Annotated in this window: 88 protein-coding genes and 10 tRNA genes (1 of these 98 running past the window's edge); 58 read left to right on the top strand and 40 right to left on the bottom strand. The window is 38.6% G+C overall.

From position 1 onward, the window contains the following. The 10 genes from GQR52_RS14245 to ccoG form a co-directional block, all read left to right on the top strand. On the top strand, window positions 1-1195 hold the 3' portion of the coding sequence (locus tag GQR52_RS14245) for a glyceraldehyde-3-phosphate dehydrogenase (RefSeq protein ID WP_007580346.1). It extends 248 nt beyond the left edge of the window; only the last 1195 of its 1443 coding nucleotides appear in the window; the start codon falls outside the window, past its left edge; its stop codon occupies window positions 1193-1195. Window positions 1196-1378: 183 nt separating this feature from the next. Next, on the top strand, window positions 1379-2506 hold the full coding sequence (locus GQR52_RS14240; RefSeq protein ID WP_165728872.1) for a M14-type cytosolic carboxypeptidase: 1128 nt from the start codon (window positions 1379-1381) through the stop codon (window positions 2504-2506). A gap of 376 nt (window positions 2507-2882) precedes the next feature. Next, entirely contained in the window at window positions 2883-4385 is a 1503-nt protein-coding gene (locus GQR52_RS14235) for an alanine/glycine:cation symporter family protein (RefSeq protein WP_165728871.1), read from the top strand. 139 nt (window positions 4386-4524) lie between these two features. Then, window positions 4525-4851 (top strand): hypothetical protein, encoded by a 327-nt coding sequence (locus tag GQR52_RS14230; RefSeq protein ID WP_024593065.1) that lies wholly within the window; start codon window positions 4525-4527, stop codon window positions 4849-4851. A gap of 1 nt (window position 4852) precedes the next feature. Next, window positions 4853-5134 carry a DUF1315 family protein gene (locus tag GQR52_RS14225; protein WP_007378333.1) on the top strand — a complete coding sequence of 94 codons (282 nt, stop codon included), beginning with the start codon at window positions 4853-4855 and terminating at the stop codon, window positions 5132-5134. After that, window positions 5124-7805: a DUF349 domain-containing protein gene (locus tag GQR52_RS14220; protein WP_165728870.1), complete on the top strand. Its 2682-nt coding sequence runs from the start codon at window positions 5124-5126 to the stop codon at window positions 7803-7805. Before GQR52_RS14225 ends, GQR52_RS14220 begins: the two co-directional genes overlap by 11 nt. Before the next feature lie 370 nt (window positions 7806-8175). Beyond that, on the top strand, window positions 8176-8730 hold the full coding sequence (locus tag GQR52_RS14215; protein ID WP_165728869.1) for a DUF1439 domain-containing protein: 555 nt from the start codon (window positions 8176-8178) through the stop codon (window positions 8728-8730). Window positions 8731-8798: 68 nt separating this feature from the next. After that, complete coding sequence (locus tag GQR52_RS14210) at window positions 8799-10103, top strand: AarF/ABC1/UbiB kinase family protein (RefSeq protein WP_165728868.1); 1305 nt, start codon at window positions 8799-8801, stop codon at window positions 10101-10103. Window positions 10104-10196: 93 nt separating this feature from the next. Further along, a complete protein-coding gene (locus GQR52_RS14205) occupies window positions 10197-11612 on the top strand; it encodes a sigma 54-interacting transcriptional regulator (RefSeq protein ID WP_165728867.1) in 1416 nt (471 codons plus the stop codon). A gap of 157 nt (window positions 11613-11769) precedes the next feature. Continuing rightward, window positions 11770-13152, top strand: a complete 1383-nt coding sequence (ccoG, locus tag GQR52_RS14200) for a cytochrome c oxidase accessory protein CcoG (RefSeq protein WP_165728866.1) — start codon at window positions 11770-11772, stop codon at window positions 13150-13152. Between the two features lie 87 nt (window positions 13153-13239). On the opposite strand, the gene GQR52_RS14195 is transcribed toward ccoG, so the two are convergent. After that, the gene (locus GQR52_RS14195; protein WP_165728865.1) at window positions 13240-14160 is read right to left on the bottom strand and encodes a M14 family metallocarboxypeptidase; all 921 of its coding nucleotides are present in this window, start codon (window positions 14158-14160) and stop codon (window positions 13240-13242) included. 114 nt (window positions 14161-14274) lie between these two features. Beyond that, window positions 14275-15012 carry a hypothetical protein gene (locus GQR52_RS14190; RefSeq protein WP_165728864.1) on the bottom strand — a complete coding sequence of 246 codons (738 nt, stop codon included), beginning with the start codon at window positions 15010-15012 and terminating at the stop codon, window positions 14275-14277. Window positions 15013-15294: 282 nt separating this feature from the next. Here GQR52_RS14190 and GQR52_RS14185 point away from each other — a divergent pair, with 282 nt between their 5' ends. Together GQR52_RS14185 and GQR52_RS20415 are read left to right on the top strand one after the other, a co-directional pair. Beyond that, complete coding sequence (locus tag GQR52_RS14185; protein WP_165728863.1) at window positions 15295-18144, top strand: UvrD-helicase domain-containing protein; 2850 nt, start codon at window positions 15295-15297, stop codon at window positions 18142-18144. Window positions 18145-18270: 126 nt separating this feature from the next. Continuing rightward, complete coding sequence (locus GQR52_RS20415; RefSeq protein ID WP_206017504.1) at window positions 18271-20541, top strand: EAL domain-containing protein; 2271 nt, start codon at window positions 18271-18273, stop codon at window positions 20539-20541. Window positions 20542-20620: 79 nt separating this feature from the next. Here the strand turns inward: GQR52_RS20415 and GQR52_RS14175 are convergent, their stop codons facing one another. The 3 genes from GQR52_RS14175 to GQR52_RS14165 all read right to left on the bottom strand — a co-directional run bounded on the left by GQR52_RS14175 (window position 20621) and on the right by GQR52_RS14165 (window position 22620). Further along, the gene (locus GQR52_RS14175; protein ID WP_024593055.1) at window positions 20621-21019 is read right to left on the bottom strand and encodes a hypothetical protein; all 399 of its coding nucleotides are present in this window, start codon (window positions 21017-21019) and stop codon (window positions 20621-20623) included. A 1-nt stretch (window position 21020) separates the two neighbouring features. After that, window positions 21021-21935: a zinc dependent phospholipase C family protein gene (locus GQR52_RS14170; RefSeq protein ID WP_165728862.1), complete on the bottom strand. Its 915-nt coding sequence runs from the start codon at window positions 21933-21935 to the stop codon at window positions 21021-21023. Between the two features lie 97 nt (window positions 21936-22032). Next, on the bottom strand, window positions 22033-22620 hold the full coding sequence (locus GQR52_RS14165) for a hypothetical protein (protein WP_165728861.1): 588 nt from the start codon (window positions 22618-22620) through the stop codon (window positions 22033-22035). Window positions 22621-22880: 260 nt separating this feature from the next. On the opposite strand from GQR52_RS14165, the gene GQR52_RS14160 reads away from it, so the two are divergent. Then, window positions 22881-24518, top strand: a complete 1638-nt coding sequence (locus GQR52_RS14160; protein WP_165728860.1) for a cyanophycinase — start codon at window positions 22881-22883, stop codon at window positions 24516-24518. Between the two features lie 103 nt (window positions 24519-24621). Then, a complete protein-coding gene (locus GQR52_RS14155) occupies window positions 24622-24870 on the top strand; it encodes a hypothetical protein (protein ID WP_007580368.1) in 249 nt (82 codons plus the stop codon). A gap of 91 nt (window positions 24871-24961) precedes the next feature. On the opposite strand, the gene GQR52_RS14150 is transcribed toward GQR52_RS14155, so the two are convergent. The 3 genes from GQR52_RS14150 to GQR52_RS14140 all read right to left on the bottom strand — a co-directional run bounded on the left by GQR52_RS14150 (window position 24962) and on the right by GQR52_RS14140 (window position 29559). Continuing rightward, the gene (locus GQR52_RS14150; protein ID WP_165728859.1) at window positions 24962-25717 is read right to left on the bottom strand and encodes a DUF1266 domain-containing protein; all 756 of its coding nucleotides are present in this window, start codon (window positions 25715-25717) and stop codon (window positions 24962-24964) included. Next, complete coding sequence (locus tag GQR52_RS14145) at window positions 25710-27812, bottom strand: CDC27 family protein (RefSeq protein ID WP_165728858.1); 2103 nt, start codon at window positions 27810-27812, stop codon at window positions 25710-25712. The genes GQR52_RS14150 and GQR52_RS14145 overlap by 8 nt, the downstream gene beginning before the upstream one ends. A gap of 88 nt (window positions 27813-27900) precedes the next feature. Continuing rightward, window positions 27901-29559, bottom strand: coding sequence for a molecular chaperone HscC (locus GQR52_RS14140; protein WP_165728857.1), 1659 nt, complete (start codon window positions 29557-29559; stop codon window positions 27901-27903). 1095 nt (window positions 29560-30654) lie between these two features. Between GQR52_RS14140 and GQR52_RS14135 the strand changes: the two genes are divergently transcribed. Both GQR52_RS14135 and GQR52_RS14130 read left to right on the top strand, forming a co-directional pair. Then, window positions 30655-31488: a hypothetical protein gene (locus GQR52_RS14135; protein WP_165728856.1), complete on the top strand. Its 834-nt coding sequence runs from the start codon at window positions 30655-30657 to the stop codon at window positions 31486-31488. Next, window positions 31488-34034, top strand: coding sequence for a tetratricopeptide repeat protein (locus tag GQR52_RS14130; protein WP_165728855.1), 2547 nt, complete (start codon window positions 31488-31490; stop codon window positions 34032-34034). The genes GQR52_RS14135 and GQR52_RS14130 overlap by 1 nt, the downstream gene beginning before the upstream one ends. A gap of 239 nt (window positions 34035-34273) precedes the next feature. Here GQR52_RS14130 and GQR52_RS14125 read toward each other — a convergent pair whose 3' ends face one another. Next, the gene (locus tag GQR52_RS14125; protein WP_240914478.1) at window positions 34274-34546 is read right to left on the bottom strand and encodes a hypothetical protein; all 273 of its coding nucleotides are present in this window, start codon (window positions 34544-34546) and stop codon (window positions 34274-34276) included. Window positions 34547-34730: 184 nt separating this feature from the next. Here GQR52_RS14125 and GQR52_RS14120 point away from each other — a divergent pair, with 184 nt between their 5' ends. After that, window positions 34731-35345, top strand: coding sequence for a Fic family protein (locus GQR52_RS14120; RefSeq protein ID WP_165728854.1), 615 nt, complete (start codon window positions 34731-34733; stop codon window positions 35343-35345). On the opposite strand, the gene GQR52_RS14115 is transcribed toward GQR52_RS14120, so the two are convergent. From GQR52_RS14115 to GQR52_RS14105, 3 genes are all read right to left on the bottom strand, one after another. After that, window positions 35338-35490, bottom strand: coding sequence for a hypothetical protein (locus tag GQR52_RS14115; protein ID WP_165728853.1), 153 nt, complete (start codon window positions 35488-35490; stop codon window positions 35338-35340). The genes GQR52_RS14120 and GQR52_RS14115 overlap by 8 nt on opposite strands. A gap of 141 nt (window positions 35491-35631) precedes the next feature. Continuing rightward, window positions 35632-35708 (bottom strand) — tRNA-Pro (locus tag GQR52_RS14110). Window positions 35709-35819: 111 nt separating this feature from the next. Continuing rightward, a complete protein-coding gene (locus GQR52_RS14105; RefSeq protein ID WP_165728852.1) occupies window positions 35820-36443 on the bottom strand; it encodes an arylesterase in 624 nt (207 codons plus the stop codon). Between GQR52_RS14105 and GQR52_RS14100 the strand changes: the two genes are divergently transcribed. The 21 genes from GQR52_RS14100 to GQR52_RS14000 all read left to right on the top strand — a co-directional run bounded on the left by GQR52_RS14100 (window position 36444) and on the right by GQR52_RS14000 (window position 50604). Then, window positions 36444-37157: an ABC transporter ATP-binding protein gene (locus GQR52_RS14100; RefSeq protein WP_165728877.1), complete on the top strand. Its 714-nt coding sequence runs from the start codon at window positions 36444-36446 to the stop codon at window positions 37155-37157. Beyond that, window positions 37147-39648 (top strand): FtsX-like permease family protein, encoded by a 2502-nt coding sequence (locus GQR52_RS14095; protein ID WP_165728851.1) that lies wholly within the window; start codon window positions 37147-37149, stop codon window positions 39646-39648. The genes GQR52_RS14100 and GQR52_RS14095 overlap by 11 nt, the downstream gene beginning before the upstream one ends. A gap of 130 nt (window positions 39649-39778) precedes the next feature. Further along, entirely contained in the window at window positions 39779-40303 is a 525-nt protein-coding gene (ruvC, locus tag GQR52_RS14090; protein ID WP_002960649.1) for a crossover junction endodeoxyribonuclease RuvC, read from the top strand. 2 nt (window positions 40304-40305) lie between these two features. Continuing rightward, entirely contained in the window at window positions 40306-40923 is a 618-nt protein-coding gene (gene ruvA, locus GQR52_RS14085; RefSeq protein ID WP_002960647.1) for a Holliday junction branch migration protein RuvA, read from the top strand. 7 nt (window positions 40924-40930) lie between these two features. Then, window positions 40931-41938, top strand: coding sequence for a Holliday junction branch migration DNA helicase RuvB (gene ruvB, locus GQR52_RS14080; RefSeq protein WP_165728850.1), 1008 nt, complete (start codon window positions 40931-40933; stop codon window positions 41936-41938). A 1137-nt stretch (window positions 41939-43075) separates the two neighbouring features. Beyond that, a complete protein-coding gene (gene tolQ, locus GQR52_RS14075; protein WP_007580384.1) occupies window positions 43076-43780 on the top strand; it encodes a protein TolQ in 705 nt (234 codons plus the stop codon). Further along, window positions 43767-44195: a protein TolR gene (gene tolR / locus GQR52_RS14070; protein WP_007580386.1), complete on the top strand. Its 429-nt coding sequence runs from the start codon at window positions 43767-43769 to the stop codon at window positions 44193-44195. Before tolQ ends, tolR begins: the two co-directional genes overlap by 14 nt. A gap of 4 nt (window positions 44196-44199) precedes the next feature. Continuing rightward, complete coding sequence (gene tolA, locus GQR52_RS14065) at window positions 44200-45126, top strand: cell envelope integrity protein TolA (RefSeq protein ID WP_007580388.1); 927 nt, start codon at window positions 44200-44202, stop codon at window positions 45124-45126. A gap of 9 nt (window positions 45127-45135) precedes the next feature. Continuing rightward, entirely contained in the window at window positions 45136-46494 is a 1359-nt protein-coding gene (gene tolB / locus GQR52_RS14060) for a Tol-Pal system beta propeller repeat protein TolB (protein WP_165728849.1), read from the top strand. Between the two features lie 34 nt (window positions 46495-46528). Continuing rightward, complete coding sequence (gene pal / locus GQR52_RS14055; RefSeq protein WP_165728848.1) at window positions 46529-47071, top strand: peptidoglycan-associated lipoprotein Pal; 543 nt, start codon at window positions 46529-46531, stop codon at window positions 47069-47071. A gap of 13 nt (window positions 47072-47084) precedes the next feature. Further along, on the top strand, window positions 47085-47831 hold the full coding sequence (gene ybgF, locus GQR52_RS14050; protein ID WP_165728847.1) for a tol-pal system protein YbgF: 747 nt from the start codon (window positions 47085-47087) through the stop codon (window positions 47829-47831). Between the two features lie 226 nt (window positions 47832-48057). Then, a tRNA-Lys gene (locus tag GQR52_RS14045) sits at window positions 48058-48133 on the top strand. A gap of 70 nt (window positions 48134-48203) precedes the next feature. Beyond that, window positions 48204-48279, top strand: a tRNA-Lys gene (locus GQR52_RS14040). Between the two features lie 84 nt (window positions 48280-48363). Then, window positions 48364-48439 (top strand) — tRNA-Lys (locus tag GQR52_RS14035). 85 nt (window positions 48440-48524) lie between these two features. Continuing rightward, a tRNA-Lys gene (locus tag GQR52_RS14030) sits at window positions 48525-48600 on the top strand. A gap of 83 nt (window positions 48601-48683) precedes the next feature. After that, window positions 48684-48759, top strand: a tRNA-Lys gene (locus tag GQR52_RS14025). Window positions 48760-48783: 24 nt separating this feature from the next. Then, a tRNA-Lys gene (locus GQR52_RS14020) sits at window positions 48784-48859 on the top strand. An 83-nt stretch (window positions 48860-48942) separates the two neighbouring features. Next, a tRNA-Lys gene (locus GQR52_RS14015) sits at window positions 48943-49018 on the top strand. 63 nt (window positions 49019-49081) lie between these two features. After that, window positions 49082-49157 (top strand) — tRNA-Lys (locus GQR52_RS14010). A 141-nt stretch (window positions 49158-49298) separates the two neighbouring features. Beyond that, window positions 49299-50339, top strand: coding sequence for a quinolinate synthase NadA (gene nadA, locus GQR52_RS14005; RefSeq protein WP_010554042.1), 1041 nt, complete (start codon window positions 49299-49301; stop codon window positions 50337-50339). 175 nt (window positions 50340-50514) lie between these two features. Further along, window positions 50515-50604: transfer RNA gene (locus tag GQR52_RS14000), tRNA-Ser, on the top strand. A gap of 71 nt (window positions 50605-50675) precedes the next feature. Here the strand turns inward: GQR52_RS14000 and GQR52_RS13995 are convergent. Next, complete coding sequence (locus tag GQR52_RS13995; protein ID WP_165728846.1) at window positions 50676-53354, bottom strand: CHASE domain-containing protein; 2679 nt, start codon at window positions 53352-53354, stop codon at window positions 50676-50678. 658 nt (window positions 53355-54012) lie between these two features. Between GQR52_RS13995 and GQR52_RS13990 the strand changes: the two genes are divergently transcribed. Continuing rightward, the gene (locus GQR52_RS13990) at window positions 54013-55338 is read left to right on the top strand and encodes an OprD family outer membrane porin (RefSeq protein WP_165728845.1); all 1326 of its coding nucleotides are present in this window, start codon (window positions 54013-54015) and stop codon (window positions 55336-55338) included. 107 nt (window positions 55339-55445) lie between these two features. Continuing rightward, window positions 55446-56315, top strand: coding sequence for an alpha/beta hydrolase (locus GQR52_RS13985; protein ID WP_165728844.1), 870 nt, complete (start codon window positions 55446-55448; stop codon window positions 56313-56315). Between the two features lie 68 nt (window positions 56316-56383). Here GQR52_RS13985 and GQR52_RS13980 read toward each other — a convergent pair whose 3' ends face one another. Then, a complete protein-coding gene (locus tag GQR52_RS13980) occupies window positions 56384-56773 on the bottom strand; it encodes a DUF2750 domain-containing protein (RefSeq protein ID WP_007585609.1) in 390 nt (129 codons plus the stop codon). Between the two features lie 503 nt (window positions 56774-57276). Between GQR52_RS13980 and GQR52_RS13975 the strand changes: the two genes are divergently transcribed. The 10 genes from GQR52_RS13975 to GQR52_RS13930 all read left to right on the top strand — a co-directional run bounded on the left by GQR52_RS13975 (window position 57277) and on the right by GQR52_RS13930 (window position 76544). Further along, window positions 57277-58320: an alkene reductase gene (locus GQR52_RS13975; protein WP_165728843.1), complete on the top strand. Its 1044-nt coding sequence runs from the start codon at window positions 57277-57279 to the stop codon at window positions 58318-58320. A gap of 202 nt (window positions 58321-58522) precedes the next feature. Next, window positions 58523-60892 (top strand): TonB-dependent receptor, encoded by a 2370-nt coding sequence (locus GQR52_RS13970; protein WP_165728842.1) that lies wholly within the window; start codon window positions 58523-58525, stop codon window positions 60890-60892. 73 nt (window positions 60893-60965) lie between these two features. Further along, the gene (locus GQR52_RS13965) at window positions 60966-62093 is read left to right on the top strand and encodes an alkaline phosphatase family protein (protein WP_165728841.1); all 1128 of its coding nucleotides are present in this window, start codon (window positions 60966-60968) and stop codon (window positions 62091-62093) included. Then, window positions 62090-63151 carry an alkaline phosphatase D family protein gene (locus GQR52_RS13960; protein ID WP_165728840.1) on the top strand — a complete coding sequence of 354 codons (1062 nt, stop codon included), beginning with the start codon at window positions 62090-62092 and terminating at the stop codon, window positions 63149-63151. Before GQR52_RS13965 ends, GQR52_RS13960 begins: the two co-directional genes overlap by 4 nt. Before the next feature lie 160 nt (window positions 63152-63311). After that, entirely contained in the window at window positions 63312-66611 is a 3300-nt protein-coding gene (gene recC, locus GQR52_RS13955) for an exodeoxyribonuclease V subunit gamma (protein ID WP_165728839.1), read from the top strand. Then, the gene (gene recB / locus GQR52_RS13950) at window positions 66598-70176 is read left to right on the top strand and encodes an exodeoxyribonuclease V subunit beta (protein ID WP_165728838.1); all 3579 of its coding nucleotides are present in this window, start codon (window positions 66598-66600) and stop codon (window positions 70174-70176) included. The genes recC and recB overlap by 14 nt, the downstream gene beginning before the upstream one ends. Beyond that, window positions 70173-72227 carry an exodeoxyribonuclease V subunit alpha gene (gene recD, locus GQR52_RS13945; RefSeq protein WP_165728837.1) on the top strand — a complete coding sequence of 685 codons (2055 nt, stop codon included), beginning with the start codon at window positions 70173-70175 and terminating at the stop codon, window positions 72225-72227. The genes recB and recD overlap by 4 nt, the downstream gene beginning before the upstream one ends. A gap of 193 nt (window positions 72228-72420) precedes the next feature. Next, on the top strand, window positions 72421-73746 hold the full coding sequence (locus tag GQR52_RS13940; protein ID WP_007585625.1) for a PAS domain-containing methyl-accepting chemotaxis protein: 1326 nt from the start codon (window positions 72421-72423) through the stop codon (window positions 73744-73746). Between the two features lie 610 nt (window positions 73747-74356). Continuing rightward, the gene (locus GQR52_RS13935; protein WP_007585627.1) at window positions 74357-75427 is read left to right on the top strand and encodes a hypothetical protein; all 1071 of its coding nucleotides are present in this window, start codon (window positions 74357-74359) and stop codon (window positions 75425-75427) included. Window positions 75428-75482: 55 nt separating this feature from the next. Further along, window positions 75483-76544, top strand: a complete 1062-nt coding sequence (locus tag GQR52_RS13930; protein ID WP_165728836.1) for a hypothetical protein — start codon at window positions 75483-75485, stop codon at window positions 76542-76544. 68 nt (window positions 76545-76612) lie between these two features. On the opposite strand, the gene ttcA is transcribed toward GQR52_RS13930, so the two are convergent. The 11 genes from ttcA to ccoN all read right to left on the bottom strand — a co-directional run bounded on the left by ttcA (window position 76613) and on the right by ccoN (window position 86732). Beyond that, a complete protein-coding gene (gene ttcA, locus GQR52_RS13925) occupies window positions 76613-77527 on the bottom strand; it encodes a tRNA 2-thiocytidine(32) synthetase TtcA (protein WP_007585631.1) in 915 nt (304 codons plus the stop codon). A 170-nt stretch (window positions 77528-77697) separates the two neighbouring features. Further along, window positions 77698-78624, bottom strand: a complete 927-nt coding sequence (gene uspE / locus GQR52_RS13920; RefSeq protein WP_007585634.1) for a universal stress protein UspE — start codon at window positions 78622-78624, stop codon at window positions 77698-77700. 94 nt (window positions 78625-78718) lie between these two features. Beyond that, complete coding sequence (locus tag GQR52_RS13915; protein WP_165728835.1) at window positions 78719-79465, bottom strand: FNR family transcription factor; 747 nt, start codon at window positions 79463-79465, stop codon at window positions 78719-78721. 70 nt (window positions 79466-79535) lie between these two features. Then, window positions 79536-80207, bottom strand: a complete 672-nt coding sequence (locus GQR52_RS13910; RefSeq protein ID WP_165728834.1) for a sulfite exporter TauE/SafE family protein — start codon at window positions 80205-80207, stop codon at window positions 79536-79538. After that, window positions 80200-80367: a cbb3-type cytochrome oxidase assembly protein CcoS gene (ccoS, locus tag GQR52_RS13905; protein WP_002963071.1), complete on the bottom strand. Its 168-nt coding sequence runs from the start codon at window positions 80365-80367 to the stop codon at window positions 80200-80202. The genes GQR52_RS13910 and ccoS overlap by 8 nt, the downstream gene beginning before the upstream one ends. Further along, window positions 80364-82739 carry a heavy metal translocating P-type ATPase gene (locus tag GQR52_RS13900; protein WP_165728833.1) on the bottom strand — a complete coding sequence of 792 codons (2376 nt, stop codon included), beginning with the start codon at window positions 82737-82739 and terminating at the stop codon, window positions 80364-80366. Before GQR52_RS13900 ends, ccoS begins: the two co-directional genes overlap by 4 nt. 8 nt (window positions 82740-82747) lie before the next feature. Continuing rightward, complete coding sequence (locus GQR52_RS13895) at window positions 82748-83239, bottom strand: FixH family protein (RefSeq protein ID WP_101216175.1); 492 nt, start codon at window positions 83237-83239, stop codon at window positions 82748-82750. Window positions 83240-83388: 149 nt separating this feature from the next. Further along, entirely contained in the window at window positions 83389-84423 is a 1035-nt protein-coding gene (ccoP, locus tag GQR52_RS13890) for a cytochrome-c oxidase, cbb3-type subunit III (RefSeq protein WP_165728832.1), read from the bottom strand. Next, complete coding sequence (locus tag GQR52_RS13885) at window positions 84420-84605, bottom strand: cbb3-type cytochrome c oxidase subunit 3 (protein ID WP_010554061.1); 186 nt, start codon at window positions 84603-84605, stop codon at window positions 84420-84422. Before GQR52_RS13885 ends, ccoP begins: the two co-directional genes overlap by 4 nt. 6 nt (window positions 84606-84611) lie before the next feature. Then, window positions 84612-85286, bottom strand: coding sequence for a cytochrome-c oxidase, cbb3-type subunit II (gene ccoO, locus GQR52_RS13880; protein WP_010554062.1), 675 nt, complete (start codon window positions 85284-85286; stop codon window positions 84612-84614). 12 nt (window positions 85287-85298) lie between these two features. Further along, window positions 85299-86732: a cytochrome-c oxidase, cbb3-type subunit I gene (ccoN, locus tag GQR52_RS13875; protein ID WP_024594372.1), complete on the bottom strand. Its 1434-nt coding sequence runs from the start codon at window positions 86730-86732 to the stop codon at window positions 85299-85301. A 340-nt stretch (window positions 86733-87072) separates the two neighbouring features. Between ccoN and GQR52_RS13870 the strand changes: the two genes are divergently transcribed. The 3 genes from GQR52_RS13870 to GQR52_RS13860 all read left to right on the top strand — a co-directional run bounded on the left by GQR52_RS13870 (window position 87073) and on the right by GQR52_RS13860 (window position 92020). Then, window positions 87073-87498, top strand: coding sequence for a hypothetical protein (locus GQR52_RS13870; protein ID WP_165728831.1), 426 nt, complete (start codon window positions 87073-87075; stop codon window positions 87496-87498). 614 nt (window positions 87499-88112) lie between these two features. After that, entirely contained in the window at window positions 88113-90563 is a 2451-nt protein-coding gene (locus GQR52_RS13865) for a TonB-dependent receptor (RefSeq protein WP_165728830.1), read from the top strand. A gap of 104 nt (window positions 90564-90667) precedes the next feature. Next, window positions 90668-92020: a hypothetical protein gene (locus GQR52_RS13860; protein WP_165728829.1), complete on the top strand. Its 1353-nt coding sequence runs from the start codon at window positions 90668-90670 to the stop codon at window positions 92018-92020. Window positions 92021-92069: 49 nt separating this feature from the next. On the opposite strand, the gene GQR52_RS13855 is transcribed toward GQR52_RS13860, so the two are convergent. The 8 genes from GQR52_RS13855 to GQR52_RS13820 all read right to left on the bottom strand — a co-directional run bounded on the left by GQR52_RS13855 (window position 92070) and on the right by GQR52_RS13820 (window position 100977). Further along, window positions 92070-92324, bottom strand: a complete 255-nt coding sequence (locus GQR52_RS13855) for a hypothetical protein (RefSeq protein ID WP_007585664.1) — start codon at window positions 92322-92324, stop codon at window positions 92070-92072. A 19-nt stretch (window positions 92325-92343) separates the two neighbouring features. Next, window positions 92344-93180, bottom strand: a complete 837-nt coding sequence (locus GQR52_RS13850) for a peptidoglycan binding protein CsiV (RefSeq protein WP_165728828.1) — start codon at window positions 93178-93180, stop codon at window positions 92344-92346. Further along, the gene (mfd, locus tag GQR52_RS13845; protein WP_165728827.1) at window positions 93180-96653 is read right to left on the bottom strand and encodes a transcription-repair coupling factor; all 3474 of its coding nucleotides are present in this window, start codon (window positions 96651-96653) and stop codon (window positions 93180-93182) included. The genes GQR52_RS13850 and mfd overlap by 1 nt, the downstream gene beginning before the upstream one ends. A gap of 59 nt (window positions 96654-96712) precedes the next feature. After that, entirely contained in the window at window positions 96713-97606 is an 894-nt protein-coding gene (locus tag GQR52_RS13840; protein ID WP_165728826.1) for a carbon-nitrogen hydrolase, read from the bottom strand. Continuing rightward, a complete protein-coding gene (locus tag GQR52_RS13835; RefSeq protein WP_165728825.1) occupies window positions 97603-98667 on the bottom strand; it encodes an agmatine deiminase family protein in 1065 nt (354 codons plus the stop codon). The genes GQR52_RS13840 and GQR52_RS13835 overlap by 4 nt, the downstream gene beginning before the upstream one ends. A 57-nt stretch (window positions 98668-98724) precedes the next feature. Beyond that, window positions 98725-99333, bottom strand: a complete 609-nt coding sequence (locus GQR52_RS13830) for a PilZ domain-containing protein (RefSeq protein WP_165728824.1) — start codon at window positions 99331-99333, stop codon at window positions 98725-98727. Between the two features lie 226 nt (window positions 99334-99559). Next, complete coding sequence (locus GQR52_RS13825; protein ID WP_165728823.1) at window positions 99560-100327, bottom strand: haloacid dehalogenase type II; 768 nt, start codon at window positions 100325-100327, stop codon at window positions 99560-99562. Further along, window positions 100327-100977, bottom strand: coding sequence for a peroxiredoxin-like family protein (locus tag GQR52_RS13820; RefSeq protein ID WP_165728822.1), 651 nt, complete (start codon window positions 100975-100977; stop codon window positions 100327-100329). The genes GQR52_RS13825 and GQR52_RS13820 overlap by 1 nt, the downstream gene beginning before the upstream one ends. 122 nt (window positions 100978-101099) lie before the next feature. Between GQR52_RS13820 and GQR52_RS13815 the strand changes: the two genes are divergently transcribed. Then, window positions 101100-101987, top strand: a complete 888-nt coding sequence (locus GQR52_RS13815; RefSeq protein WP_165728821.1) for a LysR family transcriptional regulator — start codon at window positions 101100-101102, stop codon at window positions 101985-101987. On the opposite strand, the gene GQR52_RS13810 is transcribed toward GQR52_RS13815, so the two are convergent. After that, a complete protein-coding gene (locus GQR52_RS13810; protein WP_165728820.1) occupies window positions 101967-102482 on the bottom strand; it encodes a DUF2937 family protein in 516 nt (171 codons plus the stop codon). The genes GQR52_RS13815 and GQR52_RS13810 overlap by 21 nt on opposite strands. Before the next feature lie 374 nt (window positions 102483-102856). On the opposite strand from GQR52_RS13810, the gene GQR52_RS13805 reads away from it, so the two are divergent. Genes GQR52_RS13805 through GQR52_RS13795 form a run of 3 tightly spaced genes read left to right on the top strand, consistent with a single transcriptional unit; the run spans window position 102857 to window position 107544 of the window. Further along, window positions 102857-103423: an RNA polymerase sigma factor gene (locus GQR52_RS13805; RefSeq protein WP_024594383.1), complete on the top strand. Its 567-nt coding sequence runs from the start codon at window positions 102857-102859 to the stop codon at window positions 103421-103423. After that, on the top strand, window positions 103420-104499 hold the full coding sequence (locus GQR52_RS13800; RefSeq protein ID WP_007585689.1) for a FecR domain-containing protein: 1080 nt from the start codon (window positions 103420-103422) through the stop codon (window positions 104497-104499). Before GQR52_RS13805 ends, GQR52_RS13800 begins: the two co-directional genes overlap by 4 nt. Before the next feature lie 9 nt (window positions 104500-104508). Beyond that, complete coding sequence (locus tag GQR52_RS13795) at window positions 104509-107544, top strand: TonB-dependent receptor (RefSeq protein WP_165728819.1); 3036 nt, start codon at window positions 104509-104511, stop codon at window positions 107542-107544. A 211-nt stretch (window positions 107545-107755) separates the two neighbouring features. Here the strand turns inward: GQR52_RS13795 and GQR52_RS13790 are convergent, their stop codons facing one another. The 6 genes from GQR52_RS13790 to GQR52_RS13765 form a co-directional block, all read right to left on the bottom strand. Continuing rightward, window positions 107756-108199: a PA2169 family four-helix-bundle protein gene (locus tag GQR52_RS13790; RefSeq protein WP_165728818.1), complete on the bottom strand. Its 444-nt coding sequence runs from the start codon at window positions 108197-108199 to the stop codon at window positions 107756-107758. Window positions 108200-108376: 177 nt separating this feature from the next. Continuing rightward, a complete protein-coding gene (locus GQR52_RS13785; protein WP_002961484.1) occupies window positions 108377-109315 on the bottom strand; it encodes a LysR family transcriptional regulator in 939 nt (312 codons plus the stop codon). Window positions 109316-109334: 19 nt separating this feature from the next. Then, a complete protein-coding gene (gene aceK / locus GQR52_RS13780; RefSeq protein WP_165728817.1) occupies window positions 109335-111053 on the bottom strand; it encodes a bifunctional isocitrate dehydrogenase kinase/phosphatase in 1719 nt (572 codons plus the stop codon). A 103-nt stretch (window positions 111054-111156) separates the two neighbouring features. Further along, window positions 111157-111636 carry a DUF4124 domain-containing protein gene (locus GQR52_RS13775; protein ID WP_165728816.1) on the bottom strand — a complete coding sequence of 160 codons (480 nt, stop codon included), beginning with the start codon at window positions 111634-111636 and terminating at the stop codon, window positions 111157-111159. Window positions 111637-111739: 103 nt separating this feature from the next. After that, window positions 111740-113236, bottom strand: coding sequence for a DUF3413 domain-containing protein (locus GQR52_RS13770; RefSeq protein WP_165728815.1), 1497 nt, complete (start codon window positions 113234-113236; stop codon window positions 111740-111742). A 5-nt stretch (window positions 113237-113241) separates the two neighbouring features. Continuing rightward, window positions 113242-113454 (bottom strand): DUF1414 domain-containing protein, encoded by a 213-nt coding sequence (locus GQR52_RS13765; RefSeq protein WP_007375276.1) that lies wholly within the window; start codon window positions 113452-113454, stop codon window positions 113242-113244. 62 nt (window positions 113455-113516) lie between these two features. On the opposite strand from GQR52_RS13765, the gene yejK reads away from it, so the two are divergent. Then, complete coding sequence (gene yejK, locus GQR52_RS13760; RefSeq protein ID WP_024594389.1) at window positions 113517-114533, top strand: nucleoid-associated protein YejK; 1017 nt, start codon at window positions 113517-113519, stop codon at window positions 114531-114533. Window positions 114534-115343 lie beyond the last annotated feature (810 nt).

Raw genomic sequence — 115343 nt, 5'->3', positions numbered from 1 at the left:
GGAATTAAACTCTGCACGTATTGATATTGGTAAGCTTGCATATAGTTATTTGTTCACTGAAGCTGCAAAAGGCCGCTCAGTAGAAGAATTTGTAAAAGATGAACTTGCAGAAATAGCTGACTTACCAGCGAAAGAACCACGCGATGTTGTATTGTATGGTTTTGGTCGTATTGGTCGTTTACTAGCGCGTTTATTAATTGAAAAATCAGGTCCATATTCAGATTTACGTTTGCGCGCTATTGTTGTGCGTGGCGGTAAAGATGGTGATCTTGAAAAGCGTGCAAGCTTACTGCGTCGTGATTCAATTCACGGTCCATTCAATGGCTCAATCACTATTGATAAAGAACGTAACGCAATTAAAGCCAACGGTAGCTACATTCAGGTTATTTACGCCAACTCTCCTAGCGAAATTGATTACACTCAATACGGTATCGACAATGCATTAATTGTTGATAACACCGGTATTTGGAAAGACGAAGCGGGCCTTGGCCAGCATCTAGAGTGTAAGGGCGCTGCAAAAGTATTATTAACAGCTCCTGCAAAAGGTAATATCAAAAACATCGTATATGGTGTTAATAACAAAGATATTTTACCCGAAGATAAAATTGTTTGTGCAGCAAGCTGTACAACCAATGCAATTACACCAACGCTTAAAGCACTAAACGATAAGTTTGGTATTAATAATGGCCATGTTGAAACTGTACACTCGTACACGAACGATCAAAACCTTATTGATAACTACCACAAAGCAGAGCGCCGTGGCCGTGCCGCAGCACTTAACATGGTAATTACTGAGACAGGGGCTGCAAAAGCGGTTTCAAAAGCATTACCAGAGCTTGAAGGCAAATTAACAGGTAACGCAATCCGCGTACCTACACCTAATGTGTCGCTAGCTATTTTGAACCTTAACTTAGCAACAAGCACATCAGTTGAAGAGCTAAACGCATTTTTACGCGATACAGCACTTCATTCAGACTTACGTGACCAAATTGATTACACAGCATCAACGGAAATTGTTTCTACCGATTTAGTCGGTAGCCGTTACGCAGGTGTTGTTGATTCACAAGCAACGATTGTTGAAGATAACCGTATTGTTTTATATGTATGGTACGACAATGAGTTTGGTTACAGCTGCCAAGTAGTTCGTTGTATGCGCGATATGGCCGAAGTGTCATTCCCAAGCTTACCTCGCTAATTTATTTGCAGTGACTTAAAAGCCAGCATGTTGCTGGCTTTTTTGGTCGTGTATTATTTTTAAAGCGTATGCCTTGTGATAGGCTTTAATTAAGAAAATGCACATTCGTTTTACTATTTACAAAATAATGTCAGTTCTGTGAATTAATAAGCAGATAAACTTATTCAACCTAAAGGTTTTTTCATGAAAATCAGCAGCAATTTCGACAGTGGTAATATCAAAGTTATTGAAGCCACCGATCCTTTAAATATTCAATTAGAAATTAATAAAGATCACCAGTCTGAATTTTATCAGTGGTTTCACTTTCGTCTTGAAACAACACCTTACCAATTGCATAAGTTAAATATTAATGAGCTTGATAAATCAGCTTACCCAGATGGTTGGGAAGGGTATCAAGCCGTTGCATCATATGACCGTCAAACATGGTTTCGTGTACCATCAAACTATGAAAATGGCACATTAAGCTTTGAAATTGAACCAGAGTGCGGCAGCGTATATTTTGCTTACTTTGCACCATACAGTTACGACCGTCATTTAGATTTATTGTCTTGGGCACAAAGCCAAGGCGCTTGCCAACTAATAACGCTCGGTGAAACACTAGATGGCCGCGATATGAGTGTGCTTAAAATTGGTGAGCCAAGTGAAGATAAGAAAAACATCTGGATCACAGCACGTCAACATCCAGGTGAAACAATGGCGCAGTGGTATGTAGAAGGGCTATTGCACAAATTACTTGATGACGAAGACCCACATGCAGCTGCACTATTATCTAAAGCAGTATTTTACGTTGTACCAAATATGAACCCTGACGGCAGCGCACGCGGACATCTGCGTACTAATGCTAAAGGTGTTAACTTAAATCGTGAATGGCAAACACCAAGCATGGAAAATAGCCCTGAAGTTTACTTAGTACTTAATAAAATGCGTGAAGCTGGCCTAGATATGCACCTTGATATACACGGTGATGAAGCTATCCCGTATAACTTTGTTGCAGGCAGTGAAGGTATTCCAAGTTACGATGCACGCCTTAAAGGCCTAGAAGATAGCTTTAAAGCAGCGCTTTTAACTATTACTCCAGAGTTTCAAGATGAACATGGCTATCCAAAAGATGAGCCCGGCCAAGCTAACCTTACAGTAGGCTCATCAGCTACAGCTGAAGAATTTAAAGCATTAACGTACACAATTGAAATGCCATTTAAAGATAACAACGATTTACCAGATCCAGATTACGGCTGGTCTGACCGTCGTTCATATCAGTTTGGTCAAGATACATTAGCGGCTATTGTTAATGTTGTTGATAATTTAAGATAAAACGTTTATTTGAAGGGTATCAATAGTTTTGATGCTCTTTTTACTTTTAGTAAACCCCCTTTTACAAAAAATAATAATCATATAGCAACTTCATTTCAAAACGTTTTTAACGTTTCTTCGCGGCGTATCATCACCGTATCGGTACAAATCAATCTACTTTCATTTAAATACAACTGACGTGGTGCATTACAATAGCTACGTAATTAGATATTTTGAAAATTAAGTGTTAACAAGGTTGGGGTACTTAAGTTAAGATTAATTAAATAATGAGTCGGGACGGGAAAGGTAAAACCTTATTTCGTGAAACTTATGTTGCGTAGTAGCTAAAGCTGAGTCTCGTAATTAAAAATAATAAATATAACTATAGAGGATATCCATGGAAGCTTTTGTAAGCGCTGTTAATGATGTTGTTTGGAGTAATGCACTCATCTATTTATGCCTAGGCGCAGGCTTGTTTTATTCAGTGTTAACTCGATTTTCTCAAGTTAGACATTTTAAAGAAATGTGTAAACTATTATTTAGTCCTAACACGTCAGATAAAGGTATCTCATCTTTTCAAGCCCTTGCAGTATCGTTATCTGGACGAGTAGGTGTAGGTAATATCGCAGGTGTTGCAGCAGCTATCGGTTTTGGTGGGCCAGGTGCTATTTTTTGGATGTGGGTTGTTGCTTTTCTAGGAGCAAGTACCGCATACGCAGAATCTACTTTAGGCCAAATTTATAAAACAGAAGAAAACGGGCAATATCGTGGTGGCCCAGCATATTATTTTGACCGTTGTTTAGGGCAAAAATGGCTAGCTGTGTTATTTGCTGTTTCGGCAATTATTGCCTGTGGTGTTTTTCTGCCCGGCGTACAAGCAAATGCGGTAGGTAATGCGTTTACCCAAGTATTTGGCGATGGAAATATGGTCACTACTAGCTTTGGTGACGTAGGCAGCTTTAAGTTAGTCGCATTGGCAATTATCCTTATTGTTTTAGCATTTATTATTTTTGGCGGTATAAAACGTATTGCTAACTTTACGCAAATTGTGGTGCCATTTATGGCGCTTGGTTACATAGTATTGGCACTAATCGTTGTATTTTTAAACTTAGATAAAGTGGGCGATATATTTTATTTAATTATTAGTGATGCATTTACCGCGCAGGCCGGTTTTGGTGCTGCTATTGGTTGGGGCGTCAAACGTGGTATATATTCTAATGAAGCAGGCCAAGGTACTGGGCCCCATGCAGCAGCTGCTGCAGAAGTAGACCATCCTGCTCAACAGGGGTTAGTACAAGCTTTCTCTGTTTATGTTGATACCATCTTTGTGTGTACAGCAACAGCGTTGATGATTTTAATAACGCAGCAATACAATGTTGTGGGTGAGTTACCAGCAGGACAGTTTATTGTACAAAATGTTGATGCAGCCACTGAAGTAGGCTCAGCAGCCTTTACTCAAATGGCTTTATTTAGTGTATTTGGCAGTTTTGGACAAGCATTTGTGGGTATTGCATTGTTCTTCTTTGCCTTTACTACAATACTTGCTTATTACTTTATTGCAGAAACTAATATTGCATACTTAAATCGTTATTTTAAAGGCAGTATCCCGCTTGTTATCGTGAAATTTGTGATTATGTTTATGGTGGCATACGGCATGGTTAACAATTCAGGTTATATTTGGACTATTGGTGATATTGGCGTTGGCTTAATGGCTTGGATTAACATATTAGGTATTTTAGCTATTTTCTTCGTAGCTAAGCCTGCTTTATTATGTTTAAGTGATTATGAAGAACAGAAGAAAAAGGGCGGAAAAATCACATTTGACCCAGTTAAATTAGGTATTAAAAATGCCACTTTCTGGGAAAAACGCCTAGCAAAACAGTCAAAAGACGCTGAGTAATTAAACTTAGTGAGTAACTTGGATGTTTATCGTTTCTAAATCACTTATTGGTTTAAATTCAAAAAAGACAACGAGAAATAAAACAAGTACAATAAAGGCGCCGAAAGGCGCTTTTTTTATGCGTAGTATGGAGAGAAGTATGGCGATTATTCGTTGCCCAAAATGTGCAAAATCAATTTCAGATAAACATAAACAATGTCCGCATTGCGAAAGTAACATTGCAGAGCTAAACGACGAGCAAGTTTTACAGCTTCAACGCGAACAGCGAATTAAAAAAAAGCAGATGTTTCTAAATCACTCCTTTTTGGCGCTTATCTTATTTTTAGGTGGTTTTTTCTGTTTGTACTTTTTACAACCGCAAGAAGAAACGCTTCAGTGGTATGCTTATACTGCCGCAATTGGCGTAGGTTGTATTTGGTATATTATAAACCGTATTATTTTAGTGACTCTAAAAAAGAAAAAATGACATGAATATCGACAATCTTGTACAAAATATTACTCCCGAATTATTCGAACGCTTGCAATACGGTGCTTCTACTGGCAAATGGCCAGATGGCACCGTTTTATCAGATGAGCAAAAGCAACAAACAGTGCAGTTGGTTATGTTGTATCAAGCAAAGGTGGCTCAATCTAATGAGCAATTTACGATTGGTGCTAATGGTGAAATGATCCAAAAGACAAAAGCTCAACTACAAAAAGAATTCAAATCAGACAACGAAATAGCTAGGTTTAGTGAACATGATCTTTAAGCACCTTTTTACACCGAAGTGGAAACACCCTAAGCAACAAGTACGTCTTGATGCTATCGAAAAATTAGACATTGAACGTGATGCAACCATATTAAACACGTTAGCACTTGAAGATAGCTCAGCTGAAATACGCCGCAAAGCACTACAAAAAGTAAACGATTTACCACTTTGGTGGAAAGCGTATAAACAAGATCAGGCATTAAAAGATATAGCAGAGCTGCAGATATCAAATGCTGTTTTAAATAGCGAAAGTGCACTAACACCGCAAATTAAAAATGAATACATTGAGCGCTTTGCGCCAGTAAAAACACTAGAAAAGTTAGCGTTTGCAGAAAAAGAGCTGCAAGTACGCGTTAAATTATTAAAACGTTTAGCAAATCCAAAACTAGTAGAAAAAGCATTTAAAGAAGGTAGCGAAGAGCTACAAACTCAATTAGTTGAACTTGTTATTACTCATCAATTAATTAAGCCATTAGTAAAACATGCAAAGGGTGGCGCAAAAACAGCACTTGAAACGCATATTGAAAATGAACGTCTAGCAATAGAAAAGCCACTTGAAGTAGAGGGTGCAACACGTATTATTTTAGCGAAGTTAAATGCTTTGCGTGAAAAAACAGACTTTGGTGTTGTTAATCCACAAGCGGGCGAGCTAATGGCTCAGTGGCAAGCACTTGAGCTTAAATGGTTAAGTGATGACCGTGTTAAGTTGCTTGATGAAAAATATACTTCGATTACCACTAAGTTAAATGCACACATTGAACAGCTACAAGCGGTACACGATAAAGAGCAGCAACAATTAGCGCAACAACAGCGCCAATTACTAGCACTTGCAACGCTTGAAGCGTTAAGCGAAGAAATTGAAAATGCCTTACAACTTGGTCTTGAAACGCCAGAGCAAATTCAACAAGATTGGCTTGATGCAAAAGTAGCGCAAGCTAAGCACGCTATTAGCGAAACAGAGCTTGCTAATAACACGCAATCAAAACTTGCTGTAAGTAAGTTAGAAAAGTTATTTACTCAAGTTGCTAAGCTACCTGAGCTAACCGCTGCCATTAAAGAGTACAAGCTCGCTTTTACAGCATTGTGTGAAATTAAACCAGCAGAAGACTTAGCGCAGTACGATGTTACTTTAACTGAGTTTAACAATGGCTTTAAAGCAGCGCGTAATCATTTAAATATATTAGATGGCGCACTGCAAAGTACGTTTAAAACACAGCTAAACACGCATAAAAAGCAATTTTTAGCACCAATGAATGAACTCGTTAAGCCGCTTGAAAAAAATCAAAGCCAAGCAAAACGCAAAGCACGTGATGTTAAACGCCTGATTGAAGAAGGTCGATTTAACGTTGCTTTTGGCGTATTTAAAGGGTTTGAAGAATTATTTAATACCCTTACTGAACAATACCAACAGCCGCTTGTAAACATAAAAGCAGAGCTTGAAGCGCAACTTGCAGACGCTAAAGATTGGCAAAAATACGCTGCTGCACCAAAGCGTGAAGCTTTATTAGAAGAAGTAAGCGCATTAGTAAGTGAAGAGTGTACAGACCCACAACAACGTGCTGAGCAGGTAAAAGCACTACGTAAACGTTGGAATGAGTTAGGTCGTTTAGATACAGACGAAGAGAAGCAACAAGGCACTCAGTTTGATGAAAAAATCGAGCTGTTATTTGCACCTTGTCGTAGTTACTTCGCAGAGCAAGAAGTACAACGCGAAGCATCTAAAGCACAACGCGAAAGTATTATTAGCGATATGTATGCACTTCATTTACAGCCTACTGCTGAGGATGATTTTGATTGGAAGCAATATGAAAGCCAATACAATCGTTTAAACAAAGCGTGGCGCAGTGTAGGTAAAGTTGATCCTAAAACATACCGTACATTAAATGACCGTTATAAAAATGAGCAACAGCAAGTACTGGCTTTATTAAACGCATTTCATAAAAGTAATGCTGCACTTAAAAATGAGCTAGTAGAAAAAGCAGAGCAGTTGTCACAAAGTGATGATTTAGCCGCTGCATGCCAAGAGTTGAAGCAAATGCAGCAACAATGGCAAACGATAGGTTTTGCAGGCTTGAAAGCTGAAAATGCGTTATGGCAAAAGTTTCGTCAGTTTAACGATGAAACATTTACTAAGCGCAGTAGTGAATTTGAGCAGCAAAAACTTGATCAAAATGAGTCAGATAAACAAGCCGTTGCAGAACTTGCTGAGCTTGAAGCAGCACTTAGCGATGTAAATCAAAGAGCACAGTTGCACGACCTAGAAACAAAAGTGAAAGGGTATGCACAGTTTAGATCGTTAGCGCCAAAAGTGACTAAGCTACTAGCGGCCATTGAAGATAAACTTGCATTGCTTACAAGCAAATCAGAGCAAGCTAATTTAGATGCACTAATTACAGCACTTGAGAACAATGAAGCGTTACCAAGTCAGTACCAAGCACCGCTTAAAACAACATTAAATACTGAACAGCTTATTACGCGCATGGAAATACTAGCGAACGTAAGCTCAACTGATAAGTCACTTAGAATGGCAGAACAAGTAGCCATGCTAGATGACAAGCATCGTGGCGAACATGCTGATTTAAACTATTATTTAAAACAGTTACTAGCGCTCAGTAGCGGTTCAGTTGAACCTGACACACTAATGCGACTTAAAGCGATACTTGCAGCTTAATACACTAGGGCGTGTTGAACTTTCGTGGTTGAATTTGCAGCAGACTGTTTGGTATTTAGGCAAGGCAGAGTCTATGTAGTGTGGTTATTCCCCATAAATAGGCGATAACGCAGCATAAATGCCAAACATGCGCTGCCCTTTGGGTTCTTTCTAGGGTCGATTAACTCTTTGTTGCTCGGTTTTGACTTAGCCCGCTAGGTTACAAACCTCACGCCGCGATTAAATCGACCCTAGATTGAACAAATTTCAATCCAAAAGGTCAACACGCTCTAGAACCAGTTTAATATATACTGGTTACTATTTTAATAAGCCGCTTTAATAGCGGCTTTTTTATAAGCATCATTACTTCATTATAAATATAAGGGTTCTCATGAGAATTTTAGTTATTATTGCAGCGTTATTTTTAACAGCCTGTAATACCACGCAAGGCATATCAGTATATTCATTTACTAACTCAGAGGTTGAGTCTGTACTTAGTAAACAATTACCAAAGTTAAGTGAAAAAGTGAGCTTAATGGGCTTACCAGTTCAGTTTGATGTAAATGATTTGAGCGTAAATATTGGTCCAGAAAATCGTGATGTGGTTGTACTTGGTGCTGACACAAGCGCAGAAATTAACGCTTTTGCTTTAAAATACCCAGTACGTTTACAGCTTCAAATTGAAGGCAGCCCATTTTACGACAGTGAGAAAAATGCGGTGTTTTTACGTAATATTAAGTTACTTGATTCGAGTGTAGATGCCGGTGGTTTTAGCGGTAATTTAGGCGCACTTGATAGCCAAGCAATGGAAGTAATTAATGCCTTTTTAGCAGTAAATCCTGTTTATACATTAAATATGGACGATCCTAAAATGGTTTTATTAAGCAAGCTACCGCTTGATATACAAATTGTTGAAGGCGCAATTAAGCTAGTACCTAGTCTATAAGTAGATCGACCTACTTAAAATATACGTACTTATTAGCCTGACTCTCAGGCTAATAAGGTTTTAATATTATGGCGGCTCCTCGAACTGTTCCCACCTCTCGACTTTCTCGCTTTGCAAAATTAGGCTCACTAGCAACAGGTGTTGCAACCAACATGCTAGTTGATGGTGCTAAGAGCGCATTAACGGGCAAAGGTTGGGATAACAAAAGTTTATTACTACAACCTAAAAACATTGAAAAGCTCGCCATACAGTTATCACATTTACGTGGTGCGGCAATGAAGCTTGGGCAATTACTCTCAATGGATGCCGGTGACTTACTCAGTCCTGAATTAGCTCAATTACTTGCTTTGCTGCGCTCAGATGCCAACCCAATGCCTCATAAACAACTTGTAGAGGTATTAAAAGAGCAATGGGGAGATGACTGGCTAGCGCGTTTTTCTCATATTGAATTAAGACCTTTTGCTGCGGCTTCTATTGGGCAAGTACATTTAGCTTATAAGGAGAATGGTGAGCAACTGGCTGTTAAAATTCAATATCCTGGTATTGCAAAAAGTGTTGTGAGTGATGTCGACAATGTTATTTCGTTATTAACGATTTCTCGATTATTGCCAAAAGATCTTAATATTAAACCGCTTATTAGTGAAGCCAAAGCTCAGTTATTGGCCGAAGCTGATTATAAGAGGGAGGCTCAGTACTTAATACGTTATAAAAATGCATTAGCAACTAATCCCCATTTTAAAGTGCCTAACGTATATCCAGAGCATAGTACGCAGCAAGTACTTACCATGGAATATGTAAAGGCTGAGCCGATTGAGAGTATTATAGAGCTACCTAATAACCAAAAAAGCTTTGTTGCAGCACAACTAATTGATTTGTTTTTTAAAGAGATGTTTGATTTTAAACTCATTCAAACCGACCCTAACTTTGCCAACTTTCATTATCAGCTTGATACACAAAAAATTGTTTTATTTGATTTTGGTGCAACGCGAGAAATATCATCTGAGCTCAGCCGCGCTTATTTGGCCTTATTTAAAGCGGGCAGTGAAAACAACAGAGAAGGTGTACTTAGAGCGGCTTTACACATTGGTTATTTTAAAAATGACTTGGTTGATGAGTATAAAAATAACGTTATCGATTTATTTTTAATGGCATGCGAACCACTAAGAGTAAATGGTGAGTTTGACTTTAAAAATAGTGAATTGGCGCTAAAAATTAAAAATGCAGGGCTTGCTCTTAGCGCGCAATCACAGCAATGGCATACGCCACCGGTTGACGCTTTATTTATTCACCGAAAACTTGCAGGACTTTACTTAATAGCCGCAAGGCTAGGTGCAAAAATAGATGTAAAAACACTGTTTAAGCATTATTTATAGCGTTTTAATGAGCACTTAAGTGCATTTTAAGTAATGAGTGCGCTTAGTTTAAAAAATTGTCATAATGCTCGCGATATTTCGCGAGGTGCATTTATGATAAAACAATTTTTAAACGATCCTAAGTTATTGCTCAATGCAGTAGGTGAGGGCATATATGGTTTTGACCTATCGGGTAATGCTGTGTTTGTTAATCCTGCCGCTGAGCGCATGACTGGTTGGCGAGCAGAGGAGTTATTAGGTAAAAAAATACATCAATATCATCACCATACTCATGCTGATGGTACGCCTTATCCTGCGGATGAATGCCAAATATATTGCACCATGTTTGACGGAAAACGTCGTGAAGTTAAAAATGAAATTTTTTGGCGTAAAGACGGCAGTTCGTTTGCCGTTGAGTACACTTCAACACCGGTTTATCGAAATGATCAATTAATTGGTGCTGTAGCGGTATTTCGCGATATATCACTGCAACAGCAAACACAAAATGCGCTGCAAAACGCACTTGAGCAAGTAAAGCATTTAAGTGAGCAGCTAAAAGATGAAAACAACTACTTAATTGCAGAGCTTAACGAAGATTGGCAAGACTCAGGGCTAGTTGGACAAAGCCATATATTTCAAACCATGTTAGATCAAATAAAGCTGGTAAGTGAAACCGACAGTACAGTGCTTATACTTGGCGAAAACGGCACAGGTAAAGAGCTAGTAGCCCGTAACCTGTATCGGTTAAGTAAACGCAGCGAGCAAGCTTTTATTAAAGTAAATTGCGCAGCATTTACACCGAGTTTACTAGAGTCAGAATTATTTGGTCACGAAAAAGGTGCGTTTACAGGTGCAAATGAGCGTCGTAAAGGGCGTTTTGAACTTGCCGATAAAGGCACTCTATTTTTAGATGAAATAGCAGAGCTGCCGCTTGAGGCGCAAAGTAAATTACTCAGAGTACTGCAAGAGCAAGAGTTTGAACGCGTAGGTGGCATTAATACACTAAAAGTAAATATTAGAGTGGTTGCCGCGACTAATCGCGATTTATGGGAAATGGTACAAAAAGGCACGTTTAGAATTGATTTGTATTATCGACTTAATGTATTTCCTATAAAAGTACCTGCTTTAAAAGATCGAAAAGAAGATATTCCTTATTTATGCGCTAATTTAATTACACAATTAAATAAACGACTGGGCAAACATTTAAAAGGGCTAAGTAAAAAAGCAATTACACAACTGCAAGCCTACAATTGGCCAGGCAACATTAGAGAGCTGCAAAATGTGCTTGAACGCGAAGCTATTTTATCTAATCAGGCTGTACTACAGCTAAGCCAACCTTTACAAGCAGGAGGTGAAGTAGTTATTAACCCTTCGCTTACGCTCGATGAAGCACAAAAGCAGCATATAACCTCTGTTCTCGCGTTATCGCACTGGCAAATATCGGGAGATAAAGGAGCGGCCGTTAAACTGGGTTTGCCTGAGAGTACACTGCGCTCAAAAATGCGAAAACTGGGTATTAATAAAGTTTAGCGAGAATTCGTTATATATCGCGTAATCCGCTTTATATCGCGAGCTTTATTTTTGTTTATTTTAATAAGTATATAAATATCAATAAGGTAACTTAAGTTTCAGTTTGGTCTGAAAGTTGCAATAGTTTGCTTAACACCGTCATAATAAAGCAAGTACTATGAAGTTTGATATTAAAGAAGAAGACATGATCATTAAGCCCTACAACAACGAAGGGCCAATTTATATCCGCGAGCAAAAAGGTTTTTTTCAGCGCATACGCCGTAATTTAGGTTGGCTGTTAATGCTAACTTTTATTGCAATACCGTGGATCCAATACAACGGACAACAAGCTGTGCTGCTTGATGTGGCAACGCAAACTTTTACTATTTTTGGTTTAACACTCCTTCCTCAAGATTTTATGATTTTAGCCCTGCTGTTTATGGTGGGGGCTTTTGCTTTATTTTTTGTAACTAACTGGCTTGGTCGGGTTTGGTGTGGGTATACATGCCCTCAAACAATATGGATGCTCATGTTTTCGTGGGTAGAGCAGCGTATAGAGGGCACGCGAAATCAGCGAATAAAGCTAGATAAATCACAGTGGACGCTAAGTACTTGGCGTAAAAAAATAACTAAACACAGCGCATGGATTGTTATTTCTATTTTAACTGCCACCTCGTTTATGGCGTATTTTATTCCGGCTAAAAGTTTGTATATGGAAATGCTTACGTTTGAATGGTCAGGTATTACAAGTTTTTGGGTGTTTTTATTCGCTTTTTGTACTTATGGCAATGCAGGGTTTTTACGCGAAAAAATGTGCACTATTGCATGCCCATATTCTCGTTTTCAGGCTGTTATGTTTGATAAAGATACGTTGCTTGTTACTTATGACAGTAAGCGAGGTGAAAGCCGTGGTCCGCGTAAGCGTAAAGCCGATCCAAAAGAGCTTAACCTAGGTGACTGCGTAGACTGTAACTTGTGTGTAGACGTATGCCCTGCAGGTATAGACATTCGAAATGGAATGCAATATGAATGTATAAACTGTGGTTTATGTATAGACGCTTGCGACGATACCATGGATAAATTTGGTTACGAAAAAGGCTTAATTAAATACGCGAGTGAAAAACAAATGGAAGGGGGGAAAACCAATCCATTTAGGTTAAAACTAGTAGGATATGGCGCATTAACGGCTTTGTTAATAATATCTATGTTTGCATGGATGCTGCAACGTACCCCCATAGAAGCTTCAGTACTACGCGACAGAAATGCGCTCTACAGAGTGAACTACGAAGGCTTAGTAGAAAACCCTTACACACTTACTATTATTAATAAAACCCAAAAAGCACTGCATTACAGCATCGCTATAGAGGGTTTACCTGGTGCAATACTCTCAAGCCCTAGCTCTACACTTGTTCAGCCGGGTGTTATGAAAAGCGTACCAGTGACAGTAACAGCCGATGGTTACGATATTGAGCGTAAAGTGAGTAAGCTACAGTTTATTGTAACGGCGCAAGAAGACGCCAGTATTACCATAACCAAAGACAGTCAGTTTTATAAAAACTAAGATTGATAAAGCTTCATAAAAATACAAAAAATGCCCAAGTAGATATTCTCCTTGGGCATTTTTTATGTGCGGTTTTATATGCAATTTCTATTGCGTATTTGCACCTATATATTTCAGTGCGCTTGTTATAACGGCTACTTGAGCCAAAATACATTCTTCATCTGTGGCTGTTGGGCTATCTGGGTACACTTCAGTGGTTGTTACGTAGGGTGCATCAGTAAAGCCCATACATAAACCTAACTCTTGAGCGGCATAGTTAATCACACCAAATTGCTCTTGAGGTACGCCGATTAGCTGGTTGTTTTCATCGCTCGGTGCAATATGGGTTACCTTTGCAACACTTTCAATAATCACTTTTTGAAACTCCGGCTCTGGCTTTTTGGTGTCTGCAACTAAATAAAACCCATCAGGTATGTTCCAGTTAGTATTTGTAGTGCCTTCACGCGCAGCAAGTGTGGGCCTAAATTCACTGTTATCGCTGTCTGTTGTTTCGTGTAAATCAATATGAGCGATTAAGTCAGTACCTAATGTTTTTACAAACGCCATAATAGCGGCTGATTCTTGAGCTGGGCTACCCTCGTAAAATGAGCGATTAGGATCAATAGCATCTGGGTTCCAACGGTTTATAGTCTCGTAACCCCAAGGGCTAATGCAGGGGGCAACAATAATATTAAACTGTTCGCAATATTGCATAGCCGATGTTTTAGCAAACCTAAGTGCGCCATGTACGCCACTTGTTTCATAGCCATGTACACCACCGGTGATTAAAACAGTTGGTTTATTAGCATTAAAGTTAGGCGTTTTTAATATATATAATGGGTAAGTACCTGCGGCGTAATTAAGCTCGCCGTATTGCTCTATATCTAAGGTGTTTTTAAGATCATTAATTAGCGTTACGACTTCGTTTTGGTAACTGCGTTTAATGCTTTGGCGTGCTAACCACTGGGCTTTATCGTTGTTATTCCATTTTTTGCCAGGTGTGCCAATCGGGTATGTGCTATTAGTCATAATAAACCTTTATATCAATTATTATTAGCCCTCATAAAAATTAGGAGGGCAATTACAATTGGTAGAATTATTTAATAAAGGCATAGCTTAACGCTGAGTAAATTAGCGTGCAAATTAAAACGTTAAAGTCATATTTTTAATAGCGCGTGTTTGCTGCGCCCTAATATAGCTTTGGTTTGCATATTCACCCGAAATACTACCGAACCGTTCGCGTTTAATATTAATTGTTAAATTACATGCTTTATTTTTATTTACTTGCGAGCTGTTAAACATATCTAAGCTTTGTAAATTTATTTCAAGGCGAGATGAATTAAGCGCAAAAAATGTTGACTGCAAAAGTGTTTCATTATTATTGGTAGTGCAACTACTGCTAAGTTCTACTTGGCTTGTACTGTTAGGATCAGTGCCATCTAATTGAACGGTAAGAGTGCTATTAATACCAAAATTTTGACTGTTACTCGGGGTTAAAATAATAAAATTTAAAGGCAGTTCTGCGCTTGAATTAGCATTTATACCATCGTCTCGTATAAATAATATATCAAACTGCTGATTATCGTCTGTTGCATTTATATAAGCTTGGTAATCAACGTCTAAAAAATCGGTATCTTTTGTAAGTACAATGGCAGTGTTATTAACAACAGCCCTTAATGAGTCGCTATCGCTTAAAACAATATTAGAGCCATTCGCATCTCCCGCATTTAGTTCTGCGTTAACACGCGTGCGGTTGCCGTCAGAAACCAGTTCAAAGCCAGCCCATATACCTTTTGTTTTTACTAAATCAGACTCTGTTTCTGATGTGCAAGCGCATAATGCGAAAATTAAAGCCGTTGTGGTAATGCATTTTTTAAGCATGTTAGCTCCTTTAAGCCACTTAACTAGGCAGTAAGTAATTGTTTAATTAAGAATAGTTTTTACAATTATATGCAATGGCCAGTTTGTATTTGTGCATTGTTACACAACAAGGCGTCTGTAAATGTTTAAATTTGTTAATGGTTGTAAATAAAACATTAAAACCTAAGTTTAAAAACCAATCCACTATTTAAATTGCTTACTAAATAAACACTAACTTAGCGCTAAATGTATTATAAAAGAGTGTGTTACAATCAATTAAAGTATATTTTCATATAGAGTATTATGGCGCAGTATATTGCTACTCCAAGTTGGCTAGGCCGTTTTTTTACCCTTATTAAACACGTAAGTATTGAACAAGAGCACCTTGTTGTGCATTTTAGACGTGCTCCCGCACGAACATTTTTAATTAAAGACTTTTATAATTACTCAATACTTAAAAACCGTTTATTTAGTGCCAAAATTAATTTGTGCGACAGCAGCAATACATCAATTAGCTTTTTAAACAAAGCACAGGCTAATACTTTAAATACTGCCATTAATACGCAGTTTTCGGCTATGCTTGAGCAAAAGGTAAATAACGCCAAAACTTTGCTAAAGCGTTATGCTTTAGATGAGTTTTTACGTGATAGTTCCCTAAATACACTTAATAACGATGTGTTTTCACTTGCTAAACAGTACGCTCAAAGTACAAATACATGGCAACAACACTTATCGCCAAGTAGTCTTAAATTTTTAAATATACTGAGCACCACACCCAATTCCCTTGATGCTATTGCACAGTTGCGCCATAAATATGAAAAAAAACAACTGATACTTAAAAATGATTTTTTTAATCAAGTAGAGTCAAATCCATTAACAACAGAGCAGCGTTTAGCAGTAATACGCGATAACGACAAAAATTTAGTATTAGCGGCAGCAGGCACAGGTAAAACATCTGTGATGGTCGCAAAGTCGCTAGATCTAATAGCGTGTGATATTGCAAAGCCCGAGCAAATTTTGGTACTGGCCTATAATAAAACAGCAGCTAACGAGCTTAAAGAGCGCTTTATTAAACGCGCCACGCATGCAAAATTACATACCAAAGCACCCACTATTTTAACGTTTCATGCGCTTGGGCTTAAACTATTACAAAGCGCTAAAAAACCTGTTGAGTTGTCAAAATTTGCAACAGACCCAGTTCAATTAAATAGTTGGTTAACGGCATGGGTAAGTAAAAAAATACAAACCGAGCCACAATTTTTAAAAGTATTTGTAGATTTACTCCATGAGCCAATTGATATATTTAGCTTTAAAGATAATGCACAGTACGAGCGATACATACGCGATAACGAATACCGCAGCCTTGCGGGTCATAAAGTAAAAAGTTATCAGGAAGTGCTTATTTCAAACTGGCTGCATTTAAACAGCGTGCCGCATAGCTATGAGGTGAATTATCACTTTGACCAAGGCACCGAGCTAAATAGGCAATATAAGCCTGATTTTTATATACCTCACTATGATATTTACTTAGAGCACTTTGGGATTGATAGGCAAGGTAATACACGTGCCGATATAAATAAAAAACATTATAACGAGCAAATTGCATTTAAGCGTAAACTGCATAAACAAAATGGCACCACGTTACTCGAAACCTTTCATTACAACTGGGTAGAAGGAAAGCTAGAGCACACTCTCGCTAAGCAATTGAAGCAGCATAATGTTGAATTAACGCCTTTAAGTAACGATGAAATATTTCATACATTAAATAACTCAGGGCAGTTACAGCAAGGCATTGATAAGTACATAAAATGTTTACAAGCTATTCGAGTGGAGCAGCTAAGTAATAAGCAAATAGCACAGCGCATTAAACAAAGCGGTATTAAAAACTATCAACAATACGCAAACTTGTTAGTGCAAATTCATGAGGCTTATATAAATGAACTAAGCGCACAAAATGCCATTGATTTTGACGACATGATAATTCAAGCAACAAAGGCGGTGGTAAACGGAGATTTTAATATTGTGTGGAGTCACATTTTAGTTGATGAGTTTCAAGATATATCAAGCGCGCGAATGGCTTTTTTAAGTGCCATATTAAAGCATGGTAACGGAATACGCTTTACTGCAGTAGGTGACGACTGGCAGGCAATTTATCGGTTCTCGGGTGGTAATTTAGCGCTTACTACACGCTTTAATGAATTAGTGGGCAGCCACTCACTTACTATGTTGCAAAAAACATTTAGATATAACAATAGTATTAGTGATGTAGCAGGGCGTTTTGTAATGCAAAACCCTGAGCAATATAAAAAGCAGATCAGCACACATACACAAGTAACCACACCACAAGTTATTTTATTAGACGATTTATACCAAGGTACTAAATCGATAGAAATAAAAGTGCAGCAGAGCATAAGCACTATTCAAAAAAATGATGCATCAGCGAGCATTGCCATACTTAGTCGATATAGATACATGTTAAATAGCGTGCAGCAGCATTTAAAAGATAAAAAGCATACAAACTCTCTTTATTTTTGGACATTGCATAGTGCCAAAGGGCTTGAAGCCGATTACTGTATTATTATTGGTTTTGAACAAGGTAAATTAGGGTTTCCTAGCGATAATCAAAATAATGTGCTAGTGGAGGCGTTATTACCAGAGCAAGATGAATTCACTCACTCAGAGGAAAGGCGTTTGCTTTATGTAGGTATTACGCGCGCTAAACATAAAGCGTATTTAATTGCAGACCCTTATGCATGCTCAGCGTTTGTAAAAGAACTAGTAGATGACAATTATCCCATTCAAATCGCTTCAACGTTGTTTAATAAGTCGCAACTAAAGCAAAGAGAGTGTAGTACGTGCAGCGACGGTTTAATTGTGCCAAAAACGGGTCAATATGGTGATTATTATAGTTGTACTAATACGCAAATTTGCGAAACTAAATTACGAGTGTGTAAAAGCTGTAGTGGCCCATCGATTGATAAAAACACGTACTCACAATGTGTGAATACAGAGTGTAAAACGCAGCACCCAATTTGTGAAAAGTGTGGTCGCGAAATGCGTAAACGCAAATCTAAGCACGGTGAATTTTTAGGGTGCAGCGGTTTCGCTCTTAAAGAAGATAACTGTAAAAACACTCGAAAAATGAATGTTTAACGGCTAACAAGTAGGTTTACACTTGTCTATTTTATAGAACTATGTAAATAGAAATTACATTCATTAGATTGATTTTAACAAGCTATCAATGTCTAATAGAAGAATGAGCTTTAACTGTTGTTTATTATGCATTTTTTCAATAGATTCTTTTTATTAAATGACCATTATTCAGCCCCTGGTCAGGTTGCTAATTGGCGAATAAGTGCACTGCGCATTATTCTATCATTAGTAATGGTGTTATGTTTTGCTGTGGCGTGCCACACGTACACAAGCGCTATTGAATTTAACTTAATTTATATTGTTGTATTAACAAGCAGCTTTCTTGCTACTGCATGTGGTTTACTTATAGCAAGTAAGCGTTTCTATCACTTTAGCGCTCATGCACTTTTAATAGCCATTGTAGCTGCTAGCGTGTCAATGAACTTATTTTTAACAGACCTAGAGCTTGCTAAAGTGGGTTCTATGTATATGTATTCTTGCCCGATAATCGCACTTATGCTACTTGGTTATAGAACAGCCCTTGCTTATGGCGTATTAAATATTGCGCCGTTTTATATGATCATCAATAACGTTGATGTCTCGGGTTTAACCGGCATAGCTCAACAACTTCCCGACGCGGACTTATACATTACAGGGCTTATATTTTTATTTTTTAACATATGTATTCCCCTTGCTGTAGCACGCACAATTGTGGCTGCTAAGCGTTTAAACAAAACAATGATAAGCGCTAATACACACCTTAAAGACAAAAATGAGCTTTATCGAAGCTTATTCACCGAATCAAATAAAGCCAAAATTATTGTTGACGAAAACCTTGTCATTACTGATTTTAATCAACATGCTATTGATATGTTTGGTATAAAAAAAGAATTAAAAGAAGAATGCGTTAACCTCTCTCATTTATTTCCTACTTTATCTTTTGACGATCCAAATGCGCAAAATAAAATTGTGAAGTACAAAAAAAGCTATTTTAAAGCCAGTTATCAGCAAATAACAATGAGCACAAACTACCGTGTATACGACTTTTACGATTGCACGCAAGAGCAGCTCATTAAACAAAATTTATCGATGATGGAACAAGAAAACAAACGATTACGCTTTAGAGACTCGCGAACAAGGCTACCTAATAGAGAATGGTTTGAACTGCAATGCGATAGGCTAACAAGTAAGTACCAAAAAGGTTTTTATATTGTTGTTGCGCAAAGTGCAAATAGTGAATACTTAAATTTAAAGCTCACTAAAGCCGACTCTCAAGCCTTACTGATTAACGCATACAAGCGTTTAAAAGCGATGCCAGATGAGCCGCTGTTGTGTGCTCATATAGGAGTCGGAAAGCTCGCTTTTATAATTGTGGCAAACTCGCAAAACGAGCTTGAAGATAAGCTATTAATACAAATAAAAAATACATTAGATAAAAAATATAATGTGTTTGGTACTAAGTGTCAGCAATCATTTTTATTTGGTTTTGCAAAGTATCCTGATCATGGAAAAAACAGCGCAACAGTACTTAGCAATGCATGCGAAGCACTTAAACTAGCAAATTGTAATATGGCCCTTAGTGGTTATAACGAAAAACAATCACAAGCTTTTATCGAAAAATACGAAATTTCAATGTTATTAGATGAAGCGCTTCAGCAGGGCGATTTGTCGGTGCACTATCAACCTAAAGTAGATGCAACGGGTCAATGTATAGGGCTTGAAGCCTTAGCGCGTTGGAACAGTCCAATACTGGGTAATGTGTCGCCAGTGGTATTTATTCCTATTGCCGAAGAATACAGAATGGTTAGTCGGCTAACCGACCTGATTATTCAAAAGGTGTGCGCTCAAATTGCCGATTGGACTAAAGTGGGTTTACCGAGTGTGCCGGTGGCAATAAATATATCTCTAATTGATTTTAGCCAAACCGATTTTATGTCAAAACTAGTTAAATACCTTGCCGACTTTAACGTAAAGCCGCCTCAAATAGAGTTAGAACTGACTGAAACTTCCCTTGAGGCTAACCAAGCCCATTCGTTAAAGCTTATGCAAACACTGCAATCGTGGGGTTTTACTATTTCGGTCGATGATTTTGGGGTGGGATATTCTAATATTGCACGCCTTGCCGACTACCCAATTAACAAACTCAAGTTAGATCGCTCATTAATAAGCCAAGTAACGAGCTCAAAGCGTCAAAAAAGTTTAGTTAAGGCAGTACATGCTATGTGTAAAGAGCTTGATATTAAGTGTGTAGCTGAGGGGGTAGAAACCCAAGAACAAGTAGCAATAATGGCGCAAATGGGGTGTAAAGAATTTCAGGGCTATTACTTTGCTAAACCAATGCTAGCCGAAAGATTTGCAGAACATGTTAGCCGCCATGGCTTAGTGTTTAACCCTGAAGAAGTGACAGCTCAACTTTAAATGTATTTAGTGGCCACTATATAGAACATGCTCACCTAAGAGCTATGCATGCTCTATAAAGCTAGCTTGGTTTTATTACCTAATTACAGAGTTGTTGGGCGTTTATAGTTATTTTGCACTGTTGCACAGCTCCCGATTTCCAATGCTGTATGTCTGATTGCGCAGTACAGCCTGCATCTTCAATTAAAGCAGTGTCAGCATCACATAAAAGTAATACGGCGTTATCATCTTGTACATCCACAATAAACGTGTACTCGTTAAAGGGCGTAAGTTTGCTTAAATCGTTATTAACGGCAGCTTTTAATAACTCATCAGTGGATGAATAGGGTGTTTCACTAAACTTTAAAGTGCCGTCTACAGCGGTAGCAATATCTTTTAATTGCGAGGCTAAATCGGCCATTATTTCTGGATTGTTATTTTTTGAAGTGTAACAACCGCTAAGTAATACAATTAAGCTTATGCAGAGTAAGTGTTTCATGCTATTTGCTCCATACCGTCATTGTGTTGTGCTCATCGTAGCCTGTGTCTAGGTTCCAGTTTTTAATTTCACTGTAATCAGTATCTAAAAATACGGCATTGGCAATAATGGTTATATAGTGCTGAATGTTACTAACGGCAAAGTCAAAAATATCGTTGTAATGCATTGGCTCGTGCGGTGTTTTTAGCTGTTCAATAAAAGTGGAGTCTACTTCGTTTGGGCGAGGATAAAACAAACCTAAATCAGCAGCAACATGGCGTGCACAGGCAAATAACCGATAGCTTTCTTCAGCATTATTTACTACAAACTGAAAACCGTTATGCCATGTATTAAAGTTAGGCGTGTGTTGTGCGGCGTAGTGTGGGTGAACTGTTAATAAAGCATGTTGCCAAATTTGTGCAATATCGGTATCAAAATTATCGTCTTTGTTAGTACAAGACCCAATATTTTGTTGTACGCGATCAGCGTAGCCTAACTCACCTAAATTTAAACGTTGCCAAATAAACGCATCTTGGTTCATTTCACAGGTACGGTGCGCAGTTTGGTTTTGCTCATATGGGCCAACTTTTAATTCAACAACTGGATGCACCGTTATATCTGCAGCAACATGGGCCATATAACCGCATAACCAAGCAAAGCACTTTTCAAATGCTTCATCTTCAAGTGTTTTACAGTATTCAATCATGGCTTTAAGTAAATCACCCGTGCGCTCGTAATGCATTAAATCGGCCCATGCATTTTGGCTAGGCTGCGCTACAGCTAAATAAGGGTAATCGGGGGCTACACAACCTAGTTCAAGGTATGCTTGACGTTTGCTTAAAATAAGTTTTGCCTTTTTAGGCATATCCATTTTAGTGAGTGACTTGGTTTGCGTTGCAATATTAACCGCAGTAATGTGCGCAAAAGCACCTGGCATTGTCATATCCCTATGATTTATAAATAGGAGTACAGATTAACATTGAGACAGCGTTAAATAAAGTTAACTAAATGCAAGTATAGGGTGGTTAAGGCTATTAAATTAATTGTTCAACTAATTGGCCGTTTTCGTATAATTTAGCAAATTGACGTTTGTGCTCTTCAAAAAGATAAGCTCTTAGTTGCTCTTGCCCGCTATGAATTTGAGTTATTTTTGCTGCAATCCCTAAGCTACTTTGCCTAACGGGTACTATATCCATTGATATACTTTCTTTGTTAGGCAAGTTAAAGCTCATGTGCTGTAATTTGTTTAAGCTTTTTCCATTTTTCAATGGTTTTAAAAATATGCCCGTACTGGAAATTGATTCAATATTAAAACCTTGGCTTTTAATATTTAGCTCACTCCAACGCCAACTTCGCTGAGTGCCCTTTGTATCAATTACCTCTGGTGCGCTCAAAGTGGGGTTAATTACACCTAACTCATCAATTTTTAATTGCAGGGGAAACCAAAGTTGGTAATTAGCAACTTCAGCAAGCAAAGTTAAATTTGCATGGGTAAAAAGGTGAGCAATACTCGCGGGTACAGAGCTTTTCATTGTAAGCATATGATTACGGGGAGAGCGCTGCTTTGTATTTGGTTTGAATAACTCAGCTAAAAAATTTACCTCTTCATTAGAAAAGTCCATATTCCACCTCAGTTACTAAAACAATGCACCACCGTAATTTAAACAATGGATTTGATCAATAAATGCTCGGTTTAAATTTGTTTAGTCAATATTTGCGAGAGTAGCTGGCAAACTAAACAATGTATTTAAATGCAGTGCCTAACCCTATCGCTTTTCAGAGACTTGAATTATTTAACATTTATAAAAATATATTTAGGCTCAAGTGGCTAGCTGTTAAACTGCAACACATTAGTTTTATAATTTATATTAGAGTTTACATTATGATATGTGCGTTTTTACGTAATCAACAGCCTAAATTACGAGTTATGTTAGTGGCGTTACTGGGTGCTGGTTTTTCAATAAATGCAGTGGCTCAAGAGCAAAACCAAACTTTAATTTTAGTGGGCTCAGAGCTTGCAACTTGTACTAGCGCAAAGCTTAATAACTGCGAAAAAGAGACTGTTGTTGAAGGTAAATTACATAATCTATATAGGGTTAATAACTCTCAAATAAAAAACATCACACAGCACTGGCCTAATAATAACGTTGAGGCAAAAACGGCTGTATTAAAAACACTTAAAACCTTGCTAGGTAAATCGTCAAATAGCGTATCTAAAACAGATTTATTATGGCTATGGCGCGATATAAATAACCAGCAATTAGAAAGCCTGACTCAGCAAGAATACAACTTTGTATTTGATATGCTAGAAGTGCCGCTACTTGATAAAAACGGTGAGCGCTTAAAAGAGCAAGTAAATACCGATTTTAATATTGAGGTCGCGACTAATAGTATTTTACAATTTGTGTCGGGCAGTTTAAAAGTTAATAACGCAAAACCCACCATGCTTGCTATTACGGCATCGAGCCGCGACCCTTATGAGTCGGCAGATGTAGCGCAGAGTCTTTTAGCACAATCAAATATAAGCACTCAATGGTTAGCACTAACGCCAGCACTTGCTAAAGCGATTACGAGTAACTCGTGCGATGAATTACCCGCTCTCAGAAATACATTAATGAATGTGTATAACCGGGAAGCAATTTATCCAGAGTACACAAAGGCCGAATACGCTTTATGCAAAAGTGGCACTAATGCACTTGTATCACTTATTAAAAATAGTACCGGTGTGATGTTTAATAGCGGTAATGCAGCATTAACTCACAAGGTATTATTTGATCAAAACAATAATCCATACCCGTGGACGCAAGCATTGCAAACTCGCCCAGTAATTGTAGGTGAAGGCGCGGGCGCAGCAATCCAAAGTAAAGTGACGGGTATGCTTACAAATACGACAAGCCTTGAGGCACTTCGTAAAGGTGAAAATAACACTAATGCTGGTGGACTTGGCAGCTTTAATTTTGGTGTTATAGATACTCAATTTAGCGAACAAAACCGCACGTTTGGACTCGCAGCTGCGCTAAATAATAGCGAAGCGAGTAATACTAAAACACAAATGCAGCATGGCTTTGGTATTGATGAAAATACAGCTTTGGTTGTTATTAAATCGCCAGAAGGTAGTTTAATAACCGTAATAGGCAAAAGTGGTGTAGTGCATTTAGCTAACCAAGGTAAAGCACCACCTGAGAGTAAGAGCTATAGCTACTCGTATTGGCCTACAAGCAGTGTAATTGAAATTACCAATAACACGTTTACTCTAAGCAAGCGCACAATAGATGAGGCGTTACCCGCTATAAAAATACCGCCACTGCCAGTGCAGCGTTTTGGCTCAATTTTAACAAATTCAAAACTGCGATCACTTACTCAAGCGATGTGCCTAAGCCAAGAGCAAAGTGCGGTAGCCCAACAAGATGAGTTTATAATTAGCCTTACTGCAACGAGTGACACGCAGTATCATCGCGTTAATGCAAAAGAGTTTGGTTGTGCGCTAAGCAATTTAGAGTTAGCTATAAAGTCGATTTAGTTACTAACCTGAGCCAAGGGTTTAAGTTTTTGGCTCTTCTCTATAAAATAGCCACCATAATGATTTAAAAGCCTAGCCAAGGCCTTACTAAAAGAGTTTTAAAATGAATAATGAAAATGACGTAATTGATACTTTAGCCGAACTAGAAAGCTTTTTAATAGATGTCGAAAACGGTGGTTTTGGACTTAAAGGTGTTGCCGGTGTTGGTATGGCTACTAATAACAAAGATGGCAGCCGTTTTGTTGCTGTGTTTGACGATAATCAAAAGCTACTTTTAGCACGCATGATTACAGAAGACGTATTCCAAACAGGCCAAGACATGGTACGTAATGGTGTAGGACGCAAGCACTAATACTGATACTAACTAGACTGAATAACTCTGCTGCAAAAGGAGTTATTCAATCTGTATTTATAAAATCAAAATATTGTAGTTTCAATTGGGATCAAAAGTCTATTTTCCAATCTAATTGGCACCATGGGTGCTCGTCATCAGCTAATATACTTTGCAATGTAGCAGCCGTATGATTTATTTTTTCAAATAAATCATGACTAAAATTAAAATCAGGGTTTGGCTCGCTGTACATTTCTTGAGTTTTAATTTTCTGCCATATACATCGACCAACCACATAACTAGTTGCATATTCTTGCCAGCTAACAAATAAGGTCTGTGCCAGTTTTCCAATATGCTTGAGGTAACACCATGCTTCTTCTTCAGTTAAAAAATTAATGGTAACACCACAACGACACAAAAAAGCATAGCGACCAATATCAAAAGCTCTAATACCACAACGAGCCAGTGAGATTTTATGTATTCCTGCCCAGTCAGACATAATACCTATAGGCGTATTTTGATAGGCGGTAAATTTATCTTCAATGTTGTATGTTGCTAATAAATCATTTCTGGTGAGTTCAGCCATGCAGCTCATAAAAACTTGGCTATTTGACGTGTTATAAAAAACATTTAAAGTTTCAATCAATTCTTCTTTTGTTGTAACGCCATAACCATTATCTAAAATACTTAAATTTCCTTTAGCAATAGCCTCGTCAGTATAGTTTTTATTATGATGTTTTAGGACATCCAATGAATAGCCATTTTGCATTGAAAGGTGCCCTGAGAGGCTAATAAGCCATAATTTTTGCTCTGAGCTTAAGTCCGTATCATCCTTAATTACACAAGGTACTTCACTTTGATTATGCATCTACAATCTCCTTTGTTGTTTGTAGTTTTAAGCATATATCGTTGTAATTAGCATGCATTGGTTGCCCAAGTTCAACGAGCTTTTCACAACACTCCACTGCAAATTCAAGTGAGTATATCCCAAGCCTCTGATCACCATATTTATCTGCAGCTAATAGTAATACGGGTATTGCTTCATTATATTGCTCTAACGCCGCTAGCGATCGGCCTTTGTAATAGTAAGCTTGTGGTAAATTAGAAAACTCGCTAATTGCAATGTTTACAAGCTTAATACAGGTATCAAAATCATCTATATCAAAAGCTAAGTGAATAAACTTTAAGCTCCAACTTGGTTGGTGTGTGATTTTTGGCATAGCTTGTTTAATCGCATAAATAGCGGCTTGTTTTACTTGCTTCTTAACAGCTTCGTTTTCGATATTTACTAATTTAGCCATTAACGCATGTAGCATTGCCCAAGCATATTGCTGTTTATACTCTAAATCTGGATATAGGGCGTAACCCATTGGTTTAGTGGGTTTTCCAACATGGTCAGTCGCTGGGAGATCTAATGTTTTGAGTTCTAATTGTGAGTATATATTCTCTTGTACAGAACCTAGTACACGAGGGGTTTTGTAAAACTTATTAGGAGATGGCTGTATTTTTTTAGCTATAGTTTCCATTATCAAATTAAAATCAATTGAGTCTGGGCAGTAGATAAATAAATCAACGAGTAGTGGCCAAGGATCTACCAGCTTTTGTAAATGAAGATTCATAAAGGCGATAAAAACGTCAAATGCTTCATCTAAGCGTTCTAGCTTAGCAAGGCATAAAGCTTGCAAATAATTACAATTAGCGTCAAAAACCAAAGAGTATGTTTGAGTCGTTATTAACGCATCTTGATAGCGACCATTTTCAAATTGCAACGTCGCTATTTTAAGCGCGTTACTTTCCTCATTTTTTTTAAGATCTTTTATGTAGTGTCGACGAGCGATAATCAAAGCAGAGCGAAGGTCTATTTCCTCAGGACGAATATAAAAATAAGAGTTTAAAAATATATAAGCTTTTTCATAATCTTTAAGGTGCAAATAACACAGACCAATCTCTTTAGTCATCTTCATCGCATAAAAACTTTTTATAAGTTCTCGCTGCGCAAGATAAATAGTGAGTGCAATATCATAGTTTTCAAGCTTAAATTCTGCGTGTGCTTGTAAATCTCGCAGGTGTTCTATGCTTGCATCGGTAGGTGGCGGTAACGAGCCAACTAACTTACTGATTTCTGTGTATGCATCCAATGTCCATAAATAGTTAGCCACATAAAGATAAAGTGACTCGTCATTATAAAATACCAAATTGACTCGCTGCATTAATATCATTAGCTGCTTTGCTGTCAGCTTAGAATATATACATTGTTCTTCTATTAAGTTACGTAACTGAAGATGCTGATGCAGTTGTTCAAAGCTAATATCCTCATCAATATTTGATGGTGATTCTATACGCAGTGGTAGGCTCTGAATATAATGGTGCAGTGCAATAGCAAGTTCACGGTAGTGATTATTTTTACTAGTGACGAGTTCGCTAGAGATTTTTATACTCTCATCTAAAAACTTAAATACCGTGGCAGATAAAAAGTAATGCTCTGACAAGAAATCAATTAAAGTGAATAAGACTTGCTGACTTTGATCAACATCCCAAAATAATGGGGCTGAAAATAATAATTTCCATTGTTCAACATCGCTACGAGATGACACATTACAATATAATTCATTGAGCGCTATTTGCAGCTCTGCAATAGAGCGAACACAATTGAGTTCAATTGGTTGAGGCTTAACAATTTCAACTTCTGTAGATGCAGAGGAGGGCGCTTCTTCATCAAAAAATGACTCGTTAGTAACCCCTTGTTTTTCGTACTCGTCTTCAAATACTTGATTGGGTGCTTTGTCTTCATTTTGAGTAGGTTGTTTAGCCTCTTTAATGGCTAACTCGTATGCTTTGCGTAAATCTTTAAATTCTTGAGGGAACTCAGCTGGCGATGTTTTTTTTAGCAGCTCTGTATAAGCGAGTTTAATAAGGCGTTTATCTGTTGTGGCTTCAATGCCTAATATTTTCCAATGGTTCATTACTTCACTCTTTATTTAATGCATGTAATTTTTTAACTGAAACTATTTTTTATTAGTTAACTTTAATAACTAACTTTAATAGCTAATTTTAATAACTAAGATAGCGCTTTATATTTTCGATCATACGTTCTATTTTGTGGTTATCGTGTGTTTCCAATACTTCCATAAATTGGCCAATCGCCTCGCCAATTTCACGCCTTTTATCTCCTAGGTTTTCTTGAAACAAGCGCTCTAATTTTGCTTTAAATGCAGTATTTACCAGTTTATCTTTAGGCAAAACCTTAAGTGCGTTAAGTCGTGCAAAACGTTCACGCAATTCACTTTCGCTCAGGCTTTCTTCATTTTCACCTACATAAGTACGGTATTTTTTGCCACTTGCAACATTAGTCACTTCAACCTCAAGTACACCATTCAGGTCGTAGGTATAAGTTAAATATAACTCTTGTACTATATTTAACTGCTCAAGCTCTATTTCTAAATCACCTAAAAAAACATTATCTTTAGGGAGGTAATGTTCACCTTGGTAAATTTTAATTAGGACTTTTTCTTGTTCTGGGTGAGCTGAATAAACAGAACGAGTTTCGCTTACGGGAATAGTTGCGTTACGCTCTATAATAGGTAAAAACTCAGACTGACCATGTTTATTATTTACCTCAACTCCTAAAGTGAATGGGCAAACATCAGTCATTATTACATCTTTTAATTCTTTATCACGTGCGCTCATACCTGCCTGAATTGCAGCACCGGTGGCAATAGCATGGTCAGGGTCATATTGGGTTTGTGGTATACGTGAAAATACACGACTAATTTGCTGCTGAAAAATAGGCATACGTGTAGCGCCACCAACAAGAATAAGCCCATCAACGTCTTCAAGTGTTAAATCGGCGTCAGACATAGCACGGTTAATAGGAAACTTAATACGTTCTATTAACTCGCTACACAATGTACGGTAATCTTCGAGCGTGAGAGTATATGGGTATGTTTTTTCTTTATATTCAAAGTTAAAACTCGCTACTGGCTCGTTAGTTAATTGGCACTTTAAGCGCTCACACAAAGACCAAATATTACGATTTTCACTATCTGAAAAAAAACCTCTGTATAAATCATTTTTCTTATAAAGGTCTTCTTCAATTACGTTAGTAAAGTCGTTACCGCCTAGGTAGTTATCACCTGCTGAGGCGTGTATTTCAAAAATATCGTTAAACACCTCAATAACCGACACATCAAATGTACCGCCACCAAGGTCCAGTACTAAGTAAGTTTGCTCACAGTCTTTATTATCGAGCCCATAAGCGAGTGCTGCGGCGGTGGGTTCGTTAAGTAATCGCTCAACTTTTAAACCTGCAAGCAAAGCGGCTTGTTGCGTTGCTTGGCGTTGTTTATTATTAAAATAGGCAGGTACCGAAATAACAGCCTCAGTGATTGGCTCTTGCAAATAATGTTCGGCTTGCTCTTTTAGGCTTTTTAATAAAATGGCAGATAATTCCGTTGCGCTATAATTTTGTTCGCCCAATGAAAAGGTTTTATCAGTGCCCATAAAACGTTTAAATTCTGAAATGGTATGTGCAGGGTGTGTTGCTAATCGATCCCTAGCGGCTTGGCCTACAAGAATATAATTGTCTTCCGACAAGCCAACAATTGAAGGGACGAGCACATTGCCCTCCATATCTGGAATTAGCTTAACGGCGTTATCTTGCCAAATTCCAACTACGCTATGAGTTGTACCGAGATCTATCCCTATCTTCATTTTATTTCCCTTACAGAATGACTTAAATCATCGCTACGCTAAGTTACTGAATACATAGCCTTAAAGACAGAACCTTAAATTCAACTTAGTTTCGCACCGATATCATTGTACAGTTTAATTAAAAACCTATTATTAATATCTGATTGAAAATTATACGCTTAACTTTATTTTATTCAAAATGTCAACGAGCGGGTGTTTATTTAATGTATAAGGAAAACTTAATTGAAGAACAGCCACATTCTAGGTATTACTTAAGAACTGTGCAGATTTACTGTTAGTGAAGTCAGGTTATTAAATATTAAAGAGTAACTTACTTTCAAACAGCATTAAATCTTAGTTTAAGAACAGTTAAAAGATATTGGATAGCATAATGTAACAGAGTGCTTAGATTGAAATTAAAAAAAATATGAAACTTTGGAAGTAAAGTTTAGAACTATCTGGACTAGTTTCCCCGACTGCTTTGTGCCAATAGCGGGCCTTCAAGGCTTGAATCTGAAACTCTGTTGGGTGGCGCCTTCGGCTTAACCAACCTACCTTTTGACGTAGGTTGGATAAGTGGCGAAGCCACACCATCCGACAAAAATGATGAATTGACTAGCAACAACACGACTTACCGCGTTTATGTTGTCGAGTGGCCAGAAAGTGCCATTCAAACTGAAAGTGGCAAAAGGCAAGACGCGACCCCATTATCCCTTACTATCAGTAATTTTTAATATTGAGTTATCTGTATACAAAGTCGCTTACATCTAAATTACGAAGGGTAATATCACTCTAAAGTGACAATTAATGTCTTTATAGAAGCTAAATTATTCATGCACGTACCGACTAGAACATAAGGACATACTTTGTGCTTCTATGTAATGTAATTTACTGGGTTAATAGGAAGTACTAAATGAAATAAGTTAAAACATGAACAAGAGAAAGTAAAAAACTCTTTGACTTTAAGGACTATATGGAAAGGCGACAAGTTTAAAAGTAGACTTATAAATTTCTATTAAACTCGATCAGATTTAAATTATGCTGTGAGATTTAGCTTACATACGCTAAAGAGAAAGGTTGGTATAATCGAATGAACTTAGGGATGATTAAAATTTTATGGCAATGAATGTAGTCGAAAAATGTGATTGTGGGCATGAAATTAGCATTGGAGCTACATCATGTAATGTTTGCAATAATCACGTAGGCTTTCCTAATGTAAGGAAGGCTATCCATGAAGAGCAGGCTCTTGCCAACAGATATATGAATGCAAATGCTTCTGTTAAGCTGAAAGGGCTTGAGTCTAAAAAAGAGATGCTTGAAAGTGCCATGGATAACTCGTTCGTGATAATGAGTAGAAACCTTGTGGATTTAATTTCAGCCCTAGGAGACAATCGAATGATCTCTACATTTCACCAGCAAGTCGCAGGGAATGCTCGTAATTATGAAAATAATGAATATGATCCAAAAAGAGACGGCTACGAGTCTATTGTTAGCCCTGGCTATTATAGAGATATTCATTATGGAATTTTATCGTTAACTGACTCTGGTAGTTCTTATTATGGTGGCGCTTCAATTAAGCTCAATACAGCTTTTATAAAAAATAGAACAACTTTTTTTGAAGAAGATGTTTACACCTTTGTTGAAAAACATCAAGTTAGTGCTACGTCGAATCCTCCAAAGGGCTACAGAGCAACCTGGGATAAAAAAAATACTTTGGCAGTTTGTAAATTACATTCTAAGTTTTCTGCTAACCAGACTGTTGAAGAAATGAAATCACTCCTTTACTCTGAAGAAAACAACATGGATTATATTGAAGCTCATATTCATGGCACAATTACTAGCCAAATTTTCGAGAAAGTAACTATACTTGATAAGGATGATAGCATGGTTACTTGTGCAAAAATCTTGCTTTCAAACAAGAATATTGAATTTCAAGTTAGAGGTGAATAATGGATGTTTATGTTTCTAGCTCAGCTGGCCTAGCTCTTAATTTTAATGGTAGCGCTGTTTCTATGTATAAGCATGGAACACCGACTCAAGAGGAAATTTCTGTAGAGTCAGCGAACTCTATATTAAAAAAGAATAGTTTTTATAGTGTAACTGTTCGTGACAAAAAACATATACGTCAGCGACTTTATCGTGACACACAAAACTCTCAAAGCTTGCTTTTATTTCTAATGCTGTTTGATGGTTCTATAGACAGAGAGTCTAAGCTTCTTCTAATTAAAGAGCTAGATTCTGTATTCCAAAAAGATGATGAGTGCTATCAGTATGTTGCAAATGTTATGTACAGTAGAAACTTAGAGCTCTTCGATGCCAAAAAACTACCAAATTTGGATGATGATACTAGCTTTTGCGTAAAGCTGTTAAATTCGCTCATATCATCACAAGATAAAATAAAAACCTTAACTATTTCAATAAATGACTTATGCTATGAATATTCATACGGCGCAAAAGTTAGGTCTCTTATTGAGGGCTTTCTTGTTTCTAAAAAGATTTCAGAAAAACTATTTTCTGGAAACTTGGAGCTCGTGCAGCTTCAACAAGAATTATTGTTTGAGCTGACCCCAAAATTAAAAGAGTTATCAGATAATGGTGCAGTTCCTTTTACCAACCAATTAAAATCTATTTTAGAATCTTATTGCGATAGTGAGTCTAGGAAGCAACCTAGTAAGTCAAAAAATATTTCTAGCATGATGGATAATTCTAGCTTGGTGACCGAAAAATTTATAAGAAGTAAGCCAAAGCAAGCGCATATATCACAGACTGGCATTCTAGAGTCCGTGAATAAGAAAATTGACAATATTAAAAAGCATTTAAAAAATGGCCGGTATGGAGTTTTAACACAAGAAATAGATTCTTTAGTCGAGTATCAATTGTTTAATGGTGGTAATCAATACGCTGCGATCTCTTTATGCCGCTTATCAGAGAGTGCCAAACGATTAACACTATTTGATTTACAACTTGAGTGGTCTCTGAAAGCCTCTAAATTGGCACCAGAAGATTATAGAACCTATGGGCATGTTGCCGATGCATATCTGAATTTAGAAAATTATCATGAAGCAATGAGCTTTTTTGAAACTTGTTTAGATGGTGATGTTGATAGCTATCTGTTTGGAATCGTCGGTAAGGCTAGAGCATACGTTGGAATGCATAACTTTCCTCAAGCTTGGGAATGTATTACCGAAGCTGAAAAGTTTAATGACAAAAACGCTAATATGCTATTTGTTAAAGGAGATATGTTACGTGCAGCAGGTAGGTATTCCGAAGCTCTTGAAGTTTACAGAATTATTCAAAGAGAAGTGCCTGAAGATTCAAAAGGGTATTTAGGTGAAGGCTCTGTGCATGCTGAATTAAAATCATACGATAAAAGTTTAGAGGTTTATTCTCAAGCTTTATCATTATATTCAGATCGTGAAACCCAAAGAGTCGTTTATTGTGCAATGTCATATATATATGCCAAAACGGGTAAATTTGATACAGCAGAAAAACTAATTAATGAAGCTTCTTGTTTCTCTACTTATGAAGATATTTTTACAGATTTGACTAAGGCTAGAGTTCTTCACTTTAAAGGAGATACAGCGAAAGCTTGTCTTTTCTTAACAAAGGTAGCAACTGAAAAGCCGCATTTTCATGAGTTGCACTCAGAATTACTATACTTACTGACAAGCAAAAAAGATTATAAATCAGCGATTCAACATTATAATTTAATTACTAATGACTTTAAAAATAAACCATCGATACAACTAAAGTATGCAATGCTGAGGAAAGCTCAAGGGCTTTATTTAGAAGCATTAACTATATTAGATGAACTTAAAAAAAGTCACCCAAAATATACGATGGGTCTTGTTGAGAGAGCAAGAATATTAAAAGAGCAAGGTTTATTTCAGGCTTCTAGAGAACAATACAAAGAGGTTTTATCATTTAACTCATTAGATAGCCGCGCTCTCCTTGGGATTCAATATTTAAATGCTTTGACTACGGAAAATGGTCAAAAGCAGAGGAAAGAAGCCTATCCAAACGACTCTAAAGTTTCAAATATTGAAGATATTGAAGATATTGAAGATATTGAAGGTTTAAATGAGGCTGTCGAATTTGCAATTATAAAACTAAGTTCAGACGCCAGAGCATCCAAAAAGATTATGTTGAAGGCATACCATACTAAACTTAATTTTAAAGGAATTTACGGAACTCAACTGTCGGCTTGCTTATCAATAGCTAGTTTAAAACAAAAACAGAATAAAGCTGCATTTAGATTTGTAAAAAAAGTTGAATCTTATAATGACGCATTGCAAAAAGCTATTATCTACGGTGAGCAGGGGAAAAAACACTTAGTCCTAGATGCACTCAATGCTAATGGAGTCATATACCCAGAGTTTGCTCAAGGTTTAAAAGAAATGGTTATAGAGAAGTATCTTAAGGCACAAAACGATGATACATATACTTTAGAATGTTTACTCGATGAACAATTAAAAGTTATTTATCGTGCAGCCTAAATAATATAGAGCTTAAAAATATCTGAAAAAATTCTTATTGAAGAGCACATAATTCATTACTTTTAAATTGGCCGTAAATGATTGCGGCTAATTTAAATAAATCGTTTTAACGAAACAGTTTTTATCATATTGTTATTTGTGTTATTTGTTAGTTTCAATAAATATCATCTTAAATAAACTTCAGTAATCTCAGTCCTAAAATGTCCCATTTCTTGTGAAACTGTCTCTAATGCTATTTGTTATGGATACTGGTTAAGTATCAACTCTAATAGCCTTTCTTGTGCGTAGCTATGCCTAAGGCCGTGAGCACCGTTGGAAAATGAAAGCGTACGGTTTGATGCTTTATTAAATGAATCCGACCACTTTTTACCGCCTCCTATATCGTAGCGCTGTAAGTAGTTAATTTTTCTATCAACGACAGTGACAGGTTGATTAAATTTACGAAGTTTCAATTTAGCTGATAAATCGTGGGGTATTAGTACTTCGCGTATTAAACCTCCTTTAGGTGTCACGGTATTAGTACAGCATTTCTACCAGACCATTTTGAATCAAAAGTTTGCCGTTTAGTTTCATCATTGTGGTATTTCATATTCAGTGATTTACATAGTTTTGACTTACATAAAATGGGCAACGCTAAAGGTTACTTGCATTGGTTGTTAAGCACTTTTACACTCATTATTTTACTGGTTCAATAAAATGTCTAAATACGAGAGTGATTCTGTTGAAGCGCAATATCAACCTGGATCTGAAAGGCTAGTTTTAGCAAACAAGTTAGCGATCGTTGATGAAGCGGAGATGGATGATGTTGAAGCAGTTCTTTTAATTAAGCTATATGAAAATATTTTTACAACGGCTGACTCAGAAAGTGTTACTTTTTCTTTTCAAAATGTGGCTAGTTGGCATAGGCAATGGCTAGGTAATGTATATGAATGGGCAGGGAAAATAAGAAGTATTGATATGGGCAAGGGCGGATTTCAGTTTATGTCGCCTTTACAAATTGAGAAAAATATTAGGTTATTTGAAAATGAGTATTTATCTCGATTTAATAAATTACCAGAAATGACAAATGAAGAGCTAGTGGCATTTTTAGCCCAGAGCCACGTTGAGTTTATTTTAATTCATCCATTTCGCGAAGGTAACGGTAGGATAAGCCGTTTATTAATGGATTTTTTGTGTAGTAAAGCTGGTAAAGGAACGCTTGATTATAGCTTGTGGGACGAGCATAAAGACTTTTATTTCAAGTCAATTCAAGCGGGTGTAAATAGAGATTACCAACACATTGAAAGGCTTGTGAGAGATATAATTAAATAGCGAGTGAAAGAGACTCGTATTTGAGTTTGTTTGCTTTTAGCTTTTTCTCTATTGTTTTAACTGTTTCGCCCGTTTCGATGGCAGTAGAGCTAGCAACAGATCTTAAAATCATACTCTTTGTGATTTTTTTCTTATTTTTACTCATTTTACCACCTCAAATAAATATGTATCTGGAATTAACCTTACACCTAGATACTCGTGATATCAATTAACGTTATAAGAATTATTTTACGGAAGTATTGAAAGCTCAGGATTAGGTTTGGATCTAAGGTTAGATGTTGTTAATTGGTCGGTATGGAGAGATTCGAACTCTCGACCCCTGCCACCCCATGACAGTGCGCTACCAAGCTGCGCCACATACCGACTTTGTATGCAATAGTACGTGTATTTTTTTAAAAATCAATAAGCGATTGTTTGTTTGGATGTTTATTACGCAAGAGGCATAAAATAGCTCTCTTGCGGTGTATTAATTGGCTAGTCTTTATTTAACCACTTTTTGATCGAGTCATACATCTCATCTCGTATTAATGGCTGGGCTTTTTTGTTAGGGTGTAAACTATCGTTTTGCATTAGATCAGATTGGCTGGCAATATCTAGCATAAAAAAGTTCATTAAATGCGCATTTGTTTCTTCGCTAACGTCTGTAAAAGTGTCTGTAAACATTTTGCTATAACGCGGACCGTAATTAGGGGGAATGTAAATCTCCATTAAGGCGGTCATCGCATTAGCTGCTTGGCTTTTTTGAATAAGAGACGTTAAGTTAGCTTGCATTTTTTTAACTGGAAAACCACGTAAACCGTCGTTAGCACCTAGCTCAATAAGTACATGAGTGGGTTCGTATTGCTCAAGCAATGCATCTAAACGACGTAGGGCGCCTCCAGATGTTTCGCCACTAATACTGGCGTTGATAAGTTCTATGTCGGTTTGTTCGTCATCGTATTTATCTTGTAACAATTTTACCCAGCCTTCTTCTTGTTGAAGTCCGTAGGCTGCACTTAAACTGTCACCGAGTATTAAAATCGTGTTGTTGGCTGCTGCACTCAGCGGTTTGATAACTAAAAATAAAATGAATACTAAACGTAGGATTGAATGAGTCATATGTCAGCGCTTTCTCAATTAAATATAATACAAGTTAATGGTTTGTCTAAAGTAGTCTCTACCTTTGAAGGTGAGCTGCCCATCCTCAGCGACATCAGCTTTAATGTCAAGCATGGCGAGTCTGTTGCTATTGTTGGCACGTCGGGCTCTGGTAAATCTACGTTACTCAGTTTATTAGCAGGGCTGGACACTGCAAGCAGCGGCGAAATATTTTTAGATGGCGAGCCATTACACAATTTAGATGAAGAAGAACGTGCTGCACTGCGCGCGGCTAAAATTGGATTTGTGTTTCAATCGTTTATGTTAGTACAGAGCTTAACTGCACTTGAAAACGTTATGCTACCAGCAGAACTTGCTGGCGAAAGTGATGCGAAAGAGCAAGCAATAGCTCTACTTGAAAAAGTAGGCTTGAGCCATCGAATTGATCATTACCCGTCGCAGCTATCTGGCGGTGAGCAACAACGTGTTGCTATAGCGCGTGCTTTTATTGGTACACCTAAAATACTGTTTGCTGATGAGCCTTCGGCTAACTTAGACAGCAAAAACGGTAAAATGATTGAATCCTTATTATTTGATTTAAATACTCAACATGGCACTACGCTTATTTTAGTTACTCACGATGAAGGGCTTGCACAAAAATGTGAGCATATTATTCAAATAGAAGCGGGTTTACTGGTAAAAAGCGAAGTAGAGGACGTTGCCGATGTGGGTTAAGTTAGCGCTTAAGTTATTTTCACGAGAATTTCGCCGTGGTGAGTTAACCGTTATAAGCGCGGCTATCGCACTTGCTGTTTTAACCGTACTTACACTGTCGATGGTTACTGAGCGAATAGGGCAAAGTATTGCACAAAAAAGCAGTGCTTTTATTGCTGCAGATCGCGTTCTAGCCAGTGATCATGTGCTTGACACTGCTTTTATTACTAAAGCACAGAGCCAAAATTTAAAAACGGCGCAAATGGTGTACTTCGACACTATGTTGTTTGCCGATGATGAAATGCAGTTTAGCTCAGTAAAAGCGGCATCTAATGCGTACCCGTTAAAAGGGCAGTTAAAAGTTAAAGATACCTTAACAGGTGAAATTAAGGTTGCTAATAGCGGTCCAGCGCCTGGTAATGTGTGGCTAAGTGAGTCAGTATTTTACAGTTTAAACATTGATATAGGTGCGCAAGTAGAACTTGGCGCTGCATTATTTAATGTTTCAAAAGTTATTGTAGAAGAGCCCGATGCGCCATTTAATGTATTTTCAAGCAGCCGTCGTGTGCTTATTAATATTGACGATGTGGCAAAAACCGAAGTTGTGCAACCGGGTAGTCGTGTTTATTACCGCCAACTTTATGCCGGTAGTGAGGCTGACATAAATAGCTTTTACGAGTGGCTCAAACCACAAATGAAAGAAAACCAACAATGGTACGGCGTTAAAGACCGTCAATCACCTATTTCAAATAGTTTAAACCGCGCAGAGAGCTTTTTATTGCTCGCTGGCTTATTGGGTATTATTTTAGCCGCAGTGGCTATAGCCGTTTCAGCAAAACGTTATTGTGAACGCCAATACGATCCAGTAGCGATGATGAAAACGCTAGGCGGTAGCCGTTCAATGATCCGCAAAATATACATGCTCCATTTATTGCTTGTATGTGCAATGGCGGTAAGTATTGGGCTTTTAATTGGTTATGGCTTGCAAGAAATAGCAACAAGTTACTTATCAAAAAGTATGGGCACAGAGCTACCTTTAGGTGGCTTTAAACCTTGGCTGGTGGCTATAAGCACTGGCGTAATTTGTGCTGTTATGTTTTCTATTAAACCGTTATTTGATTTATTTGATATTCCACCGCTTAGAGTGCTGCGCCGTAACTTAGGTGACAAGTTGGCAGTAAGTCGTGTGCATTTAGGCATGAGTGCGCTAACTGTGTTTTTATTAATGTGGTTATTTAGTAACAACATAAAAATAACGCTTATTTTGTTTGCCTCAACGCTTGCGCTAATTGGTGTGTTGTTTTTGATATCTAAATTAATATTTGGTGGCGGTCGAAAATTAGGGCTTAAGCCAGGTAACAGTTGGTCGCTTGCAATTGCATCTATTCAAAAGCGTGCAAATGTGAACGCGGTACAGTTAATTAGTTTTTCGTTAGCGATTAAATTACTGCTGTTTTTAGTGGTACTTAAAAACGACATGATATCTGATTGGCAGTCGCAACTACCAAACGATGCGCCTAATGCATTTTTAGTTAATATTACGCAAAATGAGCTTGAGCCAATTAATGAGTATTTAGCACAAAAAGATATTCAGGTATCAGAGTTTTATCCCACTATTCGTGGACGCGTAAATGCGGTAAACGGCGAGTTGGTAGCACGTTCTGTATCACTGCAAGACAACGAGAAAAAAGACGAAGAAGCACGTGCAGGTATTGGCCGCGAGCTAAACCTTACATGGCTTAAAGATGTGCCTGACCAAAATGAAGTAACACAAGGCACGTGGTTTGGTGAAAATGCGATGGCTGAAGCCTCAGTAGAGGAGTCGATGCTTGAGCGTTTAGATGTTGAGATAGGCGACACGCTTACATTTTTAATTGGTTCGCAGTCGTTCGACGCTAAAATCACCAGTGTGCGCAAAGTTAATTGGGCCACGCTTAAACCTAACTTTTTTATTATTTTAAGCCCAGATGTACTTGCAGATTTTCCGGCAACGTATATTTCGTCGGTACGTATAAACCCAGATCAAAAGCGTGATTTTAGCCAGTTATTGCGTACTTACCCTACTATTACAGCGATTGATATTGATAACTTTGTTAAGCAAATACAAACAACTATTTCGCAAGTATCACTCGCCATTGGCTTTGTACTTGCAATTGTTGTGCTGTGTGGCGCGCTTGTACTTATATCGCAAGTGCAAGCTAGTTTAGGTGAGCGTATGCAAGAAATTGTCATACTGCGAACACTTGGCGCTAAAAGCCGATTAATTAAAAACGCGACCTTGTACGAGTTTTTATTACTCGGCGGTTTAGCTGGCTTAGTTGCCGCATTTTTTAGTGATATAGCGCTTTTAATTGTGCAGCAACAAATGTTTGATTTAGCAGGTAAGTTACATCCGCATATATGGATTATTGGTCCGGTAGCTGGCGGCGTATTTGTGGCTGGTTTAGGCTATTTAATGATTGCCCGAACACTTAAACAAAATACCCAAGGATTAGTGCGTGCCCTAGGGTAAGCTTAAACTAACATGCTCCTTCAAATGCCCACCTAACACGTGGGCATTTTTGTTGTTCTTTGTACTGGTAATTTATACAGTGCTCTGGCATTATTAGCGTAATTTAAAAATAATAACAATGGAGTGCTGTTTGGCCATTATTTTAGGGATCGATCCTGGTTCACGTTTGACCGGATATGGCGTTGTTGCCCACCAAGGCTCTAAATTTACATACTTAGGCAGTGGTTGTATTAAGTTAGCCGATCATCCTTTCCCGGTTAGGCTTAAAATGATCTATCAAGGCATTACACAGCTTATTGAGCAGTTTTCACCAGAAACCTTTGCCATTGAAAAAGTATTTATGGCGCACAACCCCGATTCTGCTTTAAAACTAGGCCAAGCTAGAGGCGCTGCTATTGTGGGCGCTGCAATGGCCGACTTACCCGTATTTGAATATTCAGCTAGGCAAATTAAGCAAGCTGTAGTAGGCAACGGTGGCGCTGATAAAACACAAGTGCAACACATGGTAAAAAATATTTTAAAACTACCCGGTACACCACAGGCCGATGCAGCTGATGCACTCGCTATTGCGATTTGCCATGCTCACTCAGAACAAAATTTAATTAAACTAGCGGGTAGCGCAAGCAAAACCGTTAGAGGACGTTTAAGGAAATAACTATGATAGGCCGTTTAAATGGTATTTTAGTCGAAAAACAGCCACCAGAAATCTTACTCGAAGTAAGTGGTGTAGGTTACGAAGTACAAATGCCAATGACCTGTTTTTACGATTTACCAAAAATTGGTGAAAACGCGATTGTTTATACGCACTTTGTAGTGCGCGAAGATGCTCAGTTATTATTTGGTTTTAATAATAAAGTTGAGCGTGCCTTATTTAGAGAGCTATTAAAAGCAAATGGCGTAGGGCCAAAACTTGGTTTAGCTATTTTATCGGGTATGTCAGCTAAGCAATTTGTGAGTTGTGTGAATAACGAAGACTCAACATCGCTTGTTAAATTACCGGGTGTAGGTAAAAAAACAGCCGAGCGCTTAGTACTCGAAATGAAAGACAGATTAAAAGATTGGGGCAATGATTTATTTACGCCATTTAGCGATAGCGCAGTAATAGAGCCAATGAGCGATGCGACAATTGCTAATAATGCAGCAGACGATGCCGTATCAGCACTGCTTGCGTTAGGTTATAAATTGCCACAAGCTCAAAAAGCAGTAAAATCGATAAGCAAACCCGATATGTCTACTGAGGTTCTTATTAGAGAATCTTTAAAATCAATGTTGTGAGTAACCCATGATTGAAGCGGATCGCTTAATTGATGCGACTGAAAAAACAAATGAAGACTCTATAGATCGTGCAATAAGACCAAAACTTTTAGCCGACTACAGAGGCCAGCCTCATGTTAAGCAGCAAATGGAAATTTTTATTGAAGCTGCTCGAACCCGTGGTGAAGCGCTCGATCATTTATTAATATTTGGCCCACCAGGGCTTGGTAAAACCACGCTTGCAAATATTGTAGCCAACGAATTACACGTAAGTATTAAAACAACATCCGGCCCTGTACTTGAAAAAGCAGGCGATTTAGCTGCGTTACTTACTAATTTAGAAGAAGGCGATGTACTGTTTATTGATGAAATACACAGACTAAGCCCGCAAGTTGAAGAAATACTCTACCCAGCAATGGAAGACTATCAGCTTGATATAATGATTGGTGAAGGCCCAGCTGCGCGCTCTATTAAATTAGACCTACCAGCATTTACACTTATTGGTGCAACCACACGAGCAGGCTCACTTACATCACCACTTCGTGATCGTTTTGGTATTGTACAGAGATTAGAGTTTTACTCAGTAGAGGATTTATCACATATAGTAGGGCGCTCTGCACATTATCTTGATTTAGAAATGTGCGACGACGGCGCAACCGAAATTGCGCAACGTTCACGTGGTACACCACGTATTGCGAACCGTTTATTACGCCGTGTACGCGATTACACACAAGTAAAGTCTGACGGCACAGTAAACGCCGAAGTAGCTAAGCAAGCGCTTGATATGATTGACGTAGATAAAAGCGGTTTTGATTATATGGATCGCAAATATTTACTCGCTATAATTGAAAAATTTATGGGCGGCCCTGTAGGGCTCGACAATGTAGCGGCTGCTATTGGCGAAGAGCGTGAAACAATAGAAGACGTAATAGAGCCATTTTTAATTCAGCAAGGGTTTATTCAGCGCACACCACGTGGGCGAATAGTGTCAGACATCGCATACCATCACTTTGGTTTACTTCCTAAAAAAGACTAGCCTATGTACTTTACTTGCTGTGGTTTATTGCGCAGCAGGTAATTGACTTAGTATCCCTTTCTTTCAAATATTTATACGGCTGGTATTTTACCCAAAACCTCAGCACACTGTTGCAAATGTTATTTCAAAATATTTATACGCTTTATAGTTAACTGTTAATTCACAGGGCGTTAAGACTCGCGAAGCTATCCTGCGTACCATTCAAACTAGTAACCGAATTACTTATTGTAAAATAGGTAGGGCAATTATTAGTTTATAAATAATACCAATCTGCTTATATATGGGGTCTACTTAACGTTAAGAAAATTACGCTAGAACTAGGCAAAAGTTTTTGTATCTAGTTGTTCTAAATAAAAAATTTTAACGACGTTATAGTGCAATTTAATTCGTTAAATTGATCAAAGATTTATGCAGGTTGGTATAAAATATGCAGCGCACTAAATTGTAGGCAAAAAAAAGCCCGCAAAAAATGCGGGCAAACAACAAGTTGAAGGAAGTAATCCAGGGAACTACGTTTTACTGAATTTGGTTTTATCCAGAAAGAGTAAAACAATGTAATACGATAAAATATCCTATTACTAAGAACTTGGCTTAATGAAGCTATCTCATTCGGTGCGCTAGTTCGGTATGGGAGAATAATACGTAAGATCATCTTTTTGTTCAAACTAGAAAATTTGTATTTTCAGATTAGAAAAACTAATTCGGTGAATTTTATTGTTGTTTGAATATTGCGCGTTAATTAATCGTTAAATTTATAAGTTAATGAAATTTCTAGCTTAAGTAATTTCTTTTGATGTGGCTCGGTATTAGTTTTACTGTTACGTGAAGGTAAGGCTTATAGGTTTTGAGTGTTTATGCTCTTATTTTGAATAAACGGCGCATTTTATGACGTTTTACTTATATATTTACGCATATTTATAGTTAGCGAGTTTATTTAAAAGATTAAATAAAATACTGAGGCAAAGGGAAATGCCAACTAAAGCTGTTTTTTAACGTTTTTTGTTGCCTATTCATAGCAATACCGTTGTCAGTTTGAAATGGACTAGATACACTAGATGCAACTTTTGACCGTATAAACGGTCATATTTACACAAATTAACCAATTTGCCGTATTTTGAAATTACTTAGGAGTTTAACGTGGGATCAGGGCTTAATTTTTTAGACCTAATTTTAGAAGCAAGCTTGCTTGTTCAGTTAGTGATGTTAGGGCTAGTTGCCATGTCTGTAATGTCGTGGACAATTATATTTCAGCGTAAAAAAGCAATATCAGATGCACTATCAAATGCTAAGAAATTTGAGCAAAAATTTTGGTCTGGTATTGATCTAAGTAAATTGTATAACGAAATATCGTCACGCAGCGGTCAGTCTCAAGGTATTGAAGCCTTATTTACTTCAGGCTTTAAAGAGTTTGCTCGTCATAAAAAGAATACATTTCAAAGTGCGAGTATTGTTATGGAAGGGACGCATCGTTCTATGCGTGTTGCGCTTTCTCGTGAAATTGAAAAAATTGAATCTAGCTTATCGTTTTTAGCAACGGTAGGTTCTATTAGTCCGTACATCGGTTTGTTTGGTACAGTGTGGGGTATTATGAATGCCTTTATTGCACTAGGTGAAGTTAAGCAAGCTACATTACAAATGGTAGCACCCGGTATAGCAGAGGCACTTATTGCGACTGCTATGGGTTTATTCGCGGCAATTCCGGCCGTTATTGCTTATAACCGCTTTTCAAATAGTGTTGAAAAGCTTGAGTCTCATTATATTAACTTTATGGAAGAGTTTGCTAATATTTTACACCGTCAAGCAGCTACACAAATAGAGGCACAAGCGAATGTATCAGCGTAAAAAGCGCCGTCCGGTCGCAGAAATTAATGTAGTACCTTACATTGATGTAATGTTGGTATTACTTATTATATTTATGGCAACAGCACCGCTTATTACACACGGTGTAAAAGTTGATTTACCTAAAATGGAAGAGTCTGATTTAGTTGATACTAAAGATACTCCTCCCATTATTGCTTCAATTGATGCAGAGGGTAAATATTATGTAAGCGTAGGTACTGATCCTGAAGAGCCTATGGAAGCACTTGATGTTGCTGCGGTTATAAAATTACAGTTAATGAAAAACCCTGACGTGCCAGTTATGATTAAAGGCTCGGGTAAGGTGTCGTATCAAGAAGTATTATTACTAATGGATTTTTTGAAAAATGCAGGCGTACCATCAGTAGGATTAATGACTGAATCCTTTGAGGGGAAGTAGCTGTATGAATAGTTCAGTAGTAAAATCGATAGTACTTCATTTAGGAATTGGTGGTTTTTTGTATGCCTCTGCAAACATTCATCCGCCAGCACCTAAAGTAATGGAAGTAACGCTTAATTCGGCTATACCTACGCCAGATAAAGCAGTATCAGCCGTTACAGTTGATCAAAAACAAGTTGAGCAAAAAATTGCTGAACTTCAAAAGAAAGAAAAAGATAAAAAAAGTGCTGAAGACAAACGTATCCGCGATTTAGAACGCAGAGCGGCCAATGCACGTAAGCAACGCGAATCTGAATCTAGGCATATTAAAAAGCTAGAGCAAGAACGTAAAGCTAAAGAAAAAGAAACAGCCGAGGCGCAAGCACAAGCTAAAAAAGCACGTGCCATTGAGCAAAAAGAGCGCGCTAAAGCTAAGCAAGCTGAAAAGCAAAAGCAAGAAGCTGAAAGTGCAGCAAAAGCTGCTGCTGATAAGCGTAAAACCGAAGAAGACGCACTTAAAAAAGCAGAAGCTGAACGTAAAAAACGTGAAGAAGAAGCAAAAGAGCGTGCAGCCGAGGCAGAACGTAAACGCCAGCAGGCAATGCAAGAGCAAATGTTACAAGAGCAACTTGCCAAAGAGCAGGCTGCCCGTAGTAAAATACGTCAACAACAAGTGGTAAGCGAAGTTGATAAGTACCGTGCATTAATTATGGCGCGTATTCAGCAAAACTTATTGATTGATGAAAAAATGAAAAACCAACAGTGCCGAGTAAATATTCGTTTAGGTTTTAATGGTTTAGTAACGCAAGTTAAATCATTAGGTGGCGATAAGTTGGTATGTGAAGCTGCATTAAGAGCAGTGCGCATGGCCGACACATTACCGGTATCTAAAGATAAAGACGTATTCGAACAACTTAAGAATATTAATTTAACAATCAAGCCAGAATTTTAAAGGAATGATATGTTCAACAAAATAAAAATAGCCTGTTTAGTTTTACTGTTTGGGTTTGTGGGTGTTGCTAATGCAGCACTTGAAATTGTAATAACTGAGGGTGTAGACGGTGCAAGGCCCATTGCTATAGTACCTTTTAAGTACCAAGGTGTTGGCCCAATCCCTGAAAAATTAAGCAGTGTTATTGCTGCCGATTTAATGCGCAGTGGTAAATTTAAACCTGTAGATGTAGCGCAGATGCCACAACAGCCAACCAAAGATAGCGAAATTGATTACGCATCTTGGGTTAATAAAGGTGTGGAAGCGATATTAGTGGGCGAAGTTGAGCAGCAAACTGATGGGCGTTACTTAGTGCGTTATGAGTTAGTTGACGTGATCCGCGGCCAAATTACCGGTGGCAACACACAAATGATGAGTAACGGTAAGCTAGTTAAAAGCCAAGATCATATTTTGGAAGCGCGTGAAAGTGTTATTGGTGAAAGTGGTTTTCGCCGTTACTCTCATCGAATCAGTGACGTTATTTATGAAAGATTGACTGGTGAAAAAGGCGCGTTTTTAACTAAAATTGCCTATGTAATAGTACGTGATAATGATGATAAGCCTTATCAGTTAGTTGTTGCAGATTATGACGGATTTAATGAGCAAGTATTACTTCGCTCAAAAGAGCCTTTAATGTCGCCAGCGTGGTCACCAGATGGTACTAAGTTAGCGTATGTAACGTTTGAAAACCGTCAAAGCCAAATTTACATTCAAGATATATACACAGGTAAACGCGAAATAATAGCAAGCTACCGTGGTATTAATGGTGCACCGCAGTTTTCGCCAGATGGTAAAAAGCTATTGTTAGTCCTTTCTAAGGACAAGACGGGTGCAACAGAAATTTACTTGCTTGACCTAGCTACACGCAAAGAAACACGCTTAACAAATCACCGTAGCATAGATACTGAGCCATCTTGGCACCCTAATGGTCAAGATATTGTGTTTACATCTGAAAGGGGTGGTAATGCTCAGATTTATAAGTTAAATTTAAAAACTGGTAGGTCACAGCGACTCACCTTTGATGGTGATATGAATCTTGCTGGTTCAATAACACCAGATGGAAAAGAATTAGTGATGGTTAACCGTACCAACGGGCAGTACCATCTTGCTAAGAAAGAGCTGGCTACAGGCGCGTTCCAAGTATTAACGAGAACACGCCTAGATGAATCACCGAGCATAGCGCCAAATGGTTCGATGATTATATATAGCACGCTTCATAATAATAAACAGGTACTTGCGCTAGTATCGATGGACGGCCGCTTTAAGGCACGGTTACCTGTGCTAGACGGACAAGTAAAGGCACCAGCTTGGTCGCCATACTTACAGTAATATTACTGGTTTACTCAAAATAGGAATCTACTCAATGCAACTTAACAAAATACTTAAAGGCCTGCTAATTGCTGTGCCAGTAATGACATTAGCAGCTTGTAGCTCATCTTCAGATATTGACGAAGGTGCTGCAAACCAATCAAACCAAGGTGTTGTTGAGCAATCAATGAATACTGATACGGTTGAAGTAGCGACAATTTCTCCTGAGCAACAAGCAGAAGAGCAACTTCGTCAAAAATACGAAGCACTTCGTCAAGAGCAAGTAATCTACTTTGATTTTGATACTGCGACAGTTGAAAGTAAGTACGCAGACTTGCTTCGTGCACATGCTGAGTTTTTAGTTCAAAACTCATCTGTTAAAGTACTAATTGAAGGCCACGCAGATGAGCGCGGTACGCCAGAGTACAATATTGCACTAGGTGAGCACCGTGGCCAAGCAGTTGAAAAATACCTATTAAGCTTAGGTGTTTCAGCTAGCCAAATGTCAGTGGTAAGCTACGGTGAAGAGAAGCCAATGGTTAAGTCTCGCACTGAATCAGCTTTCGCTAAAAACCGCCGTGCGGTACTAGTTTACTAAGATAAGAGATATTATGAAGCCGAAAATTATTTTGGCAGCCATGATATTGAGCGGGAGCACCCAGTTAATGGCTGCTCCCGCTCCTGTTTCAGAAGCTGCAAGTTCACAATCAAGTATTGAGAAGCGATTAGCGTCGCTTGAGAATATGATGCAGTCGCGTAACTTTTTACAAGTAGAGTTACAGCAACAGCTTAATTTGTTACAAGATGAAGTAAGCCAAATTCGCGGTGTAACTGAAGAGCAAAGCTACAAGCTTGAAAAAGTACTGCAGCGTCAGCGTGAGTTGTACCAAGAGATTGAAAACCGCGTTAGCCAAGCTTATACACAGCCAGCAGCTCCGGTAGCCGATCAGGCGCAGCCAAACGATGCACAGACCTATAGCAGTGACTTATCTGAAAACGAAGCGTACGAGCGTGCTGTTGCGTTAATAATGAAAGATAAACGCTACGACCAAGCAATTCCTGAATTTCAAACGTTTTTAACTACCTACCCAAACTCTGTATATGCGTCTAATGCGCATTATTGGTTAGGGCAGTTGCTTACTATTAAAAATGATGGTGTAAAAGCAGTAGAGCACTTTAAAGTCGTTGTGAACGAATTTCCAAATTCTAATAAACGTCCAGATGCAATGCTAAAGTTAGGCACACTTTTACAAGATCAAGGTTCAGCGGCGCAAGCGCAAAAAATATTGAGCGATCTTATCAATCAATACCCAAGTACAACCGCTGCAAAACTAGCAACTGATCGTTTAGGAAACTAAAGTTCACTAGCGATTAAATTTCTAGTTAGGGCGAGCAAACTACATGGAAACTCTCGAAGAATCTTGGATTTGCATGTAGTTTGAGCACAAACGGTTTAATTTTGTGCATCTAGACATAAAAACTTAAAAAAAGAGACAATTTCGGTTGCACTCATTTTATAAATAAGTATTATAAGCGCCCGCAGCAAACGAATGGTTACCCCACTCGAAATGCGACAAAAAGAGCGGGTTATTAGCTCAGTTGGTAGAGCAGTTGACTTTTAATCAATTGGTCGATGGTTCAAATCCATCATAACCCACCATTCTTTGAATGGTCTTTTATCGGCGGATTTACGTAGAATACTAAGTTGTTATAAAACGCAACGTCAGAGCGGGTCATTAGCTCAGTTGGTAGAGCAGTTGACTTTTAATCAATTGGTCGATGGTTCAAATCCATCATGACCCACCATTCTTTATTCCTTGTGAATAGTGTGTGGCATCAATCGGCGGATTTACGCAGGCTTTAACTTAGAAATAAGTTAGCAACTGGAACGGGTTATTAGCTCAGTTGGTAGAGCAGTTGACTTTTAATCAATTGGTCGATGGTTCAAATCCATCATAACCCACCATTCTTTATTCCTTTGAATAGTGATTGGTTCCAATCGACGGATTTACGTAAAGTAGTAAGTTGCATTTAAAACGCAACAATAGAGCGGGTTATTAGCTCAGTTGGTAGAGCAGTTGACTTTTAATCAATTGGTCGATGGTTCAAATCCATCATAACCCACCATTCTTTATTCCTTGTGAATAGTGTTTGGCATCAATCGGCGGATTTACGTAAGCTTCATTCATAATTGAATAAGTGCATAGAGCGGGTTATTAGCTCAGTTGGTAGAGCAGTTGACTTTTAATCAATTGGTCGATGGTTCAAATCCATCATAACCCACCATTCTATGAAAAGTTATATAAGAGCGGGTCATTAGCTCAGTTGGTAGAGCAGTTGACTTTTAATCAATTGGTCGATGGTTCAAATCCATCATGACCCACCATTCTTTATTCCTTGTGAATAGTGTGTGGCATCAATCGGCGGATATACGTAAGCTTCATTCATAATTGAATAAGCGCATAGAGCGGGTTATTAGCTCAGTTGGTAGAGCAGTTGACTTTTAATCAATTGGTCGATGGTTCAAATCCATCATAACCCACCATTCTATGAAAGTTTTAATCGGCGGATTTACGCAGCTTTTTACAAAGCAGATTTATATTAGAGCGGGTCATTAGCTCAGTTGGTAGAGCAGTTGACTTTTAATCAATTGGTCGATGGTTCAAATCCATCATGACCCACCACTCTCTAATACTTTCCTTTATATTCTTTTTTAAATTCCCATTCTATTTTTTATAAACAGCTTAACTAGTTTGCTGTTATTTATGTTTATATTCTCGTATAATTCGCCCTAATTAATGCACTGTAGATAAGTGGTCGAGAACATGAGTCTAGCTCAAACTATTATGCCTGAAGGTTATATTTTCCCCCCTAAGCCAGCACCGTTAACAAATGACGAGCAAGGCGAATATAAAGCGCGTATAAAACAATTACTAAAAGATAAAAATGCAGTACTTGTTGCACATTATTATACCGATCCTGAAATTCAAGCACTTGCAGAAGAAACCGGCGGCTGCGTTGCCGATTCGCTAGAAATGGCACGTTTTGGTGCACGTCACGATGCAGATATGATCATCGTCGCGGGCGTGAAATTTATGGGCGAAACAGCCAAAATTTTAACGCCAAATAAAACGGTTGTAATGCCAACGCTTGAAGCGACGTGTTCGCTAGATATTGGTTGCCCGATAGACGAGTTCTCAGCGTTTTGTGACGAGCACCCTGACCGTAAAGTGGTTGTGTATGCAAACACCTCTACGGCTGTTAAAGCACGTGCAGATTGGATTGTAACCTCATCATGTGCACTTGAAATAGTAGAGCACCTTGATGAGCAAGGCGAAAAAATCATTTGGGGCCCAGATAAGCACCTTGGTAGTTATATTCAAAAAAATACCGGTGCTGATATGCTTATGTGGAATGGTGCATGTATCGTACATGACGAATTTAAAACTAAAGCCTTAAAAGATATGAAGGCGCTACACCCAGATGCAGGCGTATTAGTTCATCCTGAGTCACCAGCAGAAATTGTTGCACTTGCCGATTCGGTTGGATCTACGAGCCAATTAATTAAAGCTGCGCAAACAATGGACAATAAAAAGTTTATTGTCGCAACCGATCGCGGCATCTTTTATAAAATGCAGCAACTATGTCCAGATAAAGAGTTTTTTGCGGCTCCAACGGCAGGTGAGGGCGCTTCATGTAAAAGTTGCGCACATTGCCCTTGGATGGCAATGAATGGCTTAAAAGCGATTGAGGAAGCCCTCATAAGCCCTAAAGGTAAAGAAGTATTCGTTGATATGGGTTTACGCGAAGGCGCACTTAAGTCGCTTAATCGCATGCTTGAATTTACTGCGAGCATGGCTAAGTAATTTTAAAAGTATAAATTAAAACGGTTAGGCCTTAGATTTAGCCGTTTTTTGTGCATATAGATAAGTTATTGCTTGATAAGTAAGCATTTAAAGGCTCATATTTAAAAATGCCTTGCACCTTAAGGGTCTATTTCATACTATAGCGCGCTGTTGCATTACACAATTGCAGCACTGTGGAGGGATGGCTGAGTGGCTGAAGGCGCACGCCTGGAAAGTGTGTTTAGGTTTATCCCTAACGAGGGTTCGAATCCCTCTCCCTCCACCATTATTCTTAGAACCCAGTTACTAATATCGAAAGGTATTAGTAACTGGGTTTTTTTAATGCCTTCGCAATGACTAACTATTAACTAAATAGAGTGTTGATAACATGCCTACAAGTTCATGTTTTTCAATTGGCTTTGAAACGTAACCATCAAATAACTGCCTGTATATTTCTTTTTGCTCTGTAAAAACATTAGCGGTTAATGCGATAACAATTTGTTCGCTATTAAGCGCCTTAATTTTTTTACATGCCTGAAGACCATCCATTTTAGGCATTTGAATGTCCATAAAAATAATGTCTGGCTTGTGTGACTCGTATAATGAGATTGCTTCTAAACCATTGTTGGCAATAATAATGGTGGCTTTTGTAGGCTCAAGCATCGCAGATGCAACAAGCTGATTTATTTTATTATCTTCAGCTAATAAAATAGTTTTTCCAGATAGGTCAGGAAGCTCAACATTTTTTGTTATTAATGTGCTTTCATCAATTTGTGCTTGTTTTAATGGTAAGTACACATAAAACTGACTACCTGAATCTAATTGGCTTGTTACTTTAATTTCGCCACTCATTAAACCTATTAATGATTTAGTAATAGGTAAGCCAAGACCTGTACCGCCATATTCACGCGTAGTTGATTGCTCTGCTTGTTCAAAGCGCTCAAACAATCGCTCTATAGCCTGCTCAGAAATTCCAATTCCGGTGTCTGATATACAACAACATATTTTGTTTTCGTCGGTTAGCCTAAACGTTACTGTAACGCCACCTTGCGACGTAAACTTAATCGCATTAGATATTAGGTTTAAAAATATCTGTCTGAGTCTAACGGGGTCGCCCACCCAATACTTATGCTCAATATTAATTATAAATTTGAGATATATATTTTTATCACTGGCTTGCAGGCCAAGATCAGACTCTAAGTGGTGAATAAGCTCAAAAAGGTCGAATGATTTATATTCTAATGAAAGCTTCCCAGCTTCAATTTTAGAAAAATCGAGGATATCATTAATAATAGTGGTGAGTGAGCGGGTCGAATAAAGTGATTTTTTTAAATACTCTTTTGATTTTTCATTCAATGGCTGCTCTTGCAGTAACTGTAATGTACCTAGTATGCCGTTCATAGGTGTGCGTATTTCGTGACTCATATTTGCTAAAAATTCAGATTTAGCTTGTGATGCCTGTTCAGCTAATTCTTTAGCATGTCCGAGAGCTTGTTCGTGATTAATTTGTTCGGTCAAATCGTATGCTACACCCAAATAGCCAACAATTTCATTTTCGTTATTTAATAAAGAGGTAACACTTATATTAACTTGTATGTGCTCGCCTGTAGAAGAAATGTATGTCCACTGATTGATATCAGGCTCTGTAGAAGTTGCTTTTAAGATAAACACTTCAAAACCAGGGAAAACAGGTTCATTTAACTCTGCACTAAGCTGTTTGGCTTTTTTTATAATTTCTTCTTTTAAATGAAAAATACCCGGATTTTCAATTCCAATAACGTCTTTTGCTCTATAGCCTAATAACTTTTCAGAGGCTGGATTAAATAAAGTAATTAAGCCATTTATGTCGGTCGCAATAATAGAGTAACTGGCACTGTTTAAAATACTTTGTTGAAGCATACTTATATCAGCAATTTCTTTAGTGCGTAATTTTACTTCTTTTTCTAATTTTAAATTTGTTTGCTGCAGCATATGCTTATTTTGTTTAGCTTTGATAATTCTTCGCTGTGTTCTTTGTGCTCTACGGTAAAAAAACAGCTGAATTATTAAAGTTATAAACATACAAATAAGAGTATAAAAAACACCATTGACAATAGCTTGATATTTACTCGGCAAGTGTAGTGATTCAATAAATGTGTCTGAAGCACTAAGTGTGATTTCCCATGTTCTTCCCATCACTTCAATTACTTTATTTAACTGATAATCAGCCGAGTTGCTTTTAATGCCGTAGCTAAAAAAGTCAGTTTTAACGTTGTTACCTATGTCGCTAATGACTAGCTTATTTTCATCAGCTTGGGAAAGAGAATCTAAAATATTGTTTATTAATAAAGGGGAGTAAGTCCATCCAATTAATTGCTCTAAACGCTGGGTTTTATCAGTTGGAATACTAATATTTTTATAAACTGGTAGTAAAATTAAAAAGCCTTGTTGCGATTTGTTATCCGCTTGGATTAACGTAATAGGCGCCGATAATTGAACTTGGTTATTAATTGCAGAATTTAATGCTGCTTTTTTACGTGTACTTTCCGATGCAATATCGAGTCCTAGAGCCCGTGAATTACTTTGCTCAGGAAATATATACTGAATAATAAAATGCTCATCACTTTCGTTAGCTAATTTATTTAGTTTAAATATTTGGTTAGGTCGATCGGATTTTGCAGTTTTTAAGAATTGAGCTAAGTTTTCGGCATTCACTTTTCTTATAAAACCAATACCATTTGCTCCAGGGAATTCTTGGGCGTAGTTGCGACTGTTAGAGTAATTAGAAATTGTTTGGTAGCTTAAATTATTAACGCCAATGCCGTGTATAAATCCTTTTAAACCGTATAGCCCATATTTATATAAGTCGAATCTGCTAGTAACGCCTGTTGAGAGTGAAGAAAGGCGGTTGTTGAGGGCTTCATTTATTTTGTTATTAACAGCATCTTGATGTGCAGCGTGGGCAAAGTAAGTTAATACAATACCACTGATGAAAAAAATAGCATGAGTAAGCACCGAGATTAATAACCTTTTACTAACCGGTCGTCCTGAAAACATTAACTCATCCTTTATTATTAATATACTGACAGTATATCTGTTTTATCATCGAAATAAATATAGCACTTATTATTCAGGATACAACTTTGTTATTAATTAGAATATATATATTTTATAAAGGTTTAGAGTGGATGTAATATAAAAAGTTGATTTTACTCACCAAGATAAGACGAACATGTATATAAATATAATAATTTTTATGTTTTTTGCTACTTTATAGCGAACAACAAAAGTATTAGCTAAAGGTGCTGATTTTTATATTTATCGATTTTTTAGTGAATATTAGGTGCTCAAAAAACAACGGATAGCTTTTAGTTTTTGCTTATAACTTTACTTTGGTAAGTTTAAATAAAGTGAAATTTAACCAATATTATGACGCTTTTAAAGGGAACTATCGGTATAGGTTCGAGCGAGCAAGAGACAATGCTCACCTTACTTTTATAATTCATCCGAAACAAAACAAACACTTAATATTTTATAATATGAAAATTAAAACATTAAAAACTTATATTGTTCTATATTTTAGTAGCGTGAAAGAAAACGTGATTACTTAAAATGTAATTACCATATGACATGTTTACCGTGTAGGTCGAAAAAATACACGCTGCTATGCACTGCACAGTTAAAACTTAAACAAAACAAGGTAACGGAGATAACTATGGCTCACCGAGTATCTAAATTACTTGCGGCAACAGGCGCAGTATTAACATGTATTTCTATTCCTTCGTATGCCGCTGTTAATGGGCTGACAGAACAAGATGAATTTAATATAAAACTTAGATCAATTTATTTTGACCGTGACTACGATAACGACGCAAGTGACGATTCAACTTTTGCTCAAGGTATAGAGCTCAATTACACATCGGGTTATATAAACGATTTAGTGAGTGTGGGTGTATCGACTTACACCGTGATGGATATTAATTCTACGGGTTCAGCCGCAGGTAATATTTTGCCAGCAGGTAATGAGAGCGGTGGAGTTGACGATAGCTTTTCTAAATTTGGGCAATATTTTTTAGATTTTAAATTGGGCAACAACGGTCACGTTAAAGTGGGCGGGCAAAAAACCAAAAGTATGTTGCTTAAAAGCTCTGGGAGTCGGGCTATTCCTAATACTTTTAGAGGCGTTTTTGGCGATTACAAAATTGGTAACACTAAATTATACGGTTACGTTTACGATAAATGGAGCCGTCGACACGATGATAGATGGGAAGACTTTTCTACCGATCAATCGGCAACTGGTGCTATTAGCGTAATTTGGGGCGTAGGTGCTACGCATAAAAAAGACAATCTAATATTAGAGGCTGAATATTTAAATTCGCACAATTATTTAAGTAAAATCGGGTTAAAAATCAGTTACGACATTAAGCTTGAGCAAAGTAAGTTAACCCTTTCAACTGGCATATTTACCTCACAAGATGATGGCGATTTATTTGTAACAGGCGCAGAGGGTGGTGATTTAGATGATGAAGATGCACCTGGTGCATTAACAGGTTTAACCAAAAGTGAAAACGATGGGTTTGCCTATTACCTAGATGCTGATTGGAAAAAAGATATTTGGAGTGTAGGTGCGGCATTTACTAAAGTAAGCGATGCTTGGATTGAAGATAATTTCAGTGGCGACCATGGTACAAACCCATTTCCAACTCGCTCATTAATTGGTGCTGATTTAACAAACCAAAATGAAACATCATGGCAAGCTCGTTTAGGAATTGATTTGAAAGCAGTATCGCCTGGCTTAACAACTAAATTTTACTACACAGACGGCAGCGATGCTGAAAACTCTGCGTTGGGTAAGTTAGGCGGCACAGCCGACGAAAAATATTGGGCTATAGATACCCGCTATAAAGTTGAAAAAATAAAAGGCTTAAGCTTACGCTGGCTATTTGTAGATTATACAACCGAAAAATCAGGCAGTGTTGATGGTGTTAAAGGCGATAGAGCTGACCATCGAGTTTATGTAGATTACACTATTAAATTTTAACATGACTTTTAATAAGCCAATGCAAATTTTATGCATTGGTTTTGTTTCCTTTTTTAATTACCTTTATGATAAAACTAACAAATCAATAATAAAAATTAAGCTAATATATGTTTTCTCTTCAACAGTGGCAATCACAGGGTCAATTTACTCAAATTAGTGGCCATCAAATTTTTACTAAAACAGCTGGCGATATAACTAAGCCTGCGCTGCTTTTAATACATGGCTTTCCAAGTGCTAGTTGGGACTGGGAAGGTATGTGGCAAACCCTTAGTGAACATTATTTTGTAATTACACTCGATATGCTAGGTTTTGGTTTGTCAGATAAACCTAAAAATGCAGGCTATAAAATTACTGAACAAGCCGACTTATATACTCAATTTTTAAAAACGTTAAATATTAATGATATATATATTTTAGCTCATGGCTATGGCGATACTGTGGCTCAAGAGTTATTAGCAAGGCAAGTCGTTAGCCAAAGTGACTTTAAAATAAACAGTGTGTGCTTTTTAAATGGTGGGTTATTTCCTGAGGTGCATAAACCCTTATTTATACAAAAGCTTTTACTTTCAAAGCTAGGTTGGATAGTGCCAAAATTAATGAATAAACAAAAATTTGCCAATAATCTACTTACTATTTTTGGTAAAAGTACACCGCCTTCAAAACAAGTGGTAGACACACTTTGGGAGCTGCTAATTTATAAAGATGGCTTAGCCGTAATGCCCAAACTCATTAGTTATATAAAGCAGAGGCAGCAAAACCGAGAACGCTGGGTTGGTGCCATCATAAATAGCAATATACCACTTACGTTTATAGCAGGCGCAGAAGACCCAATCTCTGGTAAGCATATGATTGAGCATTATAAAAAGCTTATTCCCAATGCGCGCGTACAAGAGTTTGTAGAGCTTGGGCATTATCCGCAAGTAGAAAATCCAGATGCAATTACGCAGGCTTATTTGAATTTTAGATATTGCCAATAAAAACGCGACTACTAAATTAAGTGCCGCGTTTATAAATTTTAGAACTCTGAGTATTTAGGCTTTGAACCTTAATATTTTTGCTTTGGCGCTTTTAATTGTTTTTCAAATTCATCTGAAAACAATATCGTGCCATCATCTTCCTCTGTAGGGAAGGCAGCAATAAGTAAGTCATCTTCCTCAAGGCCTGGTGTCCAGCGACTAAACCAGTCAGCAAGTGGGATTGCTTTAGCGCTGCAGCCAGCCCATTCTCCAGTTGCCCATGCTTCTGCAAATTCACGAGTTGGCCAAACTGGCACACAGTCGTCATCTTCGTTGGCAAGCATAACGCAGCCATCATCATCGTTTAAAATCCATACTTGCTTGAACTGTTGTACGGTTTCGAACATATAGGCTAGGCGTTTTTTTGCTCCAAGTCCTAAAATTACTGCGTGTTCTTCGCTTAAATTTGGCGTTGTCATAATTAGCTCACTCTTAATTACTATTGATATTAGGGCGTGTTGACCTTTGTGGATTGAAATTTGTTCAATCTAGGGGCGATTAAATCGCGGCGCGAGGTTTGTAACCTAGTGGGCTAAGTAAAAACCGAGCAACAAAGAGTTAATCGTCCCTAGAAAGAACCCTTTGGGCAGCGCATGTTTGGTCTTTATGCTGCGTTATCGCCTATTTATGGGGAATAACCACACTACATAGGCTCTGCCCTGCCTAAAAACCAAACATACTGCTGCAAATTCACCCACCAAAGATCAACACGCCCTAGTATATCTAAATTATATGCACACAAGTATATCGAGTTATATGACAGAGTGTTGAAAAGTTGCTATTTAATTTCAGCAATGCAGATCTAATTTGTAGATTGATCAGTATAATTCCTCACTAATTTGAGCGATCATTCAAAAATAAGCTTGAATGTTTGTAAAAAGGCCACATTGTAGTAAGCATATACTTAATGAAGGATTGAAAAATGACAACTGATCTACTTGCTCCGTTTAAACTAAATAATACGATAGAGCTTAAAAACCGCGTACTTATGGCACCATTAACACGTTGTATGGCTGACGATAATTTAGTGCCAACACAAGATATGGTTGAATATTATGCTCGCCGTGCCGAAACCGGTTTAATTATTAGTGAAGCAACTATTATTCGTCCAGACGCGCAAGGTTACCCAAATACCCCGGGCTTATTTACCAGTGAGCAAGTTCAAGGTTGGAAAAAAGTAACTGACGCTGTGCACGCTAATGGCGGCAAAATGTTTGCACAACTTTGGCATGTTGGTCGTGTTGCACATCCTCATTTTTTTGATGGTGATGTACTTGCGCCATCGGCAATTGGTGTTGAAGGCTCTGTACCACGTATGCGCGAGCTTACCTACATCACACCAAAAGCAGCCACAACTGATGATATTAAAAGTCTAGTTGCTGATTTTGCAAAAGCCGCTGAAAACGCTATTGAAGCGGGTTTTGATGGGGTAGAGATTCACGGTGCTAATGGTTATTTAGTGGACCAATTTTTACATTACGCTGCAAATACACGCAGCGACGAATATGGTCAAACGCCTGAAAACATGTCGCGTTTTGCACTAGAAGTAACCGATGCGGTTATTGCTGCTGTAGGCAGTGATCGTACTGCACTTAGATTAACACCGGGTGCTTACTTTAATATGAGCGAAGATAGCCGCGATAAAGCGGTATTTGATTACTTATTAACAGAACTTGAAAGCAGAGAATTAGCGTACTTACACGGCGGTATTTTTGACGATAGCATGCGCTTTGACTCGCTTGAAGGCAAAAGCATCTCTGAATTTTTACGTGCAGGCTACAAAGGTACATTAGTAGGTGTGGGTAGTTATAGTTTTGAGTCAGCAAAAGAGGCTATTAACGATGCTAAGTTTGACTTAATCGCTATTGGTCGCCCACTTATTGCAAACCCAGATTACATTAGCAAAATTGCAAACGGTGAAGAGTTAGTACCATACAGCGATGAAATGCTTGCACAATTGAAATAAATTACTATTTGTAATAAGTTCTAGAAAATAATTAAGACACCCAAAGTTAAACCTTTGGGTGTCTTTTTTTGTACATATTCCCGCCATAAATCTTCCATATTTGTTTAATTTTTATGTAAATAAAGTTCATCCTCGTTGTCATATTTAAAATTCATACTGTCCGCGTTTTCATATTTCATAATTAAAATCAAACGGGACAACAATGTACGCTTTAAAAAACAAATCGCTTTTGAGCATGGCAATTGCCATGGCTGTATCAACATCTAGTTATGCTAACGACAACACCATAGAAGAAGTAACCGTGGTTGCTAAACCAACGAGCTACGCTAATAATGTTATTGAGCCTGCAATGCTTGAGCAACAAAGTTCGGTATCGAGCATATTATCGGTTATTGATAATTTACCGGGTATTAGCATAAATGAAGGTGATGCATTTGGTGGCGACGATTGGTCTACTACAATCACCATGCGTGGTTTTAGTATTGATGGAAACCAACAACAATTAGGTATGACCGTTGATGGCATTCCCAATGGTGGCTCTAATTATGGCGGTGGTGCTAAAGCTAACCGTTACCTAGATAGCGAAAACCTTGCAACGGTTGAAGTAGGTCAAGGTACGTCTGATATTAAGTCGGCTTCACTTGAAGCACTAGGCGGGACATTTAACTTTGTAAGTAAAGACCCAAGCCTTGAAAAAGGCACTACCTTTGCTTATACATCAGGCAGCCACGATGCCACGCGTTATTACTTTAAACACGAAACAGGCACTGTTTTTAATAACACACAAGCGTACGTAAGTTACTCGCAAACAGATACAAGCCGCTGGATTGGCTCAGGCAGTAATGGGGGTAAAGACAATCAACATGCTGAGGTTAAGTTTGTATCTAATTTTGACGACTTAACACTTACCGGGCGTTTATCTTACGACGATGTAAGCGAGACGAATTATAACAGCGTAAGCCTTGAGCAGTTTGAACAAACACCCGATTGGGATCAGCTAACATGGAATTGGACAGGAGTTCCGCATTTTGACCAAATGTTTGCAGAAGGTTGGGGAACGCTTCGTGAAAATACCTTAGGCTATTTAAAATTTGAATACGCGATTTCGCCAACTTCATTATTAACCGTTAGTCCTTATTATCATAAAAATTCAGGTCGCGGCGATTGGATCCCACCTTATTTAACAACGCCTGTTGATGAAAATGGCGAACCAACAACACAGGGCGGCACTAATGCAGGCTCTTATGGTTTTGCTGATAGTGAGGGCAACCCGCTTGCACCAAATGCCGATTGTACGCAAAGTTTGAGCTGGCCATGGGAGTCGGGTCCTGGTTTAAATCCTGCGTGTTACGATGCAACAGCAACGCCGGTTATGTCTTACCGCCATACGCATTACAACAAAGATCGCTTAGGTGTAACGGCAAATTACCAAGCTACATTTGGTGATCACGATATAGAAGCGGGCTTTTGGTATGAGCAAAGCGAGCGTGACGAGTCGCGTGATTGGCACAAAGTAATTGATGCGCGTATTTATCATCACTTTGATAGCACGCCTTACTGGACACAATACAAAAACACCTTTGATACCGATACATTCAAATGGTACCTACAAGACTCGATTAATTTTGGTGACTTAACGTTAAATATTGGTGCAAAACAGTATTTAGTTGAATTACAAAAGTACGACCACTTTGCTAACGAAAGATCAGATAAAGTAGATAGCGACTCAGACGTGTTATTTAGCGGGGGTGTATTGTATCAGCTAAATAACAGCACAGAATTATTTGCCAGTTACAGCGAGAATTTTTCAGCAATAAAAGACGGTGTACTTGAGCGAGATAGCTCAACACTTACAAACATAGAGCCAGAAACTGCCGACAACATCGACTTTGGTGTACGTTACCAAGCCGACAGATTAACCCTTACAGCAACGGCTTACAGTGTTAAGTTTGATAACCGCATTACCTTTATTGCGCCTGGTAGTGGCACAGACGGCATTGATTACACGATTGGCACAAATGGCTCGTACGTAAATGTAGGGGGTATTGACTCAAATGGGCTCGAGCTTGCAGCAAGCTATATGTTAACACCAAGCTGGAGCGTGTACTCGTCGTATACTAATAGCAGTTCTGAGTATTCATCCGATGATCCAAATGCATACGATTCACAGGGTGTAATATTAAAAGATGAAAGTGGTAATGAGGTCGCACCAAGCTTTAGAAAAGGCGACAGCATAATAGATTCATCAGAGGATTTGTTTGTGGTATCTACCGATTACTTTAGCGATGGCTTTCGTGTTGGTTTATCGGCTAAATACACCGGCGAGCGTTTAGGTGCATGGCAAGACGAAGACACTCGCACGCGTAATAAAGTAGACGGCTACACCGTACTTGATTTTAATGCAGGTTATTCAACTGACGTAGATGCAGGCCCGTTTAAAGCCATTGACGTATCGTTTGTTGTTTATAATGTTACTGACAAAAGCTACTTAGCAGGTGGTACCGGTAACGGCTCTACTTATTACATTGGTGCGCCTCGCACTGCGGCAGTTACATTGACCGCTGACTTTTAATTAGGTTTTAGTAATTGAATTAAAATATAGCCCATCATTGATGGGCTTTATTATATGAAAGGGCGCAAACGCGATGAAAACAATTATAAAAGTAACACTATTTAGCTTAAGTGTATTAGCGAGCAGCTTTGCAACAGCAGCGCAAAATGTAGTGCTGGTAACGCTTGACGGGGTACGCTGGCAAGAAGTATTTAATGGGGCTGATAATAGCTTAATTAATAATACTGATTTTGTTAAAAAGCCTGAGCAATTAAAGACCCAATTTTGGGCAAAAACAGCAAATGAGCGCCAGCAATTACTTATGCCTTTTTTAACGCAAGTAGTGGCTAAAAAAGGGATTATAATTGGCGATAGAGCTAACGGCTTTACTATGTCGGTAAGTAACCCGTGGTATTTTTCATACCCTGGTTACAACGAAATACTCACCGGTGAAGTTGACGAAAGTATAAATAGTAACAACAAAGTGCTCAACCCAAATAAAACTATTTTAGAGCGTTTAGATAAGTTACCTGAGTTTAAAGGTAGCACAGCCTTATTTGGTAGTTGGGATGTATTCCCATACATTGTAAATACTAAGCGCAGTAACGTGTATGTAAATGCAGGTTTTATGTCAATTGAAGAGAATTTATTCACCGATGCGCCGCTGTTAAATGCGCTACAAAGTGAAATCCCCAGTCCTTGGTATAACGTACGACTAGACAGTTTTACATATCGCTTTGCTAAAGCGTATATGTTGGCTAAAAAGCCTAAGTTGTTGGTGATAAGTTTAGGCGAAACCGATGACTTTGCGCATGATGGTCATTACGAACAATACCTTAAATCGGCAAGGCAAAGTGACGCTTTTATAAAAGACTTATGGGCAACTATTCAAACTACAGCGGGTTATAAAAATAACACCACACTAATTATTACTACTGATCACGGCCGTGGCAATAATGCCAATGATTGGCAACATCACAGCTCTAAACGTGCACTTGCTGAGCTAGAGTTAGGTGAAAATACCTACCCAGAAGGAATTGTCGGCTCTGAACATATTTGGCTTGCAGCCATCGGCCCCGCAATAAAAGGACGGGGCTTAATTAAAACTGAAAATGAGCTTAAACAAGTACAAATAGCAGCGACCGTTTTAAAGGCTCTTGGGCAGAATCCAAATGAAATAAATTCAAATATGGCGCCAGCTATTAGCGAGATTTTAAAATGAAGAACCTATTAAAACCATTAACCCTATCTGCCTTGGCGCTGAGTTTGGTTATTAGCGCAAGTGTTACTGCCGCGCCATCTAAAATCCTGTTTGGTTCGTGTGGGCATCAAGATAAAAACATACCCATATTTAATACAATTAACAAAGAGCAGGGGGATTTGTTTATATTTTTGGGTGACAATATTTACGGCGATACCAACGATATGGATATACTTGCCGATAAATACCAACGTTTAGGGGCAAAGGCGGGTTTTAAAATCTTGAAAGCGCAAACGCCTATCATTGCCATGTGGGATGACCACGATTATGGCCAAAACGATGCAGGTAAAGAGTATCCGCATAAAGAGCAATCACGCCAAATTATGCTTAATTTTTGGGATGAACCTGCAAACTCAGCACGTCGCACTCGTCCTGATGGAATTTATACCTCGTACATGTATGGGGAAAATGAGCAAACCATACAAATAATAATGCCTGATTTACGTTGGAACCGTGATGCGCTAAACCATGTAAGCGAGCTTGAATACGACACTAAGCGTAAGTTAAATAACCAAGGCCCATATAGTCCTAGTGAAGTAAAGGGCGCATCAATGCTAGGTGAAGCCCAGTGGCAATGGCTTGAACAAGAGCTTAAAAAGCCTGCTGCAATAAAATTGATTGCCTCAAGCTTACAGCTTTTACCCGATTTTACAGGTTGGGAGTCATGGGCAAACTTTCCTGAAGATAGAAACCGTTTATTTGCATTGATTAAAAAGCATAAGGTAAATGGGGTAGTGATCATCAGCGGCGATACGCACTGGGGTGAAATATCAAAGTATCAGCAAAACCTTGATTACCCATTAATTGAGATGACCAGCTCTGGCTTAACTGAAAAGTGGAAAGATGTAAGCCCTAACAAACACCGAGTAGGGAATTTTACTCATAACGTAAATTATGGTGATTTAAGCATAGACTGGCAGCAAATTGACCCCACTATTTCACTTAAATTAAAAGGCATTGATGGCGAAGTAATAATGCAAAGTGACTTTAGTTTATCAAGTATTAGCCCTTATAAATAAACTCACTACTACGCAGAGTATATAAAATAGATGCTGTGCGTATAAAATCTGTAAGTTAGTTCTTAACTCTCTGATTTATTAAAGCCAATTACCCGTTTGCGCTACCCCTAATATTGAAAATATCTTACACTGGTTTTATCTCAAGCAAGGTCAGTGTTATATGCTAAATATTATTCAATCAAACCGGATGGAAGCCCTGCAAGCGCAGTTCCACCAGCTGTTAAAAGTAAACCCATTGCAAAGCCCGTTCGACAAAGAAGTAGTGCTAGTGCAATCGCCGGGTATGTCGCAGTGGTTAAAAATAGGTTTGAGCGAAAACTTAGGGGTTGCAGCGCAGGTAGATTTTCCGCTGCCGTCGAGCTTTATTTGGCAGTTGTATCAGCAATTACTGCCAAATGTCCCTAAAGAGTCGGCATTTAATAAGCCCAACCTTGCTTGGAAGCTGTTCGCAATTTTACCAACCTGTATTGACGAGCCATTATATTTGCCGCTAAAAACCTATTTAGAAGGCGATATCGACGGGCAAAAAACCTTTGCGCTGTGCGAAAAAATAGCCGATGTGTACGACCAATATTTAATGTACCGACCGCACTGGATAGCCACATGGGATAGTGGCAAAGATGAGCTTGATGACGTAGATGTAACCATTGCCCCATGGCAACCTGACTTATGGCGACGCATTGTAAAGCTAAGTCAGGATCTTGGGCAAAGCCAATTTCATCGCGCTAACATGCAAGGGCAGCTACTTGCAGCCCTTGAGACGATGGATAATAGCTTACTGCCACAACGCATTAGCTTATTTGGTATATCGGCGATTGCCAGTTCCCAGCTAGAGGTGTTTGAAGCGCTGAGTAAAAAAACTGAGGTTATATTATTCTTTTTTAACCCGAGTGAGCATTACTGGGGCGATATTATAGATGAAAAAACAGCAGCTAAAATAAGCGCTAAATACGCCAAAATGCCGCTGGTGGAAGCGCAACAAAAAAAACAAACCAACCCAGATGAAGAATACTACTTTATAGGTAATCCGTTGTTATCGTCGTGGGGTAAATTAGGTCGCGACTATTTTGAACAACTTGTACAGTTAGATGCCCGTTGGATTGATGGTTTTATTGATGTGTTTGACGACACCTTACTAGGGCAAGTACAAAGCGAGATTTATCAGCTTGCGTTTAAAGGCGAATCACTGACCGATAACAAAGAGTGGTTTATAAATGACGAAGGTAAATTACCAATCAGCGCAACCGACACCAGTATTACGCTCAGCGATTGCCATACACCGCTCAGAGAAGTTGAGCGCTTGCACGACTACTTACTTAACTTGTTTAATCAAAACCCAACGCTTACCCCCAAAGACATAATTGTCATGATGCCCGATGTAGGCACTTACAGCCCTTATATTGAAGCCGTATTTGGCGGGGCACAAGGCAGCCGCTTTATTCCTTACGCATTGGCCGATTTAGCCATAGAGCAAGAAAAGCCTGTCCTTAGTTCATTTGCGAGTTTAGCTAACTTACCGTTTTCGCGCTTTGGTGTGTCGGATATTCTCGATTTATTACAAGTGACGCAAATAGCCGAAAAATTTGGGCTTGAAGCACACGAATACGAGCAAATTCAATACTGGCTTGAACGTGTTGGGGTTAAATGGGGTATAAACGCAGCGCATAAAAGAAGCTTTGATTTACCCGCTATCGATTTAAATACCTGGCAACATGGGCTTAACCGTTTACTGCTTGGTATTGCTATGCGCGACGAACAATGCCCGTTTAACGGTATTTACAGCGCTGACGAAGTAGAAGGCATGGCGCTTGATACACTCAATAAGCTCGTGCACTTTATTGATGTACTGCAAAGCTTTAAAGAGCAGCTAACGCCTGATGACACGCTCACTAATAAAGCGCATATTTTAAGCGAGCTATTAAACGCCATATACGAAAGTGAAAGTGACGACAGCTGGGATTTATTAGTACTTCAAAACGTGCTCGAAGAGTTACAAAAGCACCACGACAACGGCGATTACAGCAAGGCGGTTTCGCAGCGTATTGTAAGTTATTTAATTAAGCAAGGCATTCAAGAAAAAGGTGTAGGGCAGCGGTTTTTGGTCGGGCAAGTAAACTTTTGTACGCTTATGCCCATGCGCGCCGTACCATTTAAAGTGGTATGTATGCTTGGCTTAAACGATGCCGACTATCCGCGTAACGTACAGCCTATTGGTTTTGACTTGGTGCCGTATTCTAAAAAGCAAAAAGGTGACCGATCACGTAAATTAGATGACCGTTATTTATTTTTAGAGGCGCTATTGAGTGCCCGCGACAACTTATACATGAGTTACATTGGTCGCTCGTGTTTTGATAACCAACCGCGCATGCCATCAACCCTTGTAAGCGAGCTTTTAGAATACATAGGGCGCAGCTTTGTATTAAGCGAAGAAAGCGAAAAAACACTGCCCGCATGTTTAATCAACCAGCAGCATTTACAGCCCTTTAATAGCCATTATTATTTAGCCGATGAGCAAGCCAATAGCGCGCTGAGCAACCACAGTTACAATCCAATTTGGCTACCAAGTGAATCAATTAAACCACAACCGGTTACTGCGCTTGATGTTGTTGTGCCAGAGCAGCTAGATCTTGATGTGTTTATTAGAAGTGTGTGCAGCGCACAAGAGAGCTTTTATCAACAAACATTAGGTTTACGCCTGCCACAATTTAACGAAGTAGCAAAAGACGAAGAGCCATTTAGTTTAGATGCGCTGCGCCGTTATTTTTACCTTGATGAAATACTTAAAGCCAATATAAACGAGCAACCACTGAGTACCGAGCAAATACTGCAGCGAGGTGAGTTACCTCAAGCCAATGTCGGCAGCCTCATATTTGAGAGTATGGAGCACCGAGTTGACGCGCTTGCAGGGCAAGTAAAAGAGCACATTAAAGGCGGAAAAAGTGAGCCAATAGAAGTTTTGCTTACCATTGAAGGCACTAAAATAGAGGGATGGCTCAATCATGTTTATTTGCAAAAACAAGTGTTTTATCGCAGCGCGAGTATTAAAGCGAAAGATTTAATTAAAGGCTTTATTTATCACCTTGCAGCGCAAAGTATGGAGCATCACGTAGAAACATTGTTACTTGGGCTTGATAAGCAAATTACCTTTGCGCCCATAAGCAAAGCCGATGCCGATGCACTATTAGCCGATTGGTTTGAGTTATACAAAGCGCTGCGCGCAGAGCCTGTGCCGTTTTTTCCGGTAAGTGGTTATGAGTACGTTAAAAGCGGCGGCGATATAACAAAAGCAATGAGCAAATTTAGCCCGCAATACATAGGGCGAGGCGAGGGCGAAAATCCGTATATTCGCTTAACGGTGCAATCGCTAAACGACTGCCAAGAAGAATTTATAAAATGGAGTGATAAATTGCTCACACCTTTATTTGAACATGCAAAGGAGAGTGACCATGCAAGCACTTAATCCTCTTACTATGCCGCTCATTGGTCAAAGTTTAATAGAAGCCAGTGCGGGTACCGGCAAAACTTATACAATTACGGGGCTGTATTTACGTTACTTACTAGGCATGCAAATAGAAGGTGAGTTAAATACGCCGCTCAGTGTTGAGCAAATTTTGGTAGTAACCTTTACCGACGCTGCCACCCAAGAAATTAAAGACCGCGTACGCAGCCGAATTATTGCTGCACGCGACGCATTGCTTGGGCAAGACCCAAATGACGAACTCATTGAAGGCGTAATTGCCAAAATTGATGATAAGCACCGCGCGTTTGATTTACTCGATGCAGCTGCTAAATCAATGGACGAAGCCGCTATTTTTACCATTCATGGCTTTTGTCAGCGAATGCTAAAACAACATGCGTTTGAGTCGGGTGTGGCGTTTAATCTCGAATTTATTTTAGATGAGCGCGACATATTACTCGAAACCATTAAAGATTTTTGGCGCGCATTTGTATACCCACTAAACAAAGAACGCACCGATGCTATTTTAGATGTATTTGCCGCACCAGAGGCTTTATTCGCTCAAGTGGCGAGCATTTTAAATAAAGCCAATGCGCACATTACACCACAAATAAAATTAGACGATGTGTGGAAAGCCCGCGACGAGTACATAACCTGTGTACCCGCATTTAAAAAAGCGGTATTAGAGCAAGAGTTTATAGGTGCTATTAAAGGCTCGGGTTTAAGCGGGTCTAAAACGCCAGCACGAAAAGGCAGCCTTAGTGCGCTTGAGACATTTTGTTTAGGCGGCGATTTGTTTTTTGAATTTGGCACTAGCAAGTATTCGTTTGAAGTGTGGAGTACAGAAAACCTAAGCGATGCAGGCAATTATAAAAAAAATCAGCCATTATTTGTGCATCCATTACTGAGTCAGTTTGACGAGCTTGCCGCACTTAATAACACCATAAACCAAGGGCTCAAAATAGCGGTTGTACAACATGCAGCACGCTGGGTAAAAGCCGCAATAGTTAAGCGTAAACAAGAGCAAAGCGTTATCACCCCAGATGACTTATTGACTAATTTACACAGTGCGCTTAATAACGAGCAAGGCGACGTACTGGCGCAAAAAATTGCGCAGTTGTTTCCGGTTGCCATGATTGATGAATTCCAAGATACCGATCCGATTCAGTACGGTATTTTTAGTAAAATTTATGGGCAACAAAATACCACGCTTGCCATGATAGGCGACCCCAAACAGGCTATTTATGGCTTTAGGGGCGCGGATATTTTTACGTATATTGGCGCAAAAGAGGCAGTGCAGATTGATCAGCAATTTACGCTGGGTACTAACTTTCGCTCAAGCACCGATATAGTAAATAGCGTTAATAGTTTATTTGGCAAACACGCTAACAGCTTTATTTATAACGACGCTATACCCTTTAACGCAGTAGCTGCTAAAGGCAAAAAAGCGGATGACTCTTTTTTAATTGATGGCAAACCCGCTACCGCATTCGAATTTAATGTATTTGTAGATGAAGCCGCCGATGAAAAGAACAAACCAACTAACAAAGGTGTAGGGCAAGCGCATTTAGCCACTCACTTTGCTAATAAAATAGTGACCCTGCTTGAAAAAGCTAAACAGGGGGACGCGTGCATTGGCAGTAACCCTGTAAGCGCTGCCGATATTTGTATATTAGTGCGCGACCGTGTTGAAGCACAAATAATGAAAAAAGCGCTTAGCGAAGCCAAAATTTCCAGCGTGTACTTATCGCGCGAGAGCGTTTTTAGCCAAGAGCTTAGCCATCACCTACTTAACTTTTTAACGGCGCTGCATGGTCAATATGACGAGTCACTGCTGCGCGGTGTTTTAGCTGGTCCATTATTTTGTTTAAGTTATAACGAAATACACGCACTTGCCGATGATGAAAATAAATGGCAAGACTACTTAAACTTTTTTGCACAACTTAGCCACATTTGGAACAAGCAAGGCGCTATGGCAATGCTTGAGCGCTTAATGAGCCATAACCAGCTTAGCGCTAAATGGCAAGGATTGGGATATAACGTTGAGCGTTGGCTGACGGACTTTAGGCATTTGGGCGAAATACTTCAGCAAAAACAAATAGAGCTTGAAGGCACGCTGCGTTTACTGCGATGGTTTGCACAAAAGGTAAGCCAACAAGATGGCGAAACAGTACAAGTGCGCCTAGAAAGTGACGCCAACTTAGTAAAAATTGTCACTATGCATGCCTCAAAGGGGCTTGAATACCCACTGGTATTTATGCCGTTTGCTAGTGGCTATCGCGAAACAAAAGAAGCGCTTTATCACAATAACGGCAAGCTAGTTTACGATTTAAGTAAAGACGAAGATGCACTGCAAAAAGCAGAGCAAGAGCGCTTAGCTGAAGATTTACGCCTGCTGTATGTAGCACTTACTCGCGCTGTGCATTTTTGTGCGCTTGGTGTTTATAACATTGGGCAAGGGCAAAGTAGCCGCTTAGCAATGCAAAGTAGTGCACTAGGGCATGTTTTATTTGCAGGGCTTGAGCTTGCCAGTAGCCAAACATGGCGCACGCATTTAAGTGAGTTTTGCGACGCTAATAGCGCGATGAGCTATCAGCAATTTACCTCGCAAACGTTATTAGAGCAAGGCACGCTTTGTTTTAGTAATAGTGAAATTGCGCAGCAAACATTAAGTGTCAATAGAGTAACGGCAAATATTGAGCGTAACTGGCGAGCAACCAGCTTTAGTGCGTTAAGCTTTAAAAAGCATAGCGACCAATTAGCCCCAGGGCGAAGTGATGAAGATCACGAAAAAGACGAGTTTGCAGTGCAAGAGGATGAACTGCCATCACCTTATAGTTTTCCTAAAGGGCCAAAGCCGGGTAGCTGTTTACACGAAATATTTGAACAAATAGATTTTATTAGCCCAATAGTTCACCCAACTAATTCCGAGCAAAACTTATCTGAGGTAGTTAAGCGCAGCCTTGAAAAATACCACATAGGTGAGCAATGGCGAGAAGTGGCTGAAAAATGGGTGCTTGATGTTCTTGCGTGCCCCCTAGATAAAAGCTCTCTAGAAAACAGCCTTCTTTCATTAGGTGTGCTTACACCAAGCGACTGCCTAGTCGAAATGGAGTTTAATTTACCACTTGAGAGCTTAAGCGCACCTAAGCTAAACGAAATGCTGGTTAAACATTTTGGCTTTACGCAAAGTAAGCTTGAATTTTCACAAGTAAAAGGCTTGTTAAAAGGCTTTGTCGATTTAATATTTTGCTACCAAGGCAAATATTATATTTTAGATTATAAGTCTAATTACTTAGGCAGTACGCCAGCTGATTACGAAGGCGATATGCTTGAGCAAGCAATGAGCAGTCATCAGTATCATTTACAGTATTTAATCTACACGGTAGCGCTGCATCGTTTATTAAAACAACGTATAGCTGATTACTCGATAGAAACCCATTTAGGCGGCGTGTATTACACGTTTTTACGTGGAATGCCGACAGGGCAGGGCGTGTACTTTAAAAAGCTAACTGAAGAACAAGTGATTATTTTAGATGGCTTATTTAGCCAAGGAGCCATGCTATGAGCGATTTAAATGAGCAACCTGGCTTGTTTGACGATATAGACGAGACACTTAATAATGAAGCCGCAGAGCCTCTTACTTCAAAAAATGTAGCACAAGATGCCCCATTAGAGGACATTGTGTTAAATAATACGATTATCGAAGTCCCGCTACTTGAGTATTTATTAGTGCAAAATCGACTGCGTGTAGTTGATGTTAAACTCGCAGAATTACTGTGTGCTAATGACATTGAGAAAACTCACAATGAACTGTTTTATATTATTTTATTGCTGTGCTTATCGCAGCAAAGCCAACATAGCTGCCTAACCTTAAATGAAGTTGATTGGAATAATCCTTTTAACTTGCGCAAAAGCGACTTTAATAAACTCGATGGAAATGTACCCAGTGCGCTAAGCCCGTTTAGTGATAATTTTAATGTACACACAGCGCTTAGTTATTTGCAAAACCATGAAAGCGTAGGCGAGAGTAAACCACTACAATTATTTAACGAGCGACTTTATTTTGCGCGCCTTGCCGGTTATGAGCAAACACTCGCGGATAGATTATTAAGCATGAGCGAGCGAAAGCTCAATATTAATAATGAAGTATTGGCTGAACTTTTAAATACCTATTTTCCTGCTGATTCAACAATTGAGACTGATTGGCAAAAAGTGGCGTGTGCGATTGCGGCCACCAAAGGCTTTAGTGTGATCACGGGTGGCCCAGGTACAGGTAAAACTACCACAGTGACTAAGTTGCTGGCTATTTTGCAGTCACTTTATGAAACAGCACCCCTTAGTATTAAGCTGGTGGCCCCTACAGGTAAAGCCGCTGCACGTTTAAGTGAATCTATTTTAGGTGCCAAAAATAAGCTCACAACGATCCCTGATGATATAAAAACGCTGATCCCGCAAAGCGCTCAAACTATTCATCGCTTATTGGGTGTAAAACCGTTTACTAATAAATTTAGGCATAACAAAAGCAATCCGCTGCATTTAGATGTACTAATTATTGATGAAGCCAGTATGGTCGATTTATCGCTGATGGCTAAATTAATAGAAGCACTGCCCGCGCACGCGCGATTAATACTCCTAGGTGACAAAGATCAGCTTGCCTCGGTAGATACCGGCAGCGTAATGAGCGATTTATGCCAAGGTTTAACACTTGGGCAAACGCCAAGCTACTCGCAAGCACGTTGTGATGAGCTAAATAGCTTATGTTTTAATAATGAGCCTAAGCTCGTAGCGCAAAGCGTGAGTGAATTTAAACTCGCAGATTGCATTGCCTTTTTACAACACAGTTATCGATTTGATGCACAAAGCGGCATTGGTCAACTCGCACTTGCGGTAAACACCAATAACACCGGTATTTTAAATTACGTAGAGCAAGAAAGTAGTGAAGGGCGCTTTAACGATGTAATTTTAGATTACGACTTTGTAGCAAAACCAATTGAAAAGCTCGTTAAAAGTGCAGGAAGTCATTATGCAAAGTACCTTAACTTAATGGCTCAAGGTGCAAGTGTTGCACAGGTGCATGCTGCTTTTGCTAGTTATCAGCTTTTAGCTGCGGTACGAGAGGGCGATTACGGCGTGCATAGCTTAAATCAACGAATAGAGCGCGTGTTGCAACAGCAAGGTTTAATTACCGTAAGTCCTAATACTCACCACTACACGGGTATGCCTATTATGGTGAGCCAAAACGATTATCAACTTAAGTTATTTAACGGTGATATTGGTATTTTAATGCCCGATGAAAGTAATCAACTCAAAGCCATATTTATTGATGAGCAAGGTAATCAACGAGCATTTTCGCCAGCACGACTCCCTGCGCACGATAAAGTCTATGTAATGACTATTCATAAATCACAAGGTTCAGAGTTTAGCTACACAGCCATGGTACTGCCACCGCTAAAACAAGCGCGCATGGGTATCAACAGGCAATTAGTGTATACGGGAATAACCCGTGCTAAAAACACCTTTGAGCTGGTGGCTGATAAAAAAGTGCTGCAATTAGCAATGAATAAAAGCGTATCGAGAGCGTCTGGATTGTATGAAAGATTAAAGTTTGAGAATTAAAGGTTCTGCTGGGACATAGAAGTTATTTTATTGATGTATCCAAATATTTGCAGATACCAGTGTTTATGTATTGGCTATTTTAAAACTTTCTGAATCTAGTAATTAAAGCTCTTATTATTTATCGCGTTATAAATAATATCTTCTATAATAAAATTAATTTCATTTCATATCGAATGTATTAGTAGGGATATTAATGTTTTTTTCTAAAAATAAACAAAACGAAATAGCTTCTCTAAAAGCTGAACTTTACCCATTACAACAAGTATGGGAAGGGCTTTACCGAGAGATGTTAGTACTAAACATTCTTTATGATGGCCGAATTTCGCACGCCAATGATAAGTTTTTAGAAAACCTAGGCTACAGTGAAGATGATCTAACTAATAATTCTTTTGACGATTTTATTACAGATTCGTCTCGTCAATCTTCAGAATTTAAAAGCCTACAGCAAGCTATTAAAAAAGAAGGGCATTGGGGCGGTGCATTGCAAGTTATGCGCAGCGATGGTAAAGCTGAATGGTTACGTTTAATAGTACATCCAGTAAAAGGGGAGCAAGATCAGTTGCTCTATTTTTCTATATTCGGAAGTGTACTTACAAAAACAATTACGGCTTCTCGCGAGCAAAGCGATACTATTAAAGCGATATATCGCTCTATGGCGGTAATTGAATTTGATTTAGAGGGCCATGTCTTAAAAGCAAATGATCAGTTTTTAGCTGCAATGGGTTATCAAGAAAGTGAAATACTAGGTAAACATCACCGTACGTTTTGTGAGGCTTCAGAGTATAACTCCCAAGAGTATCTGCAATTTTGGGCTAAATTAAGAGAAGGTAAGTTTATTGCTGAGCGTTTTAAGCGTGTAGATAAACATGGCAACATTGTTTGGCTAGAAGCGTCATATAACCCAATCTCAAATGACGCGAATGAGCTTTATAAAGTGATGAAGTTTGCAACTGTTATCACTGATCAAGTAAATCAAGAAATTGCGATATCACAAGCTGCCGAAATTGCTTATAGCACCTCAACCCAAACTGATAAAAAAGCAGAGCAAGGCGCGAGCGTTATACAAGATACAGTCGCAGTAATGACTGAGCTGGCTATTAACATGGAGCAAGCTGCAAATGAAATTTCAGCGCTTGATCAGCAGTCGCAACAAATATCGAGTATTGTACAAAGCATTAGTAGTATTGCTGAGCAAACAAATTTATTAGCATTAAATGCCGCAATTGAAGCGGCAAGAGCTGGCGAGCAGGGGCGAGGCTTTGCTGTGGTTGCAGATGAAGTGCGATTGCTTGCATCGCGTACCTCAAAAGCAACAGAAGAAATTGTAGAAGTTGTACAGCGCAACCAATCACAAACCCAAAATACGGTGGCTGTAATAGAAAAAGGTAAAGAGAAGGCAGAGCAAGGCTTGGCGTTATCTAAAGAATCTGGTGAAGTGATGCAAGAGATCCAACAAGGTGCACAAGAAGTTGTAAATGCGATTGGGCAATTTACCAGTGAACTTAAAGCTAACGGTTAGATTAGCTTCGTCCTTATTCTAAAGCGGGCACTTTCAATGGTATCCGCTTTAATCTTACTACCCTCAATATACCCCTTGAAACCCATCTAATAATTTCAAATATAACAACTATACGTCTATTAACTCATTAATCAGTATGAAATAAGTTTCTTCTCTTCCCTAAATGATAATAAGTTGTTGCATTTTTGTTCGTTGTTCCTAATACTAGAGTCTGTTGATCTTTCAAGGTTAAATTTGCAGCAGTCTGTTTGGTATTTAGGCAAGGCAGAGCCTAAGTAGTGTGGTTGTTCCCCATAAATAGGCGATAACGTAGCATTAATGCCAAACAGACGCTGCCCAAAGGGTACTTCCTAGAGGCTATTTACTCTTTGTTGCTCGGGTTTTACTTATTCTTACATGGATGTAAGCCAGTAGAGTAACGCAGGAGCAGTTACCGAGCCCACTAGGTTACAAATCTCGCGCCGTGATTAAATAGCCTCTAGTTTGAACAAATTTTAATCCGCAAAGAACAACAGACCCTAGTGAACACCTAAGCTGACAAGCTTATGTAAACCAACATGAATACCTTAAATGATAATAAAATATTAAGTACACAACATTAAGGAATTGTATGAACAACACAAAGCGCACACACAAATTAATTAAGCCAAGCCACCTAATTGGTGCGGGGTTAGCTATGTTAATGAGCTTTTCTGCAGCGAGTAAAGACTACAAAATTATATTAATTCATGGGTTACAAACTTCGCAAATAACAAATAAGTCGGGTAGTGATGTAATCAATGATGGTGAAACATATTGGCAATCGTACTGGAATAATCGTGCAGATGAGCGAATTGATTGGCCTGCTTATGAACGTATTGAAGGTAAAATTGCTACCGATTGGGTGTGGCCAAAGCTAAAGCAAATTTCACGCTCTAATTTATGCAGTGATGGCTGTGTATTTGTAACACATTCAACAGGAGACTTAGTTGCACGCCATATTATTGATAATCAAGAAAACTGGTTAGAAAACGAAGGCTTAGAGCCGCTTAATATTGTTGCTACGTTTGATTTAGCAGGCGCGGGTGGTGGAAGTGAGCTGGCTGACGTAGCTGTTAGTGCTTTAACTGGCGCATCATGGAACTTTGCGGTCGATGCTGCACTCAAATGGTGGCTAGGAAGTGATGTAACCGAAGCTGTTGGTGTATTACACGATTTAAAAGTAAACAATGCACGTAAAATTTCACCATTCCCAGATGCACGTACGCCACGTTTACGCTTTGTTGCCGATGGAAATGCATATTTGGGTTTAACGGGTGGTTTTTTAAAAGGCAATGATGATTCGGTTGTTGCATCGCACTCTTCATGTGGTGCCAGTTCGGCTGGCTCGTTTGGAAGTTGTAGCAGCAGTATTGATACAAATGGCCATTTAAAATCGCAAGGTGATGCAGTAAGTAGCTTTATGCCAAACCATTATCCAATGATGATGAGTGACAGTTATAGCCATAACGAAATACATAACGCGCAGCGAAAAGGTAATGTAACAATAGCCATGAATAACGTAAATGTGGAAGGTGACACTGTAGGTTTTAATACGTTTGATAAAACTACAGGTAGTTGGTTTTGGAAAAAACAATATCGTTATATTAAGGATTCAAATAATTTAAGCGCATCAGCACTTATTTATAATGTGATTCCATAACATACAAGGCGTGTAGTTAAAAACTATACGCCTTATAAAAGATTGAAATATAAAAATGAAAAAATTTTATGTCGTTGCTTTAATTATTAGCACTATTTTATTCTCGCTATGGTTTACAGGTAAAAATGATGCTCATAAAGTTGCTGAGCCAATAACACCTCAGGTTAAACACAGTGCGAGCGTAGCTGATTTATCGCCAGTAAAAGTGATCCCTATAGATGTACCTACAGCAAAAAAAACACAATCAAAAAAACAAATCGCGTTTAATGAAGACTTAACAAAAGCAGCGCAGCAAGTGGTTATGCAATATGAAAGTGCACTTAAATTTCCTCCTTATTCTCAGCCATTGAGTCCATTAGATGAAGATCGATTAAAGCCAAATCAATTCTACCCGGTATCGAGCCCTATTGATGAAAGTGGCGATGCTTTAACGTTAAGTCTTAAGCAATATCGTTTTGTATACCCAGAAGAAATAACAATAAAGATAAGCGCTCAAGGGCTTGGAAAAGTGGTCGTTGAGCTTGCAAATACAGATACAAAAGAAGTGTTAAATACCCATACAGGCAATGCGCGTGACGGTGAAGCAATTATAACATTTGAAGAGGATGAAGATTACCCTCGTAGCTTACAAGTGTTTGTAGAGGGTGATGTTGCCGGTAAAAAAGTTCCCGTAGTTGCACAAATTCAATATATGCCGCCTAGTGCAACTTTAACAGGTTTTGAAACTGCTTATGCACAAAACGAAAACATGATTTTGCCAGCTAACATAGCGGTAGTAAAAAGTGGTTTGTATCGTGTTAGGGCTAATTTATACAGTGGCGATACACCACTTGCTCATTTAGTATCTAAAGAGCGGTTAGCACAAGGAAGCCAAACACTTAATTTGAAAGCCCACTGGTCGGTATTACCACAAGGCATTACAGATATGCGCTTAAGCGACTTTGTTATTGAGAGAATGTCGCCAAGCCCAGGTGAGCGAAACAGCTTTGGGAATAGTGAAATAAGTCATTTTGATATTAACGATTTTTCGTACGATAGCTTGCAGCAATTACCATATCAGGCTAATGCACAAGAAAAGTTAAGTTTGGAATTTTTACAAGGCTTAGCTGAGAGTTAAAAATAGAACGCAATGCTGAATTGGTAAATTTAAGGGGGTTGTACATAAATACAACCCCCTTAAATTTGTTAGCTTAGATTTATAGTAACTACACTTGGCGCTTCTTGTTCATCAAGCTCATTAGCAACAGGCACTTTAGGAATATCTGGTTTATCAAGGGCTATATCGCCACCATCAATTACTTCACCTGTTTGTAAGTTTTTAAAATCAAACAAGTCGGCGTCAGCTAAATGTGAAGGCACTATGTTTTGCATTGCTGTAAAAATGCTTTCAATACGACCTGGGTGCTCCGCATCCCATTTAGCGAGCATTGTTTTTGTATGTTTACGCTGTAAGTTTTCTTGCGAGCCACATAGGTTACACGGAATGATAGGGTAACCTTGTACAAATGCGTATTGGCTTATGTCGCTTTCTTTACAGTATGCAAGTGGGCGAATAACCATATGCTCGCCGTTATCACTCATTAATTTAGCCGGCATACTTTTTAGCTTTCCGCCGTAAAACATATTTAAAAACAATGTTTCAATCATGTCGTCACGGTGATGCCCAAGGGCTATTTTAGTAGCGCCTAGCTCTTTTGCTGTGCGGTATAAAATACCACGACGTAAGCGTGAGCAAAGTGAACACGTTGTTTTACCTTCAGGGATAATATCGGTAACAATACTGTAAGTATCTTCTTCTACAATTTTGTATTCAACATTTAATTTATCAAGATACTGGGGTAAAACATGCTCAGGAAAATCAGGTTGTTTTTGATCAAGATTTACAACAACTAGGTCAAACTTTATAGGTGCTACACGTTTTAAATGTTGAAGCATTTCAAGCATTGTGTAGCTGTCTTTGCCGCCAGAAAGACATACCATTATACGGTCACCCTCTTCAATCATATTGAAGTCCATAACGGCTTGACCAGTTTGGCGACGTAAACGCTTTTGCAGCTTATTTAAGTTAAATTGAGCTTTAGCTTGATCTGAGTGTGACAATTACGCCCCCTAGTAAAACAATACAGCAAAGTTATTTGCTAAAAATAAAGGGGCGTATTATACCCAAACCACCTGAATATGCGAGTTTAGGATGTAATTAAAATTGATTTAAACATGCCTTATTAACACGTAAAAATAACTCGCTTATAACTTGCACATAAAGCTTAAAATTAATCCTTTGCCATAGGGCTCACGTAACCATCGGGTTTGAGTGCCAGTACATCACAGTCTAGGCTATCAATTACATGCTCTGCTGTATTACCTACAAGAGCGGCACTTAAGCCCGTGCGGCCTACAGTACCAATAACAACTAATTCGCTATTTAACCGCTTCGCTACATCAGGGATTACATCCTCTGGCAGGCCTTCTTCAATAAAACATTGCTCTGGGTTTAAATTAAACTCTGCAGCAAGTGCATTGGTTGATTCATGATGATGCTTTTTAACTGATTCGTTATAAAGTCCTGGGTTAAACTCAGGAATTTCGATGGCAATATTAATAGGAGTTGCAGGGTAGGCATTAACTAAATTAAGTTTTGCGTTGGCAAGTTCACATAAATATTGTGCGTCTTTAATAACGCGTTTATTAAGTGCTACATGTTCTTCGTTTTCACTAACCGCATTTACAGCAGCTAAAATATTACCGTTTGCTGGCCATGCCATTTCTTTTACAAATAATACCGGGGCTGGGCATTTGCGTACTAAGTGCCAATCGGTCGGGGTAAAAATAACTGATTTAAGTGCACCATGTTGATGTGTGCCTTTAATTACTAAATCGTACTTTTCATCAATGACAGTATCGATTATGGCTTCGTAAGGACGATTATGCCAAACCACTTGGGTTTCAATATTTATATCTTTGTAAGGGGACACTAAATCGTTTAGCCATAGCTGGCGATCTTTTAGTACGGCATCGCGCATTGCTTCGCGTTCATCGCCAGATAGCATAGTTGTCATTTCGTAAGAGAAGTCGTAAACCGTCATAAAGGCGGTAATACTTGCGCCAGATTTTTTAGCTAAATCTATTGAACGTGCTAAACCGTGTTGATCATCTTTGGTGGGGTCAATAACCGCAATAATGCGTTTAATAGTGTTCATATGCTACTCCATTTACATAACGGGTGTACATTTAGTGTAACGTAAATATAAAACAGTTAAAGGGGTAGCATATAAATTGTTGTTCTAAATCAAACTATTTAATTTGACGAGGTTTTACTATTGCTGCAGTTTTAGCTAACGCATCATTATCTAAAATAGTAATAAATTTACCTTCTACTTTAATTAAGTCAGCTTTTTGAAAACGACTTAATAAACGACTAATCGTTTCTACAGTTAGGCCTAGGTAGTTGCCTATTTCACCGCGAGTCATTGTAAATCTAAATTCTTTACGTGAAAAACCACGCTCGCCAAAGCGCTCAGATAAGTTATAAATAAAACTAGCTAGGCGCTCTTCTGCTGATTTTTTATTAAGTAATAACAGCATTTCTTGATCGTATGTAATTTCGCTGCTCATTAAACGCATTATTTGTTGGCGAAGTTTTGGTAATTTACCAGCAAGTTCATCAAGCGTGTCAAATGGAATTTCGCATACCATTGACGTTTCCAGTGCTTGCGAAAAGCTTTGATGCGCCATTTTACTTATAGCGTCAAAACCCACTAAGTCGCCTGCTAAATGAAAACCAGTAATTTGCTCATCGCCTTGCTCTGATAATGTGTATGATTTAAATGAGCCAGAGCGTACCGCATAAATAGCTTGCAGCGGTGCGCCTGATTCAAATAGATAGTCGCCTTTATGCAGTGGTTTTTTTCGCTCAATAATTTCGTCAAGCTTATCCATTTCTTGGCCATTAAGTGAAAATGGCAAACACAATTGACTAATACTGCAGTTATTACAGCTAATAGCACAATTACCTTTAGCGCGACTTTGAGAGAAATCCATAATTTAATCCGTTTAAATTTTTATACACACGACTGCAAAATAACCATAAAAGGTTAATACTGCGAAGAGATTAATGTACCAGCTTGTCAGTTGCAATAATCAATAAGTAGATACCATACCAAATTATAACACTGCCTAATACAATACGAGTCCATGGATGGTTAATAATAGTATTTAGTTTTTGTGCAGTAACGCCTAACGTAATCATTGCCGGAAAAGTACCCAAAGCAAAACAAAGCATCACTAAAGCACCATCTAAAGCACTTGGGCTAGTCATTGCCCATGTAAGCGCTGAATAAACAAGTCCGCATGGCAGCCATCCCCACAAAGCACCGTAACCTAGGGCTTTAAAAGGGGAGTTAATAGGCATTAAATATTTGTTGAGCTTAACAATATGCTGCCACACTAAGGTTTTACCAACCTTTTCAAGCCATTGCAAAGTGGGCCCTAAGCGCATTATATACACGCCAACGAGGAGCATAAAAATAGCAGCAATGAATGAAAGGGCTAAAGAAAAAGACGTATTTTGCCGTGCAAATTGGCTACTAATTCCTGCAACAAGCGCACCTGCTGCCATGTAGCTCAGTGCACGGCCAATATTATAAGCAAATGAATAGGTAAATGTTTTACGTTTATCACTTGCCAGTTGTAATGAGCTTGCTATACCACCGCACATAGCAATGCAATGTCCGCTACCTATTAGACCCATTAAGAATGCGCTGGTATAAAGAGGGTCAATCATTACTTTTGTTATGTTGCTCTTTGTCGTCTTCAAACAAAATGCTGTGACCTTGCTTGTTTAAATCCGAAAACTGCTCGCTTTTCACTGCCCAAAAGAAAACACCAATAGCAATAATGACGAATAAAATGGCGATAGGGATCAAAATGTAAATTATGCTCATAACTTTAATAGCCTTAGTGAATTACTAATCACAATAATTGAGCTGGCAGACATGCCAATAACAGCCATCCAAGGAGCAACTAAGCCCAACGCTGCCAGTGGTAATATTGAAGCATTATACAATAAAGACAGCGCAAGATTTTGCTTAATAATACGTCTGGTTTGTTTTGCTACATTAAGTAAGTGACCAATGGAGGCTAAATCGCTATTAAGAAGCACTACATCGGCGCTATTTTTTGATATGTCTGCACCGGTTTCCATAGCAATAGATAAGTGCGCACTAGCAAATACCGGGCTGTCGTTTACACCATCACCTACCATTGCAACGACTTCATTTTGTGAAGACCATTGCTCAACGGCGGTTTGTTTATCTTGTGGAGAACATCCAAATTGCACACTTTCAAGTTTAAGTTGCTTTGATACTTTTTGCCCAGCATCTGACGCGTCACCGGTTAACATGTGACACGTTAAGTTTTGCGATTGAAGTGAGTCTATAAGCTTTTTAGCATCGCTTTTTACTTTATCAACAAAGTAAAAGCGTGCAACAACTTGCTTATTTATATACAAGCTCGCTTGTGCATTCGATTTTTTGCTATTAAACCAACCACTTTTACCAATTGCGTAATGATTAGTTGCATCTTGTGCGCTAATTCCCAGCCCTGGGTGTACTTCAACGTTATTAAGACTGCGGTGAGCTGGCGTAAACTCATCAAATGCACTGGCGATAGGGTGCTCAGAATAACGCTCTAGCATGGCTGCCATATCTAGCACTTGAGCTTTTGTATACTGTTTATCGATTATATCTACTTCATCAAGGCTAAATTTACCTTGCGTAAGTGTGCCTGTTTTATCAAATGCAAATAAAGTAATTTGTGAGAGCGTTTCGAGCACATGCGCTTGTTTTATTAATACGCCTTTGCGGGTAAGCGTTGCCACTGCACATGTGAGCGCGGTAGGTATGGCTAAACTCAGGGCACACGGGCAGGTAGCAACTAAAACCGAAATAGTGATCCAAAATGCGTGTTCAGGATCAATTTGGTACCAACCAATAGCAGTAAGCGAAGCAAATATGAGTAAACACGCAATAAACCACTGTGCTACTTTATCAGTAATTTCAACCAGCTTAGGCCGCTTAGTGAGTGCGTTGTGTTGTAGGCGTATAATTTGATTTAAAAGTGTATTTTGGCCAATTTTATTGATTTTTATTTCAATAACGCCGTCGTGGTTAACGCAACCGGCATAAACATTGTGACCAATAAATTTAGTTACGGGTTTATGTTCACCGGTCATCATAGACTCATCAACCGTGGTTTTACCTTTAATAAGTTCGCCATCGGCAGGAATTGTCTCACCCGCTTTAATAAGTACGATGTCATTAAGTTTTAGTTTTTTTGCTGCAATTATAAGCTCTTCGCCACTTTCGTTAATGGTACGCGCTGTTAATGGCAGTAGTTTTTGTAAGTTGGCAGTAAATTCGCTCGCTTTTAAACGCGCTCTAAATTCAAGATATTTACCTAATAACAGTAAAAAGGTAAACATACACACAGATTCAAAATAGACCTCGCCCACTTGCATAAATGTGGCGTAACAACTTGCACCGAATGCGCCAAAAATAGCCAGTGATACGGGTAAATCCATATTGAGATGTTTTGCTTTTAAGCCATTTATAGCATTGGTCAGAAAGGGCAGTGCGCTGTATAAAACAACGGGAGATGCAAGTATTAAACTTATCCATCTAAAATACTGTTCAAAATTGCTATCCATACCCGAGAACATGCCAAAGTACATGGCAAATGCAAACATCATAACTTGCATGGTCATTAAACCAGCAACACCTAAGCGGCGAATATAGGCTTTGGCAGTTTGTTGTTTTTGCTGAGCTTCAACATCTGATTGAAACGGGTATGCTTTGTAGCCAATTTTAGCTAGGGAAGTAATAACTTCACTCAATGGAGTGTTGGTTTTATCCCATAGGATCATCGCGCGGTTGGTGGATGTATTTACATCAACCCGTTTTACAGTATTTAAGTTTAAAAGTTGTTTTTCGATAAGCCATGCACAAGCAGCGCAGGTTATACCTTCAACGCTCAGTAATACCTCTGAGATATTATCGTTAGTAGCTATAAATTCGTCTTGAATATCTTCGTTGTCATAACTTTTTATAAATGCGAGTTGCTCAGGTACTAGCTGTTCTACTTTACCGGCACGTACGGTGCGGTATTTGTAGTAATCGGTCATACCTTGGTCAACAATATTTTGTGCAACAGCTTGGCAGCCAATGCAACACATTGGCTGAGCTATATCGTCAATTATAACGTTTGCGTTAAATCCGTTTGGCACACTTTCAAGGCAATGAAAGCAAGAGTTAGACATAGTTATTACTACTTATAATTAGGAGTAACTAAAACGGTTTGTTCAGTTGGTAACGTTATATTTTCTTTCATTTTCCAACTGCCATCTATTGGCTCAATAAATACTGAGTAGGCGCCTTGTGTATACTCATTAAGTAATGCAGTAAATTCCTGATTGGCATTAGGAGTAAGTGTTGCTTCAAAGTCATGCGCTTTAATGGTGCGATGATAAAACGAGAGCTTTAATACATGCACGTTACTGCTGTCGCCTTTTGTAAACTTAAAGCTTACACGGTCGTTGGTTACATTTAATTCGCCATGTAAATAAAGTGCCTTTGCTTTTTCAAACTTAGTCAGTTCTAAGTTTATTGCTTTACCTTTTTTATAGTAGTCGTCAACAACCATGTCTGGGCCGTTACCTATTGCTGTAATAAATAAGCTAATACAGCCAATAATGGCAACTAACGGAAAAAAGATTAAAAACCAAGGCCAAAAATTTTTATACCACGGAGTAGGTTGCATAGTGTCTCTAAAGTAAGTTTAGGAAGCGTTATTTTATAGGAATTATACGTAAAAGACTAAAAAAAAGCCTCACAGTGGAGGCTTTTTTGATCTGGATTAATCTATTGAATTAAATAAATTAATTTATAAACATTTTATTAACCGCGTGCTTATTTATCTTGCGATAAACTGTAAACATAGGCAGTTAATAAGTGAATCTTATCTTCACCTAAAATGTCTTTCCATGCAGGCATTACACCGGCACGGCCGTGGTTAAGCGTTTCTTCAACAGCACGTTGAGAACCACCATATAACCAAATGTTATCAGTCAGGTTAGGCGCGCCAAATGGTAGGTTATGTGCAACCGACCCTTTACCGTCAGCACCATGACATGCGGCACACATTGCAAACTTAGCGGCACCTGCGTCTGCGTCTTTTTGGTTAACAGTACGACCAGAAAGGCTCAGCACATGTGCTGTCATTTCTTTAACGCCTTGTTCGCCAAGAGCAGGACCCCAAGCTGGCATTGCTGCAATACGACCATAAAGAAGTGTTTCTTTAATTTTGTCAGGTGTTCCGCCATATAACCAATCTTTATCAGTTAGGTTAGGGAAGCCAGTACCACCACGTGCATCAGAGCCATGACATTGCGCACAGTTTTGTGAGAATAAACGCTGACCAATTTCAATGGCTACTTGGCCATCTGTTTGCTCATGTTTATTATCATTATCAAGTGCTACTTGCTGCGCTGCATCACCTTCAAATTTAGAATTAACTAAATCTAAAACGGGTACTTGTGCAAGTTTATTAAAAATAGGACCAAAGCGCTCTTCTGCAGCTTCGTACTCTTTATCAAGTTTTACAAAGCGACCATCCGCTTTTGCCTCTGCAACTGCTTTTTTAGATTCAGCTAAAGACGTAATACCTTGATTAGAACTAGTCCATTTACCAAAACCTTCCCAGTTACCTAAACCTGGGAAAGCTGCAAGGTAATATACCGACCAAGCAAAAGTTGCGAAAAACATGTAAGTCCACCATTTTGGTAGTGGATTATTTAGCTCTTCAATGCCGTCAAATTCATGTCCACAGCTTTCACCTTCCTTTACGCCAGCGTAGTTTTTTAAGTTCCAAACTAACAGGCCAAAAATGATGCATAAGCATGCAAGGGTTAATACAATAACCCAAATACTCCAAAAGCTAGTCATTTTTCAGACTCCTTTTCCTCGTTAGAGAGTGTGTTGTCATGTTTTTTTTCATCTTCGAAAATGGCATTAGCGGCGCTGTCAAAACGAGTTTTGCTTCGCTTGCTATATGCCCATGCAACAATCACAATAAACAATACTAAAATTACCAGAGTCAAAATACCTCTGTATGTTCCGTAATCCATAATTTTTTACTTCAAGTGGGTACCAAGTTGCTGTAAATACGCGATGAGAGCTTGGATTTCTGTTGCGCCTTTGCCATCATTCATAGCATTAACTTTATCAACATCTGCTTGAAGCTCTGCATCATCGCCATAACCTAAACCCGGATGTTTTGGGTTTTCTGGGTTAATAGCAAAAGTATCACGGAAAAGTTGTAGTTTTTTCAGAGTAAGGCTTGTATCAACCGTATTCTCTGCCAACCAAGGAAAGCCTGGCATGTTTGACTCAGGAACCACAGCACGTGGATCAACTAAGTGAGCATAATGCCAATCGTCCGAGTAGCGCTTACCAACACGAGCCAAGTCAGGGCCAGTACGTTTAGAACCCCATAAAAACGGATGATCCCATACTGATTCGCCTGCTACAGAGTAGTGACCATAACGCTCAACTTCATCACGAAAAGGACGAATCATTTGTGAGTGACAGTTAGAACAACCTTCACGCACGTAAAGATCACGACCTTCCATTTCTAAAGCGTTAAGAGGGCGTAAACCCTCCACTGGTTTAGTTGTATCGTCTTGAAACATTAGCGGAGTGATCTCAACTAACGCGCCAAAGCTAATAGCAAAAACAGTCAGGATAGCCATAAGGCCAACGTTCTTTTCTACTATTTCATGTTTGTTTTGTGAATTTTTTTTGCTCATCATCTCACTCCGTTATGCTAATTGTGCTTGCGCGTCTAGTTTCAGAGATTCTTTCTCAGCTGAAATAGTGCGGTAAACGTTATAAGCCATAACTAACATACCCGTTACGATGAATACACCGCCTACAAAGCGCATGATATAGAAAGGATGCGACGCTTCTAAAGACTGCACAAAGCTGTACATCAATGTACCGTCAGCATTTACTGCGCGCCACATTAGACCTTGCATTACGCCTGAAATCCACATTGCAACGATGTATAAAACAACACCTACAGTGTGTAACCAGAAGTGGGTATTAACCAATTTAACGCTATACATACGACCTTGCGCGAATAATGCAGGGATCAAGTGATAAATAGCACCAATTGAAATCATAGCAACCCAACCTAGCGCACCTGAGTGTACGTGGCCGATTGTCCAATCTGTGTAGTGAGATAACGCATTTACAGATTTAATTGCCATCATAGGACCTTCAAACGTAGACATACCGTAGAAAGACAATGAAACAACTAAGAAACGCAGTACTGGGTCGGTACGTAGTTTATGCCACGCGCCAGATAGCGTCATAATACCGTTAATCATACCACCCCAAGACGGTACGAATAGGATAATAGACATAACCATACCTAAACTTTGCGTCCAATCAGGAAGCGCTGTGTAATGAAGGTGATGAGGACCAGCCCAGATATATAATGAAATTAAAGCCCAAAAGTGAACTACCGATAAACGGTATGAATACACTGGGCGACCTGCTTGTTTTGGTACAAAGTAATACATCATACCCAAGAAACCAGCAGTTAGTAGGAAGCCTACAGCGTTATGTCCATACCACCACTGAACCATCGCATCTACCGCACCTGCATAGATTGAGTATGATTTAGTTAACGACACAGGCACTGCCATGCTGTTTACAATATGAAGCACTGCAACAGTAATAATAAAGCCAGCGTAGAACCAGTTAGCAACATAAATGTGCGACACTTTACGCTTAATTAAAGTACCAAAAAATACAACAGCGTAAACAATCCAAACCACAGCGATTAAAATATCGATTGGCCATTCAAGTTCTGCATATTCTTTTGAGCTAGTAATACCTAAAGGTAGCGTTATTACTGCTAATACAATAACGAGCTGCCAGCCCCAAAAAGAAAAGGCGGCGAGTTTGTCTGAGAAAAGACGCGTTTGACAAGTACGTTGTACGACGTAATAAGACGTCGCAAAAAGTGCACTAGTACCAAATGCGAAAATTACTGCGTTCGTGTGTAACGGACGTAGTCGAGAGTAAGTTAACCATGGTGTATCAAAGTTAAGTGCTGGCCAAGCTAATTGGGCAGCAATCAGAACCCCAATACTCATGCCAACGATGCCCCAAATCACTGTCATAATAGCGAATTGGCGTACAACCTTATAGTTATACTCAGTTTGTGATGCTACTGTTTGGCTCATTTTCTGGCTTCCGCTGCAATAAATGCGTTTAGAAATGAATTACCCACCTTTAAAAGTGGGGCCTACTATTTTCCCCAGGCGTGTTATCTAAAACTTTCAATACATGAAAGCTTCAGAAAAAAAACTTGAGAAACCCTTATTTTTTGCGGGTGAAATGATAAATTTTTTGGCCTAAAAAAGATAGGTCAATTACATAAAATTATGACATCAATCAATGTTTGTGAGCTTGTTGTTTATTTTTTGATACAGTTTGTGCCTAATTTGGCTTAATAGTAACACTCGCACTTGTTATTTGCAGTCGCGATTATTAGTATTTGTTTTTCTTTAGTGCGAAATTGTTATGCTTATATATAGATTAAGTTTATTCACGGCGATATTTTTTTTATTAACAGCATGTGATTTTTCCAAAAATACAGATGAAAAGTTTCTAGAAAATGTCACATGCACAGCCAATTTGCCTTGTACTTTTTCAAATGATGTTAAAGTATGGTTAAGCGAGAAAACCCTTTCTCCCGAAACTCCATTTACTATTTTTAGTGATTTGCCAACAAACCTTACAATTGAAGGTGCCAAGCTTAAAGGCATTACTATGTATATGGGTTACATTCCTCAGCAATTTAAAAAACATGATGGCCTGTGGCAGAGTAATACCATGGTTGGCATTTGTTCTGAGCAAAATATGCTCTGGAATTTAGAGCTAACAGTCAAAGATAATACAACCTCTTTAATACAAACACTAAATTACTCCTTTTATGTAACGTATTAGGCTCAATACCTAACTTTCATGCAATCCATTTACCATTAGCAATTTGCATTGTTATCCATACGATTATTCAAGCGAGAAGATCACTAAAACTGCTATTTGAATCAAGTAGCCAATTAAGTTTTTATAATATGAAACTAATTCAATAAAGACACAGTTTTAATTGTGGCTGAACAAAAAGTCTAATCAAAAAAACCGCAAAGTAGTCAAATAAAGCTATTTAAGCACCAAACATGGGTAAATTCGGTTAGTAATTAACATTTAGTTTTGCGGTTTTAATAATTTGCTGTGATTAACTTGTTAATTTATCTGAATTTGGTACATGATTCGATTAGTTACATTGAATTACAAAGTTGACCAGTTTGGTTTCAACTGTGTTATTTAAGTATCTTAAATTGTTTATGCTATTGATATTTAAGTGTATTTATTAGTTAACAATGAAACAAGTTGTAACGTATGTCCCCAAAAGAGTTTTTCTATTTTGTTGGTTGATAAAAAACGCACTGGCGTTAAGTTTTCGTTCAGTTAAAGGCGCCTAAGTTGCCCATCTGACTCACTATTCTTATAACAAGTGAGCATTACCAATAAAGGTAAACTTCAACAAGTAGGGTTCTTTCATGAAAAAATCAACTCTTGGCTTAGCTGTAATTGCAGCAATACCAATGTTCTCAAGTGTGCAAGTTTTAGCGGCTGACGAAGCAGCTACATCAATTGAAAAAATTCAGGTGACGGGCTCTCGTATTAACCGTACTGATATGGAAACAGCAAGCCCAATCACAGTTATCGGTGATGACTTCATTGCAAAAAGTGGTTTCACATCTGTTGCTGACATACTTTCTACTCAGCCATCAGCTGCTGGTATTAGCTTAGGCGCTTCAAGTAATAATGGTTCTGGCGGTTCAGCAACAGTAAACTTACGTGGTATGGGTTCACAACGTACGTTAGTACTCCTAAACGGTCGTCGTATGGTTTCTTCAGGTACCGGCGCAGATTCTTCTGTTGATTTAAATACCATTCCTGTAGCAATGATCAAATCTATCGAAATCTTAAAAGACGGCGCGTCTGCAGTATATGGCTCTGATGCTATTGCTGGTGTTGTTAACATCATAACAAAGAAAGATTTTGAAGGTTCAGAGTTAAACGTTGAAGGCAGCCGCACTACAAAAGGTGATGGCAATAACTACGGTGTTAGTTTATTACACGGAATGAATATTGCCGATGGCAACTTAGTTGTTGGTGCTCAATACTCAAACCGTGGTGAAGTAATTCAGTCGGATCGTCGTTTTGTAGAGCCTGGCGAGTCTTCATTTATCCCTGAAGGAACACTGGGCGGCAGAACTTACCAGGGTAATGGTGTTTTTGCAGATAGAACTACTTCATACGACTTCACAACATCAAGCTATGCTCAAACACCGAATGAGCTATACAGCTTATTTACTAGTTTTGACAAAGAGCTAGACTCAGACACTACATTTAATGTTGATTTGATGTATACACGTCGTGAATCTAATCAACAACTTGCACCACAACCAGCAAGTATTGATTTAAGTACTTCTAGCTTGGATTCAACTTACACAGATAGCTTCCGTGACGCAGATACAGGCGATCTTGTTGACTCTTTAGAGTACAGAAGAAGAATGGTTGATGCTGGTCCTCGTATTTATGAGCAAGAAACTGACACTTACCGTGTATCTGTTGCATTACAAGGTTTATTAGATAACGATGCAAGCTGGGATGTAAGTGCAACTTACGGCCGTAATGACTCAAAAGATAAAGTTCAAAACTCAATTAATGCAAGTCGAGTTGAAGAAAGCATTTATGCAAACCAAGCTCTTTGGTTCAGCGGTGATTCTTTAGATCGTAGCTTATTAACATCTAACGATTCAATTTATACTGAGTCAAACGAAGGTGGTAACGAGCAATTTATTCTTTCAGCTGGTTATAGCGCAGTAACAGAAAGTGATATTGGTTACGCAATCGGTGTAGAAAACCGCTTTGAAAGTGGTTACTACACACCAGATCTAATTACTCAGCTTGGTGAGAGCACAGCTGCACAACAAGATCCAACTGAAGGTGATTTCTCAGTACAGTCTATCTACTTTGAAACATCTATGCCGGTATTAGAGACTGTTACCCTTGAAGGTGCTGCTCGCTACGATAACTACTCTACCTTTGGTGGCGAAACAACGTGGAAACTTGGTGCAACGTGGAATGTAACTGAAGAGTTTATGGTTCGTTCTGTATTAGCTACTGGCTTTAGAGCACCAAACGTATCGGAACTGTTTGGTGGTAACTCAGGTTCGTACGATTACCTAGCTGATCCATGGGGCAACGAACAAGATGCTCAAATACTTGTAAACTACACAAGTGATAACGATCTTAAAGCCGAAGAAAGTCGCTCTTTCACTTTTGGTATGGTTTGGGAAGTAGCTGACGGTTTATCAACAACTCTAGATTACTGGAAGTTTGATATTACTAATGCGATTACTCGCTTAGATGTTCAAAACGAAATGAATAGCTGTTTTGCAGGTGACTCAGAATCATGTTCATCAGTAAACATCACACAATCTGGTGACTTATCTAACCTAAGTTCAGCACTAACTAACGTAGGTTCTCAAGAAACGTCAGGTGTTGATTGGAATATTAGCTACTCTGCAGATAACTACCGTATAAACCTTGATACAACTTATTTAATTAAGTTTGAAGAAGATGACATTAATTACACAGGTACTATTGATGGCAACATCGGTGGTTACTCTAAAATAAAGTCTAACCTTTCAGTTAATTACGATCTAACTGATTCATTAAATATCCTTTATAACGCAAGATTCCTTCGTGGAATGGATGGTGACTACTACGGTGAAAACTTTAGTACTGACAACGTTATTTACCACGATATTTCAATGAGCTACAACTTGAATGATGCATTACGATTTACTGGTGGCATGAACAACATTTTCGATAAAGAGCCTGAGAAAGTATTAGGTGGTAACGATATGGGTACTGTTCCAGAAGTTTATGATGTAATTGGTTCACGTGTTTTTGCAAGTGTAAACTACAAGTTTTAACTAGCACATTAATCGTATTAAGGCTCAGTATTTACTGAGCCTTTTTTATTGAACAAAACAAAGGAGACAAGTACACTAAAACGATATTTTAGAAGGAGAACTGATTGTTAAAACAAGATGAAAACTTATCTTTTGTCATTGAACCAGAGCTAACTCCTCGTTCTGAACAGCGCATAGATCTGTATTTTTCTATCCCTAATGAAATGGGGATTAATCCGCAAACGCTTACCGAAGAATCTTACTTTAATAACCACTTTAAATCGCATTTAGCCTACAATGCTAACAATATACACTTGCCATTAGTACGAAGCCGTTTTGTTAGTAAAAACAAAGGTGAGCAGCAAGATTACCGTCAAAACCTTAATTTATTTTGTTACCAAGTGCGTTTAGCCCTTGATGCCGACATTAAAGACGCGTTAAAAATTGATGAAGCAGAAGACTTTTATAAACGCGCTAACGAAGTATATGAACAAAGTGAAGGACTTTTAAAAAAGCTGCGTCGCTACACGCCAGATGACGAAAAACTACTTCCATTTTTTACCAATGCTGACAACTATTTAAGTTGGCATGTCGAGCAATCATTTTTAAAGCTTTTAGATGAAGGCCCACGTAGTAGCGATTATGCAAAAGAGCGTAACGATTTACTGCAGTTTTGTAAAAACGAAAATACGTACCGAGCAGACAAAAACTATAATTCTGAAACCACCATGCAAGACGCAAATCGAATAACAAATAAAATGCGCTTGTTACAACGTTTAATTGAGCATGGCGTTATATTACAGCGCCAAACGCGTTTTCTTAACAGCTACCTTAAACGATTAGTTAAAGGCACTGTAACAGCTGTTATCATGGCATTTGTGATGGTTGTGATACTTAATGCCCGCTCAACGTTTACTGAAGTCACCGCGACGCTTATTTTAATTTTGGGGGTCATTTACGGACTACGTGAAATATTTAAAGAAGACATTACACGTATGATCTGGCGAGCTATTGTACAAGGGCGACCTAAGTGGCGATTTAGTTTTAAAAATAGTATTACCAAAGACAAAATAGCGAGTCAGCTAATTTGGCTTGAATACACACGCTTTAAAAAAATACCTAAAGAAGTTAGATCTATTTTTTCAAAGCGTCGTCAGCAAAATAAACAAGCCGCGCAGTGGTTACACTTTGCAAGTGAGACACGTGTTAGTGCAAAAGAATTTTTACCCGGTTACGATACACTGCAACAAACACTGCAATTTAGTCTTGCACCATTTGCGCGTTATTTAAAGCGTGGTGAAGGGAAGTTATATCATTTAGATAGTAATAAAATTTCTAAGCAGGCGGTTGAACGGCGCTATCAACTTAACATGGTGCTTGTGCTAACTGAGGAAGATAAAACACTCTACCAACGCTATAAAATAACGTTAAATCGTAGTAAAATCGTTAATATTGAGCTTATCTACTCCAAAAAATGAATTTTAGTAATTAAAAAAGGGACTGATAAAATCAGTCCCTTTTTTAATTTTATTTATTAGCTAAACCATGTTTACTATATAAAGTTACTTTGTTTGATACTAGCGTGATCTCGATATTTTTTGCTTCGTCGCCCCACACACAATTAGTATGCAGTGTTTTTTCAACACAATTATCTGCACTTCCCAAAATGGTTTCAACTTCAGTCTTGTCCATACCTACTTTGATTTTTTCGTAACTCTCAAGACTTACCTTAGAACAAGCCGCAAGGCTTAGTGTAGCTGCGATGATAAGGAGTTTTTTCATTGTTATATCCTACTTAGTATTAATGTTTGAATTTTCTGATTTGGACGATCATGCCCATTCGTGGGTGGTCAAAGTAATGTACTTCACCACTTATTACACGTCTAAACTGAGAAAAGCGGGCTGACTCTATATCGCCATTTTCTAGTTTTTGGCTAATATCAAAATTAGCTGTAATGTATAAATAATGTCGTAAGTGTATTTTAAATAAACCATCTAGTTCCCATTCTGCTTTTGATTGGTTTGGGTCGTTAAACAGTTCAGGTTGTGAGTTTAATAAACTTACAAAATCAGGATTTGAATAGCTAGGGGTTACGTTGGAATCACTTTTAAGGTGTTTACCTGCTATTAAATGCATACTTGGAGCACGCGATTTACTTGCGCCTTCAAAGCGCCAGCCAGTATGTAGAATAGGTGTTAATCCTTTGCGATCTAGCTGTTGGTACTGCGCTTTAAATTGCAGTTGTTCTGGCGCTAATAAATAAGTTTGCTGCATATCGTCTTTAGCGGGTGCTAGAGGTGTTATAGGTAGCTCATCGTAGCTTTGTAGGTAGTTTGTACTGTCACCGCATACACCCGATTGTGGGTTTGAATTAACTAATGAGTCGGTAAAAGAGCGTTTTTGAAAACGCTCATCACCATCTATACATGCTTGCATTGCTTGCTCTGTATAAAGAGGTGTCATTAAATCTAGAGAGTTTTTATCCTCAATAGCTTTGTGCTTAAGTGTAAAATCTTCTTGCAAATATGGAGCAGGGCGCTGCTTAAATACAAGCACCTCAACCTCAAACCAGCGTTCTGCAAATGCAGTGCTGCTAAACAAGCAGCATAAAATAACTAGCGATTTTTTTAGCAACATTAATGGCTAACCTTTTTTTCGAAATCTGCAATCATTGCAGTGACCATTTTTAAGCGTTCGCGAGCGTTAGCTTCACTAATTGCAAAGCGCAGTTTATTTGCGCCATCCATTTTGTACACCTTAGGCGCACTTTGTATCAAACCAATGATGAAGCTAGGGTTAACCTTAGTATCTTGGCTAAACTCAAAGTAACCACCTTTTGGATTTGCCTCAATTTTTGTTATCCCTAAATTACTTGCCTGCATTTTTAATAATTGTAGGCTAAATAGGTTTTTAGCGGCATCAGGCAGTAAACCAAAGCGGTCTATAAGTTCTACCTGTAGTTCATCCATATCATCAAGGTTAGCACAACTAGCAACTCGCTTGTACATACCTAGGCGTGCATTAACATCGTGTATGTAATCATCAGGTAATAGTGCAGCCAGTTTTAAATCTACTTCGGTTTGTTTTTTAAGTAGATTTTCAAGCGTTGGCTCTTTTCCTTCACGTAGCGCATTTACAGCTTGCTCGAGCATTTCCATGTACAAGCTAAAACCGATAGTTTGCATTTGACCTGATTGATCGTCGCCAAGTAACTCACCCGCACCACGAATTTCTAAATCGTGTGTTGCGAGGGCAAAACCTGCGCCTAAATCTTCTAACGATTCGATTGCTTGTAAGCGTTTACTCGCATCTTTAGAAAGTGCTTTTGGGTCACCTGTGAGTAAATAGGCATACGCTTGATGATGGCTTCGGCCAACTCGGCCACGTAATTGGTGTAACTGTGCAAGGCCGAGTTTATCTGCTCTATCCATAATAATGGTGTTGGCTGTAGGTACATCGATACCGGTTTCTATAATCGTGGTACATACCAACACGTTGTATTTTTGATGATAGAAGTCAGTCATTATTTGCTCAAGCTCTTGCTCGCGCATTTGACCGTGAGCTGAGGTTACGCTTGCTTCAGGCACCCATTCACTGATCTCTTGTGCAACACGCTCAATAGTTTCTACATTGTTATGTAAAAAGTAAACTTGACCACCGCGTTTAATTTCACGTAGTACCGCTTCGCGTATTAGTTCTACATCGCGTTGACGCACAAAGGTTTTTACCGCTAAACGTTTAGCAGGCGGGGTCGCGATAATTGATAAATCACGCATGCCACTCATAGCCATATTAAGTGTACGCGGTATTGGCGTTGCAGTGAGTGTAAGTATGTCTACATCGGCGCGCAGTGCTTTAATTTTCTCTTTTTGGCGAACACCAAAGCGATGTTCTTCATCAACAATGAGCAAGCCTAAATCGTTAAATTTAATGTCTTGTTGAATAAGTTTATGTGTGCCAATAACTATATCGAGCTTACCGTTGGCCATTTTCTCAAGCGTGTCTTTTTGTTCTTTAGTAGAGTTAAAACGCGAAAGTACACCAACTTCAATAGGAAAATCAGCAAAACGGTCTTTAAAGTTTTCATAGTGTTGTTGAGCTAGCAAGGTGGTAGGCACTAAAATTGCCACTTGCTTATCATCGTTAACCGCTACAAAAGCAGCGCGCATGGCCACTTCTGTTTTACCAAAGCCCACGTCACCACACACTAAGCGATCCATCGCTTGCTTTGATTGCATATCACCTAACACGGCTTCTATGGCGTTGCGCTGATCGTCTGTTTCTTCAAATGGGAAGCTATCGCTAAATTGGCGATATGCAGGGGCGTCTAGAGTAAATTTATTACCGGGTTTTGCTTGGCGCTGTGCATAAATGTCGAGTAATTCTGCTGCTACATCGCGAACTTTTTCAGCCGCACGTTTTTTTGCTTTTTCCCATGCATCTGAGCCAAGCTTATGCAGCGGGGCGCTAGCTTCTTCACCGCCAGAGTAACGACTAAGCATATGTAATGCAGATACTGGCACGTACAATTTAGCTTCACTTGCGTAAGTAATCGTTACAAATTCAGTAACTACACCTGCAGCATCAATTGTTTGCAAACCCTGATAACGGCCAACACCATGATCGAGATGCACAACAGGTTGACCTTCTTTGAGCTCTGCTAAATTACGGATTAGCGCATCTTGGCTGGCTTCGTACTTGTGCTTGCGGCGTCTGCGCTGAGATACTTTTATACCAAGCAGTTCTTGCTCGGTAATAATAGAAAGGCTTGGTTTAGTACCCAGTACAACACTTTGTTCAAGCGGACTTACTATTAAACCTACATCACTCGCGCTTTTTGTAAATTGTTCGAGTGTTTCAAATTCTTTAAATTTTAAACCGCTTGGTTTTAGAATGCTCAGTAATGATTCGCGACGACCATCGGATTCAACACTGAGTAATATGCGGCCTTTTTTCTTTTTTTGCTCTGCTACATAACTTATAAACGCGGCATAAGGTTCATGCTGCTTATGATCAATTCGAATAGCAGGCAGCTCGCTAACGCTTAAGTTTTTATTGCCCGCTTTAGTACCAAGCTTTGCAAGAGATAAACGAATACGTGCAAAATTGCCTAAATTAGAAAACAGCTCTTCAATAGGCTGATAAAGCGCATTGGGTTCAAGTAATGGACGAAGTGGGTCAACTCTGCGGTTCTCATAGCGTACATTTACATCGTGCCAAAAGTTATCTGCCGCGTGCTCTAAATCACCCAGCTGCATAACAGTTGTCGTATCTGGCAAGTAGTCAAAAATAGTCGCTAGCTTTTCAAAAAACAACGGCATGTAGTATTCGATACCGGCAGGCCAGTTACCTTTGCTTACTTGCATGTATACTGAATCTTGCTGCGAGCTTGCGCCAAATTTTTCACGGTAGCTTATTCTAAAACGTTCAATATCAGCGTCGTTAGTAGGAAATTCATGCGCTGGAAGTAGCTCAATTTTATCTACTTTTTCATCAGAGCGCTGTGTTTCTACATCAAATAAGCGAATTGTATCGAGTTCGTCATCAAAAAAGTCGAGTCTAAATGGGTGCGGGCTACCCATTGGATATAAGTCAACGATAGAGCCGCGTATAGCGTATTCGCCGTGCTCCATTACTTGTTGAACATTTAAATAACCAGCTTGCTCTAAGTTGTCACGAAAGTTATGTGTGTCTAGCTTGTCGCCCACTTTAAAGTTTATTGTTGAACCGTAAATAAACGAGGCCGGGGCTGTGCGCAACATTAAGGTAGATACAGGCACAATTAACACACTTTGTTGTTCTTTTTTTAAGGTGTTTAATGTCGCTAATCGCGCTGAAATAATATCTTGATGAGGAGAAAAATGATCGTATGGCAGAGTTTCCCAATCAGGAAATACCATTACTGGGTTATCGGGTAATAAATATTCTAATTCTGTTTCAAGGCGTAGTGCGCTTGGTGTATCAGGTGTAACAATCAAGACTAAGTTGTCTTGTTGTTTAACGCCTTCAGCAATGGCAATACTTAAACCACTTCCGCTTAGCTGGCCCCATTGAATTTTATCTTTTTGAGATTTTACCCAAGGCAAGGCTGCCCATTGCTCAAACGCCATTTATTACTCCATTTATAGTTGGCTCTTAGCAAGTAAGAGCCATCTTGAGTTAAGTTTACTTAGTCTCGGTATATTTTTGTTAGGTCTTTATAGTGATCAATTCGTCGGTCACGCAAGAACGGCCAGATACGTCTTACGTTTTCTGAGCGTTTTTGATCAATATCTACCACTAAAATTTGCTCATCAGTATTATTAGCCTCTGCTAATAATTCACCTTGTGGGCCTGCAATGAACGAATTACCCCAAAACGCAATGCCATCGCTTTGCGCACTTGGGTCACTTTCATGGCCGACACGGTTACAGCTAATTACTGGTACACCATTGGCAACAGCATGGGCACGCTGACTAATAACCCATGCATCTTTTTGACGAGTTTGCTCAGCAATGTCGTCGTTAGGATCCCAACCAATAGCGGTTGGGTAAATTAACACCTCAGCGCCTGCCATTGCCATTAAACGCGCCGCTTCAGGAAACCATTGATCCCAACATACTAGCACGCCTAATTTACCTACCGAGGTTTGAATCGGCTCAAACCCGATATCACCAGGGGTAAAGTAAAATTTTTCGTAAAAGCCAGGATCATCAGGAATATGCATTTTGCGATATTTACCGGCAATGCTACCGTCTTGCTCTAATACAACCGCAGTATTGTGATAAAGGCCCGTAGCGCGTTTTTCAAATAAAGACGCGACGATTACAATGCTTAGCTCTTTAGCAAGCTCACCTAAGGTATTACTGCTAGGGCCAGGAATTGTTTCGGCTAAATCAAATACGTCAACATTTTCGGTTTGGCAAAAATAGAGGCTTCGGTGTAACTCTTGAAGTACAACTAGTTTTGCACCTTTTTGAGCGGCTTCACGAATGGCATTGATTGATTTTGCCATATTTTGTTCAGCGTTATCGTTGTTGCTTTGTTGCACTAACGCAACGGTTAACTTTGCAGGGCTTGTCATAGTGCTGCTCCAGCTAAAAATCCACGAGGTAATTGCATTGTAATACAGTGCAGGCTGCCAAATTGTTCAATAATGGGTTGGCAATTAATGCCAATAATAGTGTGTTGTGGGTATGCTTTTTGAACTTGTGCAAGCGCATGTTCATCATTGGCATCATTATACGTTGGAACAAGCACAGCATTATTAATAATTAGGTAGTTAGCGTAGGTAGCCGGTAAGCGTGTTTGCTCATCGTCATAAGCGGCTTTTGGCCACGGTAACTCAATTAAGTTATATGGGGTGTTATCGGCAGTTTTAAAGGCTTTTAGTTGTTTTTCCATTGCATCAAGTGCGCTGTAGTGCTCATCAGTTTTATCGTTGCACTTTACATATACAAGGGTATTATTTGGAGCAAAGCGTACTAAGGTATCAATGTGGCTGTCGGTGTCATCACCGGCTAAAAAGCCATGATCAACCCATAAAAAGCTCGTCGCACCTAAGTGCTCTTTTAAAAGTACTTCTATGTCAGCTGGGTTTAAATCTGGGTTACGATTTTTATTTAGTAAACATTCGCTGGTTGTTAGCAACACACCATGCTCGTTTATTTCAATACCGCCACCTTCAAGCACCATATCGAGCGCTTGATATTGATTTTTTTTGCTACTTAGCTCTTTCACCAATGTACGATTAATTTGATTGTCTAATGCACTTTCAAACTTATTGCCCCAACCATTAAAAGTAAAATCATAGATTTTTAATTGCTCTGGTGAGTCAATAGCGGCGCAAGTAAGCGGACCATGATCGCGTGCCCACGTATCGTTAGTAGGCGTTACTACAAAATGAACACGATGAAGAGAGATATTAGAGATATTAGCGCTATTTAGCAATGCTGTAATATGCATTTTTAAGGCACTGTTATGCGCCACAATAACAAGCTGTTGATGCGTTGTTATATATTTAGCAAGCTCAACATATACAGGTTCTACACGTGCTAAATTGTCAGCCCAATCGGTGTCTTTATGAGGCCACGTAAGCATAACAGCGTCTTGCTCGGCCCATTCTGGTAAAAGTCTAAAGTTCATGAATTTTATATACTAATTAAGATGACACTAGTTTAGCATTTTACAAAAAGATGTCAGCTAATTATCGTTGTTTGAATCATCTTGGGCTAGTTCTAATTCTTGACGTTTTTTAAGTTGGCGTGTTTGAGCATGTAAACTCGCTCTAACAATTAGTTCTTGGTCAGTGGTTCTAATAGCGGTGAAAAGCAGGGTGTATTGATAATGTTCGCTATCTTGTTTTTCTACTGCCACAACTTCGGTATAACAATATACTGCGGAGGCTTCGTGGTGCAAAAACAGCTTAGTTCTGAATGTTTGGCCAATTGAGTGTACTTCAGGAGAAGTGAAGCGAATACCGCCACCGCCGTAACTATCACATTGAATTGCGTTATCTTGGGCTTGTTCTGAGGCCAAAATATGGCTCATTATTAAATCTATTTTACGTGACTGCGCTTGTAAAAATGTAGCTAGCTCTTGTGCTATATCGCCTAAGTTACGCAGTGGGCGTAACGAGCTTTGCTCAAGCTCACTCACTTCATTAGCTAATCTAAATAGTGGGGGGATATCGTCTTCAAGCTCAAGCTGCGATTTAGGAACTTGTTCGTTCGATACGGCGAATAAATTCACTCTTATACTTTCATTAATTTGAAAGTACTGCTCAAACTCACCTAATCTTTCACTATTCATTATGTTCTCCACCACGTATTTATTTAATAGTAGCGTTGTGAGTACTAAATTGCTAGCAGATAAAGTAACTCATAGCGGGCTAAATGCTTTGTTTACATTCAATTTTTTAACATGTTTTTTATGAAAATAAATACACTAAAATTCTAAATTATTAGGGTTAGGTATAAAAAAGCGGCCAATGTCATCCTAACATTGGCCGCTTGGGTATTGATTCATCAGCGCATACTTATTTAAGTAGAGCGGCTAATTCATGTAAATCTTTCACAACGTGATCTGGCTTTTTAGCTAATGGGTAAAGTGCTTTACCTGGGCGAGCAATAAAAGTGGTTTGTAAGCCTGCTTCTTTTGCGCCAGCAACATCCCAGCCATGGGCTGCAACCATCATTGCTTCATTTGGTGCTACGTTTAACTTTTTAAGTACCCATTCATAAGCACGTAAATCAGGTTTATAAATTTTAATATCTTCAATGCTGTAACGTGCGTCAAAGTAAGATGTTAAACCTGCGCTTTCAAACTGTGCCTTTACACCCTTGTTTGAAGAATTTGTAAGGCTTACTAATTTATAGCCCTGTGCTCTAAGTTTTGCCAGTCCTTCTTTAACATCAGAATGTGGTGGCAAAGTTAGAAGCGGTGTAACAATCGCTGTTTTGGCTTGTTCACTTGTAATATCAATGTTGTTGTTTTGAGCAACCATAAGAAGTGATGCCACGCCGATTTGCCCAAAGTCGTGATAACTACCGCTTACAGTATCTACTAGTGAATGGTGCAACATAGTTGAAAACCACAGTGGTAATAAATCTTCACGTCCGCCTAATGCTTTACCAATAGAAGTTCGCATTGACGTTAAATCAAGCAAGGTTTCGTTTACATCAAAAATAAGTACTTTAGGCTTTGTTTGCTCTTTTGGTTCATCAGCTACTGCATAACCTGACACAAGGCTTGTGCCCACAAGTAGTGAAAGAGTCAGTGTTTTTAACGATTTTAAAATAGACATTAATTTTTCTCCGATTCAAGTGCTGTCATAACATCAATAGGTTCTGCGCGTAGGGTGTAGTCTTCACTTAAAAATGCGTATGTAATAACACCTTCTTGATTTATTACGTAGGTGGCCGGTAGCGGTAATTTAAAGCTTTTATCGCCGTAGTAGTGTTCAAAATCAATACCAAACTCGGTATATAACGCTTGAATACGCTCATCTAGTGTAAACAATAAGCCAAATTGCTCAGCTACTTTATTACTCACATCTGAAAGCACATCAAATTCGAGGCCGTTTTTTTGTGCAGTTGAGAGAGTTTCATCAGGTAACTGCGGTGATATTGCTATTAATTGAGCACTTTGAGTTTTAAATTGCGGTAAGTAATCGTTCAGTGCTTTTAGCTCTAAATTACAATATGGGCACCAGCCACCACGATAAAAGCTAATAATTACCGGGCCTTTTTTTAATAAATCCGCAAGCTCAATCTTTTCGCCTTTATGATTGGCAAGGCTGAAGCTTTCTACTTTTTGACCAATTTGCAACGCATTGTCTTTAATATGCTGTGCAATAAGCTCTTCGTTTGTAGTGTTCATTAATGCTAAAACGTCAGCCGGTAACTTGGCATCTTTTTGTACGTTATAGGCATCTATTTGCGCTTTTAAACTCATGATTGAACCTCAATAATTAGACTATTTGCAATTATAATGTTTTACATATTTAAATAAACATTGCAAAACTGAAAGCTTCATTCGAAAATGTTAAACATTGAAAAGTGCACAATGGCATCTTTATGTATAATTTAAGCGACCTAGAAACATTTATAGCCGTAGTTGAAAATAAAGGCGTGCTTGCTGCTGCGCGCGAGCAGCGTTTATCGCCTGCAACGGTAAGCCATCGCTTAAGTAAATTAGAACGTGAGCTTGCAACAGTACTTGTTTTTAGAGACAGCAGGCGAGTGCGGTTATCTCCCGCAGGTGAAATATTTTATACGCGAGTTGGCGCTATAATGGAGGCGCTGCAAGACGCTGAGCATAGTATTGGTGCACGAAGCTCATCAGTGAGTGGTTTATTACGCGTGACTATGCCGCCTTGGATTTTTTCAAAATATGTAATGCCTAGACTTAATGAGCTGGAGCACGCTTATCCAGAGCTAAAACTTGATTTTTTAATAACGGATCATTTTGTAAATGTGGTTGATGATGCACAGGACGTTGCTATTAGAGTTGGGCAATTAAATGACTCAGGGCTGCTTTCTCGTAAAATAGTAAACAATAGCCGCATACTTTGCGCAGCTCCCAGCTATATAGAAAAGTACGGCATGCCTGAAAATTTAACGCAATTGAGCGATCATTATTGGGTATGTTTACCGTGGCAACGACAGTTAAAGCTTTTTGACGAGCATAAAAAAATCCATACTTTTAATGCTAAAACCCGTTTTACTATCTCAAACTCCGATAATATGACCCAAGCTGCTATTGCAGGGCATGGTATAGCTATTAAATCTAAAATAGCGATTAATGAAGATCTTAAAAATGGCATTTTAGTTGAAGTTATGCCCGGTGTAATGGCACAAGATGATGCGCCAGTGTGGTTTTTACGTCCGCAAAATAGTTTAACTACCCGCAAAACCGATGTTTTTTATGACTTTATGAAATCGTTATTTTTGAGCTGCGAATAAGCGTTTAAATGAGCGCTTTGCTCCAGTTAAAAATAAATAACCAGTAAGTTCTGCTAGTACGGCAATAAAAATAGCTGCAACAATTGCGGCTATAATAGAGTCTTTTTTTAAAATAATTTGACCTTCAAAGCGTTGCCATACTTGTTGCTTTATATCGCTCATGCCACTGATCATAGTAAATATATACGGAGATTGCGCAAACCGATTCACAGCGACTTGTAAGTCTTGTTGTCGTGTGTAAAGTGTACTGATATTACTTGCCCCCTTATTCACAACCCCATCATCAATATTTTTATAGTGTTTAATTAGCTTATTTAAATCATTATTAAAATACTTAGCTGCATCGCTTTTAAAAGGTGCAATGGCATTATTAGCTTCAATTAATTGGGCTGATAATGCTTGGCCAAAATCGCTTACAAATGCAGGGATTTGCACCCCAAGTAGTAAACCAAATACAAAGAAACTAAGGCGAATATAATCTAAAAATTTACTCATTTATCTTCCTATCCATTTAAATAACCCAGAATTAACATTTGAGCTTGTTTTTATATCAAAAACTCGTAATCTAATGGGGCGTGTTGACCTTTGTGGATTGAAATTTGTTCAATCTAGGTACGATTTAATCGCGGCGCGAGGTTTGTAACCTAGCGGGCTAAGTCAAAACCGAGCAACAAAGAGTTAATCGTCCCTAGAAAGAACCCAACGGGCAGCGCATGTTTGGCATTTATGCTGCGTTATCACCTATTTATGGGGAATAACCACACTACATAGGCTCTGCCTTGCCTAAATACCAAACGTACTGCTGCAAATTCAACCACGAAAGGCCAACACGCCCTAATAATAAAAATAACAACAGGTGGATGTTAAGGATGACGAAAAAAGTAAAATTCACGTCAACATTTGTTGATATATCTAAACAGCTCAAACGTTTTGTATCGCGCATTGTCCAACCCGACGATGTAGAAGATATTGTGCAAGAAACCTTTGTAAAAAGCTACGAAGCTGATTTAAAGCAAGATATACAGTTTACCCGCAGTTACATGCTTAAAACAGCAAAACACCTAGCACTTAACCATATAGCTAAGTGGGACAATAAATTTAATGATTCGTTAGAAAACGATAACGAATTACCCGTATTACTTAAATCAATGAAGCTTGAGGATGAATACACATCTAAAGAGCGCTTTTTACTTTTTTGTAGAGCTACTGAGCAACTAAGCTCATCGATCCGTAAATGCTTTATATTAAAAAAAGTTTACGGCATGAGCCAAAAAGAGATCGCAGACCAAATGCAGTTAAGCCAAAGCACTGTTGAAAAACACATTGCCAAAGGGTTGTTACAAACCATGTTGTACATGCGTGAACATGAGCAAGGCTCTCAAACGCATCCTAAAGCTCAAGCACACCCTATATCAGTTAAGAGGGTCGCAGAATGAGTAATGTTCATCAATTTAATTCAAAAGATTTAATTTTAGAAAAGTCATGTGATTGGATAAGCGCGATTGATCGTGGTTTAACTGATGATGAAAAAGAGCAATTTAAATTATGGATGATGCAAAGCATCGCCCATCAAGACTCTATATACGAGCTTGCTCAACTTTGGGATGAGCTTTCGGTATTAAATGAATTAAGTCATTTATTTCCTCAGCGTAACAATACTAAAGCATCAAAAAATAAGTGGATGTTTTCTTACTCAATTGCAGCGAGTTTATTTGCGGCACTAATGGTATGCAGCTACTTATTAATTAATTTAGAAAACGGCTATAACCAAGAGCTTGCAAAAGTTAACTACACTAAAATTTACAAAACAAAAGTAGGCGAGCAAGCAACCTATGTATTGCCAGACGGCACTATAGTGCAGCTTAATACTAATAGCTTACTAGAAGTTGCGTACAGCAAAGGTCGTAGGCAGTTACTGCTAAGCCGTGGAGAAGGGCGTTTTAATGTAGCAAAAGATGCTACGCGCCCGTTTAGTGTTATGGCGGGAGATAAAAGTTTTACCGCTCTGGGTACTGTTTTTAATGTACAGCGCAATACTTCGTCAGATTTAGAGCTTGTTGTTACCGAAGGCAAAGTGATGATCACCGACCCTAGTGTAGCGGTTGATGCAAATGACTTTAAAGATTATCAACTTGCAGATAACAGCACGCAAAAAATTCGTCAAATTAATGCCAATATTGTTACCTCAGGCGAAAAAGTAATTATAGAGCAAAGCGTTACAAAGCCAATTACCCAGCTTTCAATGAACGACGTACAACGCGATTTGGCATGGCAAAATGGCATGCTTATTTTTAATGGAGAAGAGTTAAGCGATGCGTTAAATGAAGTAAGTCGCTATACCGCCACACGTTTTGAGCTTTCATCAGCCGAGCTCGCCAGTATTAAAGTAGCTGGGGTATTTAAAGCAGGTGACGTTGAAGGTTTACTAGAGAGTTTACAGACTAATTTTTCTATTGATCATGAGCGTTTAGGTGAGCATGTAGTAACGCTAAAACACCATACAGAATCATAAGTAGACGTTATGCAAATCAAACTAATGTTAGATAAAGTTGCATCAATAAAGATTGAACGTAAAAAAAACATTAAAAAAAAGAAACAAAACCATAGAGGATTTTTGTTTGTCAGCTGTTTATATAAGTTGCGCAGTAACCAAACGCATTTATTGAGTGGATTGAGTGTGCTTGTACCGGCTATTTTTAGCTTGAGTGTACAAGCCGCAACTCAAACCACTGGGCAAATGGTGCAATTTGATATAAAAGCGCAGCGAGCAGACAAAGCCTTAATTGAATATGCTAAACAAACAGAGCAAACCGTGGTGTTTTCTTATGAGTTGGCAAAGCAGTATGACGCAAATTCAGTTTATGGATTTTACACTCAGCTAGATGCCCTAGAGGCATTATTAGGTGGGACTGAGCTCGATGCGGTTGTTGATCAAAATGGTTTACTGAGTATAAAACTCAAACAAATCAACAGGAATGATAACAACATGATGAAGCTTTCAGCGGTCAGTGCAGCAGTATTACCAGCTTTACTTGCAGTAAATTCGCAAGGTGTAAACGCAGCAGAAGAAGTCGCTCAAGAAAAAATTGAAAAAATTGCTATTGTCGGTAGCCGTGTAGCAGGACGTTCAGTTGAAGACTTACCCGTTCCAGTAGATATCTTAAGTGCAGAAGCGCTTGAAAATACAGGCCAAACAGAAGTTGGTCGTATGCTACAGTCTATCGCCCCTTCATTTAACTTTTCAAGCTCTGCAATTAGTGACGGTACTGATGCTTTAAGACCTGCGACACTTCGCGGTTTGGGCCCCGATCAAACATTGGTGTTAATTAACGGCAAACGTCGTCACCAAGCAAGTATTATTCATATTAATGGCTCTGTTGGGCGTGGTACCGCAGGTACTGACATGAATGCAATACCAGCCTCTGCAATTAAACGCATTGAAGTATTACGTGATGGCGCTGCTGCTCAGTATGGTTCTGATGCAATTGCAGGTGTTATTAATATTGTGCTTAAAGATGGTAGCGAAGGCGGTAAAGCGGCTATTAACTACGGTCAATATTCTGAAGGCGATGGCGAAACCATTAACCTTGATTTTAATAAAGGCTTTGCGCTAGGTGATGACGGTTATTTAAATACAACTATCAATTACCGTGACCGTGCACCGACTAACCGTGCAGGTTTACATGGCTCTTGTCAGTTTTATGGCTGTACAGAACTAAGTGACGGTACTTTACTTGCTGGCGATCCGCGTGAATTAACAGCTGATAGAGATACATTTAGAATTGGTGATGCTGATTCTCAGCAGTTTGGTTTAACAATTAATACCGGTTACGAGTTAGGTGATGGCGAGCTTTACGGCTTTATTACTTACTCAACACGTGAAAATGAGTCGGCTGCATTTTTCCGTCATAATGCAAATGCAGGTGGCAACCCAGTACTGCAAGATAACGATGCGACTATACCGCTAGGTTTCTTACCAAAAATTAATACAACGATTGACGATATCTCGTACAACTTTGGTTATAAAACTGAGTTTGATAACGATGCAAGCCTTGATTTATCATATACCTACGGTGAAAACAGCATTGATTACACGACAAGTGACACTATCAATGCCTCATACGCTAACTTTTTACGTTATGACCAAGGTTTAAGTGCTGCTGATATTCGTACAACTATCCCACGTGAAGCATACGCTTACGGCATGGAATTATCACTGCAAACAATCAATATTGATTTTACGCAAAACTTTGATGATTATTCTTTAGCAATGGGTGCTGAAATACGTACTGACGAATACCGCATTTTAGAAGGCAATGAGTACGCATACCGCGATTACGATACAACTAACGGTGTAAGTATTTACAACGGTTTAAGTGGCGGTGTTGGCTCTGAAGATGCATCGGGTGGTTCGCAAGGTTTTGGTGGCTCGTCTCCTGCATCATCAGTTGATGAATCGCGTGATGTAATTTCATTTTACATAGATGCAGAAGCTTATGTAATTGAAGATGTAATTTTATCGGGTGCACTTCGCTACGATAACTACAAAGGCTTTGGCGACACAGTAAACTTTAAACTTGCTGGTAACTGGTCTGTAACCGACGATATTTCATTACGCGGTGCATTAAGCTCAGGTTTTAGAGCGCCTTCAATGCAGCAGCTTTACTTCAACAATGTAAGTACGCAATTTGTTGTTGGTGCTAATGGTAACTTAGTGGCAGAAGAGGTTGGTACATTTAGAAACGATTCAACACTTGCGCAAAGCTTAGGTATTCCAAAGCTTAAAGAAGAAAAATCACAAAACCGTAGTTTAGGTATTGTGTATAACGTTACAGATAATATTAACGTAACCGTTGATTACTACTCAATTGATATTGACGACCGTATTGTAATTAGTGACCGCTTAGGTAAAGGCTTATCTACAAGCCTTGATGCTGCACTAAATAGTGCGGGGGCTGGCGTAGGTCAGTTCTTCTTAAATGGTGCAGATACAGAAACTCGTGGTGTTGATTTTGTAGCAACGTGGAACACTGAAGGTTTAGGCGGTACGCTTGATTTTACACTTGCAGCTAACTTTACTAAAACAGATGTTGTATCGTTATTTTCGCCTGCTGGCTCAAGCCTTGAGACAGTAAACGTAGAAGATATATTTTCAGCTGAAGACATCTCTATTATTGAAGAGTGGCAACCAGAGGATCGTATTAACTTAAGTGCGCTTTATCAACGTGATGATTGGATAGTTAACCTGTCACTTAATCGCTTTGGTGAGTACACAGTAGAAGATGGTGGTCGTCAAACGTATGGTGCAGAGATTTTAACTGACGTTAAAGTTAACTACTTCGTTACTGAAGATTTGTCGGTAAACATTGGTGCAAACAACTTGTTTGACGTTTACCCAGATAAAAACGAAATAGGTAACTCTCGCTCAGGTACTATTGTGGATGCTAGTGGCAACACAGTAATAAGTAGCTCAGGTGTGTTTGACTACTCACGTCGTTCGGCTCCATTTGGTTTTAACGGTGCTTACTACTACGTAGGCGCAGAATACCGTTTTTAATTAATAACACTCCCTTTCGTTATTTAACTCAAAGGGCCGTAAGGCCCTTTTTTTGATTTTAGCTTGGGCTGATTTTATTGATGATCATCAAGCCCATTCAAAATGAATTTTTTAAACAATATACTTTAAATACGACGTGAAGCGAGGCGGTGTATTAGAGGCAATAAAAAACCCAGCGCTAGGCTGGGTTCTATTTATGCGTTATGTAAGCTTATTGCTTTTGCATACGGCTCATTTCTGCATGGCAGCTTTGCATTGTTAATAATGTTTTAGCCAGTGCAGCTTCGCAATCAGCCGGTTGTGGTTTATCCATTGCAGCTTTAATTTCTGCAAGGGTTTTATCTTCCACTTCCTCAAGCTCTTTTACATATGTGCTGTCGTTATGTGAGCTGAATGTAGTTAATAAAGCTGTGTATGCACGTCGTGCTTCTACTGCGAAAGATGAGCCATCTTCGCGTTCGCCTTTTTCATTAATTGCATAGGGCTGCAAGCGCTCAACACTCACTTTTCGGGCATCTATCATACGCTGAAAAAGTGCGCCAATAGCAGGGTCTTCAACTTTTTCCTGTGCTTTTTGATAAAAGTCGATGCCGCTGTTCATAACTTGAATGATGTCAGTAATATGATTTACTTCTGATCCTTGATGGGTGTTCATAATGACCTCTTTTATTAAATGAATGTATAGTTCGATTTAATAAAAGCAATGTATGTTCCACGTTTTTATTTTTATGTAGTTATTTGATTTTATTGGTTTAATTTTATTTTAGAAAGGGGCTAAGTTAATGAGGAAAGTATTAACCTAGCAATTTTTACATCATATTGTGTAATAAAGTTATTTTAGCTCTTCAGCTACTTCAGCTACTTTTTGACGTAACCAAATGTGACTCGCATCGCGATGTAACAGTGGGCTCCAAATCATATCAAGCTCAAAAGGAGGAATTGGAAACGGTGGCTCTAATATTTTAAGGCCCGGATCATCTAAATAAATATTGGCAGCTTTTGAAGGAAGGGTCGCAATCAAATTTTTCTCTTTAGCTAAATGAATCGCTACATGGTAGTTACGCGTAAAAGTGGCAATGTTACGATGCTTACCAAAGTGAGCAAGTGCTTCGTCAACCCAGCCAAGTTTCTGCACATCTTTAGGGTCCATGCCTACACCTACACCAAAACCTGTTTTACTCACCCATATATGGCGCGCTTTTAAATAGCTGTCGAGGCTAAAGTTTTCAATAATAGGGTTGTCGGCCTTAACTAAGCAGCAAAAACTGTCTTTCCAAATACGTTTATGATGAAAAGACTGAGGTAAGTTTTCAAAACGGTTGATTGCCATATCTACTTTACCGTTTTCTACATCATGAAAGGTTACATCACTTGGTGTGAGTATATCTAAAGTAGTATCGGGGGCTTCTTCATGTAGTTTACTTAAAAGCTTTGGCGCTAATGTACTTGCCGCGTAATCACTGGCCATGATTCTAAATACACGTTTACTTTGGCTTGCCTCAAATTCTCGATTAGGTGCGAGAGTTTCTTCAAGCGTCATTAATATGCCACGAATAACGGGTTGTAACTCCAAAGCGCGCTCTGTCGGGACCATACCATCGCTGGTACGAACTAAAATAGGGTCGTTAAATAAGTTACGAAGTCGTTTAAGGCCATTACTCATTGCAGGTTGCGTTATACTCAATTGATTAGCAGCGCGTGTTACGTTGCATTCTCGAAGCAATGTATCGAGGTAAACGAGTAAATTTAAATCTATTTTACTTATATTCATTGTGTGTGTCCTTTAGCGCTTACCAGTAGTGAATAAATCGCTGTGCTGTCGGGTAAGGGTAAATATGACTTACCTGCCCATTTTTTATATTTTGTTGCGCCTGCTTCCAAAAGCTAACATCTATAAGCTCCGGGTGAGTGCTGAGAAAAAACTTTTTATACATAGGATTAGGCATTACAAATGTACATAACTGCTCTGGAAATACGTCTTGTGGTGCAACAGAGTAACTTTGTTCATCCATTAAATAATCGTCGTAGCTCTTTGCTTTTGGTAATGCTCTAAAGTTCATATCTGTTAGGTACTGAACTTCATCGTAATCGTAAAAAATAATACGTTTGTGCTTACTTACACCAAAGTTTTTTAAGAGCATATCGCCAGGAAATATATTAACGGCAATCATTTCTTTTAGAGCTTGTCCGTATTCTTCAATCGCGTCTGCGGCGCTTTCTTCATCAGCATTTTCTAAAAATAAATTGAGTGGTGTCATGCGCCGTTCAATATACAAATGCTTGATGATCAACCAATCGCCTTCAATTACCATTGATGAGCCAATTGTTTTATGTAATTGCGCAAGTAAATTACTATCAAAACGCGCTAAAGGAAATACGACGTTAGAATACTCTATGGTGTCGGCCATTCTGCCAACGCGATCATGGTTTTTTACCAGTTGATAGCGCTTTAATACGGTATCACGGCCGAAGGGCTTACTTTCACCAAATTTGTCTTTTATTACTTTAAAAACATAACCAAATGAGGGAAGGGTAAATACCATCATCACCATACCGGGAGTACCCGGTGCAATTGTAAACTCATCACTAGAGTGAGATAAGTGATTTAAAAACTCTCGATAAAACTCAGTTTTACCCTGCTTATGAAAACCCACTGCGTTATAGAGCTCAGCAAGCGTTTTGTTTGGCATAAGCTGATTTAAAAACCGGACAAGTGCTGAAGGTGCATGAGTCTCTACCATAAAGTAGGCGCGGGCAAAGCCAAAAATAACACGCATTTGAGATGATTTAGTTAAAAGTGCATCTAAATATAATCCGTTATCTTCATCGTGCAATACGGCGATTATAAAAGGCTGAACCCCACTTTTTGAAACAACACGACCAATAATATAAGCTGCTTTATTACGATAAAAAGGCGTGTGTAAAATATCAAAGCGCATTTGCCAAGGTTGATGATGGGTATCGGGGGCTTGTTTATAAAAAGCTTTTACAAGAAGGCGAATATCACGCTCTAAATTTACAAATGGGGCTTTAAAATCAAAATGATTAATAATGCGTTTTATTGTTGGCTTTAGACCATCAACTACTGGGAAGTACGTTCTATATTCTGCCTCTACAGGCACCGAAGGCGCATCTTTTAAAGTTGCTTCTACAAATATAAAGTCATTATGAAAATAGCGCCTATGGTACAGCCTGCAAAATACAGAGTTATAAAAGGTTTCGGCGAGTTCTGCTTGAGGGTGGAAACATAAAAAATGTTGATATATTTTTTTAACTTCAAGCCATAGGCTTTCATCAAGCTGTTCTGTTGGGGTTTCTTTTTTTAGAGCTTGTGTAGTTTCGTTAACACGATCATCATAATAGCTGATACGCAAACGGCTAATATCATTAATTGCTTGCCAATCTTTTTTTGCAAAGGCGAGGGGGGCTTTGGCTGTTGTTTTTTGAAATAAATGATAGTGCTTTTTAAAACCCGTTAAAATTAATTCAGCAATATGGCGAGGTTGCATCTGCACTCCTTAATAGTCCCTAGAGCTTATACTCTATATTGTTAAGGATATGTTATTTTAAGTTTAAAACCAAGATAAATATTACACGCTATTTAAGGGGAGGTTATTGGTATTTAGCTATCTTTTTTTCGAGAATTTTAATCTGCTTAGCGATGGCCGATACGTCTTTTTTATACTCTTTATTAATCATTTTTAGTTTTTTAGTAATATCTTTAGTAATACGTTTTTTATCATCAACGGCTAGAATATGATTTAACCGTTCTTGTTGTTTATATTCAGCACGCTGCTTATTACGATCAAGTATTGTGAGTTTGTGGTTATTACTGCGTAACTCTGTCTGTAAGCCTGATAGGAGTCTTTCACGTTCAAGCTCATTTAGTTGTTTAGTGTAATCAACTTTTGGGCCTGAATACTGATTACCCGTTGTGTTAACTTTATAAGTCGTTGCTTCGTTGTCACAGGGGAGTTGAGAAAAGATTGTGCCTTTTTCTGTTACGCATTTGTAGTAAGTGGTATCGCTAAAGCTAAAAAAACTGATAAGTAAAAAGCTAGAATAGAGGATATAACGAAGAGTTTGAAACATGTCTGTCATCCTTGATTTTTATATTTTAGCTAGCAAAACAATATAAAACTATAACCTAGCTTGGCGATATAGCAAGCTAGGTTATTAGACAGCACACCCAAGGTTATTGGGTAAAGGTTTTGAGTTTTTTAATGCTCTGTACTAAAAATGGGATGTCGAGTCTTTGTTCAATAGAAAACCCTTCGGCTGCAGATATGTTTTTAAAGTTACCATCTGAGTCAATCAAAGTAATTCTATCTTTTTTATAGGCTATAACTACGCCTTGTGAGTAATTAACGCCCATATCATCTTTTTTCTTGTATAGGTTAACGCCCAGCATTGTTTGCTTAGCAATGGCTTTACAATTTAAATATTGGCCAACACTTGTAGCAATTAAATCACTAGGTTGAATAAGTCCATCTACTTTAGAAATACGTTTGTCAGAGCTATATAAAGTTGATGTTGTTACTACTTCTTGCTTGTTATTGGCAAGACTAAAAGCAAAAACCTGCGTTTTATCATCTCGTACATTAGGGGTGTTATTACCTTTAATAACTCTAATTGCGCTAGAACTATGTGCTTGATCATTTATAAAACTAAGTTCTTCCACGCCGGTTACTTCAATGCTGCGGCGCTGACTTTGCCATGCGGGAAGAGTTTGATCTCTTAAAATTGCTGCTTTATAAAAAGCTGGCAAACCATACACTAAGCTAAATAGCATATCGTCGTGATTAGTTGGCTGTAAAAACTGCTCTGTTTTGTGTAAGTTTTTATTATCGGCAACAAATTTAGCGAGTTGTTGCTGGGTTTCAAATACAAAAATATCTACATTGGCTTGTGTGTAGTCCTCGCACTTATCAAGCGGGCTTGGCATTTGATAACTAATGTTTTGGTTATTAATTTTTACGTTATGTGCTTGCTTATAGCTTTCTATATCAAGCAGGTCATTTTTAGCTAATAAACTTTTAGCGGTAGTAGGGTATGACAGTGGTAGTACATTATCTTGCTTCGTTACGTCAAAGTTTAAATTTGCGTCAGCCCAAATATGAATACTGTGACTAAGTGAAAAACACACTATTAAAAATGAAATTGCGTAACGTGCAAATTTATATTGTTTTAAGCGCTCAAGGTGTTGCCATGTGTAATTACTCACAAGTAGCTGAAAGCCTAAAATAAGTAATACAATCCCACTGGCTAAAATGGTTGTTAAAGCAGGTGAACTGGTTAAACGATGCCACAACAATGAAATGATTTCAGGCAAGGCAGATATACTTAGATGATAACCCAAATTAACGTAAACATAAGCATCAAGGGTAAGCAGTGAAGCGCCTAGTGTGGCTATAACAGCCGCCATGCCTCGTATATGTCGTGGGTAGGGGAATATTAAACTAAGCGGAAATACCGTCAGCACAAACGCTAAAAAGGCGATAAAACTAGTGTGGCTTAACCACGTTACTAGCATATAAGTAATGCCCATAAAGCTTGTTGGTGGCGAGTCGGCAAATAAGTAGCTTAAGCTAATAAATAGCGCCAAGCCAATATTGGCAAAAGTAAACCAATGGCCCCAGCTTAATAGCTGACTCGCTTTTGATGAAAACTGATTGTGCTGCGATAAATTCATAGAGTTTATTTAACCGACTGTGATAGAGCTTTTGCAAAGTTCTCAGTTACGGCTTGTCTTTTCCCTGTTGGTACATGCTCTTTTAAGATATGCGTGATAGAATTTCCTAAACACATAAGGCTTAAATCTACCGGCGCATTGTGTTTAGTTAGCACATCAATAAGCTGATCGACGATTTGTTCTACTTCTTCATTAGAGTATTTTGATAAGATTGGCATCAGTTGGTTCAATAAAATAGTTATATTCTCGTATTTTAACACTAGAGGCGTGAAAAACAAAGATGACAACAGACGTTAAAAAATTAGTCGTTCATTATGTAGACAAAAAAGACGACGATACGCAAATTCACCTTCGAAATGATGAGATGGTAATTAACGATAAAGTAGCCGTTTTTATCGAACAATTACATCATGCATACAATGGTAAGCCAGGTAAAGGTTACTGTGCTTTCAGTGGTGATAAAAACAGTGTTGTAGCATCTGCAATGCAAAGCTACCGTAACGATGAGCTAGGCTTTTGGCATATGACCGAGCAAGCCTCAACGGTTTTAAAAGAAGAGCTAGATAAATATGCGTTTAACGAAACCGGGTATTTAGTATTTTGCCATTATCAGTATGTTGCTACCGATTACATGTTAATTGCGATGATTAACATTAAAGAGCATTACTCTATGACCTCTGAGCTTGATTTAGCGGCTTCTCGCCATTTAGATATATCTCGCATGCAACTCGCTGCTCGCATCGATTTAACAGCGTGGGATACGCAAGCTGAAGATAATCGTTATATTTCGTTTATCAAAGGACGTGCGGGTCGTAAAGTTGCTGATTTTTTCTTAGACTTTTTAGGCTGTGAAGAGGGAATTGATTCAAAACAGCAAAGCCAAGTAATGCTTAGCGCAGTAGAGGATTATTTATCAGAGCAACAGTTTGATAAATCAGAAAAAGACGATTTACGTAAACAAGTATTTGATTACTGTAATGATTGCGTAACTACAGGCGAAGATGCAAGTGTGAGCGATCTATCTGCAACGCTTACAAAAGGCGATGACAGCCCGTTTGATAGTTTTTGCAAAGAGCAAAGCTATGACTTGGAAGAAACTTTCCCCGTTGATAAAAAAACAGTAACCAGTATGGTTAAGTTTTCAGGCCTTGGTGGTGGTGTAAGTGTAAGTTTTGAACGTAAACACTTAGGCGAGCGCGTAACGTACAACGAAGCAACCGATACACTAGTGATTAAAGGCATTCCGCCAAACTTAAAAGATCAGCTACAACGTTTTATGGAAAGTGAAAGCGAGTAAATTTAACAAGTTAGGTTAAAAAGCTGATTTAAGAGCGCGATATTTATATCGCGCTTTTTTATACCGGTATCTAAATTTGTTGCATCGGAACAAAGCTACTAAAATATCTATTGCAAAAATAGAAGTGAAAGAAGAGTAAGTGAGAAAACACAAGCCATGCTTTATTAGCAAGACTTAGCCCTATTACTACCTCTAAAAGCGCAGCGTCTCTTAACCTCTTTGTGAATAAGTCGCTTATTACGGACGTTACTCGTCACGACAATAAGTTGTGCTTCTACAGGTTAATTTGTACTTGATATTTAATTTCGGCTGTAGGCGTGAAGTTTGCTTACGCAAGAAGCATCGCTTCTGTTTACTTAATTTCTTTGCTAACAAAACACTTAAAGATCTATTTCACAAAGAGAAGTGAAAGAGGAGTATATGAGAAAACACAAGCGATGGTTTATTCGCGGAGCTTTTTCAATTTAGCTTTATTGTTACCTCTAAAAGCGCAGCGTCTTTTAACCTCTTTGTGAACTAATTACTTTTTACGGGCTTTGCCCGTCACGCCAACAAGTTGTGCGTCTACTCGTTAATCTTATTCACGGTGTTAAATTTCGGCTGTAGGCGTGAAGCTTGCTTACGCAAAAAGCACCGCTTCTGTTTACTTAATTTCTTTGCTAACAAAACCACTTAAAGATCTATTGAACAAAGAAGGAGTAAATTAGAAAACACAAGCCATGCGGAGTTTTTCAAGTTAGTTGTCGCATCAAATTAAATTTTATGCCGCCCGCATTGCTTCTTTTTTCTCTGGATTTAAATTTACTTCAT

Source organism: Pseudoalteromonas sp. 31A1 (assembly GCF_011378815.1).
In the GTDB taxonomy this organism is placed as follows: domain Bacteria; phylum Pseudomonadota; class Gammaproteobacteria; order Enterobacterales; family Alteromonadaceae; genus Pseudoalteromonas; species Pseudoalteromonas arctica.
Note: the sequence above shows the minus strand (reverse complement) of the source record. Positions and strands in the feature narration are given on the sequence as shown.

Coding starts and splice junctions, on each gene's coding strand:
- GQR52_RS14240 (WP_165728872.1), top strand. CDS start 1,379: ATGAAAATCAGCAGCAATTTCGACAGTGGTAATATCAAAGTTATTGAA.
- GQR52_RS14235 (WP_165728871.1), top strand. CDS start 2,883: ATGGAAGCTTTTGTAAGCGCTGTTAATGATGTTGTTTGGAGTAATGCA.
- GQR52_RS14230 (WP_024593065.1), top strand. CDS start 4,525: ATGGCGATTATTCGTTGCCCAAAATGTGCAAAATCAATTTCAGATAAA.
- GQR52_RS14225 (WP_007378333.1), top strand. CDS start 4,853: ATGAATATCGACAATCTTGTACAAAATATTACTCCCGAATTATTCGAA.
- GQR52_RS14220 (WP_165728870.1), top strand. CDS start 5,124: ATGATCTTTAAGCACCTTTTTACACCGAAGTGGAAACACCCTAAGCAA.
- GQR52_RS14215 (WP_165728869.1), top strand. CDS start 8,176: ATGAGAATTTTAGTTATTATTGCAGCGTTATTTTTAACAGCCTGTAAT.
- GQR52_RS14210 (WP_165728868.1), top strand. CDS start 8,799: ATGGCGGCTCCTCGAACTGTTCCCACCTCTCGACTTTCTCGCTTTGCA.
- GQR52_RS14205 (WP_165728867.1), top strand. CDS start 10,197: ATGATAAAACAATTTTTAAACGATCCTAAGTTATTGCTCAATGCAGTA.
- ccoG (WP_165728866.1), top strand. CDS start 11,770: ATGAAGTTTGATATTAAAGAAGAAGACATGATCATTAAGCCCTACAAC.
- GQR52_RS14195 (WP_165728865.1), bottom strand. CDS start 14,160: ATGACTAATAGCACATACCCGATTGGCACACCTGGCAAAAAATGGAAT.
- GQR52_RS14190 (WP_165728864.1), bottom strand. CDS start 15,012: ATGCTTAAAAAATGCATTACCACAACGGCTTTAATTTTCGCATTATGC.
- GQR52_RS14185 (WP_165728863.1), top strand. CDS start 15,295: ATGGCGCAGTATATTGCTACTCCAAGTTGGCTAGGCCGTTTTTTTACC.
- GQR52_RS20415 (WP_206017504.1), top strand. CDS start 18,271: ATGCATTTTTTCAATAGATTCTTTTTATTAAATGACCATTATTCAGCC.
- GQR52_RS14175 (WP_024593055.1), bottom strand. CDS start 21,019: ATGAAACACTTACTCTGCATAAGCTTAATTGTATTACTTAGCGGTTGT.
- GQR52_RS14170 (WP_165728862.1), bottom strand. CDS start 21,935: ATGCCAGGTGCTTTTGCGCACATTACTGCGGTTAATATTGCAACGCAA.
- GQR52_RS14165 (WP_165728861.1), bottom strand. CDS start 22,620: ATGGACTTTTCTAATGAAGAGGTAAATTTTTTAGCTGAGTTATTCAAA.
- GQR52_RS14160 (WP_165728860.1), top strand. CDS start 22,881: ATGATATGTGCGTTTTTACGTAATCAACAGCCTAAATTACGAGTTATG.
- GQR52_RS14155 (WP_007580368.1), top strand. CDS start 24,622: ATGAATAATGAAAATGACGTAATTGATACTTTAGCCGAACTAGAAAGC.
- GQR52_RS14150 (WP_165728859.1), bottom strand. CDS start 25,717: ATGCATAATCAAAGTGAAGTACCTTGTGTAATTAAGGATGATACGGAC.
- GQR52_RS14145 (WP_165728858.1), bottom strand. CDS start 27,812: ATGAACCATTGGAAAATATTAGGCATTGAAGCCACAACAGATAAACGC.
- GQR52_RS14140 (WP_165728857.1), bottom strand. CDS start 29,559: ATGAAGATAGGGATAGATCTCGGTACAACTCATAGCGTAGTTGGAATT.
- GQR52_RS14135 (WP_165728856.1), top strand. CDS start 30,655: ATGGCAATGAATGTAGTCGAAAAATGTGATTGTGGGCATGAAATTAGC.
- GQR52_RS14130 (WP_165728855.1), top strand. CDS start 31,488: ATGGATGTTTATGTTTCTAGCTCAGCTGGCCTAGCTCTTAATTTTAAT.
- GQR52_RS14120 (WP_165728854.1), top strand. CDS start 34,731: ATGTCTAAATACGAGAGTGATTCTGTTGAAGCGCAATATCAACCTGGA.
- GQR52_RS14115 (WP_165728853.1), bottom strand. CDS start 35,490: ATGAGTAAAAATAAGAAAAAAATCACAAAGAGTATGATTTTAAGATCT.
- GQR52_RS14105 (WP_165728852.1), bottom strand. CDS start 36,443: ATGACTCATTCAATCCTACGTTTAGTATTCATTTTATTTTTAGTTATC.
- GQR52_RS14100 (WP_165728877.1), top strand. CDS start 36,444: ATGTCAGCGCTTTCTCAATTAAATATAATACAAGTTAATGGTTTGTCT.
- GQR52_RS14095 (WP_165728851.1), top strand. CDS start 37,147: ATGTGGGTTAAGTTAGCGCTTAAGTTATTTTCACGAGAATTTCGCCGT.
- ruvA (WP_002960647.1), top strand. CDS start 40,306: ATGATAGGCCGTTTAAATGGTATTTTAGTCGAAAAACAGCCACCAGAA.
- ruvB (WP_165728850.1), top strand. CDS start 40,931: ATGATTGAAGCGGATCGCTTAATTGATGCGACTGAAAAAACAAATGAA.
- tolR (WP_007580386.1), top strand. CDS start 43,767: ATGTATCAGCGTAAAAAGCGCCGTCCGGTCGCAGAAATTAATGTAGTA.
- tolA (WP_007580388.1), top strand. CDS start 44,200: ATGAATAGTTCAGTAGTAAAATCGATAGTACTTCATTTAGGAATTGGT.
- tolB (WP_165728849.1), top strand. CDS start 45,136: ATGTTCAACAAAATAAAAATAGCCTGTTTAGTTTTACTGTTTGGGTTT.
- pal (WP_165728848.1), top strand. CDS start 46,529: ATGCAACTTAACAAAATACTTAAAGGCCTGCTAATTGCTGTGCCAGTA.
- ybgF (WP_165728847.1), top strand. CDS start 47,085: ATGAAGCCGAAAATTATTTTGGCAGCCATGATATTGAGCGGGAGCACC.
- nadA (WP_010554042.1), top strand. CDS start 49,299: ATGAGTCTAGCTCAAACTATTATGCCTGAAGGTTATATTTTCCCCCCT.
- GQR52_RS13995 (WP_165728846.1), bottom strand. CDS start 53,354: ATGTTTTCAGGACGACCGGTTAGTAAAAGGTTATTAATCTCGGTGCTT.
- GQR52_RS13990 (WP_165728845.1), top strand. CDS start 54,013: ATGGCTCACCGAGTATCTAAATTACTTGCGGCAACAGGCGCAGTATTA.
- GQR52_RS13985 (WP_165728844.1), top strand. CDS start 55,446: ATGTTTTCTCTTCAACAGTGGCAATCACAGGGTCAATTTACTCAAATT.
- GQR52_RS13980 (WP_007585609.1), bottom strand. CDS start 56,773: ATGACAACGCCAAATTTAAGCGAAGAACACGCAGTAATTTTAGGACTT.
- GQR52_RS13975 (WP_165728843.1), top strand. CDS start 57,277: ATGACAACTGATCTACTTGCTCCGTTTAAACTAAATAATACGATAGAG.
- GQR52_RS13970 (WP_165728842.1), top strand. CDS start 58,523: ATGTACGCTTTAAAAAACAAATCGCTTTTGAGCATGGCAATTGCCATG.
- GQR52_RS13965 (WP_165728841.1), top strand. CDS start 60,966: ATGAAAACAATTATAAAAGTAACACTATTTAGCTTAAGTGTATTAGCG.
- GQR52_RS13960 (WP_165728840.1), top strand. CDS start 62,090: ATGAAGAACCTATTAAAACCATTAACCCTATCTGCCTTGGCGCTGAGT.
- recC (WP_165728839.1), top strand. CDS start 63,312: ATGCTAAATATTATTCAATCAAACCGGATGGAAGCCCTGCAAGCGCAG.
- recB (WP_165728838.1), top strand. CDS start 66,598: ATGCAAGCACTTAATCCTCTTACTATGCCGCTCATTGGTCAAAGTTTA.
- recD (WP_165728837.1), top strand. CDS start 70,173: ATGAGCGATTTAAATGAGCAACCTGGCTTGTTTGACGATATAGACGAG.
- GQR52_RS13940 (WP_007585625.1), top strand. CDS start 72,421: ATGTTTTTTTCTAAAAATAAACAAAACGAAATAGCTTCTCTAAAAGCT.
- GQR52_RS13935 (WP_007585627.1), top strand. CDS start 74,357: ATGAACAACACAAAGCGCACACACAAATTAATTAAGCCAAGCCACCTA.
- GQR52_RS13930 (WP_165728836.1), top strand. CDS start 75,483: ATGAAAAAATTTTATGTCGTTGCTTTAATTATTAGCACTATTTTATTC.
- uspE (WP_007585634.1), bottom strand. CDS start 78,624: ATGAACACTATTAAACGCATTATTGCGGTTATTGACCCCACCAAAGAT.
- GQR52_RS13915 (WP_165728835.1), bottom strand. CDS start 79,465: ATGGATTTCTCTCAAAGTCGCGCTAAAGGTAATTGTGCTATTAGCTGT.
- GQR52_RS13910 (WP_165728834.1), bottom strand. CDS start 80,207: ATGATTGACCCTCTTTATACCAGCGCATTCTTAATGGGTCTAATAGGT.
- ccoS (WP_002963071.1), bottom strand. CDS start 80,367: ATGAGCATAATTTACATTTTGATCCCTATCGCCATTTTATTCGTCATT.
- GQR52_RS13900 (WP_165728833.1), bottom strand. CDS start 82,739: ATGTCTAACTCTTGCTTTCATTGCCTTGAAAGTGTGCCAAACGGATTT.
- GQR52_RS13895 (WP_101216175.1), bottom strand. CDS start 83,239: ATGCAACCTACTCCGTGGTATAAAAATTTTTGGCCTTGGTTTTTAATC.
- ccoP (WP_165728832.1), bottom strand. CDS start 84,423: ATGACTAGCTTTTGGAGTATTTGGGTTATTGTATTAACCCTTGCATGC.
- GQR52_RS13885 (WP_010554061.1), bottom strand. CDS start 84,605: ATGGATTACGGAACATACAGAGGTATTTTGACTCTGGTAATTTTAGTA.
- ccoO (WP_010554062.1), bottom strand. CDS start 85,286: ATGAGCAAAAAAAATTCACAAAACAAACATGAAATAGTAGAAAAGAAC.
- ccoN (WP_024594372.1), bottom strand. CDS start 86,732: ATGAGCCAAACAGTAGCATCACAAACTGAGTATAACTATAAGGTTGTA.
- GQR52_RS13870 (WP_165728831.1), top strand. CDS start 87,073: ATGCTTATATATAGATTAAGTTTATTCACGGCGATATTTTTTTTATTA.
- GQR52_RS13865 (WP_165728830.1), top strand. CDS start 88,113: ATGAAAAAATCAACTCTTGGCTTAGCTGTAATTGCAGCAATACCAATG.
- GQR52_RS13855 (WP_007585664.1), bottom strand. CDS start 92,324: ATGAAAAAACTCCTTATCATCGCAGCTACACTAAGCCTTGCGGCTTGT.
- GQR52_RS13850 (WP_165728828.1), bottom strand. CDS start 93,180: ATGTTGCTAAAAAAATCGCTAGTTATTTTATGCTGCTTGTTTAGCAGC.
- mfd (WP_165728827.1), bottom strand. CDS start 96,653: ATGGCGTTTGAGCAATGGGCAGCCTTGCCTTGGGTAAAATCTCAAAAA.
- GQR52_RS13840 (WP_165728826.1), bottom strand. CDS start 97,606: ATGACAAGCCCTGCAAAGTTAACCGTTGCGTTAGTGCAACAAAGCAAC.
- GQR52_RS13835 (WP_165728825.1), bottom strand. CDS start 98,667: ATGAACTTTAGACTTTTACCAGAATGGGCCGAGCAAGACGCTGTTATG.
- GQR52_RS13830 (WP_165728824.1), bottom strand. CDS start 99,333: ATGAATAGTGAAAGATTAGGTGAGTTTGAGCAGTACTTTCAAATTAAT.
- GQR52_RS13825 (WP_165728823.1), bottom strand. CDS start 100,327: ATGTCTATTTTAAAATCGTTAAAAACACTGACTCTTTCACTACTTGTG.
- GQR52_RS13820 (WP_165728822.1), bottom strand. CDS start 100,977: ATGAGTTTAAAAGCGCAAATAGATGCCTATAACGTACAAAAAGATGCC.
- GQR52_RS13815 (WP_165728821.1), top strand. CDS start 101,100: ATGTATAATTTAAGCGACCTAGAAACATTTATAGCCGTAGTTGAAAAT.
- GQR52_RS13810 (WP_165728820.1), bottom strand. CDS start 102,482: ATGAGTAAATTTTTAGATTATATTCGCCTTAGTTTCTTTGTATTTGGT.
- GQR52_RS13805 (WP_024594383.1), top strand. CDS start 102,857: ATGACGAAAAAAGTAAAATTCACGTCAACATTTGTTGATATATCTAAA.
- GQR52_RS13800 (WP_007585689.1), top strand. CDS start 103,420: ATGAGTAATGTTCATCAATTTAATTCAAAAGATTTAATTTTAGAAAAG.
- GQR52_RS13795 (WP_165728819.1), top strand. CDS start 104,509: ATGCAAATCAAACTAATGTTAGATAAAGTTGCATCAATAAAGATTGAA.
- GQR52_RS13790 (WP_165728818.1), bottom strand. CDS start 108,199: ATGAACACCCATCAAGGATCAGAAGTAAATCATATTACTGACATCATT.
- GQR52_RS13785 (WP_002961484.1), bottom strand. CDS start 109,315: ATGAATATAAGTAAAATAGATTTAAATTTACTCGTTTACCTCGATACA.
- aceK (WP_165728817.1), bottom strand. CDS start 111,053: ATGCAACCTCGCCATATTGCTGAATTAATTTTAACGGGTTTTAAAAAG.
- GQR52_RS13775 (WP_165728816.1), bottom strand. CDS start 111,636: ATGTTTCAAACTCTTCGTTATATCCTCTATTCTAGCTTTTTACTTATC.
- GQR52_RS13770 (WP_165728815.1), bottom strand. CDS start 113,236: ATGAATTTATCGCAGCACAATCAGTTTTCATCAAAAGCGAGTCAGCTA.
- GQR52_RS13765 (WP_007375276.1), bottom strand. CDS start 113,454: ATGCCAATCTTATCAAAATACTCTAATGAAGAAGTAGAACAAATCGTC.
- yejK (WP_024594389.1), top strand. CDS start 113,517: ATGACAACAGACGTTAAAAAATTAGTCGTTCATTATGTAGACAAAAAA.